The following is a 114,930-nucleotide window of genomic DNA, read 5'->3' as shown; positions in this document are numbered from 1 at the left end:
CAGGTCGTAGCGCAGGAAGACGCCCTGGCAGCTCCCGTCCGGGGCGGGCAGCAGACCCGCGCCGAGGTTTCCGGGCCAGTCACCCGGGTCCATGGCCAGGACGTCGAAGTCGGGGCCCGCGGGTGTGGCGGCGCTGCGGCGGCGGAGGAAGGACATGCGGACATGGTACGTGTCCGGGCTCACGTCGCGGCGCCGGGGCCGCGCGGGGCGGGACGTTCGACCGGGTCCGACCCGGCCCCGGAGGCTCCGGCGTTCCAGTGGTGGGCGTACCCGTCGGCGTGGAGGTGGCCGGGCGAGGGGGCGTGCGACGCGGCCCGACTGACGCTGACCAGGCGGGCGTAGTCCTGGGCGACGCCCCGCAACAGAGCGTGCACGGCCTCCTCGACGTCCTCGTCGGTGGTGGAGCCGTGGCCGAACAGGGCGCGGTAGTGGACCAGGGAGGCCAACAGGTCCAGGACCAGTTCACGGTCGACGTGTTCGCGCAGGTCACCGCGCGCGATGGCCGCGTCGAGGACCTGTGCCACCGCCTCGCGCGGCGGGTCGAACAGGGTGCGCATGAACGCCTCGTTCAGTTCCTCGTCGCCGCCGCAGTCGGCGCGCAGCGCGGCCAGGGCATCGGGCGGCATGCGCCGGAAGACGGTCAGTTGCAGCTTGATCGCGTCGCAGAGGTCGCAGATCGTGCACCCGGTGTCCGGTGGCCGCAGATCACCGAGCTGGGCACCGAGCGCGTCCAGCACCAGCGCGGGGAGGTTCGGCCAGCGCCGGTAGACGGCGGCCTTGTTGGTCCCGGCTCGGCGCGCGATCGCCTCGATCGCGAGTCCCCCGTATCCGGCCTCGGCCAGCAGGGCCAGGGCCGCCGTCCGGACCGCTTGATCGATGCCCAGGTCCCGTGGGCGTCCCGCCCGCTGCTTGCCGTCCCGCATCCGGCCAGGCTAACAATTAGATACGGTACGGTGCGTAATGAAATTGCCGAAGCAGCAATGCGGTGAGGGCGGAAGAGGCCATGACCACGGAAGAAGCGACGGGCACCGGGGCCGCGGCGGCCACCCCGGGATGGCTGGACCTGTTGGGCCGCCGGCACGGAGCGGTCGCCGCTGCCCTCGCCGGCGGGGTCGCCCTGCACGCGGTCAACGTCTACCTGGCCACCACGGTGCTGCCGTCGGTCATCGAGGACATCGGCGGCGCCCGGCTGTACGCGTGGGCGACGACCGTCTTCGTGGTGGCCTCGGTCCTGGGGTCCGTCCTGGCCGCCGCGGTGCTCGCCCGGACCGGTCCGCGCGCGGCGTACCGGTGGTCGGCGGCGGCGCTGCTCGTGGGGACCGTCGTGTGCGCGCTGGCGCCGAACATGGTCGTGCTGCTCGTCGGCCGGGCGGTCCAGGGGCTCGGCGGCGGTCTGCTGTTCGCCCTGTGCTACTCGGTCGTGCGGATCGTCTTCGAGGAGGCCCTGTGGCCCCGGGCCATGGCCCTGGTCTCGGCGATGTGGGGCGTCGCGACACTGGTCGGCCCGGCCCTGGGCGGCGCGTGGGCGCAGGCTCATGTGTGGCGGGGCGCCTTCTGGACGCTCGTGCCGCTGCTCGCACTGTGCGCGGGGCTGGGTGCGCGCCGGCTGCCGGGGCGCAGCGGGGAGCCGGGCTCCGTGCGTCTGCCGTGGGGCGCGGTGGGCCTGCTCTCGGCGGCGGTGCTGGTGGTCTCGGCCGCGAGCGTGGCGGAGTCGTTGTCCGTCAACGCCGTGGGGGTGCTGGTCGCGGTGGTACTGCTGTGCGTGTGGGCACGTCATGAACGGGGCGCGGCGGTGCGGGTGCTGCCCCGGGCGGCGTTCGGCCCGGACCGGCGGCTGCGCCTGACCTACGTCACCATGGCCGGTCTGGTCGTCGCGTCCTGCGTGGAGGTGTTCGTGCCGTTCTTCGGACAGCGTCTCCAGGGCCTCGGCCCGCTCGGTGCCGGGTACCTCGGTGCGGCGATGGCGGCGGGCTGGACGCTCGGTTCGGTCGTTCTCAGCGGTGCGACCGCGCGGCGGGCGCTGGTCGTCGCCACCGCACCGGTCTTCAGCCTCGTGGGCCTCGTGGTGCTCGTGGCGGTGGCCCCGGTCCGGTCCTCCGGGGTGGCCGCGGTGTCTTCGGTGGCGGCCGGGCTGGTCCTGTTCGGGTGGGGGGTCGGCGCCGCGTGGCCGCATCTGCTCACCGACGTGCTGCGCCTGTCCGGGGACGGTGACCAGGACGTCGCCGGAGCGTCGACGACCACGGTCCAGCTGACCGCGACCTCGTTCGGCTCGGCGGTCGCCGGAATGGTCGCGAACGCCTCCGGCTTCGCCGATCCGGCCACCACGGCGGACGCCGCGCGCCACTTGTACGCCGTGTTCCTGGTCCCGGCCGCGGTGGCGCTGATCGGCGCGGTCCTGGTGTCGGGCGCCCGTTCCGGGAAGCGGGTCCCGGCCGGGGAGTGACGCGCGCCGTCCGGGACCGGCCCCGAACCGGTCCCGAGCGGCACGCGGTCAGCCGCTGGGGGGTTCGGCTCCGACGAGCCACATGGAGAAGAACTGCGAACCGCCGCCGTAGGCGTGGCCGAGCGCCGTGCGCGCCCCCTCGACCTGGTGCTCGCCCGCCCGGCCGCGGACCTGCAGCGCTGCCTCGGCGAAGCGGATCATGCCGGAGGCGCCGATGGGGTTGGTGGAGAGCACTCCGCCCGAGGCGTTCACCGGGAGGTCGCCGTCGAGTGCGGTGACCCCGGACTCGGTGAGCTTCCAGCCCTCGCCCTCGTCCGCGAAGCCGAGGTTCTCCAGCCACATGGGCTCGTACCAGGAGAACGGCACGTACATCTCGACGACGTCGATCTGCCGTCGCGGGTCGTCGATCCCCGCCTGCCGGTACACGTCGGCGGCGCAGTCCCGGCCCGCGCGCGGCGAGACGAAGTCCTTGCCGGCGAAGAGGGTCGGTTCGCTGCGCATCGCGCCGCCGTGCACCCAGGCGGGCGGGTGCGGCGAGCGCCCGGCCCCGGCGCGGTCGGTGAGGACCATCGCGCAGGCGCCGTCGGAGGACGGGCAGGTCTCCGAGTAGCGGATGGGGTCCCAGAGCATCGGCGCGGACCGGACCTTCTCCAGGGTGATGTCCGGGTCGTGGATGTGGGCGTACGGATTCTTCAGCGCGTTGCGGCGGTCCTTGTACGCGACGAGGGAGCCGACCGTGTCGGGCGCCCCGGTGCGGCGCATGTAGGCCCTCACGTGCGGGGCGAAGAAGCCGCCCGCGCCGGCGAGCAGCGGCTGCTGGAACGGGACCGGGAGCGAGAGCCCCCACATGGCGTTGGACTCGGACTGCTTCTCGAAGGCGAGGGTCAGGACGGTGCGGTGTACCCGTGCGGCGACCAGGTCGGCGGCGACGAGCGCGGTGGAGCCGCCGACGGATCCCGCCGTGTGCACCCGCAGCATCGGTTTGCCGACCGCGCCGAGGGCGTCCGCGAGGTAGAGCTCCGGCATCATCAGGCCCTCGAAGAAGTCGGGGGCCTTGCCGATGACGACGGCGTCGATGTCGGACCAGGTCAGTCCGGCGTCCTCCAGGGCGCGGACGGCGGCCTCGCGGACGAGTCCGGCGATGGAGACGTCCCGGCGGGCGGAGACGTGCTTCGTCTGGCCGATGCCGACGACGGCCACGGGCTCATCGGACATGAGCGCCCTCCCCTTCGAGTACGGCGACCAGGTTCTGCTGCAGGCAGGGGCCGGAGGTGGCATGGGCGAGCGCCCGGTCGGACTCGCCCCGGTGGATGCGGGCCGCGGCCTCGCCGAGCCGGATCAGCCCGGCGGCCATGACGGGGTTGGCGGCGAGCGCGCCGCCGGACGGGTTGACGGTGACGGTGTCGTCGAGCCGCAGCGCCTTGCGCAGGACGACCTCCTGCGAGGTGAACGGGGCGTGAAGCTCGGCGGTGTCGACGGGGCGTTCGAAGACCCCGGCGCGTTCGGCGGCGAGCCTGGTGGACGGGGACCCGGTCAGTTCGCGGACGCCGAGGCCGTGCGCCTCGATGCGGTGGTCGATGCCGCGGATCCAGGCGGGGCGGGGGCACAGCGCCCGCGCGGTGTCGCCGGCGGCGAGGATCACGGCGGCCGCGCCGTCGCCGACGGGCGGGCAGTCGCCGGTGCGCAGCGGCCGTACCACGTAGTCGCCCGCCGGCACCGGGCCGGTGAGCTGGGCGTGGGGGTTGTCCGTGGCGGCGGTGCGGTTGCGGGCACCGATCGCGGCGAGTGCGGCCTCGTCGGTGTCGCCCGCGTCGATCAGGGCCTGGGCCTGGAGTGCGGCGAGTGCGACGGAGTCGGGCCAGAGCGGGCCGACGTAGTAGGGGTCGAGCTGGCGGGTGAGGACGTCGCGCAGGGAACCGGGCGAGGACTTGCCGTAGGAGTAGACGAGTGCGGTGTCGGCCCGGCCGGACCGGAGCTTCACCCATGCCTCGTACAGCGCCCAGGCGCCGTCCATCTCCACGTGGGACTCGGAGACCGGCGGGCAGGCGCCGACTCCGTCGAGCGCCATGGTGAAGGAGAAGGCCCGGCCCGCCAGGTAGTCGCTGGAGCCGGAGCAGATGAAACCGAGGTCGCCGGTGGCGAGCCCGGTCCGGTCGAGGACCCGGTGGAGCACGGGCATCAGCATCTCGACCTCGGAGAGTTCGTCGGTGCGGCGCAGATGGTCGGTCTGCGCGAAGGCGACGATCGCCACGTCTCGCATCTACAACAGCTCCTTGTACGCGTCGTAGTCGGCGTCCGGCTCGCCGGTCGGCCGGTAGTGGTCGGGGTGGCGCGCACCCTGGGTCCAGACCGGTTCGACCCGCAGGCCCATGCGCACCTGGTCGTAGGGGATGCCGCCGATCCGCGCGTGCAGCGCGAGGTCCGCGCCGTCGAGGGCGATGTGCGCGTAGACGTAGGGGACCTCGATGTCGAGGTTCGCCGTATGAGAGGCCTTGATGTTGACGACGCAGTACGTGGTCACGGTGCCGCGCGGGCCGACCTCGACCTGTTCCGCGGTGGCGACGCCGCAGGTGGGACAGGCGCCGCGGGGCGGCACGTAGACCTTCTCGCAGGACGGGCAGCGTTCGCCCATGATGCGTCGCTCGGCGAGCGCCGCGAGGTAGCCGCCGTGGGCGCGGCCGGGGGTGTAGCGGTAGTCGAGGCGGGCGGGGGTGACGATGCCGGTGACGGGGTCGTCGAACTCGCCGCTGTGCGGGGCGGGCCGGCCGGGCTCCCCGTCGTACGGTTCGAAGCAGGCGATGTCGGTGATGGCGCCGGTGCGGTCGGGGGCCCAGCGGATCCGTACCCGCATGCCGGTGCGGACGGCCTCGGGGCCTGGGGCGTCCAGGACGTGCAGGAGGGCGGTGTCGGCGCCGTCGAGGCGCACCAGGACCCAGGCGAAGGGGGTGCCGAGCGGCTGGCGCGGGCTCGGGTGCGGGTTCCAGGCCCAGGTGGTGACCGTCCCGGTGGCGGCGACCTCGGTGAGTTCGCGGAGCTCCCGCGCGGTGACGGGGTCGTACTCGACGGGCGGGACGAGGGTCCTTCCGTCGTCGGTCCGCACGCCGAGGACGGTGCGTTCGCGCAGCCCGGTGAGGAAGGCGCTCTGGACCGGGCCCAGGGAACGGGTGAAGGGGAATTCGACCACCAGGGGTGCGCTGAGGGTTTCGGGCACGGGTGCCTCCTCGGTTCAGGAACGCCGGTAGACGGGCGGGCGCTTCTCGGCGAAGGCGCGTGCGCCTTCCTCGGCGTCGTCGGTGGCGAAGACCGGCCATCCGCGCTTCAGCTCGGCGGCCAGGCCCTCGGTCTCGGTCAGTTCGGCGCACTCGTACACGGACGCCTTGACGGCCTCGACGGCGAGCGGCCCGCAGGCGTTGATCCGCTCGGCGACGACAAGGGCCTCCTCCAGCGCGGTGCCGTCGGGCACGACCCTGCCGACCAGTCCGACGGCGGCGGCCTCCTCGGCGCTGTACGGGCGTCCGGTGAGGAGCATTTCGAGCGCGTGGGTGCGGGCGATCTGGCGCGGCAGCCGCACCGTCGAGCCGCCGATGGGGAAGAGGCCGCGCCGGACCTCGAAGAGGCCGAAGGTGGCACCCGCCCCGGCGATCCGGATGTCGGTGCCCTGGAGGATCTCGGTGCCCCCGGCCACGCAGGGGCCCTCGACGGCGGCGATCACCGGTTTGCGGGGGCGGTGGTGGCGCAGCATCGCCTTCCAGTGCAGATCCGGGTCGGCGGCCATCCGGTCGCGGTACCGTTCGCCCTCCATCCCCTTGCCCGCCAGTGCCTTGAGGTCCATTCCCGCGCAGAAGCAGCCTCCGGCGCCGGTGAGGACGATCGAGCGGACCGTGTCGTCCGCGTCCGCGGCGAGCCAGCCGTCGTACAGCCCGACCAGCATCGACAGCGAGAGGGCGTTCTTCGCCTCGGGCCTGTTCAGGGTGAGCACCGTCGTGGCGCCCTCGCGCCGCACGGTGAGGTGTTCCGTACCACTCATCGTCTGCCTCCCGTCTCACGTCCCGGAACAGGTTGCAGGAGGCGGGGAGTCAGTTCAATAGTTTTCTGACAGGTAGTCAGATTTATTGGGCCGCGCCCTTCCCACTTGTGCGTCCCGGCGCTCTAATGACGCCGTGTCCGTCAGCAGCCGAGGTCAGGAGGAGCGGTGGAGTACAACCTTGCCGACCTGTTCGAGTCGGTCGTCGACGCGGTCCCGGGACGCGAGGCGCTCGTCTACGTCGACCATCCCGGCACGGGCGCGGAGCGCCGGCTGACGTACGCGCAGCTGGACGCCGCCGCCAACCGCGTCGCCCACCACCTGCTGGACGCGGGGATCGCCGCCGGGGAGCACGTGGGGCTGCACCTCTACAACGGGGTCGAATACCTCCAGACGCTGCTGGCCTGCCTCAAGGCCCGCCTCGTTCCGGTCAACGTCAACTACCGTTACGTGGAGGAGGAGCTGGCCTACCTCTACCGTGACGCGGATCTGGCGGCACTGGTCTTCGACGCCGAGTTCGACGGCCGGGTCCGGGCCGCCGCCCCGAAGGCTCCGGCCCTGCGCCATCTGATCCGGGTGGGCGCACCGGCAGAGGCGGTCCGCGGCCCGGACGCGGTGGCGTTCGAGGACGCCGAGGCGGGCGGCAGCCCGGGACGCGGGTTCGCGCCGCGGTCCGCAGACGACCAGTTCATCATCTACACCGGGGGCACCACGGGCATGCCCAAGGGTGTGATGTGGCGTCAGGAGGACCTCTTCTTCTCGGGACTCGGCGGCGGCGCGCCGACCGGCGAACCGGTGAAGTCCCCGGAGGAGCTCGCGCGGCGGGTGGCCGCGGGCGGGGACGGCATCACGTTCTTCCCCACTCCCCCACTGATGCACGGCACGTCGACGCTCACCGCGTTCATCGCCTTCGACTTCGGCCAACGGGTGGTGGTACACCGCAAGTTCGTGCCGCAGGAGGTGCTCCGGACGATCGAGAAGGAGAAGGTCACCAGCGTCTCCCTGGTGGGTGACGCAATGCTGCGACCGCTGATCGACGCACTGAGGGGCCCGCTGAGGGGCACCGACTGTTCGTCGTTGTTCTCCGTCTCCAGTTCGGGCGCGATCATGTCGGACTCGGTGCGCGCGGAGTTCCAGGAACTGGTGCCGACGGCGATGCTGTTGAACAACTTCGGCTCGTCGGAGTCCGGGTTCAACGGCACGGCGACGCCCGACTCGGGTCCGGAGAAGGGGTTCCGTCTCCGGGTCAACTCCCGTACGGCGGTGGTGGATCCGGTGACGTACGAGCCGGTGGCGCCCGGTGAGCCGGGGCGGCTGGCCCAGTGCGGCCATGTGCCGCTCGGCTACTACAACGATCCGCGCAAGACCGCGGAGACGTTCTTCCGGCGGGACGGCCGGCGCTGGGTGCTGCTCGGCGACATGGCGACCGTGGACGAGGACGGCATCGTCACGGTCCTGGGCCGGGGCTCGCAGTGCATCAACACCGGCGGCGAGAAGGTGTACCCGGAGGAGGTCGAGCAGGCGCTGAAGGCGCATCCGGACGTGTACGACGCCCTGGTCGCCGGGGCGCCGGACGAGCGGTGGGGCAATCATGTCGCGGCGGTGGTGCAGTTGCGCGAGGGCGCCCCGGAGCCCTCGCTCGACGACGTCCAGGCGCACTGCCGGGCCCGGCTGGCCGGTTACAAGATCCCCCGGCGGCTGGTGATCGCCCGGCAGATCCAGCGCTCCCCCAGCGGCAAGGCCGACTACCGGTGGGCCCGCGCGGTCGTCGCTTCCCCGCGCGGCGCCGAGGACCGGGACGAGGCAACGGCTCCTGGGGCCTGAGACGACGTACGGGTCCTCGGCGGCCGGGAACCGGGCCGACGCAACGGACCCCGGCGGCCGAGCGCGCTCCGGCGCCGCCCTCGGGCAGGGCCCGGGGGGCCACCGCGCCACCCGGACGGCCCCGGTCCGCCGCACCCGGAAGGCACCCGAACGGCCCCGCGCACCGGCCGGCGGTCCGCCCTGCGCTCCCTCGCCGCACGCGCCGAAGTGCCCGGGCGGCGCCCCGCGCCCTGAGCCATTGCGGCGATACCCGGTACCCGACCGCTCACTCTGTGTGGCAAAGGGGGGAAAACGCCCATAGCTTCGGCACATGAGGAAACGACACTTCAAGGCCCTCGTCCCCGTCGTGGTCGCCTCGGCCGCCGGGCTCGGCGCGGCCGTTCCGTCAGCGTCGACCACCAGCCCGCATGTGGTGCGTCCCGGCCAGTCGATCCAGAAGGCGGTGGACGCCGCCCGGCCGGGCGACACCGTCGTCGTCCAGCCCGGCACGTACCGGGAGTCCGTCCTGATCGACAAGGCCGGGCTGACCCTGCGCGGCTACGGCGAGCGCACCGTCATCCGTCCGGCGGCCGGGAAGGCGCGGGCGACGGACACCTGCGCGAAGGCCGGGAGCGGGATCTGCGTCCTGGGACGGTCCGGCGGGACCGTCGACGGGGTGACCCTCGACTCGCTGACCGTCTCCGGCTTCCAGAAGAACGGCGTCTGGGCCTCCTGGACGGACCGGCTGGCCGTACGGCGCGTGACCGCCGAACGCAACGGCGTCTGGGGCATCGCCCAGGAACGCTCCACGCGCGGCTCGTTCATGGGCAACACCGCGCGCGCCAACGGGGACGCGGGCATCTTCGTCGCCAACACCGTCAGCGAGGAGGGCGGCGCCACCGACACCCGGGGCACCGAACTCCAGGGCAACACGCTGTCGGACAACCGGATCGGCTTCACCGCCCGACGCGTGAGGAACCTGTCGGTCCACGACAACACCTTCACCGCCAACTGCAGCGGTGTGTTCGTGGTCGGCGACGAGGGCAGGCCGCAGGCCGGGGCGATGACGATCCAGTCCAACCGGATCAACGGCAACAACAAGTACTGCGCGAAGACGGAGAGGCTGCCCGCCATCCAGGGCTCCGGCATCGTGCTCACCGGCGCGGCGGACACCCGGGTCCGCTCCAACACGATCAGCGACAACACGGGCGCCACGCCGATGTCCGGCGGCGTCGTGCTGTTCAAGAGCTTCGTGGACACGAAGAACAACAACAACACCATCAGCGGCAACGTCGCGCTCGGCAACAAACCCGCCGACCTCGCCAACGGGGACACCGGCAAGGGCAACACCTTCGTATCCAACGTCTGCTCGAAGTCCACACCGGCCGGGATGTGCTGACCGGCGCACCCCCGCACGAGGAGAAGCGAATCGGCATGACCACTGTGAGTCCCACTCCCGCTCCCACCCCCGCACCGACCACCGCCCACGGCGCCGCCGTCCCCCACCACGGTGCGGCCCCGCACCCCGGCATGCAGCTGCGCGAGATCGTCTTCGGGGCGGCCCGCGCCGCCGCCGTGCGCGCCGCGGCCCGGCTGGGCGTCGCCGACGCGCTCGGCGACACACCCGCCGACGTGCGGGAACTCGCCGCACTCGTGGGAACCGAACCGGCGCCACTGCGCCGGCTGCTGCGCGCCCTGTCCTGCTACGGGATCTTCGCCGAGACCCCGGACGGGTGCTTCGCCCACACGGACATGTCCCGCCTGCTGCGCGAGGACGACCCCCACAGCCTCCGCCACATCTCCCTGTGGTGCACCGAGCCCTGGACCTGGGACGTCTGGCCGCGACTCGACGACGCGGTGCGCACCGGCCGCAGCGTCTTCCAGGACGTGCACGGCAAGGGATTCTTCGACTACCTCCACCAGGACGCCCACGAGTCGGCCCAGGTGTTCAACCGGGCCATGACCACCTCCAGCGTGCAGTCCGCCCTGGACGTGGCCGAACTCCTCGACCTCACCGGGGTGTCCGTGGTCGCCGACATCGGCGGCGGCCAGGGACACGTGCTGGCGAGCCTGCTGGAGAAGCATCCGACGCTGCGCGGCACCCTCATGGATCTGCCGGGCGTGGTGGCGCGGGCGGACGCCCGGCTGCGGGACGAGGGGCCGCTCACCGGGCGGGCCCGCATCGTGGCCGGGGACTGCCGCGAGGCCATCCCGGTCCAGGCCGACCTCTACATCATCAAGAACATCCTGGAATGGGACGACGACAGCACGCGCCGCACCCTGCGCAACGTCATCCGCGCGGCCCGTCCGGGCGCCCGCGTCGTCGTCATCGAGAACCTCGTCGACGACACCCCCTCCATGCGGTTCACCACCGCGATGGACCTGCTGCTGCTCCTCAACGTCGGCGGAGCGAAGCACACCAGGGAGAGCCTGGTCGGCCGGATCTCGGACGCCGGTCTGGTGATCGACAAGATCGTGCCGGTCAACCCCTACCTGCATGCCTTCGAATGCGTGGTCCCCGACTGAGTCCCGGACCACGCGAAGTGCCCCGGGTCCGTCCGGACCCGGGGCACTTCGCGTGGCGCGTCCAACGGAACAGCCCCTAGGCGGGGGTGGCCCCGCGCTCCCAGCAGTAGAACTCCTGGGCCATGGCGTCCTTGGGGCTGCGCCAGGTCTCGGGGTCGTACGCGCTCACGTAGGCGCCGAGCCGCTCGCTGACGGCCCGGAACTCCGGGTGCTGCGTCACCTTGGCGATCTCGGGGCCCGGCGGGCGTTCCGATTCGATGAGGTGCAGATAGACGTCGCCGAACTGGAACAGCTTGCGCCGGGTGACACCGACGAGGTGCGGCAGTTCGGTGCTGTCGGAGGCGGCGAAGACCCGGGCGATGTCGGGCGCCGAACCCGGAGCCATCCGGGCGACGATCAGGGCGTGGTGCATCGTTGCGTGCCTTTCTCGGTCCCGGCCCGGCACTCGGTCGCGACCGGGTGCCGGGCCGTGGGAGGGGTACGGGGGTCAGCCGGCCGACATCGAGGCGGTGCGGCGCTCCCGGGCACGCTGTTCGATCTTGTCCCGGATGAGCCCCATCTGGACCTTGGAGTTGCGGTTGATGTTGTCGGTCATCCACGCGTCGTCGACGGGTGCGTCGGGCCGCATCGCGAAGTCCTGGGTCCAGTGCATCCTGGTGCCCCCGGGAACCTCGGAGTACTCCCAGCGGATGTCCATGTGCTGGAAGGGGCCCGGCTCGACACGGCGCGCGCGGACCGTGCGAGCGGCGCGGTCGACGGTCCGCTCGGAGACCCAGCTCCAGATCTTGTCGTTCTCGTCGGGATGCATGGTCAGGCGGAACCTCGTCCGGTCGCCGTCCCGTTCGATGATCTCGACGGCGGCGTACTCGCTGAACAGGCTCGGCCAGTTCTCCAGGTCGTTCGTCACGTCCCAGACCAGGTCCAGGGGGGCGGCGATGGTGATCTCGTTCTCGGTGTGTCCGGACACGTCAGGCTCCTTGCATGAGGCTGTTGTTGACGAGGTCGAGGAATTCACGGGGGGTCTTGCAGCGGTCGGCGTCGGTCGGCAACGCCCGTCCGTGCCGGTTCTCCAGCACGCCCACGATGCCGAGCAGGCCCAACGAGTCGAGGCCGAACTCGTCGAAGGCGGCCTGGGGACTCTGTTCCATCTCGCGCGGGTCCACGGTGAGCCCGGCGCCCTTCTTCATCAGCGCGGCGAGTTCCGTGTAGGTCAGTCGGTCGGTCATGAGACTTCTCCTTCTCACGATGGGGTGTCGGTGGAGCGCCGCAGCACCATGGCCGCGTTCGAGCCCATGAGCCCGCGGCTGAGCACCAGCGCCGTGCGCAGTTCGGCGGGGCGGGCACTGCCGGTGACGACATCGAGGTCGTGACACACCTCGTAGACGTTCGGCGTGGGCGGTATCAGGGCGTTCTCCATGGCGAGCACGGCGGCGGCCGCGTCCAGCACCGGTGCCCCGCAGTAGGCGCGCCCGAACCCGGACTTGGGGGCCGTCACCGGTACCTGGCGGCCGTGCGCGCCGAGCGCGTCGGCGATCGCCAGCGCCTCGGCGCGGTCGGCGGCCGGCACGCCGAGGGCGTCCGCGAAGACGACGTCGATCTCGTCCGGTGCGCAGCCGGCCTCCCGCAGCGCGCCGATGATCGCCTGGGCGAGGCCCTCCCGGGACTCCTCCCAGCGGCCCGCCCCGGTGAACGTGGCGGCGTGCCCGGCGAGTTCGGCCCGGATCCGGGCTCCGCGCCGGCGTGCCGACTGCTCCTCCTCGACCACCAGCATGGCGCCGCCCTCGGCCGGCACGAAGCCGCAGGCGTCCGAGGTGAACGGCAGGTAGGCGCGGGAGGGTTCGTCGCGGGTGCTCAGGTCGTCGTACCCGAGCTGGCAGACCACCGAGTAGGGCGCCAGTGGTGCCTCGGCCGCCCCCACCACCACCGCCTCGGCGCCACCGCGGACCGAGCGGGCGGCGTGGGCCAGCGCGTCCAGTCCGCCCGCCTCGTCGCTGGCCACGACGCCGCACGGGCCCTTGAACCCACCGCGGATGGAGATCTGACCGGTGCTGGCGGCGTAGAACCAGGCGATGGACTGGTACGGGCCCACGTAGGTGGATCCCTGCCCCCACAGCCGTTGGAGTTCGCGCTGCCCGAACTCGCCGCCGCCGGACCCGGCGGCGGTCACCACACCGACGTCGAACGGTGAGTCCTCGTAGTCGGCGCGGCCCAGCCGGGCGTCGTCGAGGGCGATGTCCGCGGCGGCCATCGCGAAGTGCGTGAACCGGTCGGTCTGGACGACGAAGCGTTCCTCGATCAGCTCGGCCGCCTCGAAGTCCCGCACCTCGCCCGCGACCCGCAGCGCAAGGTGCTCGCACCCCTCGCGGGAGACCCGGTCGAGGACGCTGATGCCCTCCTGCGCCCGCTTCCAGAACGCTTCGGTACCGGTTCCACCGGGGGCGACGACACCGACGCCGGTGACGACGGTCCGCCGGGCTCTGCGGCTTCTCATGGTGTCCTCCCACCTGTCCGGGTCAGGGCCACCGCGGACTGGAATCCGCCGAAGCCGCTGCCGACCGAGAGGACACTGCGCAGCTTCAGCGGACGTGCGGTCCGCGGTACGTAGTCGAGATCGCATTCCGGGTCCGGGCTCTCGTAGTTCGCCGTCGGCGGCACCGTCTGGTGGACCAGGGCCAGCACGCAGGCGGCGATCTCTATGGCCCCGATCGCCCCCAGCGAGTGGCCGACCATGGATTTGATCGAACTCATCGGCACGTCGTAGGCGTGCGCGCCCAGGGCCCGCTTCACGGCCGCCGTCTCGTGCCGGTCGTTCTGCTTGGTGCCCGAGCCGTGCGCGTTGACGTAGTCGATCTGCGAACCGTCCAGCCGGGCGTGGGCGAGTGCGCGGTCGATCGCCTCGGCCATCTCCAGTCCCTCGGCCGTCAGCCCGGTCATGTGGTACGCGTTGCCGAAGGTGGCGTACCCCGCGATCTCGCAGTACACGGTCGCGCCGCGGGCGCGGGCGTGCTCCAGCTCCTCCAGGACCAGCACCGCCCCGCCCTCGCCCATGACGAAACCGTCACGGCGGGCGTCGAAGGGCCGGGAGGCGTGCTCCGGGTCGTCGTTGTTGGGCGAGGTGGCCTTGATCGCGTCGAAGCACGCCACCGTGATGGGGGTGATCGGCGAGTCGGACGCCCCGGCGACGCAGACGTCCACGCTTCCTTCCTCGATGGACTGGAAGGCGTACCCGATCGCGTCGAGTCCGGAGGTGCAGCCCGTGGACACGGTCTGCACCGGGCCGTGGGCGCCGATCTGTTCGGCCACCGCCGAGGCGAGCGTACTGGGCGAGAAGGCCCGTTCCAGGTGCGGCCCGGCCGGCCGGGGGTCGACGTCCCAGCGGGCACCGCCGCCGCTGACGGCGACGTAGTCGTGCTCCAGTCGGGTGGTGCCGCCGACCGCGGTGCCGAGCGACACCCCCGTCCGCCAGGGGTCCACCTTCCCGAGGTCGAGGCCGGCGTCGTCGAGGGCCTCCCTGGCGCCCACCATGGCGAACTGGACGTAGCGGTCCGAACGGGCGATCTCGTCGGCGTCCAGGCCGTGTGCCGCCGGGTCGAAGTCGCACTCGGCGGCGATGCGGGAGCGGAATCCGGTGGGGTCGAAGAGCGTGATGCCCCTGGTGGCGGTACGTCCGTTCGCGAGGAGGTCCCAGAAGGCCGGTACGCCGATGCCGCCGGGGGCGACGACACCGACGCCGGTAACCGCCACGCGTCGGGTCATGAGGGAGCCTCCGTCCGCTCCGGCGGTGCGACGCGGTCGTCGGATCCGGTGTGTTCGGTGTCGACGTGGCCGAGTTCGGGGCGCGGCGCGAGCGGGCCGAGGTGGAAGACCATGCGCGCCTCGACGTCCCCCACGTTCCGGAACCGGTGGCGCACATGGGGAGGGATCAGCAGTCCCTGGTCGGGCCGCAGCTTGTAGGGCTCGTCGTCCAGGTCCACCTCCAGGAGGCCGTCGACGACGTACACGAACTCCTCGGAGTACGGGTGGTAGTGCTCGCCGATGCGGTCGCCGGGCTGGACGATGGCCAGCCCCATGAAGCCGCTGGTGGCTCCCACGGCGGTCGGCGTGAGCATGGCGCGAAGGTCTCCTCCGCGCCTGCGATTGGGCTGCGTCTCGCTGAGGTCCACGATGCGTGGCCGGTACGTGGTCATGACTGCTTTCCTCCTGGCACATTGCGCGTTGTGTTGACGGGTTGAGCGAGAACCCCCCGGAGTGCGGACGCGCGGTTCAGGACTCCGTGGCGCGCCGGTCGGTGATCAGGGACATCTCGGACCCCGCGAGGAAGTCCGCGATCTCCCGGTCGTCGGTGGGCACGGTGTTCGTGGCGCCGTCGAGGAGGCGTCCGAGCCTGGCCACCTTGCCGGGGCCGTCGATGCCGACGGCCTGGGCGGGCTGCGCGTCGAGGGGTTCGACCGCTTCGAGGAGGCGGACGACGACGTCGTCGCGCTGGAAGATGGTGCTGCTGTCGATGATGCTCGCCGGGTCGTCGGCCGCTTCCTCGTCGTGGCCGGCGAGCAGCCGGGCGAGTGCCATGCCGCAGCCCGGCCTGGCCTGGTAGAAGAGTGCGTGCCGACGGACGTCGGCGGCGGCGTGGCGGCCCGCGGTCACGTGGTGGACGGTGGGGAGCGCCGCCCGGGTGAAGAACATGCGGGCGGAGTCCGGGTCGCTGAGGTCCCGGTCCTGTTCCAGGTACGGGTTGATGGCCTCCTCGACGGCCCGGACCTCGGGCTGGCGGGCGACGTGCCGCAGGGCCGCGAGGAGGTCGCCCTCGACCTCGATGGCCCGTACGACGCGGTTGCCGTGCATGAAGAGCGAGGTGCGGCGCAGTCGGGTGTCCTGGTCGACACGCGCGTTCGGGGACTCGTAATCGGCGAGGATCTTGGCCACGATGCCCTCGGTGCCGGGCTGGACGGTGAACGTGAGCGCGTGGCGCACCACCCCGTCGCCCAGACGGGGCGACGCCTGGAGCTTGCCCTTGGCCGTCTCGGGCGCGAGCTCGAACGCCTTCCCGGTCTCCCGCAGGACGCTGAAGCGAAGCGAACGGGTGTCGCGCACGCAGTTGTGCAGCGGCTGGACCGTCTCCACGTGCTCCTCGCTGTTCACCCAGGCGAGGAACGGCGGGGCGCTCTCCCATTCGCTGGTGATCAGCCACTGCGAGGGGTTCTCGATGGACTGGCACAGCTGGTCGCTGATGTGTCCGGGGACGGACGCCACCTGGTTGCGCAGGTGTTCGTACGCCTCCAGGAACTGCTGCTGGGCCCCGTCGTAGAGGTCGAGCAGCAGCACGACACGCAGTCGGGAACCGTCGAAGGCGGACTGGGAGATCCGTTCCGAGAGGGTGCTGGTCATGTGTGTCTCCTTCGAGACGGCGTCGTGGGCAGCCCGGAGGCATGCCGTCAACCGTCGGTTGGCGAGTGGGTTCGGAGCGGGGACTCTCCCTGCGGATGCGGGTGGTCCGCCCCCGTGACAGCGGGCATCGTCTCCGTGACCGATCGTGAAACGCTGGTCCGGGTGGCGCGAGATTTATGAACCGTTCAGGTGAGCGGCCGTCCGAACCGCTCCGACAAGGGCATGGAACAAGGGACCGAACAGCGTCCGAGCTGGAGCAACTGATGAACGAGAACGTCGACATTCGCGTACCGGTCCTCATCGTGGGCGGCTCCCTGGTGGGCCTGTCCGCCTCACTCTTCCTCGGCCGGCTCGGCATCGAGCATCTGCTGGTCGAGAAGCACCGCGCCACCTCGACGCATCCGCGCGGCCGCGGCAACAACGTGCGCACGATGGAGGTGTTCCGCACCGCCGGCACCGAGCCGGCCATCCGCGAGGCGGCGTCGGTGCTCGCCGGCAACCACGGCATCCTGCAGGCGGGGTCGCTCACCGGGGACGACCAGAGGTGGTTGTTCAAGGAGATCGACCCGGGTGGCGGGCTCGCCCGTTTCAGTCCGGCCGGCTGGTGCCTGTGCAGTCAGAACGACCTGGAGCCCGTGCTGCTGGAGCAGGCGCTCGGTCAGGGCGGCGATCTGCGGTTCTCGACCGAGCTGCAGAGCTTCGAGCAGGACGCGTCGGGAGTGGACGCGGCCCTCAAGAGCCGGGAGACCGGTGAGCACATCAGCGTGCGCGCGGACTATCTCATCGCCGCCGACGGGGCGCGCAGCCCCATCCGTGAGCAGCTGCGGATCGGCCGGACGGGGCCGGGCGACCTGTTCCACAACGTCAGCATCACGTTCCGTTCGCGGCGGCTCGCCGAAGTGCTGGGCGACCGCCGCTTCATCGTCTGCTATCTGACCAACCCCGCCGCGGACGGTGCGCTGCTGCCCGTGGACAACGAGAAGGACTGGGTGTTCCACGCCCCGTGGCAGCCCCGGCTCGGCGAGATGCTGGAGGACTTCACCGACGAGCGGTGCGCCGCGCACATCCGCACCGCGGTCGGGGCGCCGGACCTCGACATCGAGATCACCGGCAGGGCGCCGTGGCACGCGGCGGAACGCGTCGCGGAGCGGTACGGCTCCGGCAGGGTGTTCCTCGCCGGGGACTCGGCCCACGAGATGTCCCCCACCGGGGCGTTCGGTTCCAACACCGGCATCCAGGACGCGCACAACCTGGCCTGGAAGCTCGCCGCCGTGCTGCGGGGCGAGGCGGGTCCGGGTCTGCTGGAGACCTACGAGGCGGAACGGCTGCCGGTGGCGCGGGCGACGAGCGCGCGGGCCTCGGCGCGCTCCAGCGAGCACAGCCACCCGGGCTACACCGCGGCCCCGGGAGTGGGCGGTGGGAGGCAGGGCGGGATGCTCTCCGTGGCCCTGGGCTACCGCTACCTGCGGGGCGCCGTGCTGGGCGCCGACCCGGATCAGCCGGTGGTGCCGGAGAAGATGCAGCTGGACGGCAGGCCCGGCAGCCGCGCGCCGCACCTGTGGGTGCGTCAGGCCGACGGCCGCAAGTCGACCCTGGACCTGTACGAGAGCACCTTCGTGCTGCTCACCGACGCCACGGACGTGGCGTGGCGGCGGGCAGCCGAGCGGGTCGCCGCCCGGCTGTCGGTACGGCTGCGGGTGTACGGCGTGGGCCCCGGCGCCGACCTGGAGCCGGAGGGCGGGGCCGACTGGGCGCAGGCCCACGGCACGACGTCCGAGGGCGCCGTGCTGGTGCGTCCCGACGGTTTCGTCGCCTGGCGGTCGACAGGCTCCGTCGACGACGCCGAGGCCACCCTCCACGACGTCCTGACCTCACTGCTGCACCGGTCCTGACCTGCCCGTCGCGCTCCTGTCCGGCACGGCCGGTGCGGGCTCGCGGCGGACGGGCGGGGCGGAAACGAGGGGCGACGCGAATGATCCGCGTCGCCCCTCTTGCCATGGGGCGGAACATCCTGAATTACTGCTCCAGAAAGATCGACCGAATGATCGGTCGCCTGCTCGGGAGAGGGAGATCCGGATGACGTCTCTGCTGGACTCGGCGGAACGACTGGGCCGGGACGAGCTGGAGGCACTCCAGCTGGAGCGGCTGCGGGCCACGCTGCGTCACGCGTACGAGAACGTCGGCCACTACCGGGCCGCGTTCGACGCGGCCGGGCTGCGGCCGGACGACTGCCGCACGCTCGCCGATCTCGGCCGCTTCCCCTTCACGACCAAGGCGGACCTGCGGGACAACTACCCCTTCGGCATGTTCGCGGTCCCCGAGGAGCGGGTGCGCAGGATCCACGCGTCGAGCGGGACGACGGGCCGTCCGACCGTCGTCGGCTACACCGAGCGGGACCTGGACACCTGGGCGGACATGGTCGCCCGCTCGATCCGGGCCGCGGGCGGGCGCCCCGGGCACAAGGTCCATGTGGCGTACGGATACGGGCTGTTCACCGGCGGTCTGGGGGCGCACTACGGAGCGGAACGGCTCGGCTGTACGGTCGTCCCCGCCTCCGGCGGCATGACGGCACGTCAGGTGCAGCTGATCCAGGACTTCCGGCCCGACATCATCATGGTGACGCCGTCGTACATGCTGACGCTGCTCGACGAGTTCGAGCGGCAGGGTGTGGATCCGCGCGCGACCTCCCTGAAGGTGGGAATCTTCGGCGCCGAACCGTGGACGGAGGGGATGCGGCGCGAGATCGAGGAGCGGTTCGCGATCGACGCGGTCGACATCTACGGACTCTCGGAGGTCATGGGCCCCGGTGTGGCGCAGGAGTGCGTGGAGACCAAGGACGGGCTGCACATCTGGGAGGACCACTTCTATCCGGAGATCGTCGACCCGTTCACCGGGGAGGTCCTGCCGGACGGTGAGGAGGGCGAGCTGGTCTTCACCTCGCTCACCAAGGAGGCCATGCCGGTGATCCGTTACCGGACGAGGGACCTGACCCGGCTGCTGCCCGGCACGGCGCGGGTGTTCCGGCGTATGGAGAAGGTGACCGGACGCAGCGACGACCTGGTGATCCTGCGCGGCGTGAACCTCTTCCCGACCCAGGTCGAGGAGATCGTGCTGCGGACACCGGGCGTCGCGCCGCACTTCCAGCTGCGGCTGACCCGCGAGGGCCGCCTCGACTCCCTGACCGTACGGGCGGAGGCCCGGGCCGGGACCACCCCCGAGCAACGGAGAGCCGCCGAGGAGTCGATCGCGACCGCGGTCAAGGACGGGATCGGGGTCTCGGTGGGGGTCGAGATCGTGGATCCCGAGACGCTGGAGCGGTCGGTGGGCAAGTTCCGGCGGATCGTGGACGAACGCGGCGGGCGGTAGCGGGTCGGCGGGTACGGCGCGGCCCCGCCCGCGCCGTACCCGCCGAGGGCCCGTACCGGGCTGTCAGGCGAACCGGTCGCGCAGCTCCCGCTTCAGGATCTTCCCGCTGGCGTTGCGCGGCAGTTCGTCCACGAAGAGGACCTTCTTGGGAGCCTTGAAGTGGGCGAGCCGTTCGCGGGCGTGGTCGATGAGCTCGGCCTCCGTCGCCTCGCCGCGCAGGACGACCACGGCCGTCACCGCCTCGATCCAGCGCTCGTCGGGCAGTCCGACGACGGCGGCCTCGGCGACGGCGGGATGGGTGTAGAGCGCGTCCTCGACCTGGCGGGAGGCGACGAGGACACCGCCCGAGTTGATGACGTCCTTGACCCGGTCGACGACCGTGAAGAAGCCGTCCGCGTCGCGCACGGCGAGGTCGCCGGAGTGGAACCAGCCGTCGCGGAACGCCGCCGCGCTCTCCTCGGGCTTGTCCCAGTAGCCCTCGCACAACTGCGGTGAGCGGTAGACGACTTCGCCGGGCGTGCCGTCGGGCACCTCCTTGCCGTCCTCGTCGACGACCCGGGCCTCGACGAACAGCACGGGCCGGCCGCAGGAGTCCATCCGGCCCTCGTGCTCGTCCGGTCCCAGGACCATGGCGAGCGGCCCGATCTCGCTCTGCCCGAAGCAGTTGTGGAACGCGAGGCCGGGCAGTCGCTCGCGGAGCCGTTCCAGCACGGGTACCGGCATGATCGACGCGCCGTAGTAGGCCTTGCGCAGGCCGCCGAGGTCGCGGGTGGTGAATCCGGGGTGCTGGGAGATGCCGATCCAGACCGTCGGCGGGGCGAAGAGGCTGTCCGCCCGGCCGGCCTCGACGAGGTCGAAGATCCGGTTCACGTCGGGGGCGTCGAGGATGATGTTGTGTGCGCCGACGGCGAGGCCGGGCAGCAGGAAGACGTGCATCTGCGCGGAGTGGTAGAGCGGCAGCGAGTGGACGGGCCGGTCGGTGGCGCGCAGGTCGAGCGCCGTGATGGCGCTGACGTACTCGTGGACGAGGGCGCCGTGGGTCAGCATGGCGCCCTTGGGCAGCGCGGTGGTGCCCGAGGTGTAGAGGAGCTGGACCAGGTCCCCCGCATCCGGTTCGCACTCCGGGACGAAGGCGCGCGGGGTGACCAGGGCGTCGAGGAGGGATCCCGGGGCGTCGCGCAGCGCGCGGACGGCGAACGCCTCCGGGACTCGGTCGGCGAGGCCCGGGTCGGTGAGGACGAGGGTGCTGCCGGACTGTTCCAGGATGTACGCGAGGTCGTCGCCCGTGAGGTTCTGGTTGACGGGTACGTGGACCAGGCCCGCGCGGGCGCAGGCGAGGAAGGCGATCAGGTACGCGTCGGAGTTGTGCGCGTAGCAGGCGACCCGGTCACCCGGGCTCAGTCGGTGCTCTTCGGTGAGCACCGCCGCGGCCGTGTTCACGGCGGAGTCGAGTTCCGCATAGGTCCAGGTCCGCTCCGCGTACCCGAGGGCGGTGTGCCCGGGGGTCCGGCGGGCGCTGCGGGCCACGACACCGTCGACTGTGCTGCTCCGTACACCTGTCATGGCGTGATCCTGTGCGGCCGGATCCCTGTGGTCAAGGGGTGCGACGACGCAAGAGGAGGTCACGGGGCGCGGGCAGGGGTCCGCTCACGTACCGGCGGCCCGGGTGCGGGCGTCGAGGATCACGGACGAGGCGGCGGTGTACGGCGGAAGCGCGGGCAGCGCCCCGACGGCGGCGACGGCGACGGCCACCGCCAGGATCAGCGCGCCGGTCACGACCCGTTTTCCCGGCTGCCGCACGCACCCGGAACGGTTTCAGGGGACCAGGGCCATCACGGTCGCCATGACCGCGGCGACCACCGTGCCCATGCCGATGATCACGGCCCTGGTGTGGAGCATGAACAACGACGGGGCGCGGATCGTCGCGGCCTGCGGGTCCTGGGCGCTGTAATACACCGTCACGACGTCGCCCACGGCCACTTCGGTGCGTTCCCGGCGCTCCTCGAAGGTGACGGTCCGTCCGTCGGAGGTGCGGAACTCCAGGGTCGGGTGGGTGCGGACCATCGGCACTCCTTCCGGGTCCGTTCCCTCCTCGGTGCGCACCCTCGTGCACCGCGCGTCGGACGTGAGACCAGCCGCCCACGCGGCCCGCAGCCGCGGTCCCTGGAGCTGCCGGTCCAGCAGAGTGCCCATGACGGTGGCCGCTGACACGGAAACGATGAAATACACGGCGGCTATGACCACAGCTCCCCCGGAACGCTGTCGGGTCCGTGGGGCATGGCATGCCCGACGCCCGAACCCCTCGTACGGATGCCATGATCCCGTGTGCGGCATCCGGTCGGCAAGGGGGACGACCGCCCCGCCCGCTTGGCTCGGCGCCCTCCCGGCGGACGGTCATGCGCCACCCGTACGCCCCTGCCAGTAGGGGGCGCGCAGCCGCCGCTTGTACAGCTTGCCGTTGGGGTCGCGGGGCATCGCCTCGATGAAGTCGATGCTCCGGGGGACTTTGTACCCGGCGAGGCGCTGCTCGCAGTGGCGCAGGATCCCGGCCGCGAGCGCGTCGCCGGGCTCGTGTCCCGGTGCCGGTTCGACGACGGCCTTGACCGCCTCGCCCCAGTCGGGGTGGGGAATGCCGAAGACGGCCGCGTCCGCGACGGCGGGGTGCGCGAGGAGAGCGCCCTCGATCTCCGCGGGGTAGATGTTGACCCCGCCGGAGATGATCATGTCGATCTTGCGGTCGCGGAGGAAGAGGTAGCCCTCCTCGTCGAGGATGCCGAGGTCGCCGACGGTGAAGAAGTCGCCGACGCGGTTCTCCTCCGTCTTCGCCTCGTCCTTGTGGTAGTGGAAGCCGCCGGTGTTCATCCTCATGTAGACGGTGCCCGGTTCGCCGGGCGGCAGGCGGTTGCCGTCGTCGTCGAGGACGGCGAGTTCGCTGATCGGCCAGGCCCTGCCGACGGTGCCGGGCTTCTTCAGCCAGTCCTCGGCGGTCGCGAAGGCTCCCCCGCCCTCGCTGGCCGCGTAGTACTCCTCGACGCACCTCCCCCACCACTCGATCATGGCCCGCTTGACGTGGTCCGGGCACGGCGCGGCACCGTGGACGGCATGGCGCATGGAGGTGACGTCGTGGCGCCCCTTCACCTCGTCGGGGAGGGCGAGGAGGCGGTGGAACTGGGTCGGGACCATGTGGGTGTGGGTGCATCGGTGGGTGTCGATCAGCCGCAGCATCTCCTCGGGCGCCCACTTGTCCATCAGGACGAGCCGGTGCCCGATGTGGAGGGACGCGGCGGCGAACTGGAGGACGGCCGTGTGGTAGAGCGGCGAGCACACCAGATGGACGTTGTCGTCGAAGGGCCGGATGCCGAAGATTCCGAGGAAGCCGCCGAGATGGCTCTCCTCGGGCGGCTTGCCGGGGAGGGGGCGGCGGATGCCGCGGGGCCGGCCGGTGGTGCCGGAGGTGTAGTTCATGACCCAGCCGAGGGTGCGGTCCTCGGGTGGCGTGCCGGGCTGCCCGTCGAGCAGTTCCCCGTACGGGCGGAAGCCGTCGACCGCGCCCACGGCGTAGCGGCGGTCGGCCGGGAGACCCGCCTCGTCGGCGGCGGCGATCGCGGCGGGGGCGAAGCGTTCGTGGGCGATCAGGACCTTGGCGCCGGAGTCGGAGACGATCCAGGCGATCTCGGGTCCGACGAAGTGGTGGTTGACGGGGACGAGGTAGAGGCCCGCCTGGGTGGCGGCGAGGTAGGCGGTGAAGAACTCGACGCCGTTGGGCAGGACGACCGCGAAGGCGTCGCCGCGCCGCAACCCGGCCGCGCGCAGTCCGTGGACCAGGCGGTTGGCCGCGGCGTGCAGCCGTCCGGCCGTCCAGTCCTCGCCGTCGGGGGCGGTCAGGACCGTGCGGCCCGGGTCGGCCGCGGCCTGGGCCCAGAAGCCGTTGGGCGGGGGGTTCATGAGGCACTCCGTCCGGCGATGCGGTTGATCCGGTCGACGGCGCGTTCGAAACCGCGGGTCAGGTCGTCGAAGACGGCACGCACGCTGCGTTCGCTGGTCATCCTGCCCACGATCTGTCCGACGGGGGTCCCGAGCAGCGCGCCGGTCTCGTACTTCTGGATGCGGGAGAGCGCCTCGGCGACCAGCAGCCCCTGGAGCGGCATGGGCAGGGCTCCGGGGCCCGACGGGTCGTCCCAGGCGTCGGTCCACTCGGTGCGGAGCTGGCGGGCGGGTTTGCCGGTGAGCGCGCGGGAGCGGACGGTGTCGCCGGAGCCCGCGGCGAGGAGCTTGCGGGTCAGGGCCGGGGAGTGGAGGTCGGCCTCCTCGGTGGTCAGCCAGATCGAGCCGAGCCAGACGCCCTGGGCGCCGAGGGCGAGTCCGGCGGCGATCTGCTCGCCGCTGCCGATGCCGCCCGCGGCGAGGACCGGGAGCGGGCCCACGGCGTCGACCACGTCCGGGACCAGGACCATGGAGGCGATCTCGCCGGTGTGGCCGCCGGCCTCGTAGCCCTGGGCGACGACGATGTCGATGCCCGCGTCCGCGTGGTGGCGGGCGTGCCGGGCGCTTCCGGCGAGAGCGGCGACGAGGACGCCTTGGTCGTGGGCGCGCCGGATCACGTCGGCGGGCGGTGAGCCGAGGGCGTTGGCGAGCAGCCTGATGGGGTAGTCGAAGGCGACGTCGAGCTGGGTGCGGGCGACGTCCTCCATCCACCCCGTGATCCGCCAGCCGGACGCCTCGCCCTCGGCGAGTTCCGGCACGCCGTGCTCGGCCAGGGTGTCCCGGACGAACTGCCGGTGCCCGTCCGGGATCATCGCCTCGACGTCGGCCTCGGTCACGCCCTCGACCTTCCTGGCGGGCATGACGACGTCGAGGCCGTACGGCTTGCCGTCGGTGTGTTCCTGCATCCAGTCGAGATCGCGCGCGAGGTCTCCGGGGGCGGTGTAGCGGACCGCGCCGAGTACGCCGAAACCTCCGGCCCGGGTGATGGCGGCGGCCACCGCGGGGAACGGCGTGAAGCCGAAGATGGCGTGCTCGACTCCCAGTTTCTTGCTCAGCTCCGTCTCCATGGGGCGCAGGATGCCGCAGCCGGACGGCCGAAGGAAGAGGTTTCCTGATGCTGCGTCAGATTCTTTGTGACGCCGGGGACCTCCGTGACGGCGGGGGTGACAGTACTCTCTGCGACGGAAAGAAGTTTCATCATCGGGCACGATTTCGAAAATTACTTTCGCGCGGCGGGAAGGGGTTCCGGATGACCGAGGACACGACCGGCAGCAGAGGGATCAGCCGACGCAGGCTGGGCGGTGGGATGCTGGCCCTGGGCGGGGCACTCGCCCTGGCGCCGATTCCGTTCGCGGAACGCGCGTCGGCCATGGAGTCGGGAGCGGAGTCGTCGGGCATGCGCGCGGGATCCGGGACGGGTACGGTGCCCGGGCGCGCCCGCCCTACGCTGCGGCGCGGATCCGCCGCCCGCGCCGGTCTTTCGCCGGAGCACCTGGACCAACTGGTCGCGGACGCGGAGAAATTCCTGGCCCCTTCCCCCGCGCACCCCTGGTACGCCGGTGCGGTGCTGCTCGCCGGACGCGGCGGCACGGTGGCGCTGCACCGGCCGATCGGCAAGGCCGTGCGCTACTCCGCGTACGACGAGAAGACCGACACGGGGGTCGAGTTCCCGCCCGACCGGCAGATCGACATGGCCGAGGACACGGTCTTCGACCTGGCGTCGGTGTCCAAGCTGTTCACCTCGATCCTGGCCGTGCAGCAGATCGAGCGCGGAACACTGGAGTTGGAGGCGAGGGTCGCCGCTTACCTGCCCGACTTCGCCCGCGCCGGGAAGCAGGACATCACGATCCGTCAGCTGCTCACGCACACCTCGGGGTTCCGCTCGTGGATCCCGCTGTACAAGGCGCCGACGCGCGAGGGACAGCTGGAGCTGCTGTGGAACGAGGCGTCGGCCAACGCGCCCGGCACCGTCTACCTCTACTCCGACCTGAACCTGATCTCGCTGCAGCTGGTGCTGGAGAGGATCACCGGCCGCGCGCTGGACGTGCTGCTCCGTGAGGAGATCACCGCTCCCCTCGGGATGCACCGCACGCGGTACAACCCTCCGGCCTCCTGGAGACCGCGGATCGCGGCGACGGAGGACGCCCGGCTCCCGTGGTCCGGCCTCGACCGAGGGCTGGTCTGGGGCGAGGTGCACGACGAGAACGCGTACGGCCTGGGCGGCGTCGCCGGGCATGCCGGGGTCTTCTCCTGCGCCTGGGACCTCGCGGTCCTCGCCCGCACCCTGCTCAACGGCGGGGCCTACGGCCGGGAGAGGATCCTGTCCGACGCCTCGGTGGACCTGCTGTTCACGGACTTCAACACCGCGTTCCCCGGCGATGCGCACGGGCTCGGGTTCGAGCTCTACCAGCACTGGTACATGGGCGCGATGGCGACCCCGCGCACGGCCGGGCACACCGGCTTCACCGGCACCTGCCTGGTCCTGGACCCGACGACCGACTCGTTCCTGATCGTTCTCGGCAACTCGGTTCATCCGGTGCGCAGTTGGCGTTCCGGAAGCGCACCGCGCGTCGCCGCCGCCAACCGGATGGCGCGGGCCGTCCCGGTCCGTCCCGTCCGGGGCCGCACGGCGTGGTTCTCGGGGATGGCGAGCGCCGCCACCGCCACCCTGACCCTGCCCGCGCTGCGCGTCGCCTCGTCGCGGGCCCGGCTGACGTCGGCCCTGTGGTGGGACACCGAGCCCGGGTCCGACTTCGTCCTCCTGGAGGCATCGGCGGACGCGGGGGCGACCTGGCAGCCGGTGCCGTTCACCACCTCGCCGCTGGACGGGCCCGGTCGCCCGGAGCCGGAACCCCGTCCGACGGGCTCGGTCTCCGGCTGGTCCGGCCGGATCTGGCACCGGCTCGACGCCGGCCTCGCCGCATGGCGCGGCCAGGAGGTGCGGCTGCGCTGGCGGTACACCACGGACCAGCTGTACGTCGGGCGCGGGGTGTACGTGGACGCGATCCGGGTCGAGGACGGCGGCCGGACGGTCTTCGACGAGAGCCGGCCCGCCGACACGGCGCGGATCGAGACGGTGGGGTGGACCGCCTCGGCGGACTGAGCGGACGAACCGGAGGTACGGCCGGGGCGGCGCGGCCCTGCCGGTGAACGGCCGCGCCGCCCCGGCACGGTCACAGCAGTCGGACGGCCAGGGCCGTGATCAGGACGCTGGGGGCCAGTGCGGTGACGAGCTGCCCCTGTCGGCTCGTCACCACCCGGCCGAGCAGCGCTCCCCCGCCCGCGAGCAGGAGTGGCCAACTCGCCGACGCGAGGAAGGCGGCGAGCACGAACACGGCCCGCTCCACATGCCCGGCCTCGGCGGTGGTACGGCTTCCGAGCACGAGCGCCGCGAAATGGACGACGGTGGCCGGGTTCATCAGGGTGATCCCGAACAGCAGCAGGTACGACCGTCCCGGGCCGGCGGGCTCCGCGCCGACCGGGGACGTCGCCCGGAGCCCCCGGTACCGCGCGATCGCCGTCACGCCGGCATGGACGGCCGGCGCGATCAGCACCAGCACGGACGCCGCCCGCAGCGTCGGCATGACCGGCGCGAGGACCGCCGCGAGCGAGGAACCCCCCACCACGGCGGCAGCCGCGTAGAGACCGTCGGCCGTGGCGACGCCCAGGGCGGCGCAGGCTCCCGTCCGCAGAGACGTCCGGGCGGTGAGGCCGACCAGATGGCTCCCGACCGCCCCGACGGGAACGGCGATGCCGAACCCGGCCGGAAGTCCCGCGACCAGCGCGGCGGTCATGAGCGCGCGACAGCCGGTCTCCGCCGTCGACCGGACCGCTGTCGGCCCCGCACCGGACAGGCGGCGGAGGTGGACGGCGGCAGCACGGTGGTCGGTGTCATGGGCGGATGGTCGGGCCGTGCGGTGCCCCGGGCAAGGCATTTTCGTCCTCGCCGTGCCCCGACGGTCCGGACCCGACGGCCGGACGACCCGACGCCCGGGCGATGGAAGAATGCCCCGATGACCCCATCACCGCAGAACTGGACGCGCGTCCGGCGGCTCGACGCCGATCGCCTCTCCGAGGAGCTGTACGCGCGGACGGGCCTGCGGCTGACCGTGGAGGGGCCCTGCCCGGGCGGCGAGGTGGGCGCCGCGTACGTGCGATGGCCGGACGGTCGCCGGTCCGTGCTGAAGTGGCGTCCGGACACCAGGATCGAGGAGCTGCGGGCGGGACCCCTGGCGGTGTGCGAGATGCTGCGCGCGCACGGATACCCCTGCCCGTCGACGGAGTTGGCGCTCCAGGTGGGCCATGCCTCGGTTCTGGTCCAGGAGTTGCTGCCGGGCACTCCGGTGGACCGCCTCGACCACGAGGGGCTGGACCGGGCGCTCGCCCTCAACGAGGCGCAGGCGGGACTGCTGGCCCCTCGTGCGGGCATTCCCCCGATGCCGTTGTATCTGCTCGACGACGGTCCCGGTTACTGTCTTCACGAGCCGCTGCGCCGGCACAGCCGGCGCAGCCGCGACCTGGAGCGCCGGATCACGGCGCTCGGCGCCGACCGTCCTCGGCTGCTGACCGGCCGGGACGTCGTGCACCACGACTTCCACCACGGCAACCTGCTGTGGACCGGCGGCTTCGTCACCGGTGTCGTCGACTGGGACGGCGCCTGCCGGGGAGACCGCCGGTTCGACCTGGTCACGCTGCGTTTCGGGCTGCACGCGTCCGAACAGGCGCCGGGGGTCGCGGACCGCCTCGACGACATTCTGGACGGCCTGCCCGAGGACGTCCTGCGGGTCTCCTGGGCGCACATGAGTCTGCGCATGGTCGACTGGGCCATCAGGCACTTCGCCCCGGACGAGGTCGGACACTGGATCGATCTGGCCGAGCGACGCCTGTGAGGCAGCACGCTCCGTCGTGGACCGCCCTCCGCCGCCCCGTCGGGTCTCCCGTCGCACTGCGCGAGACCAGCATCCTCATCGCGGCGCTGATCGCCACGTTCCTCTTCCGTGAACGCTTCGGCGGAGTACGCCTCACCGCCGGCGCGGCCGTCCTCGCCGGCATCGTCGTGCTCGAACTCGCTTACGCCTGACGGCGGCACGCACGCCGCACCCCCGTGCCCACGGCCGCGCCACAGCGTTCCGCGCGGCCCTCCACCCCTCGCGCGGCCCGCCTCACCCCGGGTCCGGCGCGCACGGCCTCACGACGGGCTCCGGGAGCCGGCCGCGACGGCGCCCCGCGACGAGCCGCCCGCCACCGCCCGCCCGCCACCGGCCGGTTCCGGAACGGCGGCGGGGCCCGGCACGGCGGTCGGCCGCGGCGGGGCGTCGGACCCGGTGGCCGATGCCGGGACCGGGGCCGTCGACTCCCGTACCACCAGCCTCGGCCGGATCAGCAGTGACCGCCCCGCCGCCGGGGCCGAGTCGATCCGCGCCCGCAGTTGCTGGAACGTCTCCGCGGCCATCTCCGGAAGGGGCTGACGGACGGTCGTGAGCGGCGGCTCGAAGAGGTCGGCGAGGAGGATGTCGTCGAAGCCGACCACGGAGACGTCCCGCCCCGCGCTCAGCCCGGCGTCCTTGGCGCCCCGGCAGATGCCGATCGCGCACATGTCGTTGATGGCGACGAACGCGGTGGGCGGGCGCGGGCCGCCGAGGAGCTCACGGGCCGCGTTGCGCCCGAGCTCGGCCGCGTCCTTGTCGCCGAACTCGGTGGTGTCGGCGCCGGGCCAGACGATCGCGTCCGCCGGGTCGAGGCCGGCCGACTCCAGAGCGGCGCGAAAGCCGAGCAGCCGCGCGGTGCGGTTGACGCTGTGGACCGAACCGGACACGAACGCCAGCCGCCGATGGCCGAGTTCCAGCAGGTGGCGGGTGGCGATCTCCGCGCCCATCGCGTTGTCGACACTGATGGATGCCAGCGACGGCGGGTCGCCCGCCTGGGCCGTGCGGTCGAACGCGACCATCCTCAGCCCCCGGCCGAGCAGCGGCGTCATGTGGTCGAGCGAGGGCAGCGAGGAGCACAGCACCACGCCGCTGACCCCGTCCGCGAGCAGTTCCTCCCCGTACTTCAGCTCCCGGGCCGGGTCGCGCTCGCTGTTGCAGAGCAGGACGTGGTAGCCCTCGGCGAGCGCGATCGCCTCCAGCTCACGGGCGAGCGCCCCCCAGAACGGGTTGGCGACGGACGGGACAATGAGACCGATGACCTTGATGCGTCCCGTGCGCAGCATCCGGGCCGCGCGGTTGGGCCGGTAGCCGAGCCGCTCGATCGCCTGCTCCACCCGGGCCAGGGTGGCCGCCTGCATGCGGTCCGTGCGCCCGTTGAGGACGTTGGACACCGTGCTCGCGGAGACCCCTGCGGCCTCCGCGACCTGATGAATCGTTACCCCGCTCATGCCACCTCCGGTTCGGAACACGTCTGCCATAGCAGTGTATCGATTTACTTGACTTCGTTCACCGGTACACCGGTCAACACCCCAGAAAAATTCATGCGCATCAGCTGTTGACGTCCCTCTTGGCGCGTTCCTAGCATCACTGCATCGATTTACCAGCGCTTCTCGGCCATAGCCGGGTTGTCATCCCTGTTGCCATCGCTGGATCGATCCACAGTCTCCACCTCAAAAGGGGTGTCCCATGGAACTCACAAGACGGTCGGTTCTCGCCGCCATCGGCGCCGGCACCGCTGCCGCCGCCCTCGGCGCGTGCGGCACCGGCACTTCGACGGCCGGCTCCGCCGACGGCCCCGCCGAGGGCGAGATCAGGCTGCTCACCCCGATCTTCGAGGGTGCCGACGGCAAGAAGCTGCTGGAGAAGGAGATCCTCGGCAGCTTCCGGAAGAAGTACCCGGACGTCAAGGTGAACGTGGACTACACCACGTACCAGCAGCTCAACGAGAAGATCACCACCGGTCTGGCGGGCGGTCTGCTGCCCGACGTCCTGATGATGGGCGTCGGCTGGATCCCGCCGTTCGCGGCGAAGAAGGCGATCGCCGAACTGCCCGAGAAGCTCGCCACCGCGCACGACTACGAGAAGCGGGTCCTGGAGCCCTCCCGGTACGACGGCAGGCTGTACGCGCTCCCGGTGGTGCTGGACACCCGCATCGTCGTCTACCGCAAGGACCACTTCGCCGCGGCGGGCATCAGGAAGATCCCGGCGAACTGGGCGGAGCTGCGCGCCGTGGCCAAGCAGCTCACGAAGGGCGGACGGATCGGGTTCGATCCGTTCTCCATCGAGCTGCGCCAGTGCTGGGAGACCTTCCTGTTCGCCAACGGGGGGCAACTGTTCAGCGAGGACGGCCGGAAGGTGCTGTTCACCGACGCCCGAGGAGTCGAGGCTCTGCAGTTCTTCAAGGACCTGGTCCAGGACGGTTCCGCCGACTACGCCAGGAAGACGGAGCTCGGTGCCCCGACCAACGTGCAGACCGGCGGGGCGTCGATGATGATGACGACCAGCGGCCTGTGGAAGCAGGTCAAGGACCAGTCGCCGGACCTGATCGAGGACGACCGGCTCGGCGCGTTCGTCCTCGCCAACCGCAGGCCGGCGATGCTCCAGGGCGGCACACTGGTCACCCAGTCCGCGAGCTCGAAGCACCCGGCGGCGGCCCGTGCGCTCGTCGAGCACCTCGCGACACCCGAGTCCATCCTGGGCGCGGCCCGTCAGCGGGGTTCGGTGCCCGGGCTCAAGGACCTCGACGACTCCGGCTACGTGAAGGAGAACGAGTTCGTCGACCTCTCGCTACGGAGCATGGGCGATGCCTGTTCCGAGGGCGGCACCCCCGCCTGGATGGAGATCCGCGAGAAGATCAAGCCCACGCTGGAGCCCGCGATCGTGGGCAGCCAGTCCGCGAAGGACGCCGTCGCGGAACTCGGCCGGCTCGCCGAGGCCGCCATCGGCCGGATGTGAGGGCCCGTCACCGTGGGAACGACATCCGTACTCAGGACGCGGCCCGCGCGCCCCGCCGCCCCGGTCGGCCGCACCGCCCCGAAGCGGGCCGTGGGCGGCCGGCGGCCCATGGGCCCGGGGCGGCGCAGGAGGCGCGCCGGCCTGCTGCTGGTGGCGCCCGCGCTGCTGCACGCCTCGCTCTGGATCGGCCTGCCCGTCGTCGCGTCGGTGGTCCTGGCCTTCACGGAGTACGACGTGCTGACCGCGCCGCGGTTCGCCGGTCTGGACAACTTCCGCGAGCTGCTGGGCGACGCGGTGTTCCGCAAGTCCGTCGTCAACACGGTCGTCTACACGTTCTTCACCGTGCCCTTCGGCATGGCTCTGGGGCTGCTCCTGGCCCTCGCGCTGCACACCGGCCTGAGGGCACGCGGCTTCTTCCGCACCGCGGTCTTCCTTCCGCAGGTGACAGCGACCGTCGCGATCGCGCTGGTCTGGCTGTGGATCTACAACCCGGGCAACGGGCTGCTCAACACGCTCCTCTCGTTCCTCGGGATCGACGGCCCGGCGTGGCTGTCGTCGACCTCGTGGGCGATGCCCTCGGTCATCCTGGTCGGCATCTGGCAGGGCATCGGCATGAAGATGCTGATCTACCTGGCCGCGCTGCAGTCGCTGCCGAAGGAGCTGTACGAGGCGGCCTCGGTGGACGGCGCCTCGAAGGTGCGGCAGTTCTTCTCGATCACGCTGCCGCTACTGAAGCCCGCGACGTTCTTCGTGCTCATCACGTCGATGATCAGCGCGTTCCAGTCCTTCGACCAGATCTACATCCTCACCGACGGCGGTCCCGCCAACAGCACCACGATGATGACGTACGAGATCTACAAGTCCGCCTTCCGGGAGTTCCGCGTCGGGTATGCCTGCGCGCAGTCGCTGGTGCTGTTCCTGCTGCTGATGGGCTTCACCCTGGTCAACCGGCGGATCATGGGAGGCACCCGTGGCCACAACTGACCTGCTGGAGCCGGGGATCGCGGGGAAGGGACGGACCCGGGCGGCCCGCAGGCCGCCGACGGTCGGCCGGATCGCGCTGTACGTGACGCTCACCGCCGTCTCGCTGCTGATGGTGGTGCCGTTCGTCTGGATGGCGCTCACCTCGCTCAAGACACCGGTGGAGATCGCCTCGCAGGACGCCGGACTGCTGCCGGAGCACTGGAAGTTCGGGAACTACCTCGACGCGCTGAAGGCGGCGCCGTTCGCGACGTACGCGCGCAACAGCTTCGTCATCGCGATCAGCCACACCGTCCTCAACGTGGTGGTGGCGTCGATGGCCGGGTACGCGCTGGCGCGGATCAGGTTCCGGGGCAGCGAGGTCATCTTCTACCTCTTCATCGCCGCGCTGATGATCCCGACGTACACCAAGGTGCTCCCCGAGTTCCTGATCGTCCGCTTCATGCCGCTGGCCGGCGGGAACGACATCCTCGGCCAGGGCGGCAGCGGCTGGCTGGACTCCTGGTGGGCGCTCATCGTCCCCGGCGCCGTCACCCCGTTCGCGGTCTTCCTCTTCCGCCAGTTCTACCTGGACCTTCCGGTGGAGCTGGAGGAGGCGGCCAGGCTCGACGGCCTGGGCGAGTTCCGGATCTACGCGAGGATCATGACGCCGCAGGTCAAGCCCGCCCTCACCACCGTGGCGCTGCTGACCTTCGAGTCGTCGTGGAACAACTTCCTCTGGCCGCTGCTGGTGACCCGCACGGACAGCCTTCGGGTGATCCAGGTGGGGCTCTCGGTCTTCAAGACGGAGAACGGCCCCCAGTGGCACTTCCTGATGGCCGGCACCACGCTGGCCACCCTTCCCATGGTCGTCCTCTTCCTCATCGGCCAGCGCTATTTCGTGCAGGGCTTCGCAACTGCCGGTCTCAAGTGACCGGTACCGGTCGGATGCGACCGGATATCGAAAGGTTTTCACTCCATGTCTGCTGATCTCCATGGCTCCCGCGCACTGGTGACCGGTGCCGGGCACGGCATCGGCCGCGCCATCGCCGTCGCGCTCGCCGAGGCCGGCGCCGATGTCGTCGTGCACTACCACTCCTCCGCCGAGCAGGCCGCGGCGACGGTTTCGGCGATCGAGGCGCTGGGCCGCAGGGCGAAGGCGCTGCCGGCCGATGTCACGGTCACCGAGGACGTGGACCGGCTCGTGGGGGAGGCGGCCGGATTCCTCGGCGGCCTGGACGTCCTGGTCTGCAACGCGGGCCATCTGATCGGCCGGGCCACGATCGCCGAGATGTCCGACGACCACTTCGAGCGGGTCCTGTCCACCAACCTGACGTCGACGTTCCGCACCGTGCGGGCCGCCCTGCCGCATCTGACGAAGTCCGCGGCAGGACGCGTCATCACCATGTCCTCGCTGGCGGCGCACAACGGCGGCGGCCCCGGTTCGGTCGCGTACGCCGCGGCCAAGGCCGGTGTCCGGGGCTTCACCAAGGGCCTGGCCAAGGAACTCGCCGGGACCGGCGTCACCGTCAATGCCGTGGCCCCCGGTTTCATCAAGGGCACCGCCTTCCACGACACGTTCACCGCTCCCGAGGCCCAGCAGGCGATGGAGGCGGGCATCCCGGTCGGACGGGCCGGCACCCCCGAGGACGTGGCCGCCGCCGTGGTGCATCTGGCGTCGCCGTCGTCCGGCTTCCTCACCGCGACCACGGTGGACATCGACGGCGGGGTGTGGCCGCGGTGAAGCGGATCCCCCGGGAGCGGGGCGGCTGGTGGCACGCGTACGTCTGCCCGGCGCACGGCGTGGAGCTGGATCACGGCGACGTGCTCTCCGGGGTCTTCCCCGAGGGTGGTGCGCGGTGCGCGTACGGCTGCCGGGTGGACGACGAGGCGGTGCGCGGCGCCTGGGTGGTGCTGTCGCACCAGGCGTGGGCGCGGCACCTGCGGGTGCTCGCCCACCGCGGCGAGCACGGCCGGGCCCTGGCCGGGCTCGTCGAGTACGCCGCGCTGTACGCGGAACTCGCCACGGAACAGCACGGCGAGGCACAGACCTGGATGCTGCGCGGCCGGCTCTTCCACCAGGCGCTGACCGACGCCATCTGGGCGGTCACCGTCGGGCACACCGTGACCACGCTCGCCGAGGCGTCCGTCGACGGCCTGCACGGTGTGCTGCCGCTCCTGGACGACCTGGAACGGTCGGCGCTCGACGCCCGGGGCGTGCTGACCGGTCAGGGGCATCTCGCCTCCAACTACACCGCGTGGCTGAACGCGGCGGGCGCGGCGGCGAGCCGGGCCGCCGACGCGGTCCGGGGCCGGGAGTGGGGCGGCGCCGAGCGGTGGCTGGAGAGCGGGGACGGGCTGTACGCGCATCTGCGGGCGGCGGTCGCCGACGACGGCTGGGAGTGGGAGGGCAGCACCTACTACCACGGGTTCGTGCTGCGGGCCGCGCTGCTGGCGCTGCGCGGCACCGATCCCGCGGCCGTTCCGAAGGACGTGCTGGAGGTGCTGGCGGGGATGACGGACGTGCTGGCGGCGATCGCCACGCCGGGCGGCGTCCTGCCCGCCCTGCACGACGGCCCGTACCTGCGCGCCCCGCTCGCCCTGGAATGGCTCGAACTGGCCGCACTGGCCGGGCAGTTGTTCCCCTCCCCCGCGCTGGACGCGGTGGCCGGCCGGGCCCGCGAGGAGCTCGGCGCGCACGACGACGGCCTCGACCGCGAGCTGGACGGCTGGTTCGCCGGTCCCCCGCTGCCGGAGCGCGCGGCGCCGGAGCCGGTCACGGTGTTCCCCGCGGCCGGATACGCGGTGCTGCGCCACGCGGGCATCCACGCCCTGCTGGACTTCGGCCCGCACGGCGGCTCGCACGGACACCGCGACAAGCTCTCGCTGTACCTGTACGGGGACACCACCCCGTGGCAGCCGGACCCCGGCCAGGTCCCCTACGCCCACGCCGAGTTCCGCGACCTGTACGCGTCGACGGCGGCGCATCCCGCGTTCCGCGCGGACGACGGCGAACAGGCCGAGTGCGCGGGGAGGCTGCTGCGCGCGGACGGTGTGTCGGTCGCCGCCGAGGTGACGGCGGCGTACGACGGCGTGCGCGCCATGCGGAAGCTCGCGCTGGGCGGCGGCTTCCTGGTCGACCTGCTGACCGTGGCCGCCGAGGACGAGCGGCGCCTGTCCGCGCAGCTGCGTCCGGGGGTGGCGCTGGACGTCCAGGTCCAGGGCACCGGCCCGGTGCGCACCACCTGGTACGGGGACGAGACCCTGCACGGCTGGCACACCCACACCCCGGGCCGGCCGGTGCGCCCGGTCGCCCGGCCGGGGCCGGGGACGGCCGACGATCCGCAACGCGTGCGCACCCGGGTCGACTTCACGGCCGTCGCGGACCGGATCACGTTCGCCTCGGTGTACCAGGCGGCCTCGGCGGGTCCGGCCGTGACCGGCGTACGGCTCGACGGCGACGGGCTGCTGACGGTCGTGCTGGCGGACGGCACCACCGAACGGTTCCGGACGGAGGACTGACCTTGCTGCTCTCGGCGACCCCGCCGCCCGGCCCGCGTCCCGCGCGCGAGGCACGGCTGTACGAGGAGGCCGCCCGCCACCGCGGGCTGACTCCGCCGCGCGACCACCCGCCGGCCAGCATCACCTGGCTGGGCCCGGCGGCCTCCAATCCGGCGCTGGCCTTCCGGGTCGGCGGCGATCCGGCCCATCTGGCGGAGAGCGCGCGCTGGATCGAGGCCGCGGTGCGGTTCCCGCACTGGGGCCGGGCCCACATGCCGGACCACGACCTGGACGCGGGCTGGCTGCTGCACCATCTCTCGCTCACGTACCGGTGGATCGGTGACGACCTGCCGGACGGGCTGCGGGCGCTGCTGCGGTACAAGCTGCTGCTCCAGGGGCGGCGCCTGTACGAGTACGCGGTGGCGAGCGAGGGCGGCTGGTGGTCGTCGTCGTACTGGCAGAACCACAACTGGATCTGTTACGCGGGCCTGGCGACGGCCGGTTACGTGCTGGGAAAGGAGGAGTGGACCGAACGCGCCAAGGCCAATCTGGGTACGGTCCTCGATCTGCTGCCGGACGACGGTTCGCACGCCGAAGGGGTGGTCTACTGGCGTTACGGGGTGCCGTTCCTCGCCATCCATCTGGACCTCCTCCAGGAGGCGGAGGGCATCGACTGGTGGGGGCGGGGCGGTTTCCTCTCCCGCACCTTCGGCTACCGGCTGCACCAGGCGGCCCCGGGCTTCGCGTTCAACGTCGACCACGGGGACTGCCACGACCGCCGCAGCGGCCACAGCGCCGCCCTCTACTACCGTCTCGCGGCCCAGTACGGCATCCCCGAGGCGCAGTGGCTGGGTGATCTCGTCTCGGGCGAACTGCTGTGGCAGGAGGCCGCCGAGAGCGGGGTGCGGCCGGGCATCCTGCCGGAGGCGTACCTGGAACACCTCTGGTACGACCCGTCCGTGCCCGGTGCCCGCCCCACCGCGACGCGGGCGTTCTTCCCGGACCTCGGTCTGCTCGCGGCCCGTACCGGCTGGGACGAGGAAGCCACGCTCGTCTCGTTCAAGGCGAGTCCCGGTGGTGGCCACAAGGCGTGGGAGACCTCGGCCGGGCACCGGGCGAAGCGCGGCTGGGAGACCCTGAACCAGGGGCACCACCACCCCGATTCGGGCTCGTTCGTGCTGATCTCGCAGGGGGAGTTCCTCGCGGTCGACGAGGGCTACAGCAACCGCAAGCGGGCCGCGCACCACAACCTGCTGCTGGTCGACGGGCAGGGGTACGCGGACGAGGACCGCTACCACGTGTACCGGGACATCCCGCACGAGCGGCAGGCCCGGCAGCGCGACGTGCTCGTCGACGAGGACCACGGGTGGGCGCACGCCACGGCGGAGATCGCCGCGATGTACGACCCGGCGCTGGGGGTGCGGCGGCTGGACCGGACGCTGGTGTTCACGCCGTCGGGGCGGTTGGTGCTGCTGGACCTGGCCGAGGCGGACTCGGAGCGGGAGTGGACGTTCCTGCTCCAGACCGACCGGCCGACCGAGCCGCTGCCGGACGGCGGCAGGCTCGTCCGGTCCGGTGCGGCGCGGGCGACGGTACGTCAGTTCGCCTCCCCCGAGAGCTCGTTCACGTCCGAGGTCACAGAGGTGGAGGCCAATCCGACATCCAGCACCCCGGAGTTGCGCCTCACGCGCACTCTTCACACGTCGCGCGCCACGACGGCCCGCTCGTCGCACGGTCTCTTCCTCACCGCGATCGTCCCGGGCGCGGCACCGGCCGCCGTCGAACGTGTCGCGTGCGCGCGGGGCGAGGGGGTGGCCTGCGGCGGGGAGACCGTGCTCCTGTCCCCCGCCGCCCGCCGCATCCGGACCGACACCGTCGTGGCCGACGCGGCGGCGGTGCTGCTCGCCGACGGGGCGCCCGCGTACGTGGTGGCGGCCACCCGGCTGGAGCTCGCGGGCCGGGTGCTGCTGGACGTGCCGGAGCCGTACACGGGAAAGGTGGGCTGAGTCATGCGGGCGTCCCTCTCGTCCGGCCGGTCGGCGTCGCTGCTGCGAGGGCTGGAGTTCGTGGCCTACCCGGCCGCCGCCGGGGCCGCCTTCACCCTGCTCTCGCTGGGCGTCGTAACCTGGCTGCCCGCGCTCGCCGCGCTGGGGAACGCGCTGCAGCGGTGGCGGGCGGAGGGCGACAGCCGCTGCTTCGTCAACGTGCTCGCCGCCTTTCCCCGGTACTGGCGGGCGCTCTGGCCCCACTGCGTCGCATCCACCGCGGCGGCACTCCTGCTGGCCGCCAACGTCCTTCATCTCCTCGGACGTCCGGAGCCCTGGACGTTCGTGCTGCTCGCCGCGCAGGTGGGCATCGCCGCCGCGCTGACCGTCCACCACGTGGCGCTGGCGGCCGAGGCCGGCCGGTCGCCGGGCGGCACGGTCCGTGCCTGGTCGCGCGGTGCGCTGGCCCTCGGATTCGGGTCGGCGGCCCGCGGCACCGCGCTGCTCGGCGCGGTGGTCTCCGCCGCGCTGCTCTCCCTCGTCGTACCGCTGGGGCCCCTGCTCCTCGGCCCCAGCGTTCCCGTACTGCTCGCCCTGTCGTTCGCAGATCCCAGGAGGCACACCTCATGAGCCGTGTACTGCGCACCACTCTCGTCGCCGCCCTCGCCGTCGGCGCGCCGCTCGCCCTCCCGCCCGCGTCCGTCGCCGCCGGAGCGGCCGAAGTAGCCACCGCGTACTACGTCTCGCCGACCGGCAGCGACTCCAACACCGGTACGTCGGCCGGGGCCCCGCTCGCCACGATCCAGAAGGCCGTCGATCTCGCGCCGACGGGCTCGGTGGTGCACCTCTCCGCCGGCACGTACCGGCAGGACGTCGTGACCAAGCGCTCCGGAGTGACCGTCACCGGCCCCTCGAACGCCGTGGTGAAGGGGGCGGGCGACGCCCGGATCATCCAGGTCCGGCACGACTCGACGACGCTCGGCGGATTCACCGTGGACGGGCTGCACGGGTCGTCCACCGACGTGTCGGGCTACCGCCTCAAACTCATATATGTCATGAGCACAACACCCGGGAACGGTGTGGGAGGGCTGCGCATCACCGGGATGACGCTGAAGAACGCCGCCGACGAGTGCCTGCGGCTGCGCTACCTGGTGACCGGCGCCGACGTCTCCGGGAACACGATCACCGACTGCGGGGTGGCCGACTTCAAGTTCGGCGGCGGCGGCAAGAACGGCGAGGGCATCTACCTCGGCACGGCCCCCGAACAGCAGGGGGCCAACGGCGCCCCGGACGCCGCCCCCGATGTCAGCAGGAACAACCGCATCCACCACAACACCATCGCCACCCGGGGCAACGAGTGCGTGGACGTCAAGGAGAACTCGACCAACAACTACGTCGAATACAACGACTGCAGCGCCCAGAAGGATCCCAGCTCCGGCGGCCTCGACGCGCGCGGCAGCGGCAACATCTTCCGCTACAACACCATCCACGACAACGTCGGCGCGGGCGTCCGGCTCGGCGGCGACACCGCGACCGACGGCACCGGCACCAGCGTCTACGGCAACACCATCACCGGCAACGCGGGCGGCGGCATCAAGTTCATGCGCACCCCGCAGGGCCCGGTCTGCTCCAACACGATGAGCGGCAACACCGGCGGCGACGCGGTCGGCACCTACGGCAGCGCGTACGACCCGACCGGGACGTGCCCCAAGTGACCGGGAGCGGACCCGCCAGACGCGGGGTGCTGACGGCCGCGGCCGGTCTGGCCGCCGTCGCCGCGACGGCACCGGGCGCCCGCGCGGCCGGCCCGGCGGGCGGCGGTGCCGCCCGCCCGCGCTGGGCCACGTCATGGGCGACCGCGCAGACTGCGCCGACCGCCACCGACACGGTGGCGAGCGCCGGGCTCACCGACGGCACGTTCACCGCGCACGTACGGCTGTCCGCGGGCGGGACGGTGCGCCTGCGCTACGGGCACGCCTTCGGCACGGCCCCGGTCCTGGTCGGTCCGGTGACGGCGGACGGCCTGCCGGTGACGTTCGGCGGGCGGCGGCAGGCATGGCTCGCCGCGGGCGCCTCGCTGACCAGCGACCCGGTCGCCGGACTGCGGGTCGCCGAGCGGGCGCGGCTGTCGGTGGAGACCTGGCTTCCCGGCCCCACCGGCCCTCTGTCCTTCCACCGCAACACCCATGCCTCGCACTCCGTCGACGGCGAGCGCACCACCTCGGTGTTCCTGCTGACGGGCGTCGAGGTGACCGGGGCGCGCGGTCCGGTGGTCGCGGTGCTCGGCGACTCCATCACGGAGGGCGTCGGCACCCCGGACGACGCCGATCTGCGCTGGCCCGACCAGTTGGCCTCGCGGCTGCCCGGTGCGGCCGTCGCCAATCTCGGGATCAGCGGGAACCGGCTGCTGCTGGACGACGCCCGGTTCGGGCCGGGCGGGCAGGCCCGCTTCGACCGCGACGTGCTGTCGCTGCCGGGGCTGCGGACCGTCCTCGTCCACCTCGGCGTCAACGACCTCCAGCAGCCGCCGAGCCAGACCGACCCGGCACTCCTCCTGGCCGGATACCGGCAGCTGGTCGTGCGTGCCCGCAACGCCGGGCTGCGGGTGATCGGCGCGACCATCACCCCGTTCGAGGGCTGGACCCGCTGGACACCGGAACTGGACGCGGTGCGCCGACAGGTCAACGCGGCCGTGCGCACCGGCCATGTCTTCGACGCCGTCGCCGACTTCGACGCCGCGCTGCGCGACCCCGGACACCCGTCGCGCCTGCTGCCCGCGTACGACAGCGGCGACGGACTCCACCCCGCCCCCGCCGGTCACGCCGCCCTGGCCGCGGCCGTCGACCACCGACACCTTCTGTGAGGGCCGCACCATGAACCCATCGAGCACTCCGGGCACCACCCGGCGCACCGTCCTCGCCGGGGCCGCCGCCCTCGGCGCGGCCGTCGCCGTACCGCTCGCCCCTGTCGCCCCCGCCGCGCACGCGGCGGCCACCGGCGCCGTCGAGACCGCCGCCGGCCTGCGCACCCGCTGGCACACCCTGCTCACCGGCGGCCCCGGCCTCGACCTCACGGACTCGCGGATCGCCGCCGCCGTGGCCCGGATCGGCAGGGCCGCCACCACCGCCGCGAAGGGCCTCGACCCCACCCGTACCGACGGGTTGTTCCCCGATCTGACCAGCACCGCGCTCTCCAACCACGTCACGACCTCGTTCAAACGGCTCGCCACGGTCGCGACCGCGTGGGCCGTTCCCGGCACCCCGCAGCACGCGGACCCCGCGCTGCGCGATCTGCTGCTGGCCGGTGTCGACTGGATGCTGACGCACCGGTACGGGCCCGCGCACACCCGGTTCGACAACGACTGGGACTGGGAGATCGGCTGCGCGCTCGCCCTGGGCGACGCGACCGTGCTGCTGTACGACGCGCTCGGCGACGAACGGCTGGACCGCATCACCGCCGCCGTGCGGCACTACACGCCCGATCCCAATCTGTGGCGGGCCGACCGGCAGATCGCGACGGGCGCCAACCGGGTGTGGATCTGCACCGTCGTCGCCGTCAACGCCGTGCTCCGCGACGACGGCGACGACCTGGCGCGGGTCCGTGACGCCCTCTCGGACGTCGAGGGCGCGGGTGCCAACAGCGTCCTCGCCTTCAACGACACCGGCACGGGCGCGGAGGGCACCGGTGAGGGCTTCTACTCCGACGGTTCCTTCCTCCAGCACTACAAGCACCCCTACAACGGCGGCTACGGCAAGGAGTTGCTGAACAACCTGTCCCGGCTGCTGCACCTGCTGGCCGGAACGCAGTGGCGGGTGACCGACCCGGACCTCGACAACGTCCGCCGCTGGGTCGACGACGGGTTCGACCCACTGCTGGTCCGCGGCGACGTGATGGCGTCGGTGTGCGGGCGCGAGATCGCCCGCCCCAGCAAACAGGGCCACGTGTCGGCGCAGACGGTCGTCGAGGCGGTGCTGCGGCTGATCCCGGGCTTCCCCGGCGAGACGGGCGACCGGTTCACCTCGCTGGTCAAGCAGTGGATCACCGAGGACACCTACCGGGACTTCCTCGCCGTCACCGATCTCGCCTCGCTCGTCGCGGCCCGGGAGGTCCTCGCCTCCCCGGTGCCGGCGCGGGGACCGCTGGTCGCGCACAAGCAGCACCCCCGGATGGACAAGGCGGCCCACCACCGGCCGTCCTTCGCGCTGGGCGTCTCCGCCTACTCGTCCCGGATCTACAACTACGAGTCGATCCAGAACGAGAACCTGCACGCCTGGCACCTCTCCGACGGCATGGTCCTGCTGTACACCGACGACCTGGGGCACTACAGCAAGGACTACTGGCCGACCGTCGACCCGGCCCGGCTCCCGGGCACGACCGTCGTCGCGGGCCGCCAGGCCGACGCGGCGGGCCAGCGCACCACCAGCCCGGCCCACTGGGCGGGCGGCACCGCGCTGCCGGGGACCACGCTCGGCGCGTACGGCATGGAGCTGCGCGCGTACGGGAGTTCGCTGCGCGCGTTCAAGAGCTGGTTCTGCCTGGACGACGTGGTCGCGTGCGTCGGTTCCGGCATCAGTGCCGACGCGGGCACGGTGGAGACGGTCGTGGAGAACCGCAAGCTCCGCGACCCGCGGGCCGCCCTGCTGGTCGACGGCACGGCCGCGCCCGCCGACCCCGGCTGGTCGGCCCGGCTGGACCGGGTGCGGTGGCTGCACGTCGCCGGGACCGGCGGCTATGTCTTCCCCGAGCCCGTCACCCTGCGCGGTCTGCGCGAGGAGCGCACCGCGACCTGGCGCGAGATCAACCTCAAGTACGGCACGGACACCCCGGTCACCCGCCCGTACCTGACGCTGTGGCAGGACCACGGAACGGCTCCGGACGGGGCGGGCTACTTCTGGCTCCAGGCACCGGCGGCCTCCGCCGAACGCACGCGGCGGTGGTCGGCCGCGCCCCCGGTGGAGGCGGTCGCCCGCTCCGCCGCCGTCCACGCGGTGCGCCGCCGCGCGGACGGGCTGCTCGCCGCGAACTTCTGGGCCGCGGGGACCGCGCGCGAGCTGTCCTCGGACGGCCCGGCGTCGGTCCTGGTGCGCCCCGAGGGGAAGACGGTGACGGTGTCGCTGTCCGACCCGACCCAGCTGCGGTCCTCGGTCGTGCTGGACCTGGCACGGCGTGGCCTCGGCGTGGTGTCCGCCGATCCGGGCGTGCGCGTCGCCCCCACCAGCACCGGCGTCCGGATCACCGCCGACACCGCCGGACTGCACGGCGCGACCCGAACCCTCACCCTGAAGTGGAGCTAGAGACTTGCTGTTCGACATGCCTCTCGACCGGCTGCGCGACTACCGGCCGGAGCCCGAGGAGCCGGCCGATTTCGACGTGTTCTGGGAGAAGACGCTCACGGAGACGGCCCGCCACCCGCTGGACGCGGAGTTCGTCCCGTACGACGCCGGATTCGCGACCGTCGACGTGTTCGATGTGACGTTCCGGGGCTGGGGCGGCCAGCCGGTGAAGGCGTGGCTGATGCTGCCGAGGGCGCGCTCGGGGCCGTTGCCCGCCGTGGTGCAGTACATCGGCTACAACGGCGGCCGGGGCGTCCCGTACTCCTGGCTGGCCTGGAGCGCGCTGGGCCACGCGCATCTGGTGATGGACAACCGGGGGCAGGGCGGCGGCGGCAAGAACACCGCGGACACCCCGGACATCGCGCCGGACGGGCACGGTTCGTCCTCCCCCGGCTTCCTGACCCGGGGCATCGAGGACCCCCACCACCACTACTACCGGCGGCTGATCACGGACGCGGTGCGGGCGGTGGACGCGGCGAAGGCCCACGAGGCGGTGGACGCCTCCCGGGTGGCGGTGCTCGGGGGCAGCCAGGGCGGCGGGCTCGCCCTCGCCGTCGCCGGGCTGCGGGACGACGTCTCGGCGGCCGTCGCCGATGTGCCGTTCCTCTGCCACTACCGCCGGGCCTCGCAGATCACGGACGCCGGACCGTACGCGGAGATCGCACGCTGGCTGTCCGGTCACCGCTTCCGGATCGACGAGGCGATGGAGACCCTGTCCTACTTCGACGGGGTCAACTTCGCGGCGCGGGCGACCGCACCGGCCTGGTTCTCGGTCGGGCTGATGGACCGGATCTGCCCGTCGTCCACGGTCTTCGCCGCGTACCACCGCTACGCGGGCCCGGCCGAGATCGAGGTGTTCCCGTACAACGGGCACGAGGGCGGCGCCGAGTACGACCTGCCGCGCAAACGGGATGCGCTGCGGGGCGTGTTCGGCCGCCAGGGCGTGTTGCGAAAGTAGCGTCGTCCGCCGTGCGACGCCCGGCACGCACGCGCGCGGCGGTGAACGCCGGTCACGGCACAGGAACGCGGGTCACCGGCCCAGCGCCGCCATGGCGGCGTTGTGGCCGGGCACCCCGCTGACCCCGCCGCCGCGCACCGCGCCCGCCCCGCACAGCAGTACGTTGGCGTGCCGCGTCTCCACACCCCAGCGGCCGGTGGACCCGGTGGCGTACGGGAACGCGAGGTCGCGGTGGAAGATGTGACCGCCCGGCAGTCCCAGCTCCCGTTCCAGGTCGAGCGGTGTCTTCGCCTCGATGCACGGCTCGCCGTTCACGTCGACGGCCAGGCATTCCGCGATCGGCTCCTCCAGGTGCGCGTCGAGCCGGCCGAGCGTGGCGGCCAGCAGTCGGGCGCGCGTCGCGGCGTTGTCGGCGGCGAACAGCCGGGCGGGGGCGTGCAGGCCGAAGAGGGTGAGGGTGTGGTGGCCGCTCGCGGCGAGACCGGGGCCGAGGATCGACGGGTCGGTCAGCGAGTGGCAGTAGATCTCGGACGGCGGGGCGGCCGGGATCCGGCCGGCCGCCGCCTCCCGGTAGGCGTCGGCCAGCTGCCCGTATCCCTCGGCGATGTGGAACGTCCCGGCGAACGCCTCCCGCGGGTCGACGCAGCGGTCGCGCAGCCGGGGCAGCCGGGTGAGGAGCATGTTCACCTTCAGCTGCGCGCCTTCGGCCGCGGCGGGCGGTTCCTCGCCGAGCAGTGCGGCGAGCGCCTGCGGGGAGGCGTTCACCAGCACCCGGCGGGCCGCGACGACGTGCTCCGCCTCCGGTGAGCGGACGGTGACCTCGGCGTGTGTCCCGTCGGTCGCGATCCGGGTCGCCTCGTGCCGGACGCGGATCTCGGCCCCGGCCGCGCGGGCCGCCCGGGCCAGGGCGTCGGTGAGGGCGCCCATGCCGCCGACCGGCACGTCCCAGTCGCCGGTGCCGCCGCCGATGACGTGGTAGAGGAAGCAGCGGTTCTGACGCAGCGACGGGTCGTGCGCATCGGCGAAGGTGCCGATCAGGGCGTCGGTCAACGCGACTCCGCGGACGAGGTCGTCGTCGAGGTACCGCTCGACGGCGACGCCGATGGGCTCCTCGAAGAGTGCCCGCCAGGCGTCCTCGTCACCGATCCGTTCACGCAACGCGTCGCGGGTGGGCAGGGGTTCGGTGAGGGTCGGGAAGACCCGTCCGGCGACGTGCCGCGTCATGCCGTAGAAACGCCGCCACGCCTCGTACGCACGGTCCGAGCCGGTCAGCGCGGCGAAGGACTCCCGGGTGGCGCGGTCCTCGCCGACAAGCAGACCGGTGGCCCGGCCGCCGCGCACGGTCGGGGTGTACGAGGAGACGGTCCGCCTGCGCACGGCGAAGTCCAGGCCGAGGTCGCGGACGATCTTCCGGGGCAGCAGGGACACCAGGTAGGAGTAGCGCGACAGACGGGCGTCGACCCCGTCGAAGGGGCGGGTGGAGACGGCCGCTCCGCCGGTGGCTGCGAGGCGTTCCAGGACCAGGACGGACTGTCCGGCACGGGCGAGGTAGGCGGCGGAGACAAGACCGTTGTGGCCGCCGCCCACGATCACCGCGTCATAGCGGTCGGGTGCGGGCATGGTCCTTCGTAGCACGGGGCACTCACGCCGGGCCAGAGGCGGTGGGGCCGCCGTCGCCGGGTGGTGCGGGGGGTCCGTGGCGCAGTTCCGCGACACGCCGGTACAGCTCGACCGCCTCCGTTGCCCGGCCGACCTGCTCCAGGCAGTGCGCCTCGTCGTTGCGCGCGGCGAGGGTGTCGGGGTGGCCCGCGCCGAGGACGCGCTCGCGGGTCTCGGCGACCTGGTGGTAGAGCATGAGCGCGTCGGTCCAGCGGCCCGTCCAGCCGAGGCCGACGGCGACCTCGCGGCGGCTGACCAGGGTGTCGGGGTGGTCGGGGCCCAGGACGCGTTCGCGGATGGCGCAGACGTCGCGGGCCTCGGCGAGCGCCTCCTCCCAGCGGGCGAGGCGCCCCAGGTTGACGCCGAGGCCGTGGCGGGCGCGCAGTGTCTCGGGGTGGGTGGGCCCGCTCGTCCGGGTGCGGTCGCCGACGAGGGCGCCGTACAGCTCCAGGGCTTCCGCGCTGTGTCCCAGCCGGCCGAGCGCGATACCGGTCTCGTAACGGGCGGCGAGCGTGTCGGGGTGGTCGGGGCCCAGGGAGCGGGTCCGGCCGCGGACGACGTCCCGGTAGGTCCGCAGAGCTTCCGTCCACCGTCCCAGCCGGCCGAGCGCGTAGGCCACTTCGTAGAGCGTGACCAGGGTGTCGGGGTGTTCGGCACCGAGCACCCGGGCGCGGGCGGCCGCCACCTCACGGGCCATCCGGCAGGATTCCTCCGGGCGGCCGAGCCTGCCGAGGTTGAAGGCGAGGTTGTGGCGACAGCGCAGGGTGTCCGGATGGTCGGGGCCCATGGCCCGTTCCCGGGAGGCGAGGACCGTGACGTACAGCCGGTGGGCCTCGGCGTGCCGTCCGAGCCCGCCCAGCACGTATGCCATCTCCTGACGGGCGGCGAGCGTGTCGGGGTGGTCGGGGCCCAGGACGCGTTCGCGGCCCCGGGCCACCCGGCCGAACTCCCGCAGCGCGTCCTCGGACCGGCCCGTGCGCGCGAGGGTGAAACCGATCTCGTACCTGCTGGACAGGGTCTCCGGATGGTCGGGGCCGAGGGCCCGCTCGCGTTCGGCGGCGACCGCGCGATGCGCCGCCTCGGCTTCCGCCCAGTGGCCGAGCCGGCCCAGGTCGAGGCCCGCGCCGTGGCGGCCGGCGAGGACGGAGAGGAGCTCCGGCGACGGGGCGGGCCGCTCCGTCCGGGCGGGTGACGGTTGCGCGGCGAGGTGCCACGGGCCGCTGCCGGTGATCCGTTCCGCGGCGGGGGGCCACGGGCCGGAACCGGCGCCCATGGCCGCTTCCCCGGCCGCCGGCAGCCACTGGCCGCCGGTGGTCCAGTCGTCGGTGAGGCCCGCGCGGTGGTCGGGCGGGGCGGTCCGCGCGACGCCGCCCAGGGCCTTGTGTCCGGGGGGCATGCCACGGGCCCAGACCGGCAGTTCTGGCCCGGCACGCTCGACGGGTACGAGCGGCACGGACGGGAGGTGCGCCGTGAACGGTACGTGTCCGGCGGGTCCGGGCCGGGGCTGTTCGCCGCTGCGCCCCACGGCGATCCGTCGGCGCAGGTCGCTCGCGTCGGCGGGCCGCTCCTCCGGCTCCTTGGCGAGCAGGTCCAGGACGGCGCGGTCGAAGAATCCGGGGAGTTCGGCCCGGCGGGCGCGCAGGGGCTCGGGTTCGGTGTCGCGGTGGCCGACGAGGACGGCCCAGGTGTCGTCGAGGTCGAACGGCGGCGCCCCGGTGGCGATCTCGTACAGGACGCAGCCCAGTGAGTAGAGGTCGCTGCGGTGGTCGACCTGGCCGCCGCCGATCTGTTCCGGCGACATGTAGTGCGGGGTGCCCATGGCGATGCCGGTGCCGGTGAGGCGGGAGGTGAAGCCGATGTCGCGGCCCAGTCTGGCGATGCCGAAGTCGCAGATCTTCACCGTGCCGTCGGCCAGGCGCATGATGTTGGCGGGCTTGAGGTCGCGGTGCACGATGCCCTGCCGGTGGGTGTAGCCGAGGGCGTCCGCGACCTGCTCGGCGATGTCGACGACGTCGGACACCGGGAGCGGGCGCTGTCCGTTGGCCTCCAGGAGCTGGCTGAGGTTGCGGCCGTCGAGGAGCTCCATCACCAGGAAGAGGACGCCGTCGTCCTCGCCGAAGTCATGGACGACCGTGACGCCGCGGTGCTGGAGCGAGGCGGCCACATGGGCCTCGCGGCGGAAGCGCTCGCGCAGGACACGGGTGAACGACTGGTCGTGCTGGGGCCCCATGGGCTTGAGGCATTTGACGGCCACCTGACGGCCCAACGACTCGTCCCGGGCACGCCACACCTCGCCCATGCCCCCGCGCCCGATCAGATCGAGCAGTCGGTACCGGCTCTGGACCAGCCTGGTGTCCGCCATGTCGTACTGTCGCCCCCGTCGCTGTGCCCACTGCCCTCGTGCCCTCCCCGGCCCGTCCAGTATGGCGGTCCGTACGCGGCCGGGCGGCCGGTGGGCCCGTCCGGTTCGGGGCGTGCCGACTGCTTCCGTCGGCACGCGGCCGGGCGGAGGCCATCGGCGCGGCCGGGGGGCGCCCCGGGGCGACGGGGTCGTCCGGCGTCGGCCGCGGAGCGGGGGCAGGTGGTTCAGCGCTGTTCGCGCAGCACGGTGAGGCGGCGTCGGTACTCGTCCTCGTCGATCTCCCCGTGGGCGAACCGTTCGGCGAGCAGGTCCTCGGCCCGTCGGCCGCCCCAGCCGGCCTCGCCGGGGGGCGGGCCGGTCCTTCGACCGCGCCCGCCGCCGAGGTAGTGGGCGAGGGCGACGATCCCGGCGATCAGCAACGACCAGAACACCACCATGATCACGGCCATGAGGAGCCATCCGCCGCCCCAGCCGCCGTCGTACCACATCATGCCCATCACCTTCTGTCGGACGGTCGCCCGTCCCTGTTCCCAGTGTGGCGCGGCGCGCCGTCGGCCGGGGTGGGGAGGCACGGTCCCTGCCAGGGGCCGGACGGCCCGTACGCCCCTCGTGTCAGTCGTGGGGGACGACGGCGACGGGGCAGCGCGCGTGGTGGACCGCGGCCTGGGCCACGGGTCCCAGGTGCGGCGCCAGCGGGCGATGGTGCCTGCGCCTGCCGACGACCAGCAGATCGGCGCCCTCGGCGGCCCGTACCACGGCTTTGGCGGGGCTGGCGAGCACGGCGCTCTCGACGACCTCCACCGTCGGGAACCTGTCGCGCCAGGGGTGCAGGGACTGGCCGAGGAGCTTGCGCGCGTCCCGAGCGAGCGCGTCCGTCACGTCGTGGTCCACGCCCCAGGGCACGTACGCGTCCACCGGCAGGCTCCGGCCGTGCACGGCCCGCAGGGGAAGCCCGTGGGCGGCGGCGGACGCGAAGGCGAATTCGAGCAGGTCGTCGCAGGGGCCGTGCGGGCCGACCGCCACGACCACGCCGCTCATCACGACCCGCCGGGGTCCCGGCACGTCCTCGTCCGCGCCCGCCCGCACCAGGACCACCGGCCGCTCGGCGCGGGACACGACGGGCAGGCTGATGTCGCCGAGGAAGTAGCTCTCGACGGGCGCCAGCCCCCGCGAGCCGAGCACGACCATCTCGGACTCCGATGCCGCGCGCAGCAACGCGTTCTCGGCGTCGTCGGCGACCAGGCTGCCGACGACGGAGAGGCCAGGGTGGTGGGCCTGGAGCTCCGCCCTGGTGTTGTGCACGATCCTGCGCGCCCAGTAGTTCTGGTCCATCTCGGCCGGCACGCGGGTCGGTTCCGGCACCAGCAGGGGCCACGCGTGCAGCAGGCGCAGGGTGAGCCTGCGCCGCTCGGCCTCGTCCGCGGCCCAGCGGGCGGCGGCCAGGCTCTCCGGTGATCCGTCGAGGCCGACGGTGACGACTGGCTCCATGACGACTTGCCTCCGTCTCGCGAGAAGCGGGGTACGACGGTGTGCGTGCCGCACCCCCCGCACCGCTGTCGCCGCCGTGCCTCGGTACGGGCCGAGCCCGGACGGCGGCGGCCCCGGGAGGGAGCGCCCGCGGGGAGGGGGCCGGCGCGGGTTCCGCCCGTTCGACGCGGGTCCGCTCCTTCGAGGAGTACCGCAGATGCGCCGGTGGCGCACACGGAGCCCCGTCGAGGACCCCGGCGGAAAGCCCGCCGTCGAGGGGAAGGCGGTCTCACGTCCTGCCGGGGGTGCCGCGGGCCCCGTCGTCGGCCCGGTGGGTCAGGTGCGCGGTCACGGACACGACGCCGTCGACGCCCTGGCACAGCCGCTCGATGACGGGGACCAGGCTCTCGAACTCCACGCTCCCGGTGAGGACCACCTGCCCCTGCCTGACCTCGGCGGTCACCGCGGCGGGGTCGAGTCCCATCGTCGCCCGCAGCACGTCCCGCTCGATCTCCTCGCGGATGGCCTCGTCGCGGCGCAGGAAGACCCGGAGCAGGTCCCTGCGGCTGATGATGCCCAGCAGCTTGTCCGCCTCGTCGACGACGGGGAGCCGCTTCACGTCCTGCACCTCCATCAGCCGGGCCGCCTCGACCACGGTCCACTCCGGACGCGCGCACACGGCGGGGGCCGACATCAGTTCCTCCGCCCGGGCTCCCTCCGCCTTGGCCCGCTCCCACGCCTCGACGTGCGGGATCGGCGTCAGGCCGGACGGGTCCGCCCGGTCGGAGCACTTGCGCAGCAGATCGGCCTCGGACACCACACCCATGGGCCGGCCCAGTTCGTCCACCACGGGTACCGCGGTGACGTCGTTGTCCGCCAGCAACTGGACGATCTCCTTGAACGGCAGGTCACGCCGCGCCCGGACGACGTCCCGGGTCATGAGCTCTGCGACCGTTCGGTGCTCCATGTCATCCCCCTTCGGGATGCGACGGCCCGCAGTCCGGAAGCGGTCGTCCACGGCCGGAAGTGGTCATGTGTCGAGCGGATCAGGAATCCCGGCTCGCGGGGTTGGGCCGACCGGGCCACACCTCGGGTCCGGTGGACCCCGGGTGCGGCGGCCCGCCCGGCCCCACGGCCCGGTGCGTGCCGCGGGTGCGGCGGCCCGCCGGGCGTCCGTCGGCGCCCGCCCCTCACCGGCCGGCCTTCGGACACACCGTCCGGCGTGCGCGGGACGCCGAGCGCCCGTCGGGCGGTCGGCCCAGCGGTGGCTCCGGCTGGCCCGCAAGGTGAAGGGGGCCGATAGTGGAGGAAGGCGGGCGAAACCGGCACGGTGCGGCGGTCCGGGAGGACGGCGCGGCGGGAGGAGGGTGCCGTCGATGTCGAAGGCCACGAGCACCGACCTCTACGAGGTCACCATGGCCCGGTCCTATCTGCGCGAGGGCATGACGGGGCCCGCCACGTTCAGCCTGTTCGTCCGCGAACTGCCGCCGGACCGGGGGTTCCTGGTCTGCGCGGGCCTGGAACCGGTGCTCGCCTGTCTCGCCGACTACCGGGTGGACGCGGAGGACGTGGCCGTGTTCGCCTCCGTGACGGGACAGCGGCACGAGGAGCTGGCACCGCTGCTCGGCCTGGAGTTCGAGGGCGAGGTTCGGGCGGTGCCCGAGGGGCGCGTCGTACTGGCCGGTGAGCCGCTGCTGGAGATCACCGCCCCTCTTCCGCAGGCCCAGCTCGTGGAGACGTACGTGCTCAACCAGGTGAGCCACCAGACCGCCGTGGCCTCCAAGTGCGCACGGTGCGTGCTGGCCGCCGACGGGCGCCCGGTCGTGGACTTCTCCCTGCGACGCACGCACGGCATCGAGGCCGGGCATCAGGCCGCCCGGCTGGGGGCCATGGTCGGTTTCGCCGGGACCAGCGACGTGGCGGCCGCGCATGCCGAGGGCCTGACCGCGGTCGGCACGATGGCCCACTCGTACGTGGAGGCGTTCGACTCCGAGGAGGACGCGTTCCGGGCCTTCGCCCGGTCCCACCCCGGCCCGGTGACCCTGCTCGTGGACACGTACGACACCGTGGCGGGCGTGGAGACGGCGGCGAGGGTGCTGCGCGAGCTGGGACTCGGCCCGGGGTGCGCCGTCCGCCTCGACAGCGGGGACCTCGGGGACCTGGCCGTGCGGGCCAGGGCCGTGCTCGACGCCGCCGGGCTCCGGGAGACCCGGATCGTGGCGAGCGGTGGTCTCGACGAGTTCGCGGTGGACGAACTGGTGCGCGCGGGGGCGCCCGTCGACACGTTCGCGGTCGGCACCCGGGTCGGCGTCAGCGCGGACGCGCCGTACCTGGACTCCGCGTACAAGTTGGTCGAGTACGACGGCCGCCCGGTGATGAAGCTGTCGTCGGCCAAGGTGACGGCCCCGGGCCGCAAACAGGTGTTCCGGCGGCCGGGCCGGGCGGATCTCGTCGCTCTCGTCGACGAGCCGCCGCCGCCCGGCGCGGACCCGCTGCTGGAGGCGGTCATGCGGGAGGGACGCCGCACCTCGCCCCGCACCGGGCCGGCCGCGGCCCGGAAGCGGTTCACCGCCGATCTCGCGACCCTGCCGCCCCGGGCCCGTGCCGTACGGGCACCCGTCGCGCCGAGAGCGGAGTTCTCCCAGCGTCTGGTCTCGCTCACGGCGGAGGTCCGCCGGTGCATCGAGGCGCGTCTCGCGGGGGACGGCCGCCAGTCCGTCCCGCCCGGCCGCGCGGACCGGCGCGGGGAGCCGCCCGGCCCGTCCCGATCCGTGCGGCAAGGCCGTCCGGCCGGGCGGGGCCGGACGGAACCGCGACAGGGGCCGGTCGGCCCATGTCCCTGAACCGTTCGCCCGGCGATGCTGACCCCGGACCCACCCACAGGAGGCTGTCGATGAGCACTTCTCCGACCCGTGTCACCGCCCTGCCCGCCCAGTACCGCACACGGTTGCTGCGCGTGGGCCGGGAGGTCAACTTCGACCAAGGCGTCCGTCTCTTCGACGAGGGGGACTTCGCGGACCGCTTCTGGATCCTGCGCTCGGGCGCCGTCACCCTGGACTTCCGTGTCCCGGGCGGCCGACCGGCCTCGATCGAGAATCTGGGACCCGGTGAACTGGTGGGCTGGTCCTGGCTCTTCGAACCCTACCTGTGGCACCTCGGAGCGGAGACGATGACTCCGGTCCGCACCCACGAGTTCGAGGCCGCGACCATACGCATGATGATGGACGCGGACCCCGCCTTCGGTTCGGCCGTCGGCCACTGGGTCGGACAGGTTCTCGCCCACCGGCTGCAGGCCGCGCGGGTTCGTCTGCTCGACCTCTACGCCCCGCACGGCGGCGGTTCCCTCTGAGGAGTCGTGGGGCGCGCCCCGTGCCGGTCGCACGGTCCTCCGGTCCCCGGGACCCACGCCCCGTCCGCCCGTCGTACCACTGCCCGGAACCACGCCCCAGGAGCACGTCATGGCCGCGTCCCGGTACACCGTCAGCGATGTGATGACCCATACGGCCGTGGCCATCGGCCGTGATGCCTCGTACAAGGAGATCGTCGAGCTGATGCACGCGTGGAAGGTCAGCGCGGTGCCGGTGCTCGAGGGCGAGGGCCGTGTCGTCGGCGTCGTCTCCGAGGCGGACCTGCTGCCCAAGGAGGAGTTCCGCGAGGACGGTCCGGCGCCGCCCCGCGGGGTCGAGGAGGCGTCCAAGGCCGATGCGGTGCTGGCCGAGGAGCTGATGTCGAGCCCGGCCGTCACGGTCCACGCCGACGCCACGCTCGCCGAGGCCGCCCGGATCATGGCGCGCAGGCAGGTCAAGCGTCTGCCCGTCGTGAACCGCCTCGGGATGCTGGAGGGCGTCGTGAGCCGCAGCGACCTGCTGAAGGTGTTCCTGCGGCCCGACGAGGAGCTGGGCGAGGAGATCCGGTCCGCCGTGTTCGCCGGGCTGCCCGTCCCGGACCGTGTGGAGTTCGACGTGCTGGACGGGGTCGTGACCCTTCGGGGGCCCTTCCCCAACCGTGCCCTGCTGCCGCTGTTGGTCCGGGCCGTCCGTGCCGTCGAGGGCGTCGTGGACGTGCGCGTGGAATCCGCCTGAGTGCCCCGTCCCCGGTTCGCCCGGGGCCCCGATGTGTGCCGGGTCCCGGGTCCCGTGCCCCGGGTCGCCGTCGGCCCGAGGCGCCACCCGCGACCGTCGCCGGGTGTCCGGGTCCCCCGGCGGCCTTCTCACGCATGTGGGCCACGGGGCTCCCGGAACCCGGTCCGCACGCACCGGGCCCCCGCCTCCGCAGGCACCTCCTCGGGATCGGCGAGCACCCGGCCGTCCACCACCACCTCCCAAACCCCCTTCAGGCACGCCGGCAGATGGCCCGACGGCGTCCGGCGCACGGCGGCGTGGACATCTCCGAGAGGGCCGCCACGGCGCGGTCGGCCACGGGTCGCCGGTGTCCTGCGCCCGTCGGCCGGTGTCCGGCACCCGTCATGACTCGCTGTGCTGCCCGGCCCGGCGCCGCGGAATGAGCTGTACGGGGCAGTGCGCGTGGTGCACCAGGCTGTGCGTGGCGCGGCCGAGCGTGGGGCCGATGTACCCGGGCGACCGCCGTCCGCCCATCACCAGCAGGTCCGCGTGGCGCGACGCCTCCACCAGCGCCGCGGCCACGGACAGGCTCTTCTCGGCGTCCGCCCGCACGGACAGTCCCGGGAACTCCTCGCGGATCAGGTCGGTCAGGGGCGTCAGATGGCGGGCGCCTTCGCCGACGACACTGCCGACGCCGTCGAGCATGGGCGCGGCGACCCCGGCGGACTCGAACACGTTCCATACGTGGAGCAGGCGCAGCGTCGCCCCGCGGATCTCCGCCTCGCACGCCGCGTACCGGAGACACTCGGTGTCGTTCTCGTCGCGGACGGCGGCGAGGACGACACCGGTGGCCGTCCCGTCGTCCTCGCCCCTGACCACGACGACGGGTGTCGTGGCCGCCGCGACGGTCCTCAGCCCGACGGATCCGAGCATGAGGTAGGCGAACCCGCCCAGCCCCCGGCTGCCGACCACCACGGTGCCACGGAGCCCCGCGGTCCGTTGCAGGCTGGGCACGGGCGCGCTGCGGCTGAACTCCGCGGTGACGCGCAGGCCGGGGAACCGTTCCGCGACGACGGCCGCCGTGTCCCGCAGCAGTTCGTAGCCCGCGCTGCGCACCCCCTCGATGCTGTCCGCCGAGAGGTAGAGGCTCCGGGTGTCGGTGTCCGCGCCGTGGACGATGTGGAGCAGGGTGCCCCGGCGTGCCGCCTCGTCCGCCGCCCAGAGCACCGCACGGCGGGCCGGCTCGGAGCCGTCGACGCCGACCACGACGGAGCCCAGTTCGGGGCGGCCGTTGCTGCCTTCCATGGTTTCCTCCTGGCCGAGTGGCGTCGGTGGGTCGGCTCCCACGCCGCGCACTTCCGGGCGCCGCGCACGCAGGGGCCGCTCAGGACCGACCGGGGGCCGACGGTCCCTTTCGTCCCATCCTGCCCCGTCGGGGCGCCCGAACCGGGCCGACCGGCCCCTGCCGCGCCCCGTTCGGCCCTCCTTCCCCGGGTGCGGCCCGGCGGATCGTGGCTGGTGGAATACCTGCGGCGTTTCGCCCGTGCGGGTCTCGGCAGGGCGCCCGCGAGGCGGCGGGAGGAATCGCCAAGGGCATCTCATCCTGGACGTGGACGCAGGGCCCCCGCGAGGCGGCGGGAGGAGCGGCCGTGAGACCCGTCGCAGTCGGTGACCCGACGACCGACGAGATCGTCTCGGTCGTGCCCGCCGTCTCCCACCCGTCCTCGGCGAGGAGGACCGTGTGGTCGGTGTCGTGTCCGGGAGCGACCCGCCGGGCCGACGGGCGACGGGGCGTCCGGAAGCGGAACGGGTCCGGGCTCCGCAGGCCCTGTCCCGACAGCCGTATCCGCGTACGCCGCCGGTCCGCCGGCCGGTGGTCCGCCGGCCGGTGGATCGGCGCCCGTCGTTCCGGCCGGGATCCGGCGCACCGCCGCCGATGTCCTGTCGGCCCCCAGCAGTGGACGTCCGCACCTGCCGGAGACGGGGACGGATTCCCCGAGCACGCGTCCGGCGCGGCCCCGGCCAGGGCCGGCCAGGGCCGCGCCGGGCCGGAGGAGGTCGTCATGAACCCACGCATCGTCGTCGGCTTCGACGGAACCGCGGAGAGCGTCGCGGCGTCCCGTTGGGCCGCGCGGGAGGCGGTCCTGCGCGGCGTGCCCCTGCATCTCGTCCATGTCGAGGAGACGTTCACGGTCCTCGGTGTCCCCTCGGCCGGACCGGGGCCGCGTCACGGGGACGCCGACCCGCTGCTGCGCGCTGCCCGCGAGGAACTGCTGGCACGGCACCCGCGGCTGCGGATCGGCTCCGAATCGCTCGGCGGCCGTCCGGCGGCGGCTCTGGCCGGTGCCGCGGCGGACGCGGACATGCTGGTCCTCGGCTCCCGGGGACTGGGCACCCTCGCGGGTGTCGTGCTCGGTTCCGTCTGCATGGCGGTCGTCCACGCCCTGGAGCGGCCGGTCGTTCTGGTGCGTGCCACGGAGGACGTGGGGCCGGGCCCGCGCGAGGGGCACCCCGAGGGCGGCGTGGTCGTGGGCGTCGACCCCGGTCATCCGTGCGACGCCCTGCTCGCCTTCGCGTTCGAGGAGGCGTCACTGCGGCGTTGCGCGCTCGTCGCGGTACACAGCTGGACGCCGCCCCCGCTGGCCGGTTACGGAGCCGCGTACAGCCCGGAAGGCCACGCGCAGATGGCCGAGGCCATGAAGAACGAGCTGGACGACCTGCTGAAGCCCTGGCGCGACAGGTGTCCGGCGGTCGCCCTCGACGCCCGGTCCGAGATCGGACGTCCGGCCGAGCAGTTGCTGGAAGCGGGCGCCGCGGCGGCTCTCGTGGTCGTCGGCCGCCGCGTCCGCCGGTCCCGGATCGGGGGGCACATCGGTCCGGTGACCCACGCGATGCTCCACCACTCCACCGCCCCGGTCGCCGTCGTCGCCCACACGTGAGCCTCCTCCCGCCCGCGGTGCGGGCCACGGCATGCATACGAGGGGCGGGGGTGGGGCCGCGCCGTACGCGACGGACAGTGCGGCCCGGCCCCGGGGCCCGCAGGGCCGGGCCCGGAGCGGGTCCCCGTCGGTGCCACGCGCCTCGGCCACCCGTCTTCGTCGGGCGTCTCCGTCAGGCGTCCCTGTGGCCGTCGGCCGTGATCCTCTTCACCGGGATACGGTGTGCGGCCTGCCCCGCCCCGGACTCCAGCGTCACGCGCATGGTGAGGATGCCGTCCTCGTACTCCGCCTCGACCCCGTCGGGCGGAATGCGGGCGGGGAGACGGACCGTGCGGTGGAACGAGCCGTAGCGGAACTCGGAGTGGTCCTTCTCCTCCTTGCTCTCGGTGTGCTCGGCCCCGACGGTGAGGGTGTCGCCCTCGACCGTGATGTGGATGTCCTTCTCCGGGTCCATCCCGGGCAGTTCGGCGCGCAGTGTGTACTGCCCCTCCTTGCTGCTCATCTCGATCGGGATGGTGTGGGCATCGGGCGCGGACCGCCACGGGAAGCGGGGGAAATCCGTCCCGAACCAGTCCGTGAGGTCGGGGAAGCGGCCGTGCCTGCGCTCCGGGTGAGTTCCTGACATGGTGTCCTCATCCTTTCCCGCGGCGGCCACGCCGTCGCTCGTCTCCGTCCGCCCTGGTCCGTGACGCTCGCGGCGGCCCGTTCCACGAGGGGTTCTTGGCCGGGGTCGGCCGCTGCCGGTCCTCAGTAGGGCATGGGGCGGCCGGAAGGCGTGCGCAGATCCGGCTCGGGGGGTCTGCGGGGGCTCCTCGGCCGGATCCGGATCCGGATCCGTGTGCGCCACATGGTTCTCACCTCTTCGGGAGGCGAAATCGCTTCTCCGGAAGACGGAACCGCTCCCGCCGCTCCGGGGCGATCCGGGACCTGCGTCCCGTCCGACTTCCACGATCGCTCCGCGGGCCGGGACACCGCAGTGCCGAGTGGGCCACAGCATGGAGGGGCCGATCGGCCCATGGCCGGGACCGTCCGGAAACGGGGTCCGGCCCCGCGGAAGCGCCCCGGACGGGGCCGGGGTCCGATCCCGTCGCCGGTACCGGCCCCGGCACCGGAGAGGGATCAGACGCCCCGGTAGAGGCGTTCGAGGTCGACGAGCATGACCTCGCCCCGTGCGCGGGCCGCGTGCAGCTCGGGGCTGAACCCGGCGGCGCCGTAGAGCGCCAGGCTGACACGGCCGGTCCCGTCGCGGGGTTCGAGACGCTCCAGGACACGGCGCAGGCGCTGCAGATGGTGCATGTCCATGCTGGTGTTCCAGCGCGCGATCCCCAGGGACAGGAGGGGGCCGCTCAGGAGACCTTCCTTGCGGCGGACCACGACCTCGGCGTCGAGCCCGGCGGTCGCCGACGGGTCGCTGAGGGAGCCGTGCGCCGCGGTGACCCGGTCGGCCCCGAGGGCGGTCCAGTCGGCGTACGAGGCGGCCCAGTCCCGGCAGACCTGGGCGAACCGGCGTCCTGCGACCAGCATGTCGAAGTCGGTCCGCGCCTCCCGCCACACGGTTTCGGCATCGCTCTGTTCGAGGGCGGCCCTGCGCGGACGTGCCACGGCGTGCTCGAAGGAGAGGAGCGGGTCGGCGATGTGGTGGCGTGTGATTCCCGGCTGCAGTCCGTCCGGCTGGGACCGGAGCAGACCGCGGTCGCGAAGCACGGCCAGGGCACGTGAGGTGTCGGTGAGTTGCTGTCCCAGGAAGGCGGCCGCCCCGCCGTGGGTCGTGCAGCCCATGGCCAGGGCGGTGAGCACGGAGTGGCAGATGACGCGGCCCCGGGGCCCGGTCTCCTCGTCGAGCAGGTGGCGGGCCTCGTGGAACAGCGGCATGCGCGGATTCAGCACGGTGCGGCAGACCCAGGCGTCGAAATCGTCGAGGCCTGCGGGGACATCGTCGTTCACGTAGTCGTGCCGGTAGGCGGGCGTGCCTCCGACCACGGTGTGGACGAGGAAGGCGAGCCTCGGGTCGTCGATCCCCCACAGTCGTGCGGCCTCGCGGAAGTCCAGGGGCCGGATGTCGAGTACGAGGCGGGTGAGGGCGCGCAGCGGTGCGGACGAGGCGAACAGCCGGGTCATGACCGGCGCGGTCTCACCGGCGAGCAGCAGGCGCGCACGGTTCCCGGGCGGCGGCCGGTCGGAGTGCCGGAGGGCGCCCTGGATGACGGACGGGAGAGCCGGGCTCGCCGCGACGAGGTCGGGGAACGAGTCGATGACGACGGGCAGGGGCCGGTCGTCGCCCAGGGCCAGCAGAGCGTCGAGGCACTCCTTCCAGCCGCGCCAGGGGCCGGGCCGCCCGGCCTCGCGGTGGCGCGCGTACTCCTCGCCCACCCTGCGCAGGGCCTCGGCCTCGGTGGCCTGCTGACCGCAGAAGTAGAACCCGCCCGTGGCGCGTGCCACCGATTCCAGCAGGAGCGTCTTGCCCTGGCGGGGGCGCCCCGTGACGACGCCCAGGTCCGGTCCCGGATGGGGGTCCCCGGCGAAGGACACCAGGGCCTCCCATTCGTTCTCCCTGTCGAAGAGCCGGTCGGGTCTGGGCGGGCGGCCCGGGCCGGTGACCGCGGTCTGCTGCTGTCCGTGTACGGCGTTCACTCCAGGCACCTCCGGAACCGCCCCGGGCTCCGCCGCGGGATCGTCCCGGGGCTACGGCGCTCCTTCATTCTCGGACGGGCGGACGGCGGGCGCGCGTCGTGCGGTCCGTCCCGTCGCGGCCGACCGCACCGGTTCGGTGACGAGCCTGACGTGGGTGACGCCGAGCCCTCGCCCGTGAGCGTCCTGGAAGAACAGGCGGCGGGTGAGCACGCCGCGGCGCGTCCCAGGTCCAGCCGGTGTACGTGCGCGTGCTCACCGGACGCGGGCTCATGGCCGGACCGGGGCGGCGATCTCGTCGTGCGGTGCCCCGCTGGGCACCACCTCACGCGCCCCCGTTTCCCCGGTACGCGCGAACACGTCGTACGTCTCCTCCGTCCGTTCCCCTTCGAAACGGTGGTTGATCAGGGTCGACGCGGACAGCCGCCCGACGGCCGTCATGCGCAGCAGCATGGGCGTCGAGTACGTATCGACCGGAAAACGAGTGCCTCCACGACGGCGTCCTCCCCGGGCGGTGTTTCCCGGGCGGTGTTTCCCGGGTGGCGTTCCCGTGCCGTGCCGGCCTGCTCCGGCGCATGTGCCTGCACTCCCCCCAGGCTGACCCGGCGCACGGCCCCCGCGCTTGGGCCGGTCGGCCCCCGCCCGGTCCTTTCGGCCCCTGGCCCCCGTGGCATCGGGGACGTAAGGGTGAGAGCGTTGCCTCCCGGCCGACGAACGGTGAACGGTGAACGACCAGCCGTCCGGGTCTGCCCGGGTCCGTCCCGGGTCTGCCCGGACGGTCCGGTCGGATCCCCCGGTCCCGGTCGGTCGGCAGGTCCGCCGGTACCGCCCATCCACCGAGGAATGCCATGACCTCTGCCCGCTGCACCGTCGCCGACGTGATGACGAAGACCGTCGTCACGGTCGCGCCCGACACGGAATTCAAGGAGATCGTCACGGTCATGGAGCGGTGGAAGGTCACCGCCGTCCCGGTCGTCGACGACGAGTCCCGTGTCGTCGGTGTCGTCTCCGAAGCCGATCTGCTGGCGAAGGAGGAGTTCCGCGCGCGCCGGATCGGCATGATCGAGCAGATGAGGCGTCTCGGCGACACCGCCAAGGCGGGCTCGGTGCGGGCCGGTGATCTGATGTCGAGCCCCGCGGTCACGGTGCGGCCCGACGCGCCGCTTCCGCAGGCGGCCCGCCTCATGGCCGACCAACGGGTCAAACGCCTCCCGGTCGTGGACGCCGACGGCGGCCTCAAGGGCGTCGTCAGCCGTGCCGACCTCCTCAAGGTGTTCCTCCGGCCCGACGAGGCGCTCGCCGCCGACGTACGCCGAGAGGTCGTCGACCGGCTGTTCCCCGGCGCGGACCGGTCGGTGGAGGTCGCCGTCGCCCAGGGCGTGGTCACCCTGTCCGGTCGCATCCACGACAGCTCCCTGATTCCCGTCGCGGCCCGGCTCGCTCAGTCCGTGGAAGGCGTGGTCGACGTGGACTGCCGACTCGAGGGCGCGGCACGCGCCTGAGCCGGCGGCCCCGGACGCTCCTGCGGGAGCGGCGCGTCTTCGTGGTGCGTCTCCGTGAACGACACGCCGTTCAGAAGTGCGGAACGAGCAGGACCGGACAGTGCGTGTGGTGCAGCACGGCGTGTGTCACGTGCCCGAGCGGAGAGCCGATGTGGTGGGAACGCCGCCGCGCCCCCATGAGAATCACGTCGACGTCGGCCGTCTCCCGCACCAGCGCCTCGGAGACGGATCCGGCGCGGACGGCCCGTTCGGTCACGGAGAGGTCCGGGAACTCCGCGCGCACTGCCTCGACGAGCCGGGCCGTGGCCAGCGCCCGCTCCTCGGCGAGCCGGGCCGCGCCCTCCAGGACGGTCGCCACGTCGCCGACGTTCTCGAAGAAGGCCCACACGCTCACCACCCGCAGCGCGGCGCCGTCCCGGTCGGCCAGCCGGGCGGCGGTGCGCAGCGTATCCCTGTCGCGTTCGTCCCGCGCCGCCACCAGCACGACGCCCGCCCGTTCGCGTTCCTCACCGGGCACGACGACGACCGGGACCGACGCGTGGGCGACCAGGTCGAGCGAGTCCGACCCGACCAGCAGGGGCGCGAATCCCCCGCGCCCGCGCGAGCCGACGACCACCGTGGCGTCGGGGTCCGCCTCGCCGAGCAGACAGGGTGTCGTGCCGTTCTCGCACAGGGTGGTGGTCACCGGGACGGCGGGGGCCAGTCGGCGGACGAGTCCGGCGGCATCGTCCAGCACCGAGTTCGCGAAGCGCACGATCCGTCGGCGGTCCTCCTCGGAGAGGTACAGGCTCCCCCGACCGGTCCCCACGGCGTGCACGATGTGCAGCGCCGTTCCCCGGGCGGCGGCCTCGCCGGCCGCCCATCGCACGGCCCGCAGCGCGTGACCGGAACCGTCGGTGCCGACCACGACCGGCCCTGTCATGACCACGTCCTGCGGAGTGCTGCTCATGGTCTCTCTCCTCGCGATTCCGCGGCGCTCGCCGTTCCTCGGCCCGGGCGTTCCCGCGGCTCGGGCGGCTCCCCGAACCCGAGGGTTTCCGCAGCTCGCACGCGGTCGTCGTGGGCCCGTACGGTCATGCTGTGCCTCCTGCCGGGGCCGCGGCATGGGCTGGGCGGGCGCGAGACCAGGCCGGTCGGCCCATGCGCCGCGCTCCGGGGTGGCGCACCATGGACCCGACGAGGCACATGTGGAACGGCGGAAGGACCCGGGGTACGGCGGCGAGGCAGTCGGCGGACCGGAACACCCACGAGGGACCGGAGCGGATCCCCCCGACGGCCGGAACGGATCCACGAAGGACGTGTAGGACATGATGCGCGCAGAGAGTCACCCGTCGGGCGAGTGCCGGGAACGGGCCCCTTCGGGAGAGCTGGGCCGCCGGGTGGCGATGCGGCGCGAACAGCTCGGGCTCAGCCGGGAGCAGGTCGCCGAGCGGGCCGGTGCCGCGCCGGGCTACCTCCAGTACGTCGAGGAGCACCAGGCGACACCCGGCATCGGGTTCCTGCTGCGGCTGGCCGAGGCCCTGGAGAGCACGGTGGCCGAGCTGACCGGGTGCACCACCGATCTGCCTCCCGGCCTGGGCCACGCCGGGTATCACACGCAGCTGCTGGAGCTCGACCCCCAGGAGTGTCATCTGCTGCTGTCCACGCATGGCGTGGGCCGGGTCGGCACGATGACGGACGACGGCCCCACCATCCTCCCGGTCAACTACGTCGTGGACGGCGAGCACATCGCCTACCGGAGCGCCCGCGACTCGCTCCTGACCGCCGTCGCGGGCCGGACGGTCGCCTTCGAGGTGGACCACGTCGACGAGGCGCTGAGCCAGGGATGGAGCGTCCTCGTCGTCGGCACGGCAGCGGCCGTCGACGATCCGGAGGCCGCCCGGCGGCTGGACGAGCACGCCTACACCACGCCCTGGGCCGGCGGGCCGCGGAACGTGTGGCTGACGATCACCCCCACGCGCGTCACCGGGCGGCGCATCCGTGTCCTCGAGAGCCATGCCGCCCCGGGCGGCGGCCACTGGACGGACGGACGGAGCCGGGACGGTGCACGGGCCTGAACCCGGCCACGTGGCGGACCCGCCGCCGTCTCGGGGTGCGCCGCGGGCCGTCCGGCCGCCGCGGGACCCGTTCGGCCCTGGTGTGCCGCTCCCGGCGCGGACCACGATGGGTGAGGACGGATCCGTACGGCCCGCGGGCAGCGGGGCCGTACCGCCCGTCGACGACGAGGAGGGCGCCATGGGCACGGAGTCCGGGTTCTCGGCGGACCGGCCGATCCGTGTGTTCCTGCTCGACGACCACGAGGTCGTCAGGCGCGGGGTGCAGGACCTGCTGGACGCGGAGCCGGACATCGAGGTCGTCGGCGACGCGGGCACGGCCGATCAGGCGCTGGCCCGCGGCCCGGCGCTCCGCCCCGATGTCGCGATTCTCGACGTGCGGCTGCCGGACGGCGACGGCATCACGGTCTGCCGTGAACTGCGCTCCCGGATGCCGGAACTGGCCTGCCTGATGCTCACCTCGTTCGACGACGACGAAGCGCTGCTCGACGCCATCATGGCCGGCGCGGCCGGCTACGTGCTCAAGGAGATCAAGGGCTCCGACCTCGTCGCCGCCGTCCGCACCCTGGCCTCCGGGCGCTCCACCCTCGATCCGGCGACCACGGCCCGGCTGATGAACAGCCTGCGCGACGAGGAGTTCGGCGCCGAATCCGCACAGGACGACGCGCTGTCGGGGCTTTCACCGCGGGAGAAGGACGTCCTCGCCTTGATCGGCGAGGGACTGACCAACAGCCAGATCGGCAAGCGCCTCTATCTGTCCGAGAAGACGGTCAAGAACCACATCTCTCGTCTCCTGGCCAAGCTCGGGGTCGAGCGGCGTATCCAGGCGGCCGTGATCGCGGCGCACACCGCGGACTCCGCCCCGTCCGCCGGTGGCGCGGGCCACCGCCGACGATGACCGTGGTCCCGGGACGCGCCCGGGACCGTCGGGAGGGACGGGTCTTCAGGACCGGGACGCCCGCGGGAAGGCCGCCGGAACGGGCACGTCGGAGCGGGCACGGCACGACGGACATCAGGGCTGTCGCAGCGGTACCCACCAGCTCAACCGGGTGCCGTCGCCCCGCCCCGACGGTCCCACATCCATCTCGCCGCCCAGCTTCTCCGCACGCCGCGCGAGGTTGTCGAGCCCGCTCCGGGAGACCCCGTGGCCGGGCATCCCGATCCCGTCGTCGGACACGACGAGTGTCAGCCGCCCGTTGCCCACCGTCAACGAGACGTCCACCGCCGCGGCCCGCGCGTGGCGCGCGACATTGGTCAGGGCCTCTCCGAGGACCGCGATCACCTGCTCGGCGACATCGGCCGGCACGTCCGTGTCGATCAGCCCGGCCATGCGCAGGGACGGCTGGAACCCGAGGGTGCGGGCGGACTGCTCGACCGCCCTCGCCGTCCTGACGCGCAGTCCCTGGCCGGTCCGGCCGGGGTGACGGGCGCGGAGCCCGAAGATGGTCGACCGGATGATCTTGATGGTCTCGTCCAGGTCGTCCACCGCGCGCAGCAGCCGTTCGCTCGCCTGCGGCTGTTCCACGAGGCGTACCACGCTCTGCAGGGTCATGCCGGTGGCGAACAGTCGTTGGATGGCCAGGTCGTGCAGGTCGCGGGCGATGCGGTCGCGTTCCTCCAGCAGGGCGATCTGTTCGGCGGACTCGCGCCGCTCGGTGAGCTCCATGGCCAGGGCCGCCTGTCCGGCGAACGCCAGCAGGGGCGCGGTCTCCGTCTCCGTGAAGACGGGGCTGCCGCGTGCCCGGGCCAGCAGCAGCACCCCGCACGTCCGCCTGCCCGTGGCCATGGGGACGGCGACCGCGGGGCCGAGCCCCGCCCGCCGCAGGGGGCCACCGGTGATCCTCGGGTCGTGCACGATGTCGGGGCTGGTGATGGGCTCACCGGCGTCGAGCGCGGCCCCGGCGAACGATCCCTCGCACGGCAGGGTCAGACCGCGGTACCGCTCGGAGTCCGGACCGGACGCGAGGGCCACACGGACGCAGTGTCCCCTGCAGGGAAGCGCCAGGATGCCGAGATCGGCGGCGAGAATGCGGGAGGAGCGGTCCACGATCATCCGTCGGACGTCCGCGTCGTCGGCGCCGCCCAGCAGTCCCGCGACGATCTCGTTGCCCGCCTCCTGCCAGCGTTGGCGGTCGCGCGTGCGCGCGTACTCGCGGGCGTTCTCGATGGCGACCCCCGCCGCCACCGCGAGCGTCGACAGAACGGTCTCGTCCTCCGCGTCGAATTCGCGCCCGCCGCGCTTCTCGGTGAGGTACAGGTTGCCGAACACCTCGTCGCGGATCCGGACGGGCACCCCCAGGAACGAGCGCATCGGGGGGTGGTTCGGCGGGAGTCCGAAGGACGCGGGATGCCTGGAGAGCTCCGCGAGCCGCAGCGGCCGGGGGTGGCGGATCAGCTCGCCGAGGATGCCGTGCCCCTCGGGCAGCGGGCCGATGGCCTCGCGCTCCTCGTCCGTGACGCCCACGGTCAGGAACTGGGTGAGCCGGGTCCCCTCCCCGACCACGCCCAGGGCCCCGTACTCGGCGTCGACCACGACGACGGCGGCCTCGACGATGCGGCGCAGCACCTGCGACAGGTCGAGCTCCCGCCCGACCGACATGACGGCCTCCAGCAGCAGGGCCGCCTCGACGGGGCCGCGCTCCACGGCGTCGAGGCGGCCCTGGAGATCCTCGGGCAGCGTGCTCAGCCGACGGCGTCCCCCACCGCGGTGTTCAGTCCCGGTGTCGCCCACGGTGCCTCCGTCCTGCCCCCCACGCGTACGGGGCCGGCCACACCTCCACGTTAATCTCCGTACGCCGATCGGCATCCGGTACGCGGCACCGCCCCGTTCCCGCGGCTCCCCGGCACGGACCGCCGGGAGACCTCCGTGCCGTCCGGGACGGCGGTCACTGCACGCGCACCGCCGCGCACGCTACGTGCACCGCCGTACGCGGCGGGCTCACCGTCGTACGCGCGGCATCCCCAGCCCGATCCACGAGATGATCTCCCGCTGGATCTCGTTGTTGCCGCCGCCGAAGGTGAAGACGACGGCGGACCGGTAGCCGCGTTCGAGTTCGCCGTGCAGCACGGCGCCCGCCGAGCCCTCCTTGAGGGGGGCCGCCGATCCGACCACCTCCATCAGCCAGGCGTAGGCGTCGCGGCGGGCCTCGGAGCCGTAGACCTTGACGGCGGAGGCGTCCTGCGGGGTGAGGGTTCCGTCCTGGACGGCGGACACCATCCGCCAGTTGAGCAGCCTCATGGCGTCGAGCCTTGCGTGGGTGCGGGCGAGGAGTGCGCGGACCCAGCCGAGGTCGACGACGCGGCGGCCGTCGGCGATCCGGGTGTCCGTGGCCCAGCGCTGGACGTCGTGGAGGGCGCGGACGGCCATGGTGCCGTGGGCGGCGAGGGTGACGCGTTCGTGGTTGAGCTGATTGGTGATCAGCCGCCAGCCCTTGTTCTCCTCGCCGACGCGGTGGGAGACCGGGACGCGCACGTTCTCGTAGTAGCTCGCGGTGGTGTCGTGGGAGGCGAGGGTGTTGATCAGCGTGCAGGAGTAGCCGGGGTCGGTGGTCGGGACGAGCAGCATGGTGATGCCCCGGTGCGCGGGCGCGTCCGGGTCGGTGCGGACGGCGAGCCAGACCCAGTCCGCGGTGTCGCCGTTGGTGGTCCAGATCTTCTGCCCGTTGACGACGTACGTGTCGCCGTCGCGCACGGCCCGCGTCCTGAGCGCGGCGAGGTCGGTGCCCGCGTCGGGTTCGCTGTAGCCGATGGCGAAGTCGATCTCGCCGGAGAGGATCTTCGGCAGGAAGTAGCGCTTCTGCTCGTCGGTGCCGAACTGCATGAGGGTGGGACCGACGGTGTTGAGGGCCATCAACGGCAGCGGCACGCCCGCCTGGGCCGCCTCGTCGAAGAAGATGAACTGTTCCCTCGGGCTCAGCCCGCTGCCGCCGTATTCCACGGGCCAGCCGGCGCCGAGCCGGCCGTCGGCGCCCAGGCGCCGGATCGTCTCGCGGTAGAACTTCTTCTGTGCCGCGGGGTCGGTGTGGCGGGCAAATGCGTTCTCGGGGACCAGTTCGGCGAAGTACGCACGCAGTTCGGCGCGCAACTGCTGCTGCTCAGGCGTGTATGCGAGGTGCACGGCCCCTCCAGGAGTCTCGCGGTCGCGTCGCTCGTGTGCGGCGGCGCACACAGTAGAACGTGTTGCAAGAATCCGGAAGGGCCGGGGCGGGCCCGACGGGGTCGGCACTTGGCGACGCGCACCCGACGGGCGGTCCGCGCTTGACGGCGCGCATCCGACGGACGGTCAGCGCTTGACGGCGCGCAGGACGACGAACTTCGGGTTGCCCGCGACGGTGGCGCAGTCGCCGAAGATGCGGCGCAGCCGGATGTGGTGGCCGAGGTGCCGGTTGCCGACGACCCACAGCTCGCCGCCCGGACGCAGCGCGGCGTGCGCCCCCCGGAACATGGCGCGGGCCGTCGCGTCGGTGGTGGCCCGGTGGGAGTGGAACGGCGGGTTGTTGAGAACCAGGTCCACGCTGCCGGGTGGTACGTCCGTGAGTCCGTCGCCGACCACGAAGTCGGCCTCGGCGCCGGGTCCGGCGTTGGCCCGGAAGGTCTCCTCGGCGGAGGCGACCGCCTGGTACGACTCGTCGATGAACGTGACCCTCGCCGCGGGGTTGGCGAGCGCGGCGGACAGCCCGACGACGCCGTTGCCGCAGCCGAGGTCGACGACCCGGTCCGGGCCGCCGCGTGCGGGGAGGTGCCCCAGGAAGAAGCGGGTGCCGATGTCGAGGCGGTCGGCGCAGAAGACTCCGGCGTGATTGGTGACCGTCCGGCCGGAGGCCGGGCCGATGCCCTCGGGCAGGGCGTAGCGGAGCGGCCAGGGACTGGGCGTGCGTGCCTTCGCCGGATCGGGCGTGCAGAAGATGAGCCGGGCCTTCCTGATCGCCAGGGAGGTGCGGGTCGGGCCGATGATCCGCTCGAAGAGCGCGAGCGTGGAGGTGTGGATCTCCTTGGCCATGCCGGTACCGATGACGACGGTGCCGGCATGGACGGCCGGGGCGAGCCGGTGCAGCTGGTCCTCCAGGAGGGCGAGGCTCTTGGGGACGCGCACCAGCAGGACGTCGACGCGGTCGGGCGGCGTGTCCCTGGTGGACAGCAGGCGCACGGCGTCCGCTCCGATGCCGTTGCGTTCCAGATTGGCGCGGGTCGCTCGCTGGGACAGCCAGGATTCGCTGATCAGCACGGGACGGTGTGCCGCCAGGGCGGTGCCCAGGGCGCCCCAGCGGTCGCCCACCACGACCACGGTGCCCGACAGGCCGACCGGCTGCGTCCCGTCGGCCCCCTCCAGCCGCCGCAGCAGATACTCGTCGGCGGCGTCCCAGGCACGGAACGGATCGCGCGGGTCCTCGGGGAAGCGGGCCAGCTCGTATCCGGCCTCTGACGTCGTCAAACGGTTCATCGTGCACCCAGGCTAGCCGAGCCGCGGGGAGCGCCCCACACGCTCCCCGCCGCCGGCTCCCGGGTGCACGCCGCGCCGGAGCGGGCCCTGCGCTACGGCAGCACCTTGTCGATCGCCGAACGGCCCTCCCGGGCGAGCCTGCGCTCGGCCCATCGGAGGTTCTCCGGAGTCAGGTCCCGCCCGGAGGCGAGCACCAGGTCCTCCGGGGTCGGTTCATCGCTACCACCCGTGTGCAAGAGGCTGTCCGGGGTCACTCCCCCGGCCATGGATACGGATTCGGGCTCGTCGCTCATGCCGCCTCCTCGTCCTTTCCGACATTCTCGCGCCGCGCCCGGTCCGGCGCATCCCATGCCCGGGCACCCCCTCCACCACCCCGCCCGCCCCGCACAGGAGGCGTCACTTGACCTGCACATGATAGGTACACAGCGTTCACACCATGGTCACGGTGCGTGTGGAAGGCTCCCGCTGACCAGCCCACCACACGTCCGCCGCGGCGCCGTCCCCCCTTCGTGACCGGTGTCGCGGCGCCCGTCCTTCCGGAGAGGACACCCCCACATGTCCCGTCGTCACCTTCGTCACCGGCGCCCGCTGCTGGCGACGTTCGCCGCGTTCGCGGTGCTCGCCGGCACCGCGGCCGCCGCGCCCGCGGCCACCGCCCGGACCGCCCCCGCCGCCGCACCGCTCCAGACCCTGGACGACACGTACTACCAGGACGCGATGGGCAAGTCCGGCACCGCGCTCAGGAACGCGCTGCACACGATCATCAGCAAGCAGACCAAGATCTCCTACAGCCAGGTCTGGGACGCGCTGAAGAACACGGACCAGGACCCCGCCAACTCCTCCAACGTGGTCCTCGTCTACTCCGGCCGCTCGATATCCAAGAACAGCAGCGGCGGCTCGGTCGGGCAGTGGAACCGCGAGCACGTCTGGGCCAAGTCCCACGGCGACTTCGGCACCGCCACCGGCCCCGGGACCGACATCCACCACCTGCGCCCGGAGGACGTCCAGGTCAACTCCATCCGCGGCAACAAGGACTTCGACAACGGCGGCAGCCCGGTCAGCGGGGCCCCGGGCAGCTACACCGACAGCGACTCCTTCGAGCCGCGCGACGCGGTCAAGGGCGACGTGGCCCGCATGATCCTCTACATGGCGGTGCGCTACGAGGGCGGCGACGGCTTCGCCGACCTCGAACCCAACGAGCGGGTGTCCAACGGCTCGGCCCCGTACATGGGCCGTCTCTCCGTGCTCAAGGCGTGGAGCCAGGAGGACCCGCCGGACGCCTTCGAGAAGCGGCGCAACGACGTCATATTCGACCGGTACCAGCACAACCGGAACCCGTTCATCGACCACCCCGAGTGGGTCGAGTCCATCTGGTAGGCGCCCGCCGGACGCGTGACCGCCGACGAGCCACCGGGCGGCCCGTCGGCGGCCGCGCCCCGTACGCGGCCGGGGAAGCGACCGGTCCGCGTGCTCCCCGCACGGAGACCGCCGTTCGGCACGGGCGCGCGGGCGGCCGACGCTCACAGGCATGCGGGTCCCCGGGGCCGCTGGGAGACTGGGATGGTCCCCGACGGGCACGGGAGAAGTCCCGCGAAAGGCCCCCGGGGGCGGGTCCCCCGGAGAGGAGTGAGCGCACCATGCCACGTGGATCGAACGCCAAACGGGAACGGCAGTACGAGCACATCAAGGAGAGCGCGCAGGAGCGCGGGGTCGGCGAGGAACGGGCGGAGGAGATCGCGGCCCGTACGGTCAACAAGGCACGTGCCCGCGCGGGCGAGTCGAGGACCGCGAGCCGGACGTCCATCGAGGACATGTCGTCGTCCCGGCGCGGCGGTCTGCGCTCCCACAGCGGGGCGGCGGGTCCCACCCGCGACCAGCTCTACGAAGAGGCGAAGAAGAAGAACATCCACGGGCGTTCGAACATGACGAAGGACGAACTGGCCCGGGCTCTCGGTCGCTGAGCGCACGTCGTCGGGGCCGGGCCGCGCGGCCCGGCCCCCTCGCATCCGGCTCACCGGCGCATGCGTCGTCAAGACGCGCGTCGACGGCGCATGCACGTCGTGGGCGGGCGCGCGTCCACGGCCCCGGGCGCGTCAGCCGCCCCAGGTCCAGTCGGCCACCTCGGGCAGGTCCACACCGTGCTCCCTGATCCAGTCGTGGTGACGGGTACGGGCGTCGGCCATCGCCTGGCGCACCGCCACGGCCCGCACGCCCAGGCCGGGCACCCGGTCGATCACGTCCATCACCAGCCGGTAGCGGTCCAGGTCGTTGCGGACCACCATGTCGAACGGCGTCGTGGTGGTGCCCTCCTCCTTGTATCCCCGCACGTGGAGATGCGCGTGACCGGCCCGCCGGTAGGCCAGACGGTGGATGAGCCACGGATAGCCGTGGTACGCGAAGATCACGGGGGTGTCCCGGGTGAACACCGCGTCGTACTCCGCGTCCGGCATGCCGTGCGGATGCTCGTCGCGGGGCAGCAGCCGTGCCATGTCGACCACGTTGACCACGCGTACGGCCAGTTCCGGCAGGTGACGCCGGAGCAGGTCGGCGGCGGCCAGCGTCTCCAGGGTGGGGACGTCACCGGCGCAGGCGAGCACCACGTCCGGTTCGCGGGAGCCGTCCTCGGTGCCCGCCCACTCCCAGACCCCGGCTCCCCGGGCACAGTGCGTGCGGGCCTGGTCCATGGTGAGCCAGTCGTGGCTCGGCTGCTTGCCGGCCACGATCACGTTGACGTAGTCGCGGCTGCGGAGCACGTGGTCGGCGACGGAGAGCAGCGTGTTGGTGTCCGGCGGCAGGTAGACCCGGACGACCTCGGGGCTCTTGTTGAGGACGTGGTCGACGAAGCCGGGGTCCTGGTGGGAGAACCCGTTGTGGTCCTGACGCCAGACGTGCGAGGTGAGCAGGTAGTTGAGGGAGGCGATGGGGCTGCGCCAGGTCAGCCTGCGGGCGGTCCTGAGCCATTTGATGTGCTGGTTGACCATCGAGTCGACGATGTGGGCGAACGCCTCGTAGCAGGAGAACAGCCCGTGCCGCCCGGTGAGGAGGTATCCCTCCAGCCAGCCCTGGCACAGGTGCTCCGAGAGCACCTCCATGACGCGGCCGTCGTGCGCGAGGTGTTCGTCCGTCGGCAGGATGCGCTCCTGCCATGCCTTACCGGTGGCTCCGTAGAGGGCGTCGAGCCGGTTCGAGGCCGTCTCGTCGGGGCCCACCACGCGGAAGTCGCGGCGGGCGGCGGTCGCGGCCATCACGGCCTCCAGGAGCCCGCCGAGCACCCGGGTCGGCTCGTGCAGCACGGTGCCGGGCTTGTCGACGGCGACGGCGTGCTCCTCCAGCGGCGGGAGGGGCAGCTCCCGCAGCAGCAGCCCGCCGTTGGCGTACGGAGTCGCTCCGAGGCGGGCGTCGCCGTCGGGCACGCAGTCGAGCACCTGCGGGGCGGGGCGGCCCGAAGCGTCGAAGAGTTCCTCCGGCCGGTAGGAGCGCATCCACTCCTCCAGTTGCCGCAGATGGCCGGGGTTGTCGCGGACACCGGCGAGCGGTACCTGGTGGGAGCGCCAGGTGCCCTCGACGGGCACGCCGTCGACCTCGGCCGGGCCGGTCCAGCCCTTGGGGGTGCGCAGCACGATCATCGGCCAGTGGGGCCGTTCGGCGGTGGCGCCGGTGCGGGCGGCCTCCTGGATCTCCCGGATGCGGTCGACGGCCCGGTCCATGGCGGCGGCCATCGCCCGGTGGACGGTGAGCGGGTCGTCGCCACCGACGTAGAGGGGGTCGTGCCCGTATCCGCGCAGCAGGGCGTCGAGCTCGGTCTCGGGGAGGCGGGCGAGGACCGTCGGGTTGGCGATCTTGTAGCCGTTGAGGTGGAGGACCGGGAGGACGGCTCCGTCGTGCACCGGATCGAGGAATTTGTTGGAGTGCCAGGACGCGGCCAGCGGCCCGGTCTCGGCCTCGCCGTCCCCGACGACGCAGGCGACGACCAGGTCCGGGTGGTCGAACGCGGCACCGTAGGCGTGGGTGAGGGCGTAGCCGAGTTCACCGCCCTCGTGGATGGAGCCGGGGGTCTCCGGTGCCACGTGGCTGGGCACCCCTCCGGGGAAGGAGAACTGCTTGAACAGCCGCCCCATGCCGGGGGCGTCCCGGCCGATGTCGGGGTACGTCTCCGAATAGGTGCCCTCCAGCCAGGAGTTGGCGAGCACGGCCGGCCCGCCGTGGCCGGGTCCCCAGACGCACAGGCCCTGGACACCGCGGGACTTGATGATCCGGTTGAGATGCGTGTGGACCAGGTTGAGTCCCGGCGAGGTGCCCCAGTGGCCGAGCAGACGCGGCTTGATGTGGTCGCGGGCGAGCGGCTCGGTCAGGAGCGGATTGGCCATGAGGTAGATCTGGCCGACGGCCAGGTAGTTGGCGGCCCGCCAGTGTGCGTCGAGTGCGGCGATCTCCTCGTCGGAGGGTCCGGGCGTCGCTGCCGGGTGGGCGGCGTGACTCATGTGCTTCTCCTAAGGGCTGTCCCGTAATCCCTGACGGGCGCTCGACGACAGCTACGGCACCTCGCCGCGTTGTCGGAACGTCCGGATACATCCAGTATGCGGACGTCCCTCCGCCTTGCGATGCACCGCATCTGACACCGTGCGCTGATCCGCCAGAGATTACGGGGCAGCCCTTCGATCGTGTCCGGCGCGGCGCGCCGTCCGCCGCCCGCACGGCGAGGTGCGGACGGCGGGCGTGACCGCGAGGCGGAAGATCAACCTCGTACGGACATACTCGGACGAATCCTTCGCCACGGCGAGTGTGCGGGGCGAGGAGTCGTCCGCCGGGCCCCGCGCGGGACGGAACACGGCGCCGGATCACGGCTCCGGAGCGCGGCCTACGCACAAGCCCCGACGGACTCCGGGCCGTACCAGACCGTGGTCGTGTTGCAGAACTCGCGGATGCCGCGACCGGCGAGCTCGCGCCCGTAGCCGGAACGCTTCACCCCTCCGAAGGGCAGCGCGGGGTGGGACGCCGTCATACCGTTGAAGTAGACGCCGCCCGCCTCCAGGTCGCGCACGCAGCGGCGGGCCTCGGCCGCGTCGCGGGTCCACACGTTGGAGCTGAGGCCGAACGGGCTGTCGTTCGCGAGCACCACGGCCTCGTCCAGCGACTCCACGCGGTAGAGCGTGGCGACGGGTCCGAAGGTCTCCTCGCGGTGGATGCGCATGGCGGGGGTGACGCCGGTGAGGACGGTGGGGGCGTAGAACCAGCCGTTCTCCAGCTCGGGGCCGAGTCCTTCGGGCCGGCCGCCGCCGCACAGCACTTCCGCGCCCCGCCGTACCGCGTCGTCCACCAGCTCCTCCAGGTCGGCGCGGCCCCGTTCGCTGGCCAGGGGGCCGATGTCGGTGGACTCCCGCATCGGATCGCCGACCGTCAGGGCGCGCATGCCCGCGGTGAACCGCTCGGCGAACTCCTCGTAGACCCCGGCGTGCACGATGAATCGCTTGGCCGCGATGCAGGACTGGCCGTTGTTCTGCGTCCGGGCGGTCACGGCGGTGCGTGCCGCCGCGGCGACGTCCGCCGACGGCAGGACGAGGTACGGGTCGCTGCCGCCCAGTTCCAGCACGGTGTGCTTCACCTCGTCGCCGGCGATCGAGGCGACCGAGCGCCCGGCCGGTTCGCTGCCGGTGAGGGTGGCGGCGGCGACCCGGGGGTCGCGCAGGACCGACTCGACCGCGCCGGAACCCACGAGCAGCGTCTGGAAGCACCCTTCCGGGTATCCGGCCCGGCAGAACAGGCCCTCCAGGTACAGGGCCGTCTGCGGGACGTTGGACGCGTGCTTGAGCAGGCCGACGTTCCCGGCCATCAGCGCGGGGGCGGCGAACCGCACGACCTGCCAGAGCGGGAAGTTCCACGGCATCACGGCGAGGACGACACCCAGCGGGCGGTGGCGCACGAAGGCCCGGGTGGCACCGGAGTCCGCCACGTCGGCCGGAGCGGGGTGCTCGTCCGCGAGGAGCTCCTCGGCGCGCAGCGCGTACCAACGCATCGCCTTGGCGCATTTGGCGGCCTCCGCACGGGCCGCCGCGAGGGGTTTGCCCATCTCGGTGGTCATGGTGCGCGCGATGTCCTGCTGGTCCTCGTCGAGGAGGTCGGCGGCCAGGCCGAGCAGTTGGGCCCTCTCCTCGAAATCGGTGGTGCGCCAGTGCCCGAACGCGGCGTGGGCGGCGGCGAGCCTCTGCTCGATCTCCGCCGCTCCCAGCGCCTCGAACGTTCGGAGCGTCCGGCCGTTCGCGGGGTTGACCGTCGCGATGGGCATGGCTGTGCTCTCCTTGCCTCGGTACTTCGACCGTGCCGCGCCATGCGCCGTACCGCAACGCGGGACCTTCCCGGACCGGCGCGGTCCCCGCCGGAATGCCGGACCGGCGCGGAGCCTGCGCGCCGGGGGCGCGCCGTCCGCGCCGGGGGCGCGTCCCGGCCGAGCCGGTGGTACGGGTCCCGGGGCCCGGCTCAGACGAGGGCGGGAGCGGCGTCGGCCGTCGTGGTGACGTCGGCGGGCGTGTCCACGACGGCGACCGGTGGGCGGCGGAACTCACGCCCTCCGGGCAGCGGCGCGGTCGGCATGGTCCCGGCGGTGCGCGGCTCCTTCGCGTACCGGGTGAACCACACGACCTTGCCCTCACCGGTGCGGCAGGTGCCCCAGCTGTCGCTGAGCGCCATGACCCGGCCGAGACCACCGCCGCCGCCGTCGAGCAGCCGCGGCATCTCGGTGCTGCCGTCGGCGACGGAGACCGTGAGATGCCGCCCCGACCAGCGCAGTTCGACGACGCAGCGGTCGCGGTCGCCGACATGCCGGTGGACGTTGGTGAGCAGTTCCTCCACGCCCCGGCACACCGGGCGGACGTGGAGTTCGAGACTCCAGTGGCGGAGGTGCGCGGCGACGATGCGCCGCACCTGTGATATACGCTCTGCCGAAACCTGGAATTCGACCAGATAGTGCCGGTCGATCTGAACGGTCATCGTCGAGGCTCCTCACATCGGGGCCCACTGACTTCGCCTCATCGAAACCAATGACCCCCCGAACACGAAGAGTGAGTGGATGTCACTTCTGGGTCACTCCACAGCGTGGCCCGTTGGAGCGGCCCCCGCAACACGGGGACGGCGCGCCTGCCGCACGGCGGGGCCCTTCCGGCTCAGAGCAGGTACGGCAGCAGCGTGTCCGGGGTGAGCGGCAGGGTCCGCAACCGGACGCCGGTGGCGTGCCGGACCGCGTTGCCGACGGCCGCCGCCGCGCCCACGATGCCGATCTCGCCGATGCCCTTGCTGCCCATCGGGTTGAGGTGGGGGTCGTCCTCGTCGATCCACCGCGCCTCGATCCACGGCACGTCGGCGCTGACCGGCACGTGGTAGGAGGCCAGGTCGGTCTCGGTGAAGTCGCCGAAGACGGGGTCCAGGGCGCTCGCCTCGGTCAGGGCCATGCCGATGCCCATCGTCATTCCGCCGATGAACTGGGAGTGCGCCGTACGGGAGTTGAGGATGCGTCCGGCGGCGAAGACGCCGAGCATCCGGCGCACCCGCGTCTCGCCGGTGCGCGAGTCGACGGCGACCTCCGCGAAGTGCGCGCCGAACGCGTGCCGTGCGTAGGGGGATTCCTCGGAGACGTCCCGCCCGGTGTCGGCGTGGGCCGTCAGCCCCTCGGGGGGAAGGGGGCCCGTGCGCTCGTGGAGCAGTCGCAGGAGGGCGGTGGACGCCTTGTGCACGGCCCAGCCCCACGAGGCGGTTCCCGAGGAGCCCCCGGCCAGGGAGGCGTCGGGCAGGTCGCTGCTGCCGATGTCGATCCGGACGTTCGTCACCGCGGTGCCGAGCGCGGCGGCCGCGATCTGCGCGAGCACGGTACGGGCTCCGGTCCCGATGTCGGTGGCGTTGACGCGGACGTGGTACGAGCCGTCGGGTGCCGCGTGCGCGGAGGCGGCGGAGGGCATGACGTACACGGGATAGGTGGCGGAGGCCGCGCCCGTGCCGATGAGCAGCGGCCCCTCCTCGCGGACGGCGGGGCGCGGGTCGCGATCGCGCCAGCCGAAGCGTGCGGCCCCCTCCTCCAGGCAGGCGGCGAGGCCGCGGCTGCTGAACGGACGCCCCGAGTCGGGTTCGTCCACCGGGTCGTTGCGCAGGCGGAGTTCGACCGGGTCCATGCCGAGGGCCGAGGCGAGTTCGTCCATGGCGGACTCCAGCGCGTACATGCCCGGCGCCTCGCCCGGGGCGCGCATCCAGGACGGGCTCGGCACGTCGAGGGCTGCGACGCGGTGGGTGGTGCGGCTGTGCCCGGATCCGTACATCACCCGGGTGGGAACGGCCGCCTGCTCCACGAACTCCTTGACGGTGGAGGTGTGGGTGGCGACCTCGTGGACGATCGAGGTGAGGGTGCCGTCGTCCTCGGCTCCGAGCCGGACCCGCTGCACGGTGGGCGCGCGGTGGCCGACGACGGCGGCCAACTGGCGTCGCGGCAGGGCTACCTTGACGGGACGTCCGGTGTGCCGCGCGGCCATGGCGGCCAGCACGGTCTGCGGGCGCGGGGTGCCCTTGGAGCCGAAGCCCCCGCCGACGTGCTCGGCGACCACGGTGATCTGCCGCGGGCGGAGCCCGAACGCGGCGGCGAGGCTGTCGCGGACCGTGGTGGAGCCCTGGCTGGAGTCGTACACGGTCAGGTGGCCGTCGTCGGTCCATCGCGCGGTGGTGGCGTGCGGCTCCATGGGGTGGTTGTGCAGGGGGCCGATGGTGTAGGTGGCGTCGATCTGGACGGGCGACGTGGCGAAGGCGCGTTCGGCGTCGCCGCGCTCCCGAACGGCGGGATAGCCACCGTTGACGGTCTCGGGGGTGTAGAGGCCGGTGTGCTCGGCGGTCAGCAGGACGTCGTGCGGGGCGGTCGCGTAGGAGATCCGCAGCGCCTCGGCCCCGGCCCGGGCCTGTTCGAGCGTGTCGGCGACCACGAGCGCCACGTACCAGCCACGGTGCGGGACCCGGTCGTCCTGGAGGACGGCGAGGACCGGGTCGTCCGGTTCCTTCAGCGCCGGGGCGTTGCCGTGGGTGAGGACGGCGCGCACCCCGGGCATGGCCAGCGCCTCCTCGGCGCCGACGGCGGTGACGCGGCCGTGGGCGATCGTGGCCGGGACGGGCCACCCGTACAGGCAGCCCGGCGGGGTGTGCTCGGCGGCGTAGCGGGCGGCGCCCGTGACCTTGTCCCGGCCCTCGCGGCGGACGACGGGGCTGCCCAGTGGTGACGGGGCCTGGCTCATGACGGGTCCTCACGTCTGCGGATCGGTGTGTCGGCGTGACCGCGGTCGGTCAGCCGTCGGCGGCGAGTTCGCTCAGCGCGTCGACGGCCAGGCTGTGGGCGAGGCCCACCTTGAACGCGTTGTCGCGCAGGGGGCGGGCCCCGGCGAGTTCGGCGTCCGCGGCCCTGGCGAAGGTCTCCTCGGTGGCGGGCGCGCCGCGCAGCACCCGCTCCGCGGTGCGGGCCCGCCACGGCCGGTGGGCGAGGCCCCCGAAGGCCAGTGCCGCGTGGGCGATCCGTCCGTCGCGGACGCTCAGCACGGCGGCGACGGAGGCCAGGGCGAAGGCGAACGAGGCGCGGTCGCGGGCCTTGCGGTAGACGGAGCCCGCGCCGTCCGGGACGGGCGGCAGGACCACATGGGTGACGAGTTCGCCGGCCCGGAGCTCGGTGTCCCGGTCCGGGGTGTCGCCGGGCAGCCGGTGGAAGTCCGTGGCCGGTACGGTCCGTTCGCCGTCCGGCCCGTGCAGGAGGACGGTGGCGTCGAGGGCGGCCAGGGCGACGGCCATGTCGGACGGGTGGGTGGCGACGCAGTGCTCGGAGTGGCCGAGCACGGCGAGATCGCGGTGGGCGCCCTCGCGGGCGGGGCAGCCGGTGCCGGGTTCCCGCTTGTTGCACGGCTTGGAGACGTCCTGGAAGTACAGGCAGCGGGTGCGCTGGAGCAGGTTGCCACCGGTGGTGGCGGTGTTGCGGAGCTGCCCGGAGGCACCGGACAGCAGCGCCTGCGACAGGGCCGGGTAGCGGCCGCGCACGGCGGGGTGGGCGGCCAGATCGCTGTTGCGCACGGTCGCGCCGATGCGCAGGCCGCCGTCGTCGGTGTCGGCCACCTCGGTCAGGGGCAGCCGACTGATGTCGATGAGCAGGCGGGGGGTCTCCACCCCCAGCTTCATCAGGTCGACGAGGTTGGTTCCGCCGCCGAGGAATCCGGCGCCGGGGTGGGCGGCGTGCTCGCGGACCGCCTCGGCGGCGGTGCGGGCGCGGAGGTAGGCGAAGGGTCTCACGGCGCCACGTCCTCGATCGCCTCGACGATGCGGGGATAGGCGCCGCAGCGGCAGAGATTGCCGCTCATCCGTTCGCGGATCTCGGCCGCGTCCAGCGGGGCCGGGACGGCCACGGGCGCGGTGCGCGCGGTGGCGTGGGACGGGAAGCCGTCCGCGGCCTCGCCGAGCATGCCGACGGCGGAGCAGATCTGGCCGGGTGTGCAGTAGCCGCACTGCAGGGCGTCCCGTTCCAGGAAGGCTTCCTGGAGGGGGTGGAGCCGGTCGCCTTCCGCGAGTCCCTCGACGGTGGTGACGCGGGCGCCGTCGTGCGCCACGGCGAGCAGCAGGCAACTGTTGGCGCGGCGGCCGTCGACGATGACGGTGCACGCCCCGCACTGTCCGTGGTCGCAGCCCTTCTTCGCGCCGGTGAGGCCGAGGTGCTCGCGCAGGGCGTCCAGGACCGTGGTGCGGTGATCGAGCGTCAGCGTCCGCTCCGTTCCGTCGACGTACAGCGTCAGGGTGGACCGGTCGACGGTCGTGCCCGTCGTTCCCGGCTGCCCCGCGCCGCCGTCCCGCCTGTGTGAGGGATCCACTCGCCCGCACCTTTCAGAGGTGGACTTTTGCCCGTTTTGTACCAGATGGAATGGCGCTTCCCGGCTCATTGCTCCGTAGCGGGGCCCGTCCGGCCGCCCTACCGGGCTCCCCCACCCGCCGCGCCGCCGCCCCGGTTCTCCAGACGGAGGCGCACTTCCTCCTCCTGGTCCCCGGAGACGGTTCCCACGACCCGTACGTCGAAGGCGTGCGCCAGGCTCCGCCGGAGCCGTTCGACCGCCCAGTAGCCGCCCTGCACGTCGAGCGAGACGGGTGCGCCGAGCGGCGCCGGCCCGGAGACCACCCGTTCCTCGGTGACGTCGACGGTCGCGGTCCACGCGGTGGGGCGCTTCTCCGCGAGTTCCCTCGGCACGTCCACGGAGGCCCGGTCGGTGGTGAAGGCGGCCCGCAGCGCGTCGAAGACCATCCGCGCGTCGCCGGTGTCGCAGCCACTGATGACGACCGAGACGTCCCGGCCGTGCAGGCCCTCGTCGGCCCGCTCCTCGATGGTGTTCACCGTGGTTTCCTCCGCTCCGCGTGCTGCGCGGGCCCCGCACCGGGGCCCGCGGACTGGGGTCCTCTCCAGGCTCACCCCGCGGCCGGACGACGGCGACACGAGCGGGCCGCCGGGCGCGGACACCGGACGGAGCGGCCCCGCGCCGGCCGTCACCTCGGAAACGAAACTCTTTTAAGGTTCATATCCACTTAAAACATGAATTCATCGCCATGACCGACTGGTCCCTGTTCCTCGGGGTATCGGGGAGGCATGGACGTATCGAACGGAGACATCGGCTCACTGGCCCTCCTCCTCGCCGACGGGCGGGGCGCCACCGGGTCGGTGATGGGCATCATCGGCATCGCCCTGGTGGGTGTGCTGATCGGCGCGGTCTGGCTGGGCAGGAGGCGCCGGGTCCAGGAGCTTCCACCGCCCCGGCCCGAGGAGCAGCCGCCGCGGCCCGACCACCGCGCCCACATCGAGCAGCGCGATGTCCATGGCGACGACAGCTTCCCGCCCGACGGCAGGGGGCTGTCCCCCTACGAGCTCGGGGACCACGGGAGCGAGACCATCCGGCACGAGACCGACGAACGACGCGACTGACACACGCCCCACCCCGCCCGACGACCCGCCGGGCGCCGTGCGGGACGCGGTGCGCGCGGCCGTCGCGTGTTGCGGGAGCGATCGGCCGCGGAGAGGCTGGGGTGGCCCCCGAGGGCCGGCGCGCACGCGCCGCCCGAACGACCGATGAAGGCAGTGGGACCATGACCGCAAGCCGTCCCGGGGCGGTGTCGATGCCGGCGCCGCTGACCGGGTCCGCAGCGCCCTGCTGGGTCAATCTCATGACCCGCGACCTGGAATCGGCGCAACGCTTCTACTCCGCCGTGCTGGACTGGTCCTTCCGGCCGGGCCGGCTGGGGCAGGAGTTCTCCGTCGCGCGCCGGGGGGACGTGCCGGTCGCCGGCATCGGCGCGGTGGCGACCGCCTATCGCGTGGCAGTGGCCTGGACCCCCTATTTCGCCGTTCCCGACGCCGACGCGGCGGCGGCGCGCATCCGTGAGCGCAGCGGCACGGTCGCGGTGGGGCCACTCGCCTTCGGAAAGGGGCGCGGCGCGCTGGCGGCGGACCGCGACGGCGCGGTGTTCGGCATCTGGGAGCGCACGGAGCCCGCGACCTCGCCGCCCGCCCCGGACGGCCATTCGCACGCCTGGCTGAGCCTGCACACCAGGAACGCCTTCGACGCGGCGATCTTCTACGGCGAGGTGCTCGACTGGGCCAGCGGGCGACCCGGGTGCTGCGAAGTGTCGTACGAGAAGGACGAGGTCGTCGTCGACTGCGCCGGGCGCCGACTGGCCCGGATCAGCTCGGGCGCGGTGGAGGCCGCCCCCGATCCGCTGGTCCGCCCACACTGGCAGGTCCATTTCCCCGTCGCCGACGTGGGCGCGGCGGTCGAGGCGGCGCGGCGGCACGGCGGGAGCCTGGTCGAGCGGCTCCCGCCGGGGCAGGGCGGCGAGGCGATCCTGCTGGACCCGGACGGCGGCCTCTTCACGGTCACCGACGCCCGGGGCCCCGCCGCGTGACGACCGGGGCACCCCGTACGGCGGTCAGCCCTCCTGCTCGGACGCGGAGCGGGCGAGCAGCCGGGCCGGTACGACGAGCCAGCAGATCAGGAACCACAACGCCATCGCACCGACCAGCCACAGCGCGGCCGCGCCGTCGTGCAGGGCCACCCTCAGGACGAGCAGCAGCGCGGAGCACATCGTGCAGAACAGCAGGACGAGTCCGAGCACGGTCAGCCGGGCCGCCAGGGTGACCGTCTGCGGCTTGAGCCGTCGTCCCGTGAGCATGCGGTGGTACGAGACGGGCCCGATCAGGGCGGCCGCGGTGGCGGATCCCAGCATCACCGTGACCACGTAGATGGTGCGGTCGGCGGCCGACAGCTCCGCGAAACGCGGCTGGAAGACGACGGCGAGCAGCAGACCGAACAGGATCTGGACACCGGTCTGGGCGACCCGCAGCTCCTGGAGCAGCTCGGCCCATTGCCGGTCCGCCCGCTCGTCGGGCGTCTCGTGGCGCCCCGTGCCGGGGCCCGCGCCGGCGGGAGGTGGAGGCGAGGTCACCGTGGGACACCGTCCGGATGCGTGGAGTAAGTGGGTCCACTTTACAACCTCGCCCACGATGGTCAGCGGCGTCGCGGTGTCCATCGTGGGCGAGGTCGTTAGGTCTTTCCGCCAAGATCCCGGCGGAGCCTCGACGGCCGGACCGGTCCCGCCTAGGCTTTCGTACACGGCATCGCGCGTCGGTCACCGGCCGGGTGAGGCGTGGAGGTGCCCGTGAGATGCCCGTTGGAGGCATTCCACAGTGTCTGTCGAGTTGAATCACACCATCGTCCACGCCCGGGACAAGCGCGAGTCCGCCGAGTTCCTGGCGGACATACTGGGCCTCGAAGTCGGCGAGGAATGGGGTCCGTTCATCCCGCTCGCCACCGCGAACGGGGTCACCCTGGACTTCGCGACCGTCCCCGAGGAATCGATCGCCATGCAGCACTACGCCTTCCTCGTCTCGGAGGCGGAGTTCGACACGGCGTACGCCCGCATCAAGGAGCTCGGGCTCACGTACTACGCCGATCCGCACCGGGAGCGTCCGGGCGAGATCAACCACAACGACGGCGGCCGGGGCGTCTACTTCCTCGATCCCTCCGGTCACGCGATGGAGCTCATCACGCGCCCGTACGGAGGCTTCCCCTCGTAACGTCCGCGACGCCTCCCCCTCGTGCCACGTACGCGGTGCGTGGCACGTGCGGGGCGGATACGCGACCGGGGCCCGGTCGGAGGGCGCGTGTCTCCGGCCGGGCCCTTCCGCATCGGTGGCGGCCGACACCGCGCGCCGTGTCCGCGGAGGGCACCCTCCCCGAAGGATCAGGCGACCGGCAGCAGCAGTTCGGGCCGGTCCCACATCACGGCGGGCGGGGCCGCCGCGCGCGTGCCGGTCCGCCGGGCGCCCATGCTCCGGTAGAAGCCCTCGGCCGGCGGGTGCGAGACGACATGGACGCCGGTCAGGCCCGTGCGCCGCGCCTCGTCGCGCAGATGTCCGATGAGCAGCCGCCCGATGCCGAGACCCTGGGCCTCGTCGGCGACGAACAGGAGGTCGAGCTCCGGCGGGTCGAGGATCAGTGCGTAGAAGCCGAGGACCCGGTCGTCGGCGTCGACGGCCGCGAAGACGCGGTGGTTCTCGATGTAGTCGGCCCCGACCCGGTATCCGGCAACCATGGCGGCGTAGGGCCCCTCGTAGGCGCGGGAGGCCCTCACTATTCGGGTGAGCCGCCGAGCGTCCCGCGCGGTCGCGCGCCTGACGCGCACACCCTCCCGGGTTCCGCCATCCTGACGCGTAATACCTGAATTCATCTGCAGATCATTACATACTGGTTCGCACCCACCCTCACCCGCCCCTCCGCCGTCGCCGGGGTCCGTCCGGCGCACGGACGACGGGATCAGGAAGGGCGGTGCGCCGCGCGCCACTCCTCGACCATGGCCTCGATGTCGAACGGTTCGAGGTTGAGCAGGGGCCCCGGCGGCGGCCTGCGGACGGCCGCCCGGATCTTCTCGTCGACCCCGGTCAGCAGGCGCCGCACCTCCGCCTCCGTCCGCGCCCGGGAGACGGCTTCCCGTACGTCCTCCGCCTCCTTGCGCAGCGCCAGCGCGGGCGGAAGCACCGACACCCCCTCCCGCCGCAGCTTCCGCTTGATCCACCAGTCCTCGTCGTAGGGAGCCGCGAGGCCGTCGATCGGCCTCCCGAATCCCGGCAACCGCGAGATGTCGTCGCGCTGTTCGGATTCGCGGATCTGCTTGTCGACCCAGGACTCGAAGCTCACGCCCGGGGGCTTGCGTTCGGTCAAGGCGACCCCTTCCGGAGGCGATGCGGTCCGGCACCTCTCACGATACCCACGGCACCGGCGCGCCTTCGCCCCCTCGGGTGCGGTGCGGCCGGTCGTGGCGCCGACGCCCGGGTTCAGTGCGCGTGCCCTTCGCCCGCACCGGTGCCGCCGCCCCGGCCGTCCCGCGTCTCCTGCGGCGAGGCCGTCGCCCGGACCGTGAACGCCGCGGTGCGGACCTCGCCCTCGTGCCGGAAGTCGAGGAAGAGCCGGTACGTGCCCGCGGTGGGTGCGGTCGCCGTGAAGGAGACCTCGGGACCCGGCCCGCCCTCGTTCATGACGGTGTCCTCCATCGGGTCCCGTCGGGAGGGCGGCCCTTCCCGATCACAGGAACAGGATACCCCCCGGGGGTATGGAGTCAATCCATGTGCGCGACCCTCGCCGCCGGGTACCCGCGGCCCGTTCAGGCGGGGACGACCAGCCCGTCCCGCAGCCGCTCCACCGCGGCCTGCGGAATCCTGAGGCCGTCGCGCACATAGCCGTCGAGTCCGCCCCAGCGCTCGTCCATGGCGTCGAGCGCCACGTCGAGATAGCGGGGACGGACCTCGACGACCGCGGAAGCGATCTCCGGGTCGCCCCCGGCGTCGAGGAAGCCCCGCACATAGGGCGCGCAGGTGCCCCACGCGACGCGGTTGACCGCGAGGAACTCGGCCCGCGCCGCCTCGCGCGACGCGCCGAGCAGCATGAGGAGCAGCACGGCGGCCCAGCCGGTGCGGTCCTTGCCCGTCGTGCAGTGGAACAGCACCGGGCGGGCACGGTCGTCTGCCGCCGTCTCCACGAAGGCCCGGTAGGCGGCGGACGCGCAGGGCGAGAGCACCATCCGCCGGTAGGACCCGGCGAACACCTCCTCCGCCTTCCCGTCCCCCAGCAGCCGGTCGGCCGCCGCCGGGTCGGCGAGCAGGGCGCGCAGACGGGCGGGCGCGAGACCGGGGTTGTCGCCGAGCACGTCGGCGACGAACAGCCGCGCGCCGGGCGGCAGCCGGTCGGGGGCCGCCGCGCGCTCGTCGGCGGTCCGCAGGTCGACCACGGTGCGGATGCCGAACGCGGTGACCGCCGTGTCGCGTTCGACGTCGAGTTCACCCAGCCCGCCGGAGCGCAGCACGGCACCGGGCCGGACGAACCGGCCGGGCCCCACGGCGATCCCGCCCAGGTCCCGCAGATTGACGACGGTGGACGCCGGGACGGCTCTGGCGGTCTCCACGATGGACTTCCCCTTCATCCGGCGCCTGTCAGAACGTGCGTCAGAAATAGTCATGTATGACCGTTTCCAACGTCGCACGCGGTCGGGGGATTCGACAAAGGAAAACGCCGCAGGGGCGCCGATCGGGGAACGGCCGGGGCCGGGTGTCCGTGCGGTGCGCACCCGGGCCCCGGTCCCGTCACAGGGGGACGACGGTGACCTCGGTCGCCTTGACGACGGTCCACACGGCCGTCCCCTCGCCCAGCCCCAGCTCGCTCGCCGCCTCGGGGGTGATCTCCGCGACGAGGTCGGGCACCTCGTCCGAGTCGACCACCAGCCGGATCCGGCTCCCCGTGGCGGTGAGCTCGCGCACCGTTCCGGGCCAGACGTTCCGGGGGCTCCCCCCGGGCCTGACGCGGTGCACGGACACCGCCTCCGGCGCGATGACCGCGAGGGCCGCCGTCCCCTCGGGGAGCGGGTCCGCGACGACCAGTCGGCCGCCGCCCGCGAGGCCGAGCGTGCCGTCGGCCGCCGCGGTGCCCGGCCAGGCGTTGCGGCCGAGCATCCGGGCGACCCAGGGCGAACGCGGATGCCGGGTCACCTCGGCCGGGGGCGCGTCCTGGAGGGTGCGGCCCTCCTCCAGCACGAGCACCCGGTCGGCGAGCGACACCGCCTCGACGGGGTCGTGGGTGACGATCAGGCAGACGCCGCCGAACCCGGCGAGATGGGTGCGCAGGGTGTGGCGGACATGGGCCCGAGTGGTCTGGTCGAGCGCCGCGAGCGGTTCGTCGAGCAGCAGCAGCCGGGGGCGGGCCGCCAGGGCGCGGGCCAGTGCCACGCGCTGGGCCTGTCCTCCGGAGAGCTGGGCCGGTCTGCGGTGGGCGAGCCGGCCGACGCCCAGGCGGTCGAGCCACTGCTGGGCCTCGCGGCGGGCGTCGCCCCGGGGGACGCCGCGGGCGCGGAGCCCGTACGCCGTGTTCGACAGTGCGGTCAGGTGCGGGAAGAGGGCGCCGTCCTGCGGCACCCAGGCGACCTCACGGCGGTGCGGTGGCTGCGCGGTGACGTCGGCGGCGCCGAGGCGCAGCACAGCCCGGGAGCGGCGGGTCAGGCCGAGGAGCGCGCGCAACAGGGTGGTCTTGCCCGCGCCGTTGGGCCCGACGACGGCGATCGTCGTGCCGGGACCGGCGTCGAGGGTGAGCCGGTTGAAGCCGGTGACGTCGGCGTGCAGCGGGCAGTCCTCCCGCTGGGCCCGGGCCGGGGCCGGGGCCGGGTCCTCCCGACGGCCCGGGGCGCCGGGCGGGGTGCCCGGCGCCTGCGCACCGCTCGCGTCGTCCGGCGGGGACGCGGGGGCGCGCCGGCGGTCGCGGGGCGTTCCGGTCCAGCGTCCGCGCAGGGCGACGAGGACGGCCATGGCGATGGCGAGGAGCAGGAGCGAGACGGAGGTGGCGGCCTCCGGGGAGTCCTGGAGCAGCAGGTACACCTGGAGGGGCAGGGTCTGCGTGGTGCCGGGCAGGTTGCCCGCGAACGTGATGGTCGCACCGAACTCGCCCAGCGCCCGTGCCCAGGTGAGCGCGGCCCCGGCGGCGAGCCCGGGGGCGACCATCGGGAGCGTGACGGTCAGGAACACCCGGATCGGTGAGGCCCCCAGGGAGGCCGCGGTCTCCTCGTACGCGGGCCGCAGACCGGCCAGTGCCCCTTCGAGGCTGATGACGAGGAACGGCATGGCGACGAAGGTCGCCGCGACCACCGCGCCCGAGGTGTGGAACGGCAGGGTGACACCGAACGTGTCCTCCAGCCAGGGCCCCAGCACACCCCGGCGGCCGAAGCCGAGGAGGAGCGCCACGCCTCCGACCGTGGGCGGCAGCACCATCGGCAGCAGGACCAGTGAGCGCACGAATCCCTTGCCGGGGAAGTCCACCCGGGCCAGCAGCCAGGCCAGCGGCACCCCGAGCAGGAGCGACAGACCCAGGGCCCAGAACGAGACGAGCAGGGAGAGCCCGAGCGCCTGGGTGACGCCCGGGGAGGTGAGATGGGTGCCGAGATCGGTCCAGGAGGTGCGGGCCAGGATGCCGATCAGCGGAATCATCAGGAACGCGACGGCGAGCAGCGCGGGCAGCGCCAGGGCGACAGGGGTGCGCGCGCCGGAAAGGCGGCTGCGGAGGGCTCTCATCGGGGGTTCCCGGGGCGATCTCGGCACGGACGCCGCCCGGTCCCCCGGGCCGGGGGCGGGCGCGCGCCCGCGGATGCGAACGGCGTTCCGTACGGGCTAAGGCTGCTGGAAGCCCGCGGCCCCGAGGATCTTCTGCGCCTCCGGTCCGCCGAGCCACTTCACGAACGCCGCGGCGGCGTCGGCGTGCGCGGACTGGCGCAGCGTGGCGGCCGGGTAGGAGGCGACGGCGTTCTGCGCGTCGGGGATGTCGACGGCGTCGACCTTGTCGGTGGCCGACTCGGCGTCCGTCTTGTAGACGATGCCCGCGTCCGCCTCGCCGAGTTCGACCTTGCTGAGCACGGCGCGGACGTTGGGTTCCTGGGAGACCGGCCGGACATGGAGCTTCTGGGCGTCGAGGACCTGCTTGCCGTAGCGGCCGACCGGGACCTCGGGAGCGGCCAGGACCACCTTGAGGTCCGTCCTGGCCAGGTCCTTCAGCCCGGTGATCTTCTCCGGGTTGCCCTCCGCGGTGGCGATGACGAGGCGGTTCTTCGCGATGACGGTGGGGGTGCCGGTGTCGGACTTCAGCCCGTCCATCGTCTTGGTGTCGGCGGTGACCAGGGCGTCGGCAGGGGCTCCCTGCCGGACCTGGGCGGCGAGTTCCTGGGATCCGGCGAAGGAGAACGTCACCTTCGTACCGGGGTGCGCCTTCTCGTACGCGGCGCCCGCGGTCTTGAACGCATCGGTGAGCGACGCCGCGGCGAGGACCGTCAGCCGGGCGCCGGGGGCCGTCGTCGGCGTACCGGCGGCGTCCTTCTCGTCGTCGGCGCCGCCGCAGGCGGCGAGCGGGACCAGCAGCGCGGCGGTCACGAGCGCGGCGGCGGCGCGGCGCCGGGTGAAGGGGATCGTCATGATGGGGCCGGGCTCCTCGGGAGTCGTGCGCGTCGCGGACGAGGCGCGGTCAGACACGGTCGATGTGCACGTTGGTGGACTTCACGCGGGCGGTGGCCCGCATGCCGACCTCCAGTCCGAGTTCCTCGACGGCTTCGCGGGTGAGCAGGGACACCAGCCGGTGCGGACCCGCCTGGATCTCGACCTGGGCGGCGATGTCGCCGAGTTTCACCGCGGTGACGATGCCGGGGAAGGCGTTGCGCGCCGTCGTGTACGAGGGCTCGTCGTCGCCCCCGCCGCTCTGGCCGGTCTCGACGGCGAGCGCGGCCAGATCGCGGCCCGCGATGAGCCGTCGGCCGTTCTCGTCGCGGTGGGTCGCGACCCTTCCGGCGTCCGCCCAGCGGCGGGCCGTGTCGGGGCTCACCCCCAGCAGGCGCGCCGCCTGCCCGATCGTGTAGGACTGCATGTGCGCCAAGATATTCGCATTTACCTTGCATCTACAATTCGTATGGCTGATTCACGGCGCAGATGTCGGTCGACCCGCGCGCGACGGCGAGATGGCGGGGCGACCGGGCAGCGGGCGGCACACCGGCGACCGCACCGACGGCCGGGTCGCCGACCGGCAGCCGGTGACGGGCCGTGCATGCCGTGGTACCGACCGCGCATGTCGTGGTAGGGTGCGTTCGGCACATGTGTCATGCCTCATTCCGAGGCCCCCTGTGCCGATCCCCTCTTCTTCAGGCTGCCGCTCCCGTCCTTCTCCGGTCGGCGGTCCAGCTCTCCCGCACCACTTTCTCCAGTCCGGTTCGGGCTTCCCCGTGCCGGGCTTCTCCGCCCGCCGACCGGGGCGTGATCCCGTCCGCCCCCGATGTCGTCCGGGCCCCTTCATCCGTCCTGCCCGCGAAAGGACCACCCCACATGACGAGCACCCTCGAACTCCCCCTTTCCCAAGGGGAGTTGCCCAGCGGGGCCATTGGCATCCTGGACATCACGCACCAGGGTCGCGGCACTCTGCGCACTCGGGCCGACCGCCCCTCCCCCGGCGACGTGCAGGTCCCGGCCGCCCTGATCCACCGTCATGCCCTGCGCCGAGGCGACCTGGTGGAGGGCGTCTGCGACCGGCCCCGCGTCCTGTCCGACGTGGTGCGCGTCGACGGCCGCTCACCCGAAGCGCTGCGGGAGCGACCCCACTTCCGTGACCTGACACCGATCCACCCGCAAAGGCGGCTGCGCCTGGAGACACCCTCGGGCGGTCCGGCGACCCGGCTCGTCGACCTCGTCTCGCCCGTCGGCAAGGGGCAGCGCGGTCTCGTGGTGGCACCGCCCAGGGCCGGCAAGACGGTGCTGCTGCGGCAGTTGGCCGAGGCCGTCGCCACGAACCATCCCGAATGCCGTCTGATGGTGGTACTGATCGACGAACGCCCGGAAGAAGTGACGGACATGCGCAGGTCCGTGCGGGGCGAGGTGCTCGCCTCGACCTTCGACCGGCCCGCGCGGGAACACATCGCGCTCGCCGACCTCGCGATCGAGCGCGCCAAACGCCTGGTCGAGCGGGGCGAGGACGTCGTCGTCCTGCTGGACTCCCTGACCCGGCTGTGCCGCGCCCACAACAACGCGTCCGCGGCGGGCGGACGCACTCTCAGCGGCGGCGTCGACGCGACTGCCCCGCTCGGCCCCAAGCGGCTCTTCGGTGCGGCCCGCCTCACCGAGGAGGGCGGCTCCCTCACCATTCTGGCCACCGCGCTGGTGGAGACCGGCTCGCGCGCCGACGACTACTTCTTCGAGGAGCTGAAGGGCACCGGCAACATGGAGCTCCGGCTGGACCGGGCGCTGGCCGACCGACGCATCCACCCGGCCGTCGACCTCCAGGCGTCCGGCACCCGCCGTGAGGAACTCCTCGTGCCGGACGTGGAGTTGCGGGCCATGCGCCGGCTGCGGCGCGCGCTGCTCACCAGGAAGGACCCGCGGGCGGCGCTCGAGACACTGCTCGACCGGCTGCGGCGCACCCCCGACAACGCCGCCTTCCTCCGCACGGTCCACCTCACCGTTCCGGATGCCTGAGCCCACATTTCCTTTCCGGCACACACCGGTCCGGCCGGTGGCGCGACCGGCCGGACCCGCAAACGGAGGCGTCGTACGAGGGGTTCAGGTGGCGGTGTGCAACGAGGCGGTGTGCTCGCGCACCTGAGCCGGTGTCAGGTAGGCGTTCGTGTACTCGAAGTCGCGCAGCCTGGCCGGATTGCGGGACTGGAAGCCGGTGCGGACGAAGTCGTCGCCCGCGACGGCGTTCAGCATCCAGTTCGTCATCACACGCACCTTGGCGACGTTGGTCCGCAGCGCCGCCCAGTGGTAACCGCGGGCGACGGCCTGCGCGGTGACGCCGTGCAGTTCGACGCCGAGAGGCTTGGAGACCGCGTCCTTGCCGCCGAGGTCCACGACCAGACCGAGGTCCCGGTGCACGTACGGCTTCAACGGCTGGTGCCGCAGCGTGGCGATGAGGTTGTCGGCGAGCGTGCGGCCCTGGCGCGAGGCGTGCTGGGCGGTGGGCGGGCACACCGCCCCGTCGCCCTTGCTCAGGTCCGGTACGGCCGCGGCGTCGCCGAGCGCGAAGACGCCGTCGAAGCCCGGCAGGCGCATCTCGGGGGTCACCGCCAGCCGGCCGCGCACCGTCTCCGCCCCGAAGGTGGACACCAACGGGCTCGCGGCGACCCCCGCCGTCCAGATCAGCGTCCGGCAGGGCACGACCCGGCCGTCGGTGAAGGTCACGTGCTCGGGACCGGCCTCGGCGATCGAGACGCCGAGCGAGACCTCTATGCCGCGTGCGCGCAGCATCTCCAGGGCGCTGCGGCCGAGCTTGTCCCCGAGTTCGGGCATGAGCTTCGGGGCGATGTCGATGAGGTGCCACTTGATGAGTCCCGGGTCGAGCCGGGGGTAGTACCGGACCGCGTTGGTGGTCAGGCGCTGGAGGCAGGCCGCCGTCTCGGTGCCCGCGTATCCGCCGCCGACCACCACGAACTGGAGGCGCGAGGCCCGCTCGTCCTCGTCGTGGCTGGCGTCCGCGAGATCGAGCTGGGCGATCACGTGGTCCCGGACGTACGCGGCCTCGGCGAGCGACTTCATGCCCCGGGCGTGATCGAGGAGGCCGGGAATGTCGAAGGTGCGGGTGATGCTTCCGGGACACAGGACGATGTAGTCGTAGGGCTCGTAGACGAGCTCGTCGGTGATCTTGCGGATGACGCAGATCTTCGCCTCGGGGTCCACGCCGATGCCACCTCCCGGGATGATCCGGGTGCGGTGCCTGCGACTGCGGCGCAGCGACACCGCGACGGACTGCGGGGTGAGCACACCGGCCGCCACCTGGGGCAGGAGGGGGAGGTAGAGCTGGTACGAGAACGGGGTGACGAGCGCGATCTCCGCCTCGCCCGGCACGAGTCTGCGCTCCAGGCGGCGTACGCACTCCACTCCGGCGAATCCGGCGCCGACAACGAGAATCCTGGGTCGTGCCACAGTGTTCGTCCCTCCTCGGGCATGCGCGGTCGTCCGCTCGCCGGCCCCGTCGCACGCACCCGTCCTCTCCCATCTTCACGAGCCGCGTGCGAATTCGCCTGTCGGGGACGACGGAGGGCTGATGCGGTCGCGCCACCGGTCCGGGCCGCTCACCGGGCCGGGGCCGCGTTCACGACCGGTCCCCCGGAGGCATCGGGAGCGTCCCGGGAAGGTTCAGGGCTTCGTCGAGGGCGCGGAGCGAGGGGTGGTGCAGGTCGAAGGCCGGGGACTCGGAGCGGATCCGCGGCATCGTGTGGAAGTTGTGCCGGGGTGGCGGGCAGGAGGTCGCCCACTCCAGGGAACGGCCGTAGCCCCACGGGTCGTCGACACCCACGTTCCTGCCGTACCTGGCGGTCTTCCACACGTTGTAGAAGAACGGCAGCATCGACAGGCCGAGCAGGAACGAGGCGATCGTCGAGGCCGTGTTCAGCGCGGTGAAGCCGTCGGCGGCGAGGTAGTCCGCGTAGCGACGCGGCATGCCCTCGGCACCGAGCCAGTGCTGCACCAGGAACGTGCCGTGGAAGCCCACGAACAGCGTCCAGAACGTGATCCTGCCGAGCCGCTCGTCCAGCATCTTGCCGGTGAACTTCGGCCACCAGAAGTGGAATCCGGCGAACATCGCGAAGACCACGGTGCCGAACACGACGTAGTGGAAGTGCGCGACGACGAAGTAGGTGTCCGAGACCTGGAAGTCCAGCGGGGGCGACGCCAGGATCACACCGGTCAGACCACCGAAGAGGAAGGTGACCAGGAATCCGACGGACCAGAGCATCGGGGTCTCGAAGGACAACGACCCCTTCCACATCGTGCCGATCCAGTTGAAGAACTTCACCCCGGTGGGTACCGCGATGAGGAACGTCATGAACGAGAAGAACGGCAGCAGCACACCGCCGGTCACGAACATGTGGTGCGCCCACACGGTCGCCGACAGTCCTGCGATGGCGATGGTGGCGCTGATCAGGCCGATGTAGCCGAAGACCGGTTTGCGGCTGAACACCGGGATGATCTCGGTGACGATCCCGAAGAACGGCAGGGCGATGATGTACACCTCCGGATGGCCGAAGAACCAGAAGAGGTGCTGCCAGAGCAGTGCCCCGCCGTTGGCCGGGTCGAAGACGTGCGCGCCGAACTTCCGGTCCGCCTCCAGCACCAGCAGGGCCGCCGCGAGGACCGGGAAGGCCAGCAGGACCAGCACCGCCGTCAGGAGGACGTTCCAGACGAAGATCGGCATGCGGAACATGGTCATGCCCGGGGCGCGCAAGCAGATGATCGTGGTGATGAAGTTGACCGAGCCGAGGATCGTACCGAACCCGGAGAAGGCCAGACCCATGATCCACATGTCGGCGCCGACACCCGGCGAACGGACCGCGTCGGAGAGCGGGGAGTAGGCGAACCAGCCGAAGTCCGCCGCACCCTGCGGGGTGAGGAAGCCGCCGATCACGATCAGCGAGCCGAAGAGGTAGAGCCAGTAGGCGAACATGTTCAGCCGCGGGAACGCCACGTCGGGCGCGCCGATCTGCAACGGCATGATCCAGTTCGTGAATCCGGCGAACAGCGGGGTCGCGAACATCAGCAGCATGATCGTGCCGTGGATCGTGAACGCCTGGTTGAACTGCTCGGGCGAGAGGATCTGGATGCCCGGCCGGGCCAGTTCGGCACGCATGACCAGGGCCAGCACTCCGCCGACGAGGAAGAACGCGAACGATGTGACCAGGTAGAGCGTGCCGATCGTCTTGTGGTCGGTGGTGGTCAGCCATCTGATGACGACGTTCCCGGGCTCCTTCGCGCGGACCGGAAGCTCGTCCGCGTACGCCTCCTCCTCGTCGGCCGCCCCCGATGTGCCCGTCGTCGTCACTGGGCCCCTCCTTCGGTCGTCGTTCGCGGGTGGACCGCGCGCCCGGCCGGGGCGCCTTCTCCACCGGGCCGGCCGCCGGACCGCTCCCACGTGCGTCACACCGGATCCCGGATGCAGCAAACCAGCCACGGGGCCGCCGGGAGTGGCCCGGCACCCGCCACGGCACGACTTTCACCCGTCAGGGCGGGCGCGGACACGCCGGTGCGCACGGCGGACGCCCGGACCGGCAACCGGCCCGGGCGTCATGGACGACGGTTCAGGCCAGCCCGCCCGTCGCACGCAGGTTCTGGCCCGTGATCCACCGGGCGTCGGGGCCGGCCAGGAAGGCGACCACGTCGGCCACGTCCGCGGGTTCGCCGAGCCGGCCGAGCGGGGTCATGGCGACCACCGTCTCGAGGGCCTCCGGCTGGTTGGCGGTGCGCAGCATCACGGTGTCGGTGGCGCCGGGCGAGACGGTGTTGACCGTGATGCCTCGTGCGCCGAGTTCATGGGCCGCCACGGCGGTGAGCTGTTCGACGGCGCCCTTGCTCGCGGCGTACGCGGCGATACCGGGGCCCGGGCGCACGGTGTTCGCGGTGGAGATGTTCACGATCCGGCCGCCGTCGCGCATCCTTTGGGCGGCGTGACGGATCGTCATGAAGACCGCTCTGGTGTTGACGGCCATCGCGTGGTCGAACACGTCCGGGTCGGTGTCCGCGATGAAGGACGGAGCGGGGCACAGGGCGGCGTTGTTCACCAGGACGTCCAGGGTGCCCAGCTTCTCCTCCGCCGCCTCCATCAGCTTCCCGGGTCCGTCGGGGGCGGCGAGATCGGCCCGGACGGCGTGGGCCGTGCCGCCGCCGTCCCGCACGGTGCGGACGACGTCGGCGGCCGCGTCGTCGCTGGTGGCGTAGTTGAAGACGACGTGTGCGCCGTCGCGGCACAGCCGCTCGACGATCGCGCGGCCGATGCCCCGCGATCCTCCGGTGACCACCGCGTTCCTGCCTGTCAGCACGGTCCCTCCTTCTCCGGGCCCGGTCGGTCCCGGGTACCCGAACCTATCGAGGCAGTGGCCCGGCCGTGCGCGGTTGAGCGAAGAACGTGCGGCCGGGCACGTCGCGGCGGGCGCGGCACCGCGGCCGGACACGAAACCGCCCCGGCCGGGCGTGATGCCGGCCGGGGCGGGAGGGTCGGGGCGCCGGAAAGGGGCGCCCCGACCGCCGCCGCTCCGTCAGCCGAGGGAGGCGATGGCCTGCGTGAACGTCGCCGAGGGGCGCATCACGGCCGACGCCTTGGCCGGGTCGGGCTGGTAGTAGCCGCCGATCTCGGCGGGCGAACCCTGCACCGCGATCAGCTCGTCGACGATGGTGCGCTCCTGCTCGGCCAGCGTCTTCGCCAGACCGGAGAACGCCTGCGCGAGGTGCGCGTCGTCGGTCTGCCGCGCCAGCTCCTGGGCCCAGTACAGGGCCAGGTAGAAGTGGCTGCCGCGGTTGTCGATGCCGCCGAGCCGGCGGCTCGGCGACTTGTCCTCGTTGAGGAAGGTGCCGGTCGCGCGGTCGAGGGTGTCCGCGAGGACCTGCGCGCGGGTGTTGCCGGTGGTCGCCGCCAGGTGCTCGAAGCTGGCCGCGAGCGCGAAGAACTCGCCCAGGCTGTCCCAGCGCAGGTAGTTCTCCTTGACGAGCTGCTGGACGTGCTTCGGCGCGGAACCGCCGGCGCCGGTCTCGAAGAGGCCGCCGCCGTTCATGAGCGGGACGACGGAGAGCATCTTCGCGCTCGTGCCCAGCTCCAGGATCGGGAACAGGTCCGTCAGGTAGTCGCGCAGCACGTTGCCGGTGACGGAGATGGTGTCCTCTCCGCGGCGGATGCGCTCCAGCGAGAACGCGGTCGCCTTCTCGGGCGACATGATCTCGATCCGCAGACCGTCGGTGTCGTGGTCGGCGAGGTACTTCCTGACCTTGGCGATCAGCTGCGCGTCGTGGGCGCGGTCCTCGTCGAGCCAGAACACGGCCGGGGCACCGGTGGCGCGGGCCCGGGTGACGGCGAGCTTGACCCAGTCCTGGATCGGCAGGTCCTTGGCCTGGCACATGCGGAAGATGTCGCCCGCGCCGACCGCCTGCTCCAGCACGACGTCGCCCTTGCCGTCGACGACCCGCACCGTGCCGGTGGTGGGGATCTCGAAGGTCTTGTCGTGGCTGCCGTACTCCTCGGCCTTCTGCGCCATCAGGCCGACGTTGGGCACCGAGCCCATGGTCGCCGGGTCGAAGGCGCCGTGGGCGCGGCAGTCGTCGATGACGACCTGGTAGACGCCCGCGTAGCTGCTGTCGGGGAGCACCGCGAGGGTGTCGGCCTCCTGGCCGTCCGGGCCCCACATGTGGCCGGAGGTGCGGATCATGGCCGGCATGGAGGCGTCGACGATGACGTCGCTCGGCACGTGGAGGTTGGTGATGCCCTTGTCCGAGTCGACCATGGCCAGGGCGGGGCCCTCGGCGAGCTCGGCCTCGAAGGACGCCTTGATCTCGGCGCCGAGGTGCGGCACGGAGTCCAGGCCGTTCAGGATGGCGCCCAGGCCGTCGTTCGGGGAGAGCCCGGCGGCGACGAGCGCCTGGCCGTACTTGGCGAAGGTGTTCGGGAAGAAGGCACGGACCACGTGGCCGAAGATGATCGGGTCGGAGACCTTCATCATGGTGGCCTTGAGGTGGACGGAGAAGAGCACGCCCTCCTCCTTGGCCCGGGCGACCTGCGCGGCGAGGAACTCGCGCAGGGCCGCGACGCGCATGACCGCCGCGTCGACGACCTCGCCCGCGAGCACCGGCACCGCCCCGCGCAGCACCGTCGTGCTGCCGTCGTCGCCCACGAGCTCGATGCGCAGGGAACCGTCCTCGGCGACGACGGTGGACTTCTCGGTGGAGCGGAAGTCGTCGACGCCCATGGTGGCGACGTTCGTCTTCGAGTCGGACGACCAGGCGCCCATGCGGTGCGGGTGCGCCTTGGCGTAGTTCTTCACCGAGGCGGGGGCGCGGCGGTCGGAGTTGCCCTCGCGCAGCACGGGGTTCACCGCGCTGCCCTTGACCTTGTCGTAGCGGGCGCGGACGTCCTTGTCCTCGTCCGTCTGCGGGTCGTCCGGGTAGTCCGGGAGCGCGTAGCCCTGCGCCTGGAGCTCGGCGACGGCGGCCTTCAGCTGCGGGATCGAGGCCGAGATGTTCGGCAGCTTGATGATGTTGGCCTCGGGCGTCTTGGCCAGCGCGCCCAGCTCGGCGAGCGCGTCGGCGATGCGCTGCTCCTCCTTCAGACGCTCGGGGAAGGAGGCGATGATGCGCCCGGCCAGGGAGATGTCCCGGCTCTCGACGTCGACGCCGGCCGTCGAGGCGTACGCCTGGACGATGGGCAGGAACGAATACGTCGCCAGGGCCGGGGCCTCGTCGGTGTGTGTATAGATGATGGTCGAGTCAGTCACCCTCTGCTCCGCTCCACGTCTGCAACATTGCTCGACATCAAGATATCTCGTGACGCCGGCCGACTCGACAGGGCCCTGCCCCCGCTCCGACAGGACCCCGTCCCGTACGCGGGCTCGCGGTCAGGGGCGCCCCGCGGCCGGGACCTCCTCACCGGCCGGTACGGGACCCGGCGCGGTGCCGTATCCGAACGGGCTCCCGCCCAGCTGCTCGCGGTGGTGCGGGGTCAGCCAGCCCGACAGGTCGGGTCCGACGGGCACGATGCCGGTGGGGTTGATGCCGGAGTGCACCCGGTAGTAGTGCTGCTTGATGTGGTCGAAGTCGACGGTGTCGCCGAAGCCGGGCGTCTGGTACAGGTCCCTGGCGTACGCCCACAGCACCGGGTCCTCGGCCAGCTTCGACCGGTTGCACTTGAAGTGGCCGTGGTAGACGGCGTCGAAGCGGACCAGGGTGGTGAACAGCCTGATGTCCGCCTCCGTGATGAAGTCGCCGACGAGGTAGCGCCGGTCCGCGAGGCGCTCGGAGACCAGGTCGAGGCGGCGGAAGACGTCCTGGTAGGCGTCCTCGTACTCGGACTGTCCGGAGGCGAACCCGGCGCGGTAGACGCCGTTGTTCACATCGCGGTAGATGCCCTCCATGACCTCGTCCATCTCCTCGCGCAGGCCCTCGGGGTACAGGTCGGGGGCGCCCGGACGGTGCAGTGTGGTCCACTCGGTCGCGAGGTCCAGGGTGATCTGCTGGAAGTCGTTGGTGACGAGTCGGCCGCTGGGCACGTCGACGATCGCGGGCACGCTGACCCCGCCGGAGTAGCCGGGCTCCCGTGCCTCGTACGCCTCGCTCAGGTACGCGATGCCGAGCACCGGGTCCCGGCCGCCCTCGTCCAGCGTGAAGCGCCAGCTGCGGTCGTCCTGGAGGGGGTCGACGACGGCCAGCGACAGGACCCCCTCCAGACCGAGGAGCCGCCGGGAGATCAGTGCGCGGCTCGCCCACGGGCAGGCACGGCTGACGACGAGCCGGTAGCGGCCGGCCTCGACGGGCCAGTCGCCCCGGCCGTCGGCGGCGATGCGGTCGGCGAAGTGGCTCCGGGACCGTTTGAAGGGCTTGTGCCCGTACGCCTCGTTGCCGACGACCGCCGAACCGGTGTCCCCGGCGCCCCCGGGGTCCTTCGTCCTGTTGTCGCTCATCGCGTTCTCCCTGCGTTCATGGCGTTCTGTCTGCGTGGGTGTGGGTGACGGTTCGTGGGGTGCGGCCCCGGCCGCGGCGTTCTCCGCGCACGTCCGCCAGACCGACGAGCAGGGCGGCCACGACGAAGGCGACCGCCACGACCAGGCCGTGGTCGTACGCGGTGGCCCAGCCGGCCTCGCCCAGCTGGGCGAAGAACACCGAGCCGACCGCGGCGATCCCGACCGCCGATCCGACCCGCTGCCCGGTCTGGAGGGCGCCGCCCGCGCTGCCCGCCGTGGCCACCGGCACCTCGGAGAGGGTCAGCGTCTGGTTGGGCGCGACGACCAGACCGCTGCCCAGACCGGCCAGGAGCAGCGGGGCGGCCATCGCCCATCCCGCGCCCCGCCCCGGCACCAGGTGCACGGCGAGCACGGCGCCCGCCAGTCCGACGACCACCGCGGTGAGCCCGGCGACAACGAGGGGCCGTCCGAAGCGGTGGACGAGCCGGCCGCCCGGACTCGCCGCGACGGCCGAGCCCAGCGCGAACGGCGTGATGGCGAGCCCCGCCTGCAGGGCGCTGTAGTGCAGTCCGTTCTGCAGGTAGAGCGTGGTGACGAAGAAGATCGAGGTGAATCCGCCGAAGTACACCAGGGCCAGCAGACAGCCGAGCCAGTACGAGCGGACCCGGAAGAGCGACAGGTCGATGACCGGCCGCGTGGCCCGTGCGGCGCACCGGGACTCCCACCCGACGAAGGCCGCGAGCAGCGCCACGGCCGGCATCAGCAGCAGCCACTTGCGGTCCCCGGGCCACTGCTGGGCCTGGACGAAGGGCAGCAGCAGGGCCAGTACGCCGGTGCCGAGCAGCAGGACCCCGAGCGGGTCGAGGTCGCGCAGGCGCACCGGGCCCGCCGACGGGGTGTCCGGGAGCAGGCGCCTGGCGAGCAGCAGGCAGAGGGCGCCGAGCGGCAGGTTGACGTAGAACACCCAGCGCCAGCCCTCGTGGGCGCCGGCCGCCTGGATCAGCAGCCCGCCCGACAGCGGGCCGACGGCGGTGGAGACGCCCACCACCGTGCCGAACATGCCGAAGGCCCGGCCGCGCTCCTGGCCGGAGAACATCTGCTGGATCAGCGCGGAGATCTGTGGCGAGATCATGCCGCCGGCCAGGCCCTGGACCAGACGGGCCACCACCAGCCAGAGGCTGGACTGGGCGGCGCCGCAGGCCGCCGAGGCGAGCGTGAACAGGGCCAGACCGGCCATGAACACGGCTCGGCGCCCCCGCGCGTCACCGAGGCGTCCGGCGGGGATCAGGAACAGTCCGAAGGCGAGCGCATAGCCGGACAGGACCCATTGGAGGTCGGACTCAGGGGTGCGCAGCCCGGACCGGATCGACGGCAGGGCGACATTGACGATGGACACGTCCAGCAGGGTCATGAACCCCGCGATCAGGCACACCGCCAGCGCCCGCCAGCGGCGCGGGTCGGGGGTCCCCAAGGCGTGGGCGGAACGCGCGCCCCGCCCCGCGGCACCCCGGTGAGCAGCGCTCTCTGCCATGGCTCGCACCCTAAGCGCTGTCCCGCGATCCGTGGTGGATCAGCGCGCGGCGTCGGACGCGGTGCGTCGCGGGGCAAAGGGGCGCTCGCGTACCGGACGTGTACGGACGGTTCCGGCGACGCCGTCATGCGGGCGTCCCGGCGGCGCAGTGAGGTGTCGCGGCCGTCGCCACGCTCCCGCCGCGGACGACGGGTACGGCCGGGTGACCGCGGGCTCGGACGGGTGACCGCGGGCTCGGACGGGGCGGATGCCCGTTTCCGAGCGGGGTCGGCCCGTGAAGGGGGACTCCGCGTCGCCGCCCATGAGGATCCGGCGCCGGGCGCCGGTGCCGGGCCGCGCCCGGAATCCCGCGCATGCGCCCGGAGGTGCGCATGTCATGGACACGAGATACGGAAGAACGGCGGCCGGGGGAGGCTCCGACACGCGATCCGCCCAGCCTTTGCGCCGATCCCGGAAATACGGGATCGGTTCGCCGCCCGCGCCCGGACGGCCGCCACCGGGCGAAAACCGGTCGCGCACGCGCGCCGGGACCCCCGGCCGGCCGACGCGTACGCCCGAGCGGCGGGCCGGCGCCTCGCCCTACGGGCGCGTACGGCCTGTTCACGGGCCGATCGCACACTCGCGCCGAGGAGAACCGTGAACGGTCCCGCCATTCCGGCGGCGCCGCGCGGAGGGTCATCCCGCACATCCCGGACAGTCAACTTCAGGCCAAAATCAAAAAGGAACGTTTGTAACGAGCGCATTGCCTGGCTCAGTCCCAATCTGGCACGATCCCCCGTAGTCGTAGCCAAAAACGATCAGGGGGATACATGGGACAGGCCATCCACCTCGCCAGATATTCCGGGATCACAAAATGTCTGCCTCGATGTCCGGGGGGCGGATCGTGATACCACCGAAATCGGATACCGACGCCACAAAGCTCCATGTGGGAGTTCTCGGCCCAGTGATGGCGTGGCGCAATTGGCGTGAACTCCCTTTAGGACCGCCGAAGCAGAAGGCGCTGTTCACCGTTCTCGTCATGAAAGCCGGAATGGCCGTCGAACGCGAGGAACTGGTCGAGGCCGTCTGGGGAAGCGACGCACCGCGCACCGCCGACAGCAGCGTCCACAAATACGTGGCGGCGCTCCGGCAGACCCTGGAACCGGGGCGCCGGCCGCGCGGCGACGGCAGCCTCCTCGTCTCGGGGGCCCCGTCCACCTACCGGCTGTGCCTGGGGGACGGCGTGCTCGACGCCAGCCTGTTCGCCCGGCGCGTGGAACACGCCCAGCAGTTGCGGGCCGACGGCAGGCTCGACCGGGCGCTGCGGGCGCTCGCCGAGGCGCAGCGGCTGTGGCGGGGCAACGCGGTCGGCGGGGCTCCCGGGCCCGTCCCGCAGATCTGGCGCGCCAGCCTGGAGGAGCACCGGGTCACCGCCGCCGAACTCCGGATAGAGATCCTGCTGATGATGGGCCGCAACGAGGACGCCGTCGCGGAACTCCGCATTCTGGTGGGCGAGAACCCGCTGCGCGAGCACCTGAGCGAACTCCTGATGGCCGCTCTGTACGGCTGCGCGCGTCAGGCCGAGGCGCTCGAGGTGTTCCTTCGGGTCCGCCGCACGCTGCGCGAGGAGCTCGGCGTCGAGCCCGGATCCCGGCTGCACCGCTGCTACCAGCAGATCCTCCGCGGCGAACTCGCCCCGCCGGACGTCGTCTGCGCGGCCCACGCCGGACATGTAGAGAACGTCCAGAGCCCGTCCAGAAGCACTGCCGATACTTGAACGCGACCGCGGTGACCATGTGACTTCTCACGAACGGGGGCTCTGCGCGTGCGGCAAGAACCGCAACGGCTCAACATCTCCCACGCTGCCACGACGAGACGTACGTCGCTGATTCTGCCCGCGCGCATGCCGCTCGAGGAGTGGAAGCGCCTGGGCCAGCAGATCTTCCTCATCACCGATTCGTCGGCCTGGTGGCTGGGCGACTGGCTCGTGTACGGGCAGGAAACCTTTCCGGACCGTTACAGGCGAGCCGTCCGGGAAACGTCCCTGGATTACCAGACCCTGCGCAATTACGCATGGGTCGCCCGCAATATCCGCCCCGGCCGACGGCATTCCGCGCTGAGTTTTCAGCACCACGCCGAAGTCGTCGCACTGCCCGAGAACGAGCAGGACTCCTGGCTCGGCAGGGCGGAGGAGCAGCACTGGTCCCGCAATCAGCTGCGGAGCGCGATACGGAGCGCGCGTGCGCTGCCGGCCGCGCACCGGGGGGCCGCGCCGGTGGGCATCCAGATGACCGTGGCGCCCGAGAGGCAGCGGCTCTGGCAGGGCGCCGCCAACCGGCGCCAGTGCGACCTCCTGGAGTGGATCGCCCTCACCCTCGACGAGGCGGCGCAGGTCGAGGGCAGCGGGGACCTCTCCGTGATGCAGTAGCGCGCGACGGACACGTCCGGGGCGGCCGTCGGCCGCCCCGGACGTGTCACGGGACCAGTCTCAGGGGCAGGGAGGAGATGCCCCAGGTGAAGTTGGACGCGTTGTACCTCGGCTCGCCGAGCAGTTCCATCCGGTCGACGAGGGCGGTCAGTCCGGTGAGGAACGCGTTCAGCTCCATCCGGGCCAGCCGCGCGCCCAGGCACAGGTGGCGGCCCGCGCCGAAGCTGATGTGCCGGTTGGGCGAGCGGGTCACGTCGAAGCGGTCGGCGCGCGGGAACACGGCCTCGTCGCGGTTGGCCGACACGTTCCACAGCGTCACCCGGTCGCCGACGCCGATCCTGACACCGCCGACCGTGGTGGGCCGCAACGCCGTACGCATCGCGTGCACCCCGGGCACGGTCCACCGCAGGACCTCCTCGACGGCCGCCGGGACCGCGGCGGGTCCCCCCGCGCGCAGCGCCGTCCACTGGTCGGGGTTCTCGATCAGCGCGAGCACGCCGCCCGCCGACGAGTAGCGCGTGGTCTCGTTCGCGCCCGCCAGCACCCCGTTGCAGTTGAACACGATCTCCTCGTCGGTGAGCGGCCGCTCCTCCCCCGGCACGTCCGTCGCCCTGCGGTCGTGCGCGACGCGGCTGACGAAGTCGGTCCCCGGGTTCTTCCGGCGGGCGGCCAGCAGTTCGGTGAAGTACAGGAAGATCTCGCCGTGCGCCGCCTGGCGGGTTTCCTCGTCGGCGCCCTCGAACGCCTCCGTGGTGATGTCCCCGACCCATTCCCAGTCGGCGCGCGGGATGTCCATCAGCGAACACACCACATGGTTCGGGATCTTCTTGGCCGCGTCGAGGAAGTCGAGCTCGCCCGCCTCGACCGCCTCGGTCAGCACGTCATGCACCACACGCCGCACCAGATGCCCCACCCTCTCCAGCTCCGCCTGGGCGAACATCTTCCCCAGGACGCGCTTGAGGTGGGTGTGGTCGGGAGGGTCCGAGACGATCAGCATGCGCTGCGCGACCGCCGACACCGCCTCGGCGTCGCTGTCGAGCCGCATGCCGTACCGCGAACTGAAGTTCTCCTGGTCGCCGTACACGCCGACGATGTCCTCGTAGCGGCTGACGACCCAGAACCCGGGCCCGTCGGGCTCGGCGTGACGGTGCACCGGATCGTTCGCCCGGAGCCACGCCAGAACCGGCCAGAATTCGCCCCGTTCGAAGAGCGAGGGGTCCAGCAGGTCGACCTTCACATCAGCCTCCGCTCGTCCGCCGCAGCCGCCGTACCCCGGCCACGCCGTGCGCGGCCAGTTCCCGCAACGCGGGTACGACGAGTCCGGCCCGTTCCGCCGTGAAGTAGTGACCGCCGGGGAACTGGCGGCGGCGGAAGTCCGCCGCCGTCCGGTGCCGCCAGCCGGCCAGGTGATCCGCGGTGACGGTCCCGTCCCCCTCGCCGCCCCATGCCTCGACCGACGCGTGGACGCGCGGGGCTCCGGCGTCGGTGTAGGTCATCGAGAGACGGGCGTCCTCGCGCAGCACCTCCAGCATCAGCTCCCGGCTGTCCTCGTCGAGTTCGTCGTCCCCCAGGCCCCGTACGTCGAGCAGCCGCACCAGTTCCTCGTCGTCGTCCACCAGGCCCCGGCCCGCGCCGACCCACATCTGCGGCGGCCGGCAGGCGGCGACGACCAGGGTGGCGGGCCAGCGTCCGTGGACCTCGCCCAGCCTGCGGGTGATCTCGTAGCCGAGGAGTCCGCCGAAGCTGTGGCCGAACACCATGAGCGGGCGGGCCACCGGGACCAGGGCGGTCAGTTCGTCCACCACCGCGGTGACGACCTCGTCGACCGAGACGGCCGGTGGTTCGGCCCACCGGCGTTCCCTGCCCGGCAGTTGCACGCCCATCACCGACACCCCGGGACCGAGCGCGGACTGCCAGGGCCGGAACTGACCGCATCCGGCCCCGGCCGGTGCCAGGCAGAGCAGTGCCGTCCGGCCCCGTTCCGGGGGCTGCCAGGGGACCACCCAGGTGCCACCCATCAGTCGTCACCCGCCGTCCGCGCGGCCTGTCCGGCCAGTCGGTCCACTTCCCGTGCCAGGTCCGCCGCCGTGGGGTTGGCGAGCAGATGCCGCACGGTGAGGCGGATCCCGGTGGCCCGGCGCAGTGCGGCGACCGCGCGGGCGGCCAGCAGCGAGTGACCGCCCATCTCGAAGAAGTCGGCCTCGGCGTCGGTCACGGGCCGGGGCAGCAGGGTGCTCCAGACCTCGCATATCTGGTGTTCCCTCGGGGTCCGCGGCGACCGTCCGGCCGGCACCGCCGCGGACCCGGCCGTCTCGGCCAGCGCGGCCCGGTCCACCTTCCCCGACGGCGAGGTGGGCAGCATGTCGACCAGGTCCACCAGGGCCGGGACCATGAAGTCCGGCAGCTGACGGGCGCAGCGCTCGCGCACCTCGGCGACGCACTTCTCGGCGGCGGCCCCCGCCGCGGCCACCACGGCCAGCCCGAGCACGTCCCCGTCGACGGTGACGAAGGCCGCGGCCGCCGCCACCCCCGGGCAGCCCTCGGCCGCCTCCTCGACCTCGCGCAGCTCGATCCGGAAGCCGCGGACCTTCACCTGTTCGTCGCCGCGGCCCAGGTAGTCCAGGCGTCCGCCGGGCCCGATCCGGACGAGGTCCCCGGTGCGGTACATCCGGGAACCGGGCGCGGCGAACGGGTCGGGCACGAACCGCTCGGCCGTCAGCCCGGGCCGGTTGCGGTAGCCGCGGGCGACGGCGGGTCCGCCCACGCACAGCTCACCGGCCGTGCCGTCCGGGACGGGGCGCCGGTCCTCGTCCAGGACGTACACCGCGTACCCGGACAGGGCCGCGCCGATGGTCAGCACGTCGTCGCCGCGTGCGCTGTCGGCCCAGGTGGCCGCGATGGTGGCCTCGGTGGGTCCGTACACGTTGAGGAGCCGGTGCCGGTCACCGAGCCGTTCGGCGAGAGCGCGCGGGAACGGCTCACCGGCGACCACCAGCACCTCGGCCGTGCCGATGTCGTCGGCGCAGGCCGTCAGGAGCGAGGGGGTGAGGCAGACCGTGCGCGGGGCCGCCGCGGCGACGCGTGCCGCCAGGTCGGGGCCCGCGTCGTCCTCCGCCTCCAGGTCGATGATCCCGACGCCCTGCCCGTGCAGGAGATAGAGCAGAGTGCACCAGAGCCAGCCGTCGAAGGCGGGCGACACCGCGTTGATCCCCATGCCGCCCGGGGGAAGACGCAGTTCCCCCAGGGCGGACAGGAAGGTGCCGAGACCGCGGTAGGTCACCTCGACGCCCTTGGGCCAGCCGGTGGTGCCCGAGGTGTAGACGACGTAGGCGCATTCCTCGGGGTGCGGGGCGGCCGGGCGGTCCGGGTACCCGCCCGCCGCCCGGGCGGCCGGGCCGTCGGGCGGGATCCGGCGCGCCCGGCTCGGGGCGGCCCCGGCCGGCAACCGGTCCCCGAGCAGCAGGCGCGTCCCCGAGTCGCGCAGCACGAAGCTGAGCCGCTCGGCGGGGTGCCGTTCGTCGAGCGGCACGGCGGTCGCCCCCAGCAGCCACACCGCGAGCAGGCCGGGTACGGAGAGCCGGGACCTGCCCACGCACAGTCCGACGGGGACGCCCGGCCCGACGCCCTCCGCGGCCAGCGCCCCGGCCAGGGCCCGGGTCCGTTCGGTCAGCTCCGCGAAGGTGAGGGTGCCGTCCGGGGCCGAGACGGCGCACGCCCCGGGCGTCCGCGCGGCCCAGCGTTCGACGGCCTCGAAGAGGGCCCCCGTCCCCGTCCTCTCCATGCCTTCGTGCGGTGTGCGTACCGTGCCGGTCATCGGTTCTCCTCGGCCTGACGGGCGGCGTGCGCCGGGTCGTGTCCTGCGGGGTCCCAGGTGGAGAACCGCCTGAGCCCGTACAGCAGCGGGGTGTCCACGGCCCGCGTCACCTGCTGGACGTGGCCGAGGACCATCGCGTGGTCGCCCATCTCCCGGTCCTCGGCCACTCGGCAGTCCGCCAGCGCGAACGCGTCCTCGGTCAGCCAGGGCAGTCCGGTGCCGGAGCGCTTCCACAGCACCCGCTCGAACCGGTCGGCGACCGGGGAGGAGAAGAGTTCCGCGGTGCGCCGTGCCCGGTGGTGCAGCAGGTTGACCGCGAACGCGCCCCGGCTCCGTACCGCTTCGAGCGTGGCGCTGCCGACGCGCAGGCAGACGAGCAGGGTGGGCGGCCGCAGCGTCACGCTGGTCATCGACGTACAGGTCATCCCGCACGGCCGGCCGGCCGCGTCGAGGGAGGTGATGACGGTGACCCCGGTCGGGAAGGAACACATCAGGTCCCGGTACTCCTCCCGCGACGCCCCCCGCACGGATCCCGGTCGCAGTCCGGCGGCCCCGGACGTGTCCACCCCGGTCATGGCTTGCCGTGGAGCCGTCGGAGGTAGTCGTAGTTGGACGGCAGTTTCTCGGCCATCTCCCTCTGCTGCCGTTTCACCGCCTCGAACAGGGGACCCGCGGCTTCGATCGAGTCCGGCTTGTAGGAGAGCGCGGGCAGGGGACGGTCGGGCACGAGGCCCATCCCGGCGAAGACGCAGTAGTAGCTGCCGTTCGTCCAGAAGTTGCGGAACTCGGCCTCGAAATTGCCGTAGTAGTTGCTCTCGTCGGTGATCGGCGGATTGACCGGCAGACCGGACCGGTAGGCGGCGACCTTCGCCTGGATGCCCTCGGCGAGCCGGAGTTCCTTGTTGGCCTGCCAGAACGGTGTGTCCGTGCGGGGCGAGAAGTAGAAGTGGGCCTGGATGAAGTCCCGGGTGTCGTCGAACATCTCCTCGATCTCGCGGTTGAACGCGTCGATGAGGACCGGGTCGAAGCGGCGGTCCGGGAAGTGCTTGGCGAGCTGGTGGATGGCGGCGTACGTGAAGTAGATGCCGGTCGACTCCAGCGGTTCCAGGAAGCACGACGCGAGGCCGATGCTCACGCAGTTCTTGACCCAGGAGCGCCGGTTGCGTCCGACCCTGAACCTGATCTGGTTGAACGCGGTCTTCTCCGGGTCGAGGCCCCACAGCCGGCTGAACTCGGCGGTGGCGTCGTCGCGGCTGATGAAGTCGCTGGAGAACACGTAGCCCGTACCGAACCGGCCGAGCATCGGGATCCGCCAGGTCCAGCCCGACGACATGGCGATCGCGGAGGTGTACGGCTCGACGCCGTGGGCCGCGTCGTCGTGCGGGATGGCGGTGGCCACCGCGCTGTCGCACAGCAGGTGGTCCTTCATGTCGAGGAACGGCTCGTCCATCGTCTGGTTGATGAGCAGGCCGCGGAAGCCCGAGCAGTCGACGAAGAGGTCGGCCTCCAGCAGCCGCCCGCCCGCGGTGCGCAGCGCGGTGATGAATCCGCGTTCGTCGCGCAGCACCTCCGTCATCTCGTCCTCGACGTGCTCGGTGCCCTGCTTGTCGACGGCGAAGCGGCGGAGGAAGTCGGCGACGAGCCGTGCGTCGAAGTGCCAGGCGTAGTTGGTCGCCGGCCGACCGTCGTCCCAGCGCGGGGCGCGGTTGGCGTCCATCATCGCCGGTTCCTTGAAGCAGGCGTAGTCGAAGGGCTCGTCGGTCTCGCCGGCGAGGTACTTGGCGGCCCAGTAGTGGGACAGCGGGATGTGGTCGGCCGAGGGGAGCAGACCGAAGGGGTGGAAGAACTGGTCGGTGCGGTCGCCGAGCGGCTTGGGGCGCGGTGCGCTCTCGCCGGGGCTGCGCCAGTTGATGAACTTGACGGCCGTCTTGAAGCTGGCGTTGCACTCCCTCATCCAGTCGTCCTCGGCGATGCCGAGGTAACTGAAGAACGCGCGGTGGAGGTTGGGCACGGTGGCCTCGCCCACCCCGATCCGCGGGATCGTCGGTGCCTCCAGCACGGTGATCTTCACCGTGCGCTGCAACGCCTTCCCCAGGTACGCCGCGGCCATCCAGCCCGCGGTGCCGCCTCCGAGGATGACGACCTTCCTGATGCGGTGATCCACGCTGCTTCCTCCGATCGATGCACGGGCGTTCATGACGCGTCACGCAGCCGGGGGCCCGTGGGCACCACGGGTCCGGCCGAGTCCACTGAATCCACTGGGGCCGAGGGAAGTTGGAGCGACTTGATCTCGCAGAAGCCGTCCAGTCCCTCTTCGCCGCACTCCCGTCCGACCCCCGACTGCCGGTAGCCGCCGAACGGGGCGCGGACGTTGAACGGGCCGCCGTTGATGTCCACCTGTCCGGTCCGCAGCCGGCGGGCGACCCGCTGCGCGTGCGCGGTGTTTGCCGACCACACCGCGCCGTGCAGCCCGTACGGGGTGCCGTCGGCGATCCGTACGGCCTCGTCCTCCCCGTCGTAGGGCATGACCGACAGCACGGGGCCGAAGACCTCCTCCTGGGCGACGGCCATCGAGGGGTCGACGCCGCCGAGGACGGTCGGGCTCACGTAGTAGCCGCGGTTCAGCCCCTCGGGGCGGCCGGGGCCGCCCGTGGCGAGCCGCGCGCCCTCCTCGACCGCGCGCACGACGGCCGCGCGCACACGGGCCAGCGCGGCAGCGGAGACCAGTGGGCCGAGGTCGGTGGCGGGGTCGCGCGGATCGCCGACCCGGTACTCCCGCGCGCACCGGGCGGCGAACTCGACCACCTCGTCGTGGCGGTCGGCGGGCACCAGGAGTCTGCTCCACTGCAAGCACGCCTGGCCGGTGTTGAAGCACATCTGGTCGACGCACGCCCGCACCGCCGACTCCAGCCCGGCGTCGTCCAGGTCGTCCAGGAGGATCGCGGCGTTCTTGCCGCCGAGTTCCAGATGGATCCGCTTCACGCGCTCGGCGCCGATCGCGGCCACCGCGCGGCCCGCCCGCGTCGACCCGGTCAGCGACACGAGGTCGACGTCCGGGGTGCGCGCCAGTTCCGCGCCGACCACCGGGCCCTCGCCGACGACGAGGTTGAACACGCCGGGCGGCAGATCGCACTCGGCGATCACCTCGGTCAGCAGGTAGGCATGCAGCGGGGTGAGCTCGCTCGGTTTGTGCACGACCGTGCAGCCGGCCATGAGCGCGGGGACGACCTTCTGGAGGGTGAGCAGCAGCGGCACGTTCCATGGGGTGATGGTCGCGACCACTCCCGCGGGTTCGCGCAGGACCAGCGAGTTGCCCACCCGTCGCTCGAAGGCGAAGTCCCGGGTGATGTCCAGGTACGAGGCCGCCAGGGCGACGGCGAGGCCGACCTGGGTGCGGCGTGCCATGGCCACCGGCGCGCCGACCTCGGCGGTGAGGACGTCGGCGAGCTCGTCGGCACGGGCGGACAGCCCGGCGACCAGCCGTTCGAGGAAGCCGAGGCGTTCGGACACCGGGGTGGCGGACCACCGGGGCAGGGCCTGCCGGGCGGCGGCCGCCGCGGCTTCCGCGTCGGCGGCCGTGCCGGCCGGGACCGACCCCAGCGGCCGTTCGGTGCTGGGGTCGACGACGTCGATCGCGCCGTCGCCGAGGGGCCGCGCCCAGTGGCCGCCGATCCAGAACGCCTCGCGGGTACGCGTGGGCGCGTCCCTGGTCATGGCTATGACTTCCCCGTGGTCGCCGGGAGCTCGGCGAGTCCGCGGAACTGCGGGGTGTCCGCCTTCCAGCGGTGCGGCCGGGAGGTGTCGGCCCGCAGGTCCGGTATGCGGGCGGACAGTTCGGCGTAGGCGGCGGCGGTCACCTGCTGGGCGAGTCCGGCGCCCAGACACCGGTGGATGCCGACGCCGAATCCGACGTGCCCGGAGTCGCCGCGTGTGATGTCGATGCAGTCCGGGTCGGTCCACCGCTCGGGGTCGCGGTTGGCCGCGCCCCGGACCATGTAGATCAGCTCGCCCTCGCGGATCGTGGTGCCGGCCACCTCGGTGTCGCGTGTCGCCACGCGGTGGGTGAGCTGCACGGAGGCGTCGTAGCGGAGCACTTCCTCGACGGCGCTGAAGACGAGCGTGGGGTCGGACTTCAGCAGCTCCCACTGGTCGCGCTGGTCGAAGAGGCCGAGCAGACCGTTGCCGATGAGGTCCATCGTGGTCCCGAACGAGGCCAGCGGCAGCAGCAGGAGGTGCGCGAACATCTCCTGTTCGCTGAGCCGTTCCTCACCCTCCTCCGGTGTCTCCCCGGCGTACTCGACGACCCGGGTGGCGAGATCGTCCCGGGGGGTGCGCCGGCGGTCCTTGATGAGCTCGCCGAGGTACGGCACCATCTCGCCGAAGGCGTTCGCCACGGAACTGCCGGTGGGGGCGACATCGGCCGGGTCCGCGCCGAGGAAGACGCGTTGCATGTTGCGGATCTCGTACCACCAGTCGGTGAGCAGTGCCGCGTCCGATTCCGGCAGCCCGTACTGCGCGGCGAGCACGAGGCCGGGCAGCTTGTAGCTGAAATCGGCGACCAGGTCGAATTCCTGCTTCTCCAGCAGGTCGTCGACCAGACCCGCGACGATCTGCCGGATACCGGGGCCGCGCCTGCGTATGTCGCGCGCCCGGAATTCACGATTCATCAGTTTGCGCACCCGGGCATGGTCCGGGGAATCCCGGAACAGCATCCACTCGGGGGCGAACTGCATGAACCTCTGCATCTCGGCGGAGGCGTCGGGTCCGACACGGTCGGAGACCATGGCCCCGAGCCGTTGGGAAGAGAATGTGTCGGGGTCGAGATGTGCCGCGTGCACATCACTGTGCCGGGTCAGTACCCAGCCGTTCAGCCGGTCGTCCCAGTGCACCGGTTCGGTCTCCCGGAGCAGGGCGTACGTGGGGTACGGATCGACCAGGACATCGTGACTGAAGAGATTCACCGCGGTCGAACCGCTCGGGCTCGGCGCACTGCTGGGCATGGGCGACCACCTCGTCATTGATTTGCCTGAAGCCTGTCCCGAAATCCCCGGTGGCTCGGTGTGCCGGATCCCCGACGGAACGGTGCGCGGCGTCGGACCGACGCGTCGCGGGTGAAGGATTCCGTATACCGGATCGATTCGGGAGAACCGGCCGGGCGGCGAGGCTCCATGGCCGCCGTCGCACGCCCGCCGGGATAACGGGACAGTACTTGGATACGCTTCCTGACCGCCCCCAGCTTTGAAGTACCCAACCCGCCTTGTCAAGGCCCGAATTGAACTCGGGAGATCCTGGCGAGACATTGCCGGTGCGGTGCTAACGTTCCCCGTCGCACACCCGGCCAGTGACTTCGGCATTCGCGGAGAGCGGGTTGTCATGCAGACCGAACAAATGCAATTGGCAAGCACAGTCACAAGACGTGGTCAAGGCATCGGGGCAACTGCCTCGTCGGCAATCGGATTTGCCTTGGACTTCTACGACCTATACGCGGTGGTGTACGTAGCACCGGTGATAGCCGATCTTTTCTTTCCGTCCGATCAGGGGGTTCTGTCCCTGGCCGGCGCCTATGTCACGCTCGCCGCCACGCTGTTGATGCGGCCCGTGGGGGCCGTCCTGCTGGGCGGGCTCGCGGACCGCCACGGTCGCAAGCGCGCGATGGTGGTGGCGCTGCTCGGGGTGGGCACGGTGACGGTACTCCTCGGCGCGCTGCCGACCACCGAACGGATCGGTGTGCTCGCTCCGATCCTGCTGCTGTCGCTGCGGCTCGTTCAAGGGTTCTTCGTCGGCGGGGTGTTCGCGTCCACGCTCACGCTGGCCACCGAGAGCGTCCGGCCCCATTGGCGCGGTCTGGTCTCGGGCCTGGTGGGAGGCGGTGCGACGGCGATCGGGAGTGTGCTCGCGGCGCTGGCGTTCCTGGCCGCGACCCAGATCTTCCCGGGCGACTCCTTCGACTCGTGGGGCTGGCGCGCCATGTTCTTCGTCGGTGGGGTACCCGTCCTGCTCAGTCTGGTCGTGTCGCGGTACGTGCGCGAGTCGCCCTCGTGGGAGCGGACCGTCGCGCCGCGGAGCGAACGGCCGCTGCTCCGCCTGGTCGCACGGCCGCACCGCCGGGTGCTGGCCGTGAACGTCCTGGTGGTCTTCGGCATCGGCACCCACTTCCTGCTCACCCTGGGCTTCCTGCCCAGCTATCTGGAGCTCGTCAACGGCCTGAGCTCCCCCACCGTCGGCAAGCTGATGGTGGCCGTGACGACGGCGACGCTCGTCTTCGCCCCGCTGACCGGACACCTCAGCCAGCGGTTCGGGAGACGGTCCGTGCTGCTGACCGTGTCCGCGGTGAACGCGGTCGCACTGCCCTTCCTCTACTGGCACCTCGCCGATCTGCGCGGAACGCCCGACCTGCTGCCCATCGCGCTGGTCGCGGTACTGGTGTCGTGCGGCACCGTCGCCGCGTTCGGACCGCTCCCGATCTTCCTCAACGAGTCCTTCCCCACGGCGATCCGTGGCACCGGCGTCGCGCTGTCGACCAACGGGGGCTTCGCCCTCGCCGGTCTCGTGCCCGTGGCGGTCAACGGACTGAGCGACGGCGTGGACCAGCTCCCCCTGTACGCCGTGGCGGCACTGCTGCTCGGCAGCGTCGTCACGCTCGTCTGCCTGGGCCGGATCACCGAGCCGGGCCACAGCCTCGACCAGAACCCGACCGGAAGGAGCCCCGAGCGATGCTCGGAGTCCAGATAGCCCCCTGGGCCGGTGCCCGTGAGGTCCTGTCGGCGAGCGCCGTGCTCGCCAAGGCCTTCGACGTGGTGTGGGTGCCGGACCAGATGCTCGCCCGCAACGCCCACGTGCTGCTCGCGGCGATCGCCGCCACCGGTGACATCGGGGTGGCCAGCGGCATCACGTTCCCCGTGACCCGCAATCCGATCGACATGGCCTCGGCGATGGCCACTCTCGGCGAACTGACGCCGCCCGGCCGCCCCGTGCTGATGGGCGTCGGCGCCGGGGGCTCGCTGGTGTCCGGACTGTTCTCCAAGCGCGACGCCACCGAGCTGCTGCGGCAGTCGGTCGCCCTCGTCCGCCGTCTGTGGGCGGGCGAGGCGGTGCCGCTCGCCGATTTCCCGCTGCTGGCCGAGCGGTTGAACGCCAGGGAGGGCGCGACGGCCCGGCTCACGTATCCGGTCACCCGGGAGATACCCGTCCTGGTCGCGGTCGGCGGCCCCAGGACGCTGCGGCTCGCCCACGACGTCGCGGACGGGCTGCTGTGCACGAGCACCTATCCCCCGCTGTCGTACGCCGCCCTGCGGTCCGGCGCCGGGACACGCCCCGACGGGAACACCGCGCCGGCCGAGATCACGGCACTCGCCGCGCGGCGCGCCCGGGCGGGCCGGCCGCTGCGCCTGGTGTACGGCCTCAACTGCTGCGTGTCGGCGGACCGCGGGGCCGCGCGCGCCTTCGCCCGCCGCCAGGCCGCGCTCTCCGTCGGCAACCCCGCGCTGCGAACCGGGCTCCTGGGCGCCGGGCTCGACGTCGAGTCGGCCGACGCCGTGCGTGCCGCGTTCGAGGAGGGTGGGGGCGTCGAGGAGGCGGGCCGCAGGGTCTCGGACGACCTGATGGACGGTCTGCTCGTCTCCGGCACCCCCGACGACTGCGCGGAGCGCCTGGCGCGGCTCGTACCCGTCGCCCGCCGTGCCGGCTTCGAGGAGTTCTATCTCGGGGCGCCGCTCGGGCCGGACATCGAGGAGGCGTCCCGGCTGCTCGTCGGCTCCGTCGTTCCCACGCTGTGGCCCGAGCGCGCCTGACATCCGGTGTTCCGGTCCGTAACCGCACCTTTCCAGGAGGCAATTCATGTGTGGAATCACCGGCTGGGTCGCGTTCGACCGCGACCTCTCCCGGGAGCTGGAGACGCTCGACGCGATGACGGCGACCATGGCGTGCCGCGGTCCCGACGCCTCGGGGACGTGGACCGGTCTCCACGCGGCCCTCGGGCACCGGCGCCTGGCCGTGATCGACCTGCCCGGCGGGGTGCAGCCCATGACCGCCCGGCTGCCGGACGGGGATGTCACGCTCGTCTTCAGCGGTGAGGTCTACAACTTCACCGAGCTGCGGGACGAACTGGTCCGCGCGGGCGAACGGTTCACCACGGTCGGCGACACCGAGGTGGTACTGCGCGGATATCTGCGCTGGGGCGAGTCCGTGGCGCGGCGCCTCAACGGCATGTACGCGTTCGCCGTCTGGGACGAACGCAGCCGCAGGCTCGTGATGGTCCGCGACCGCATGGGCATCAAGCCGCTCTACGTCTGCCCGACGCCCGGGGGCGTGCTGTTCGGTTCGGAGCCGAAGTCGATCCTGGCCAATCCGCTGGCCGGCCGGGTGGTCGACGCGGACGGGCTGCGCGAATGGCTGGCGTTCGTCATGACCCCGCGGCACGCGATCTGGTCCGGCATCCGTCAGGTGGAGCCCGGCACGGTGGTCACCGTCGACGCCGACGGGATGCGCGAGCACACCTACTGGCGGCTGGAGACCCGGCCGCACACCGACGATCTGGACACCACGGTCGCCCGGGTGCGCGAACTGCTGGACGACACCGTGGGACGTCAGCTCGTGGCCGACGTGCCGCGCGGCGTCCTGCTCTCCGGCGGCCTGGACTCCAGCGCGCTCACCGCGCTCGCGGCGCTGCACCTGGGTGGCGAGCGCGTGCGCAGCTTCTCGGTCGACTTCACCGACCGCACCGAGAGCTTCCAGCCCGACGACCTGCGGGACACCCCCGACGCCCCGTTCGTGCGGCAGGTCGTCGAGCACGTGGGCACCACGCACACGGACATCGTGCTGGACCACCGGGCGCTGGCCGACCCGGAGGTGCGCCGGGCCGCCCTCGTCGCGCGCGACGTGCCGGTGGGGTTCGGCGAGATGGACTTCTCGCTGTACCTGCTGTTCAAGGCGATACGGGAACGGTCGACCGTGGCGCTGTCGGGGGAATCGGCGGACGAACTCTTCGGCGGGTACCGGCAGTTCCACGACCCCGAGGTGCGCCGGGCCCGGGAGTTCCCCTGGATCGCCATCAACGCGGGACCGCTCGACAAGGGCGGCACGGGCCTGCGCCGGGAACTCATGGACACGCTCGACCTCGACGGCTACCGGCGCGACCGGTACGCCGAGGCGGTCCGCGGTGTCGAACGGCTGGACACCGAGGACGACGACGAGTACCGCATGCGGGTGATGACCCATCTGCACCTCACCCGGTTCGTGCGCTTCCTGCTCGAACGCAAGGACCGGCTGAGCATGGCCGTCGGCCTGGAGGTCCGGGTGCCGTTCAGCGACCACCGGCTCGTCGAGTACGTCTACAACGCGCCGTGGTCGTTCAAGAACCACGACGGCCGGGAGAAGAGCCTGCTGCGCGC

Annotated in this window: 99 protein-coding genes and 1 pseudogene (1 of these 100 only partly in view); 38 read left to right on the top strand and 62 right to left on the bottom strand. The window is 72.6% G+C overall.

The window, feature by feature from the left end:
• Positions 1-156: the beginning of a hypothetical protein gene (locus AMK22_RS28000; RefSeq protein WP_073789562.1), read on the bottom strand. Its footprint begins 345 nt before the window's first position; only the first 156 of its 501 coding nucleotides appear in the window; it begins with the start codon at positions 154-156; the stop codon falls past the left edge of the window.
• A gap of 23 nt (positions 157-179) precedes the next feature.
• A complete protein-coding gene (locus AMK22_RS27995; protein ID WP_073789538.1) occupies positions 180-923 on the bottom strand; it encodes a TetR/AcrR family transcriptional regulator in 744 nt (247 codons plus the stop codon).
• 80 nt (positions 924-1,003) lie between these two features.
• Between AMK22_RS27995 and AMK22_RS27990 the strand changes: the two genes are divergently transcribed.
• Positions 1,004-2,443, top strand: coding sequence for an MFS transporter (locus AMK22_RS27990; protein WP_073789536.1), 1,440 nt, complete (start codon positions 1,004-1,006; stop codon positions 2,441-2,443).
• A 48-nt stretch (positions 2,444-2,491) separates the two neighbouring features.
• On the opposite strand, the gene AMK22_RS27985 is transcribed toward AMK22_RS27990, so the two are convergent.
• Genes AMK22_RS27985 through AMK22_RS27970 form a run of 4 tightly spaced genes read right to left on the bottom strand, consistent with a single transcriptional unit; the run spans position 2,492 to position 6,470 of the window.
• Complete coding sequence (locus AMK22_RS27985; protein WP_073789534.1) at positions 2,492-3,658, bottom strand: thiolase domain-containing protein; 1,167 nt, start codon at positions 3,656-3,658, stop codon at positions 2,492-2,494.
• The gene (locus tag AMK22_RS27980) at positions 3,648-4,703 is read right to left on the bottom strand and encodes a thiolase domain-containing protein (protein ID WP_073789532.1); all 1,056 of its coding nucleotides are present in this window, start codon (positions 4,701-4,703) and stop codon (positions 3,648-3,650) included. The genes AMK22_RS27985 and AMK22_RS27980 overlap by 11 nt, the downstream gene beginning before the upstream one ends.
• A complete protein-coding gene (locus tag AMK22_RS27975) occupies positions 4,704-5,654 on the bottom strand; it encodes a Zn-ribbon domain-containing OB-fold protein (protein WP_073789531.1) in 951 nt (316 codons plus the stop codon).
• Positions 5,655-5,669: 15 nt separating this feature from the next.
• Complete coding sequence (locus AMK22_RS27970; protein WP_073789529.1) at positions 5,670-6,470, bottom strand: crotonase/enoyl-CoA hydratase family protein; 801 nt, start codon at positions 6,468-6,470, stop codon at positions 5,670-5,672.
• A 165-nt stretch (positions 6,471-6,635) separates the two neighbouring features.
• On the opposite strand from AMK22_RS27970, the gene AMK22_RS27965 reads away from it, so the two are divergent.
• From AMK22_RS27965 to AMK22_RS27955, 3 genes are all read left to right on the top strand, one after another.
• Complete coding sequence (locus tag AMK22_RS27965; RefSeq protein WP_073789527.1) at positions 6,636-8,291, top strand: acyl-CoA synthetase; 1,656 nt, start codon at positions 6,636-6,638, stop codon at positions 8,289-8,291.
• Positions 8,292-8,601: 310 nt separating this feature from the next.
• Positions 8,602-9,669, top strand: a complete 1,068-nt coding sequence (locus AMK22_RS27960; protein WP_073789526.1) for a right-handed parallel beta-helix repeat-containing protein — start codon at positions 8,602-8,604, stop codon at positions 9,667-9,669.
• A 35-nt stretch (positions 9,670-9,704) separates the two neighbouring features.
• On the top strand, positions 9,705-10,796 hold the full coding sequence (locus tag AMK22_RS27955; RefSeq protein ID WP_073789561.1) for a methyltransferase: 1,092 nt from the start codon (positions 9,705-9,707) through the stop codon (positions 10,794-10,796).
• A gap of 76 nt (positions 10,797-10,872) precedes the next feature.
• Here the strand turns inward: AMK22_RS27955 and AMK22_RS27950 are convergent, their stop codons facing one another.
• The 7 genes from AMK22_RS27950 to AMK22_RS27920 form a co-directional block, all read right to left on the bottom strand.
• Positions 10,873-11,208, bottom strand: a complete 336-nt coding sequence (locus AMK22_RS27950) for a TcmI family type II polyketide cyclase (protein ID WP_073789524.1) — start codon at positions 11,206-11,208, stop codon at positions 10,873-10,875.
• Positions 11,209-11,283: 75 nt separating this feature from the next.
• Positions 11,284-11,763 (bottom strand): SRPBCC family protein, encoded by a 480-nt coding sequence (locus AMK22_RS27945; protein ID WP_073789522.1) that lies wholly within the window; start codon positions 11,761-11,763, stop codon positions 11,284-11,286.
• A 1-nt stretch (position 11,764) separates the two neighbouring features.
• Complete coding sequence (locus tag AMK22_RS27940; protein WP_073789521.1) at positions 11,765-12,022, bottom strand: acyl carrier protein; 258 nt, start codon at positions 12,020-12,022, stop codon at positions 11,765-11,767.
• 14 nt (positions 12,023-12,036) lie between these two features.
• Positions 12,037-13,287, bottom strand: a complete 1,251-nt coding sequence (locus AMK22_RS27935; RefSeq protein WP_073789519.1) for a beta-ketoacyl synthase N-terminal-like domain-containing protein — start codon at positions 13,285-13,287, stop codon at positions 12,037-12,039.
• Positions 13,284-14,552, bottom strand: a complete 1,269-nt coding sequence (locus AMK22_RS27930) for a beta-ketoacyl-[acyl-carrier-protein] synthase family protein (protein ID WP_073789517.1) — start codon at positions 14,550-14,552, stop codon at positions 13,284-13,286. The genes AMK22_RS27935 and AMK22_RS27930 overlap by 4 nt, the downstream gene beginning before the upstream one ends.
• Positions 14,549-14,983, bottom strand: coding sequence for a cupin domain-containing protein (locus AMK22_RS27925; RefSeq protein ID WP_073789516.1), 435 nt, complete (start codon positions 14,981-14,983; stop codon positions 14,549-14,551). Before AMK22_RS27925 ends, AMK22_RS27930 begins: the two co-directional genes overlap by 4 nt.
• A gap of 76 nt (positions 14,984-15,059) precedes the next feature.
• Positions 15,060-16,181: a SchA/CurD-like domain-containing protein gene (locus tag AMK22_RS27920; RefSeq protein ID WP_073789514.1), complete on the bottom strand. Its 1,122-nt coding sequence runs from the start codon at positions 16,179-16,181 to the stop codon at positions 15,060-15,062.
• 263 nt (positions 16,182-16,444) lie between these two features.
• Between AMK22_RS27920 and AMK22_RS27915 the strand changes: the two genes are divergently transcribed.
• Positions 16,445-18,073 carry an FAD-dependent oxidoreductase gene (locus tag AMK22_RS27915; RefSeq protein WP_073789512.1) on the top strand — a complete coding sequence of 543 codons (1,629 nt, stop codon included), beginning with the start codon at positions 16,445-16,447 and terminating at the stop codon, positions 18,071-18,073.
• A 184-nt stretch (positions 18,074-18,257) separates the two neighbouring features.
• Complete coding sequence (gene paaK, locus AMK22_RS27910; protein ID WP_073789510.1) at positions 18,258-19,547, top strand: phenylacetate--CoA ligase PaaK; 1,290 nt, start codon at positions 18,258-18,260, stop codon at positions 19,545-19,547.
• Between the two features lie 63 nt (positions 19,548-19,610).
• On the opposite strand, the gene AMK22_RS27905 is transcribed toward paaK, so the two are convergent.
• The 5 genes from AMK22_RS27905 to AMK22_RS27890 form a co-directional block, all read right to left on the bottom strand.
• Positions 19,611-21,110 carry an acyl-CoA synthetase gene (locus AMK22_RS27905; RefSeq protein WP_073789509.1) on the bottom strand — a complete coding sequence of 500 codons (1,500 nt, stop codon included), beginning with the start codon at positions 21,108-21,110 and terminating at the stop codon, positions 19,611-19,613.
• Between the two features lie 84 nt (positions 21,111-21,194).
• Positions 21,195-21,323, bottom strand: a complete 129-nt coding sequence (locus AMK22_RS41865; RefSeq protein WP_274535444.1) for a hypothetical protein — start codon at positions 21,321-21,323, stop codon at positions 21,195-21,197.
• Between the two features lie 39 nt (positions 21,324-21,362).
• Positions 21,363-21,758: a DUF3592 domain-containing protein gene (locus tag AMK22_RS27900; protein WP_242434161.1), complete on the bottom strand. Its 396-nt coding sequence runs from the start codon at positions 21,756-21,758 to the stop codon at positions 21,363-21,365.
• 183 nt (positions 21,759-21,941) lie between these two features.
• Positions 21,942-23,492 (bottom strand): acyl-CoA synthetase, encoded by a 1,551-nt coding sequence (locus AMK22_RS27895; protein ID WP_073789472.1) that lies wholly within the window; start codon positions 23,490-23,492, stop codon positions 21,942-21,944.
• Positions 23,489-24,598, bottom strand: a complete 1,110-nt coding sequence (locus AMK22_RS27890; RefSeq protein ID WP_073789470.1) for an NAD(P)H-dependent flavin oxidoreductase — start codon at positions 24,596-24,598, stop codon at positions 23,489-23,491. The genes AMK22_RS27895 and AMK22_RS27890 overlap by 4 nt, the downstream gene beginning before the upstream one ends.
• A gap of 182 nt (positions 24,599-24,780) precedes the next feature.
• Here AMK22_RS27890 and AMK22_RS27885 point away from each other — a divergent pair, with 182 nt between their 5' ends.
• Positions 24,781-26,634 carry a serine hydrolase domain-containing protein gene (locus AMK22_RS27885; RefSeq protein ID WP_073789468.1) on the top strand — a complete coding sequence of 618 codons (1,854 nt, stop codon included), beginning with the start codon at positions 24,781-24,783 and terminating at the stop codon, positions 26,632-26,634.
• 70 nt (positions 26,635-26,704) lie between these two features.
• On the opposite strand, the gene AMK22_RS27880 is transcribed toward AMK22_RS27885, so the two are convergent.
• Positions 26,705-27,325, bottom strand: a complete 621-nt coding sequence (locus AMK22_RS27880; RefSeq protein ID WP_073789466.1) for a LysE family transporter — start codon at positions 27,323-27,325, stop codon at positions 26,705-26,707.
• 219 nt (positions 27,326-27,544) lie between these two features.
• Here AMK22_RS27880 and AMK22_RS27875 point away from each other — a divergent pair, with 219 nt between their 5' ends.
• Both AMK22_RS27875 and AMK22_RS27870 read left to right on the top strand, forming a co-directional pair.
• The gene (locus AMK22_RS27875; protein ID WP_073789465.1) at positions 27,545-28,420 is read left to right on the top strand and encodes a phosphotransferase; all 876 of its coding nucleotides are present in this window, start codon (positions 27,545-27,547) and stop codon (positions 28,418-28,420) included.
• On the top strand, positions 28,417-28,611 hold the full coding sequence (locus AMK22_RS27870) for a hypothetical protein (protein WP_073789463.1): 195 nt from the start codon (positions 28,417-28,419) through the stop codon (positions 28,609-28,611). Before AMK22_RS27875 ends, AMK22_RS27870 begins: the two co-directional genes overlap by 4 nt.
• Before the next feature lie 108 nt (positions 28,612-28,719).
• Here the strand turns inward: AMK22_RS27870 and AMK22_RS27865 are convergent, their stop codons facing one another.
• Complete coding sequence (locus tag AMK22_RS27865) at positions 28,720-29,907, bottom strand: LacI family DNA-binding transcriptional regulator (protein ID WP_242434160.1); 1,188 nt, start codon at positions 29,905-29,907, stop codon at positions 28,720-28,722.
• A gap of 238 nt (positions 29,908-30,145) precedes the next feature.
• On the opposite strand from AMK22_RS27865, the gene AMK22_RS27860 reads away from it, so the two are divergent.
• The 11 genes from AMK22_RS27860 to AMK22_RS27810 are packed head-to-tail and all read left to right on the top strand — an operon-like array spanning position 30,146 to position 44,151.
• Positions 30,146-31,414, top strand: coding sequence for an ABC transporter substrate-binding protein (locus AMK22_RS27860; RefSeq protein WP_073789461.1), 1,269 nt, complete (start codon positions 30,146-30,148; stop codon positions 31,412-31,414).
• A gap of 12 nt (positions 31,415-31,426) precedes the next feature.
• On the top strand, positions 31,427-32,398 hold the full coding sequence (locus tag AMK22_RS27855; protein ID WP_073789460.1) for a carbohydrate ABC transporter permease: 972 nt from the start codon (positions 31,427-31,429) through the stop codon (positions 32,396-32,398).
• Positions 32,385-33,308 carry a carbohydrate ABC transporter permease gene (locus tag AMK22_RS27850; RefSeq protein ID WP_073789458.1) on the top strand — a complete coding sequence of 308 codons (924 nt, stop codon included), beginning with the start codon at positions 32,385-32,387 and terminating at the stop codon, positions 33,306-33,308. Before AMK22_RS27855 ends, AMK22_RS27850 begins: the two co-directional genes overlap by 14 nt.
• A gap of 45 nt (positions 33,309-33,353) precedes the next feature.
• Positions 33,354-34,118 carry an SDR family NAD(P)-dependent oxidoreductase gene (locus AMK22_RS27845; RefSeq protein ID WP_073789456.1) on the top strand — a complete coding sequence of 255 codons (765 nt, stop codon included), beginning with the start codon at positions 33,354-33,356 and terminating at the stop codon, positions 34,116-34,118.
• On the top strand, positions 34,115-35,896 hold the full coding sequence (locus AMK22_RS27840; RefSeq protein ID WP_242434159.1) for a heparinase II/III domain-containing protein: 1,782 nt from the start codon (positions 34,115-34,117) through the stop codon (positions 35,894-35,896). The genes AMK22_RS27845 and AMK22_RS27840 overlap by 4 nt, the downstream gene beginning before the upstream one ends.
• Positions 35,897-35,898: 2 nt before the next feature.
• Positions 35,899-37,881: a hypothetical protein gene (locus AMK22_RS27835; protein ID WP_073789454.1), complete on the top strand. Its 1,983-nt coding sequence runs from the start codon at positions 35,899-35,901 to the stop codon at positions 37,879-37,881.
• A gap of 3 nt (positions 37,882-37,884) precedes the next feature.
• On the top strand, positions 37,885-38,490 hold the full coding sequence (locus tag AMK22_RS27830; protein WP_073789452.1) for a hypothetical protein: 606 nt from the start codon (positions 37,885-37,887) through the stop codon (positions 38,488-38,490).
• The gene (locus AMK22_RS27825) at positions 38,487-39,575 is read left to right on the top strand and encodes a DUF1565 domain-containing protein (RefSeq protein ID WP_073789450.1); all 1,089 of its coding nucleotides are present in this window, start codon (positions 38,487-38,489) and stop codon (positions 39,573-39,575) included. Before AMK22_RS27830 ends, AMK22_RS27825 begins: the two co-directional genes overlap by 4 nt.
• Positions 39,572-40,723 (top strand): SGNH/GDSL hydrolase family protein, encoded by a 1,152-nt coding sequence (locus AMK22_RS27820; RefSeq protein WP_073789449.1) that lies wholly within the window; start codon positions 39,572-39,574, stop codon positions 40,721-40,723. Before AMK22_RS27825 ends, AMK22_RS27820 begins: the two co-directional genes overlap by 4 nt.
• A gap of 10 nt (positions 40,724-40,733) precedes the next feature.
• The gene (locus tag AMK22_RS27815; RefSeq protein WP_073789447.1) at positions 40,734-43,154 is read left to right on the top strand and encodes a polysaccharide lyase 8 family protein; all 2,421 of its coding nucleotides are present in this window, start codon (positions 40,734-40,736) and stop codon (positions 43,152-43,154) included.
• 4 nt (positions 43,155-43,158) lie between these two features.
• Positions 43,159-44,151: an acetylxylan esterase gene (locus AMK22_RS27810; protein ID WP_073789445.1), complete on the top strand. Its 993-nt coding sequence runs from the start codon at positions 43,159-43,161 to the stop codon at positions 44,149-44,151.
• A gap of 72 nt (positions 44,152-44,223) precedes the next feature.
• Here AMK22_RS27810 and AMK22_RS27805 read toward each other — a convergent pair whose 3' ends face one another.
• The 5 genes from AMK22_RS27805 to AMK22_RS27785 form a co-directional block, all read right to left on the bottom strand.
• Complete coding sequence (locus AMK22_RS27805; RefSeq protein WP_073789443.1) at positions 44,224-45,771, bottom strand: phytoene desaturase family protein; 1,548 nt, start codon at positions 45,769-45,771, stop codon at positions 44,224-44,226.
• 22 nt (positions 45,772-45,793) lie between these two features.
• Positions 45,794-48,172, bottom strand: coding sequence for a serine/threonine-protein kinase (locus AMK22_RS27800; protein WP_073789441.1), 2,379 nt, complete (start codon positions 48,170-48,172; stop codon positions 45,794-45,796).
• Between the two features lie 224 nt (positions 48,173-48,396).
• The gene (locus AMK22_RS27795; protein ID WP_199883329.1) at positions 48,397-48,663 is read right to left on the bottom strand and encodes an SHOCT domain-containing protein; all 267 of its coding nucleotides are present in this window, start codon (positions 48,661-48,663) and stop codon (positions 48,397-48,399) included.
• Between the two features lie 121 nt (positions 48,664-48,784).
• On the bottom strand, positions 48,785-49,660 hold the full coding sequence (locus tag AMK22_RS27790) for a universal stress protein (protein WP_073789439.1): 876 nt from the start codon (positions 49,658-49,660) through the stop codon (positions 48,785-48,787).
• Between the two features lie 268 nt (positions 49,661-49,928).
• Complete coding sequence (locus AMK22_RS27785) at positions 49,929-50,606, bottom strand: CBS domain-containing protein (protein ID WP_073789555.1); 678 nt, start codon at positions 50,604-50,606, stop codon at positions 49,929-49,931.
• A gap of 409 nt (positions 50,607-51,015) precedes the next feature.
• On the opposite strand from AMK22_RS27785, the gene AMK22_RS27780 reads away from it, so the two are divergent.
• From AMK22_RS27780 to AMK22_RS27770, 3 genes are all read left to right on the top strand, one after another.
• A complete protein-coding gene (locus tag AMK22_RS27780; protein WP_079186435.1) occupies positions 51,016-52,482 on the top strand; it encodes a nicotinate phosphoribosyltransferase in 1,467 nt (488 codons plus the stop codon).
• Between the two features lie 50 nt (positions 52,483-52,532).
• The gene (locus tag AMK22_RS27775; protein ID WP_073789437.1) at positions 52,533-52,988 is read left to right on the top strand and encodes a Crp/Fnr family transcriptional regulator; all 456 of its coding nucleotides are present in this window, start codon (positions 52,533-52,535) and stop codon (positions 52,986-52,988) included.
• 109 nt (positions 52,989-53,097) lie between these two features.
• Complete coding sequence (locus AMK22_RS27770) at positions 53,098-53,721, top strand: CBS domain-containing protein (RefSeq protein WP_073789436.1); 624 nt, start codon at positions 53,098-53,100, stop codon at positions 53,719-53,721.
• 381 nt (positions 53,722-54,102) lie between these two features.
• Here the strand turns inward: AMK22_RS27770 and AMK22_RS27765 are convergent, their stop codons facing one another.
• Positions 54,103-55,005 (bottom strand): universal stress protein, encoded by a 903-nt coding sequence (locus AMK22_RS27765; RefSeq protein WP_073789434.1) that lies wholly within the window; start codon positions 55,003-55,005, stop codon positions 54,103-54,105.
• Positions 55,006-55,763: 758 nt separating this feature from the next.
• On the opposite strand from AMK22_RS27765, the gene AMK22_RS27760 reads away from it, so the two are divergent.
• Positions 55,764-56,639 carry a universal stress protein gene (locus tag AMK22_RS27760; protein WP_073789553.1) on the top strand — a complete coding sequence of 292 codons (876 nt, stop codon included), beginning with the start codon at positions 55,764-55,766 and terminating at the stop codon, positions 56,637-56,639.
• Positions 56,640-56,811: 172 nt separating this feature from the next.
• Here AMK22_RS27760 and AMK22_RS27755 read toward each other — a convergent pair whose 3' ends face one another.
• The 3 genes from AMK22_RS27755 to AMK22_RS39635 form a co-directional block, all read right to left on the bottom strand.
• Entirely contained in the window at positions 56,812-57,264 is a 453-nt protein-coding gene (locus tag AMK22_RS27755) for an Hsp20/alpha crystallin family protein (RefSeq protein ID WP_073789552.1), read from the bottom strand.
• A gap of 494 nt (positions 57,265-57,758) precedes the next feature.
• Positions 57,759-59,270: an AAA family ATPase gene (locus AMK22_RS27750; RefSeq protein WP_073789433.1), complete on the bottom strand. Its 1,512-nt coding sequence runs from the start codon at positions 59,268-59,270 to the stop codon at positions 57,759-57,761.
• A gap of 267 nt (positions 59,271-59,537) precedes the next feature.
• Positions 59,538-59,708, bottom strand: coding sequence for a hypothetical protein (locus AMK22_RS39635; protein WP_158072083.1), 171 nt, complete (start codon positions 59,706-59,708; stop codon positions 59,538-59,540).
• 407 nt (positions 59,709-60,115) lie between these two features.
• Here AMK22_RS39635 and AMK22_RS27740 point away from each other — a divergent pair, with 407 nt between their 5' ends.
• Positions 60,116-60,769: a CBS domain-containing protein gene (locus tag AMK22_RS27740; RefSeq protein WP_073789429.1), complete on the top strand. Its 654-nt coding sequence runs from the start codon at positions 60,116-60,118 to the stop codon at positions 60,767-60,769.
• 70 nt (positions 60,770-60,839) lie between these two features.
• Here the strand turns inward: AMK22_RS27740 and AMK22_RS27735 are convergent, their stop codons facing one another.
• Positions 60,840-61,718 carry a universal stress protein gene (locus AMK22_RS27735; RefSeq protein WP_073789428.1) on the bottom strand — a complete coding sequence of 293 codons (879 nt, stop codon included), beginning with the start codon at positions 61,716-61,718 and terminating at the stop codon, positions 60,840-60,842.
• Positions 61,719-62,076: 358 nt separating this feature from the next.
• Between AMK22_RS27735 and AMK22_RS27730 the strand changes: the two genes are divergently transcribed.
• Positions 62,077-62,826, top strand: a complete 750-nt coding sequence (locus tag AMK22_RS27730; protein ID WP_242434158.1) for a helix-turn-helix domain-containing protein — start codon at positions 62,077-62,079, stop codon at positions 62,824-62,826.
• Positions 62,827-63,004: 178 nt separating this feature from the next.
• Entirely contained in the window at positions 63,005-63,721 is a 717-nt protein-coding gene (locus AMK22_RS27725; protein WP_079186436.1) for a response regulator, read from the top strand.
• Positions 63,722-63,835: 114 nt separating this feature from the next.
• Here AMK22_RS27725 and AMK22_RS27720 read toward each other — a convergent pair whose 3' ends face one another.
• From AMK22_RS27720 to AMK22_RS27705, 4 genes are all read right to left on the bottom strand, one after another.
• Positions 63,836-65,554, bottom strand: coding sequence for a sensor histidine kinase (locus tag AMK22_RS27720; RefSeq protein WP_073789424.1), 1,719 nt, complete (start codon positions 65,552-65,554; stop codon positions 63,836-63,838).
• Between the two features lie 207 nt (positions 65,555-65,761).
• Positions 65,762-66,940 (bottom strand): acyl-CoA dehydrogenase family protein, encoded by a 1,179-nt coding sequence (locus tag AMK22_RS27715; RefSeq protein ID WP_073789423.1) that lies wholly within the window; start codon positions 66,938-66,940, stop codon positions 65,762-65,764.
• Between the two features lie 165 nt (positions 66,941-67,105).
• Complete coding sequence (locus tag AMK22_RS27710) at positions 67,106-68,263, bottom strand: methyltransferase (protein WP_073789421.1); 1,158 nt, start codon at positions 68,261-68,263, stop codon at positions 67,106-67,108.
• Between the two features lie 92 nt (positions 68,264-68,355).
• Positions 68,356-68,556: a hypothetical protein gene (locus AMK22_RS27705; RefSeq protein ID WP_073789419.1), complete on the bottom strand. Its 201-nt coding sequence runs from the start codon at positions 68,554-68,556 to the stop codon at positions 68,356-68,358.
• Positions 68,557-68,818: 262 nt separating this feature from the next.
• Between AMK22_RS27705 and AMK22_RS27700 the strand changes: the two genes are divergently transcribed.
• Both AMK22_RS27700 and AMK22_RS27695 read left to right on the top strand, forming a co-directional pair.
• Entirely contained in the window at positions 68,819-69,640 is an 822-nt protein-coding gene (locus tag AMK22_RS27700) for an endonuclease I family protein (protein WP_073789418.1), read from the top strand.
• 260 nt (positions 69,641-69,900) lie between these two features.
• The gene (locus AMK22_RS27695; protein WP_073789416.1) at positions 69,901-70,224 is read left to right on the top strand and encodes a plasmid stabilization protein; all 324 of its coding nucleotides are present in this window, start codon (positions 69,901-69,903) and stop codon (positions 70,222-70,224) included.
• 132 nt (positions 70,225-70,356) lie between these two features.
• Here the strand turns inward: AMK22_RS27695 and AMK22_RS27690 are convergent, their stop codons facing one another.
• The 7 genes from AMK22_RS27690 to AMK22_RS27660 all read right to left on the bottom strand — a co-directional run bounded on the left by AMK22_RS27690 (position 70,357) and on the right by AMK22_RS27660 (position 79,643).
• A complete protein-coding gene (locus AMK22_RS27690; protein ID WP_073789415.1) occupies positions 70,357-72,744 on the bottom strand; it encodes a phosphoketolase family protein in 2,388 nt (795 codons plus the stop codon).
• 377 nt (positions 72,745-73,121) lie between these two features.
• Positions 73,122-74,546, bottom strand: coding sequence for an NADP-dependent succinic semialdehyde dehydrogenase (locus tag AMK22_RS27685; protein WP_073789413.1), 1,425 nt, complete (start codon positions 74,544-74,546; stop codon positions 73,122-73,124).
• A 191-nt stretch (positions 74,547-74,737) separates the two neighbouring features.
• The gene (locus tag AMK22_RS27680) at positions 74,738-75,247 is read right to left on the bottom strand and encodes an ATP-binding protein (RefSeq protein ID WP_073789411.1); all 510 of its coding nucleotides are present in this window, start codon (positions 75,245-75,247) and stop codon (positions 74,738-74,740) included.
• A 173-nt stretch (positions 75,248-75,420) separates the two neighbouring features.
• Positions 75,421-77,520, bottom strand: a complete 2,100-nt coding sequence (locus AMK22_RS27675) for a xanthine dehydrogenase family protein molybdopterin-binding subunit (protein WP_073789409.1) — start codon at positions 77,518-77,520, stop codon at positions 75,421-75,423.
• A 49-nt stretch (positions 77,521-77,569) separates the two neighbouring features.
• Complete coding sequence (locus AMK22_RS27670; protein ID WP_073789408.1) at positions 77,570-78,556, bottom strand: FAD binding domain-containing protein; 987 nt, start codon at positions 78,554-78,556, stop codon at positions 77,570-77,572.
• A complete protein-coding gene (locus tag AMK22_RS27665) occupies positions 78,553-79,128 on the bottom strand; it encodes a 2Fe-2S iron-sulfur cluster-binding protein (RefSeq protein ID WP_073789406.1) in 576 nt (191 codons plus the stop codon). The genes AMK22_RS27670 and AMK22_RS27665 overlap by 4 nt, the downstream gene beginning before the upstream one ends.
• Before the next feature lie 98 nt (positions 79,129-79,226).
• The gene (locus tag AMK22_RS27660; RefSeq protein WP_073789404.1) at positions 79,227-79,643 is read right to left on the bottom strand and encodes a hypothetical protein; all 417 of its coding nucleotides are present in this window, start codon (positions 79,641-79,643) and stop codon (positions 79,227-79,229) included.
• A 249-nt stretch (positions 79,644-79,892) separates the two neighbouring features.
• Between AMK22_RS27660 and AMK22_RS27655 the strand changes: the two genes are divergently transcribed.
• Both AMK22_RS27655 and AMK22_RS27650 read left to right on the top strand, forming a co-directional pair.
• Positions 79,893-80,225, top strand: coding sequence for a DUF6479 family protein (locus AMK22_RS27655; protein ID WP_073789403.1), 333 nt, complete (start codon positions 79,893-79,895; stop codon positions 80,223-80,225).
• Positions 80,226-80,386: 161 nt separating this feature from the next.
• Positions 80,387-81,202 (top strand): VOC family protein, encoded by an 816-nt coding sequence (locus AMK22_RS27650; RefSeq protein ID WP_073789401.1) that lies wholly within the window; start codon positions 80,387-80,389, stop codon positions 81,200-81,202.
• Positions 81,203-81,226: 24 nt separating this feature from the next.
• Here AMK22_RS27650 and AMK22_RS27645 read toward each other — a convergent pair whose 3' ends face one another.
• Positions 81,227-81,742 (bottom strand): DUF6328 family protein, encoded by a 516-nt coding sequence (locus tag AMK22_RS27645; protein WP_073789399.1) that lies wholly within the window; start codon positions 81,740-81,742, stop codon positions 81,227-81,229.
• A gap of 241 nt (positions 81,743-81,983) precedes the next feature.
• Between AMK22_RS27645 and AMK22_RS27640 the strand changes: the two genes are divergently transcribed.
• Positions 81,984-82,373 carry a VOC family protein gene (locus AMK22_RS27640; RefSeq protein WP_073789398.1) on the top strand — a complete coding sequence of 130 codons (390 nt, stop codon included), beginning with the start codon at positions 81,984-81,986 and terminating at the stop codon, positions 82,371-82,373.
• 167 nt (positions 82,374-82,540) lie between these two features.
• Here AMK22_RS27640 and AMK22_RS27635 read toward each other — a convergent pair whose 3' ends face one another.
• The 7 genes and pseudogenes from AMK22_RS27635 to AMK22_RS27605 all read right to left on the bottom strand — a co-directional run bounded on the left by AMK22_RS27635 (position 82,541) and on the right by AMK22_RS27605 (position 88,239).
• Complete coding sequence (locus AMK22_RS27635; RefSeq protein ID WP_073789396.1) at positions 82,541-83,026, bottom strand: GNAT family N-acetyltransferase; 486 nt, start codon at positions 83,024-83,026, stop codon at positions 82,541-82,543.
• 86 nt (positions 83,027-83,112) lie between these two features.
• Positions 83,113-83,517, bottom strand: coding sequence for a J-domain-containing protein (locus AMK22_RS27630; protein ID WP_073789394.1), 405 nt, complete (start codon positions 83,515-83,517; stop codon positions 83,113-83,115).
• 113 nt (positions 83,518-83,630) lie between these two features.
• Positions 83,631-83,816, bottom strand: a pseudogene (locus AMK22_RS27625) (hypothetical protein); the annotation flags it as partial.
• A 140-nt stretch (positions 83,817-83,956) separates the two neighbouring features.
• Entirely contained in the window at positions 83,957-84,754 is a 798-nt protein-coding gene (locus tag AMK22_RS27620) for a tyrosine-protein phosphatase (protein WP_073789549.1), read from the bottom strand.
• Positions 84,755-84,932: 178 nt separating this feature from the next.
• On the bottom strand, positions 84,933-86,903 hold the full coding sequence (locus tag AMK22_RS27615) for an ABC transporter permease (RefSeq protein ID WP_073789392.1): 1,971 nt from the start codon (positions 86,901-86,903) through the stop codon (positions 84,933-84,935).
• A gap of 96 nt (positions 86,904-86,999) precedes the next feature.
• On the bottom strand, positions 87,000-87,794 hold the full coding sequence (gene modA / locus AMK22_RS27610) for a molybdate ABC transporter substrate-binding protein (protein WP_073789390.1): 795 nt from the start codon (positions 87,792-87,794) through the stop codon (positions 87,000-87,002).
• A gap of 49 nt (positions 87,795-87,843) precedes the next feature.
• Positions 87,844-88,239 carry a TOBE domain-containing protein gene (locus AMK22_RS27605; protein ID WP_073789389.1) on the bottom strand — a complete coding sequence of 132 codons (396 nt, stop codon included), beginning with the start codon at positions 88,237-88,239 and terminating at the stop codon, positions 87,844-87,846.
• A 452-nt stretch (positions 88,240-88,691) separates the two neighbouring features.
• Between AMK22_RS27605 and rho the strand changes: the two genes are divergently transcribed.
• Positions 88,692-89,834 carry a transcription termination factor Rho gene (gene rho / locus AMK22_RS27600; protein WP_073789387.1) on the top strand — a complete coding sequence of 381 codons (1,143 nt, stop codon included), beginning with the start codon at positions 88,692-88,694 and terminating at the stop codon, positions 89,832-89,834.
• 84 nt (positions 89,835-89,918) lie between these two features.
• Here the strand turns inward: rho and AMK22_RS27595 are convergent, their stop codons facing one another.
• From AMK22_RS27595 to AMK22_RS27570, 6 genes are all read right to left on the bottom strand, one after another.
• On the bottom strand, positions 89,919-91,280 hold the full coding sequence (locus AMK22_RS27595; RefSeq protein WP_073789385.1) for an NAD(P)/FAD-dependent oxidoreductase: 1,362 nt from the start codon (positions 91,278-91,280) through the stop codon (positions 89,919-89,921).
• Between the two features lie 169 nt (positions 91,281-91,449).
• The gene (gene ctaD, locus AMK22_RS27590; protein WP_073789383.1) at positions 91,450-93,174 is read right to left on the bottom strand and encodes an aa3-type cytochrome oxidase subunit I; all 1,725 of its coding nucleotides are present in this window, start codon (positions 93,172-93,174) and stop codon (positions 91,450-91,452) included.
• Positions 93,175-93,430: 256 nt separating this feature from the next.
• Positions 93,431-94,168: a glucose 1-dehydrogenase gene (locus AMK22_RS27585; protein WP_073789381.1), complete on the bottom strand. Its 738-nt coding sequence runs from the start codon at positions 94,166-94,168 to the stop codon at positions 93,431-93,433.
• Between the two features lie 216 nt (positions 94,169-94,384).
• The gene (locus AMK22_RS27580; protein WP_073789379.1) at positions 94,385-96,607 is read right to left on the bottom strand and encodes an NADP-dependent isocitrate dehydrogenase; all 2,223 of its coding nucleotides are present in this window, start codon (positions 96,605-96,607) and stop codon (positions 94,385-94,387) included.
• A 120-nt stretch (positions 96,608-96,727) separates the two neighbouring features.
• The gene (locus AMK22_RS27575) at positions 96,728-97,789 is read right to left on the bottom strand and encodes a glutathione S-transferase family protein (RefSeq protein WP_073789377.1); all 1,062 of its coding nucleotides are present in this window, start codon (positions 97,787-97,789) and stop codon (positions 96,728-96,730) included.
• 16 nt (positions 97,790-97,805) lie between these two features.
• The gene (locus AMK22_RS27570; RefSeq protein ID WP_073789375.1) at positions 97,806-99,320 is read right to left on the bottom strand and encodes an MFS transporter; all 1,515 of its coding nucleotides are present in this window, start codon (positions 99,318-99,320) and stop codon (positions 97,806-97,808) included.
• Positions 99,321-100,266: 946 nt separating this feature from the next.
• Between AMK22_RS27570 and AMK22_RS27565 the strand changes: the two genes are divergently transcribed.
• Entirely contained in the window at positions 100,267-101,076 is an 810-nt protein-coding gene (locus tag AMK22_RS27565; RefSeq protein WP_073789373.1) for an AfsR/SARP family transcriptional regulator, read from the top strand.
• 48 nt (positions 101,077-101,124) lie between these two features.
• Positions 101,125-101,727, top strand: a complete 603-nt coding sequence (locus AMK22_RS27560) for an LmbU family transcriptional regulator (RefSeq protein WP_274535443.1) — start codon at positions 101,125-101,127, stop codon at positions 101,725-101,727.
• Between the two features lie 46 nt (positions 101,728-101,773).
• Here AMK22_RS27560 and AMK22_RS27555 read toward each other — a convergent pair whose 3' ends face one another.
• The 7 genes from AMK22_RS27555 to AMK22_RS27525 all read right to left on the bottom strand — a co-directional run bounded on the left by AMK22_RS27555 (position 101,774) and on the right by AMK22_RS27525 (position 110,541).
• A complete protein-coding gene (locus AMK22_RS27555; RefSeq protein ID WP_073789369.1) occupies positions 101,774-102,964 on the bottom strand; it encodes a cytochrome P450 in 1,191 nt (396 codons plus the stop codon).
• A gap of 1 nt (position 102,965) precedes the next feature.
• On the bottom strand, positions 102,966-103,745 hold the full coding sequence (locus AMK22_RS27550) for a thioesterase II family protein (protein ID WP_073789367.1): 780 nt from the start codon (positions 103,743-103,745) through the stop codon (positions 102,966-102,968).
• Positions 103,745-105,541: a non-ribosomal peptide synthetase gene (locus AMK22_RS27545; protein ID WP_199883328.1), complete on the bottom strand. Its 1,797-nt coding sequence runs from the start codon at positions 105,539-105,541 to the stop codon at positions 103,745-103,747. The genes AMK22_RS27550 and AMK22_RS27545 overlap by 1 nt, the downstream gene beginning before the upstream one ends.
• Positions 105,538-106,032, bottom strand: coding sequence for a flavin reductase family protein (locus tag AMK22_RS27540; protein ID WP_073789546.1), 495 nt, complete (start codon positions 106,030-106,032; stop codon positions 105,538-105,540). The genes AMK22_RS27545 and AMK22_RS27540 overlap by 4 nt, the downstream gene beginning before the upstream one ends.
• An 80-nt stretch (positions 106,033-106,112) precedes the next feature.
• Complete coding sequence (locus AMK22_RS27535) at positions 106,113-107,738, bottom strand: tryptophan halogenase family protein (RefSeq protein ID WP_073789365.1); 1,626 nt, start codon at positions 107,736-107,738, stop codon at positions 106,113-106,115.
• On the bottom strand, positions 107,735-109,255 hold the full coding sequence (locus AMK22_RS27530) for an aldehyde dehydrogenase family protein (RefSeq protein ID WP_073789363.1): 1,521 nt from the start codon (positions 109,253-109,255) through the stop codon (positions 107,735-107,737). Before AMK22_RS27530 ends, AMK22_RS27535 begins: the two co-directional genes overlap by 4 nt.
• 2 nt (positions 109,256-109,257) lie before the next feature.
• Positions 109,258-110,541: a cytochrome P450 gene (locus AMK22_RS27525; protein WP_073789361.1), complete on the bottom strand. Its 1,284-nt coding sequence runs from the start codon at positions 110,539-110,541 to the stop codon at positions 109,258-109,260.
• Between the two features lie 373 nt (positions 110,542-110,914).
• Here AMK22_RS27525 and AMK22_RS27520 point away from each other — a divergent pair, with 373 nt between their 5' ends.
• From AMK22_RS27520 to asnB, 3 genes are all read left to right on the top strand, one after another.
• Positions 110,915-112,273, top strand: coding sequence for an MFS transporter (locus tag AMK22_RS27520; protein WP_073789359.1), 1,359 nt, complete (start codon positions 110,915-110,917; stop codon positions 112,271-112,273).
• Positions 112,255-113,331 (top strand): LLM class flavin-dependent oxidoreductase, encoded by a 1,077-nt coding sequence (locus AMK22_RS27515; protein ID WP_073789357.1) that lies wholly within the window; start codon positions 112,255-112,257, stop codon positions 113,329-113,331. Before AMK22_RS27520 ends, AMK22_RS27515 begins: the two co-directional genes overlap by 19 nt.
• A 46-nt stretch (positions 113,332-113,377) precedes the next feature.
• On the top strand, positions 113,378-114,930 hold a 1,553-nt coding region (gene asnB, locus AMK22_RS27510; protein ID WP_073789355.1), incomplete at its 3' end, for an asparagine synthase (glutamine-hydrolyzing).

The sequence above is a fragment of the Streptomyces sp. CB01580 genome (assembly GCF_001905795.1).
In the GTDB taxonomy this organism is placed as follows: domain Bacteria; phylum Actinomycetota; class Actinomycetes; order Streptomycetales; family Streptomycetaceae; genus Streptomyces.
This window is presented reverse-complemented; position numbering and strand designations above follow the sequence as displayed.

Excerpts from the sequence above, each read along its gene's own strand:
- rho (WP_073789387.1), top strand. The coding sequence starts at position 88,692 with ATGACGAGCACCCTCGAACTCCCCCTTTCCCAAGGGGAGTTGCCCAGC.
- AMK22_RS27695 (WP_073789416.1), top strand. The coding sequence starts at position 69,901 with ATGCCACGTGGATCGAACGCCAAACGGGAACGGCAGTACGAGCACATC.
- AMK22_RS27550 (WP_073789367.1), bottom strand. The coding sequence starts at position 103,745 with ATGGGTGGCACCTGGGTGGTCCCCTGGCAGCCCCCGGAACGGGGCCGG.
- AMK22_RS27905 (WP_073789509.1), bottom strand. The coding sequence starts at position 21,110 with ATGACAGGTGTACGGAGCAGCACAGTCGACGGTGTCGTGGCCCGCAGC.
- AMK22_RS27520 (WP_073789359.1), top strand. The coding sequence starts at position 110,915 with ATGCAGACCGAACAAATGCAATTGGCAAGCACAGTCACAAGACGTGGT.
- AMK22_RS27970 (WP_073789529.1), bottom strand. The coding sequence starts at position 6,470 with ATGAGTGGTACGGAACACCTCACCGTGCGGCGCGAGGGCGCCACGACG.
- AMK22_RS27540 (WP_073789546.1), bottom strand. The coding sequence starts at position 106,032 with ATGTGTTCCTTCCCGACCGGGGTCACCGTCATCACCTCCCTCGACGCG.
- AMK22_RS27865 (WP_242434160.1), bottom strand. The coding sequence starts at position 29,907 with ATGAGCGGGGTAACGATTCATCAGGTCGCGGAGGCCGCAGGGGTCTCC.
- AMK22_RS27955 (WP_073789561.1), top strand. The coding sequence starts at position 9,705 with ATGACCACTGTGAGTCCCACTCCCGCTCCCACCCCCGCACCGACCACC.
- AMK22_RS27845 (WP_073789456.1), top strand. The coding sequence starts at position 33,354 with ATGTCTGCTGATCTCCATGGCTCCCGCGCACTGGTGACCGGTGCCGGG.
- AMK22_RS27680 (WP_073789411.1), bottom strand. The coding sequence starts at position 75,247 with ATGACCGTTCAGATCGACCGGCACTATCTGGTCGAATTCCAGGTTTCG.
- AMK22_RS27725 (WP_079186436.1), top strand. The coding sequence starts at position 63,005 with ATGGGCACGGAGTCCGGGTTCTCGGCGGACCGGCCGATCCGTGTGTTC.
- AMK22_RS27650 (WP_073789401.1), top strand. The coding sequence starts at position 80,387 with ATGACCGCAAGCCGTCCCGGGGCGGTGTCGATGCCGGCGCCGCTGACC.
- AMK22_RS39635 (WP_158072083.1), bottom strand. The coding sequence starts at position 59,708 with ATGACGGCCGTCGGGCGGCTGTCCGCGTCGACCCTGATCAACCACCGT.
- AMK22_RS27565 (WP_073789373.1), top strand. The coding sequence starts at position 100,267 with ATGGCGTGGCGCAATTGGCGTGAACTCCCTTTAGGACCGCCGAAGCAG.
- AMK22_RS27985 (WP_073789534.1), bottom strand. The coding sequence starts at position 3,658 with ATGTCCGATGAGCCCGTGGCCGTCGTCGGCATCGGCCAGACGAAGCAC.
- AMK22_RS27875 (WP_073789465.1), top strand. The coding sequence starts at position 27,545 with ATGACCCCATCACCGCAGAACTGGACGCGCGTCCGGCGGCTCGACGCC.
- paaK (WP_073789510.1), top strand. The coding sequence starts at position 18,258 with ATGACGTCTCTGCTGGACTCGGCGGAACGACTGGGCCGGGACGAGCTG.
- AMK22_RS27740 (WP_073789429.1), top strand. The coding sequence starts at position 60,116 with ATGACCTCTGCCCGCTGCACCGTCGCCGACGTGATGACGAAGACCGTC.
- AMK22_RS27765 (WP_073789434.1), bottom strand. The coding sequence starts at position 55,005 with ATGGAAGGCAGCAACGGCCGCCCCGAACTGGGCTCCGTCGTGGTCGGC.
- AMK22_RS27545 (WP_199883328.1), bottom strand. The coding sequence starts at position 105,541 with ATGACCGGCACGGTACGCACACCGCACGAAGGCATGGAGAGGACGGGG.
- modA (WP_073789390.1), bottom strand. The coding sequence starts at position 87,794 with ATGACGATCCCCTTCACCCGGCGCCGCGCCGCCGCCGCGCTCGTGACC.
- AMK22_RS27530 (WP_073789363.1), bottom strand. The coding sequence starts at position 109,255 with ATGACCAGGGACGCGCCCACGCGTACCCGCGAGGCGTTCTGGATCGGC.
- AMK22_RS27570 (WP_073789375.1), bottom strand. The coding sequence starts at position 99,320 with ATGGCAGAGAGCGCTGCTCACCGGGGTGCCGCGGGGCGGGGCGCGCGT.
- AMK22_RS27790 (WP_073789439.1), bottom strand. The coding sequence starts at position 49,660 with ATGGAGCCAGTCGTCACCGTCGGCCTCGACGGATCACCGGAGAGCCTG.
- AMK22_RS27980 (WP_073789532.1), bottom strand. The coding sequence starts at position 4,703 with ATGCGAGACGTGGCGATCGTCGCCTTCGCGCAGACCGACCATCTGCGC.
- AMK22_RS27780 (WP_079186435.1), top strand. The coding sequence starts at position 51,016 with ATGTCGAAGGCCACGAGCACCGACCTCTACGAGGTCACCATGGCCCGG.
- AMK22_RS27930 (WP_073789517.1), bottom strand. The coding sequence starts at position 14,552 with ATGACCCGACGCGTGGCGGTTACCGGCGTCGGTGTCGTCGCCCCCGGC.
- AMK22_RS27675 (WP_073789409.1), bottom strand. The coding sequence starts at position 77,520 with ATGAGCCAGGCCCCGTCACCACTGGGCAGCCCCGTCGTCCGCCGCGAG.
- AMK22_RS27635 (WP_073789396.1), bottom strand. The coding sequence starts at position 83,026 with ATGAATTCAGGTATTACGCGTCAGGATGGCGGAACCCGGGAGGGTGTG.
- AMK22_RS27755 (WP_073789552.1), bottom strand. The coding sequence starts at position 57,264 with ATGTCAGGAACTCACCCGGAGCGCAGGCACGGCCGCTTCCCCGACCTC.
- AMK22_RS27535 (WP_073789365.1), bottom strand. The coding sequence starts at position 107,738 with ATGAACGCCCGTGCATCGATCGGAGGAAGCAGCGTGGATCACCGCATC.
- AMK22_RS27805 (WP_073789443.1), bottom strand. The coding sequence starts at position 45,771 with ATGCCCGCACCCGACCGCTATGACGCGGTGATCGTGGGCGGCGGCCAC.
- AMK22_RS27940 (WP_073789521.1), bottom strand. The coding sequence starts at position 12,022 with ATGACCGACCGACTGACCTACACGGAACTCGCCGCGCTGATGAAGAAG.
- AMK22_RS27885 (WP_073789468.1), top strand. The coding sequence starts at position 24,781 with ATGACCGAGGACACGACCGGCAGCAGAGGGATCAGCCGACGCAGGCTG.
- AMK22_RS27735 (WP_073789428.1), bottom strand. The coding sequence starts at position 61,718 with ATGAGCAGCACTCCGCAGGACGTGGTCATGACAGGGCCGGTCGTGGTC.
- AMK22_RS27655 (WP_073789403.1), top strand. The coding sequence starts at position 79,893 with ATGGACGTATCGAACGGAGACATCGGCTCACTGGCCCTCCTCCTCGCC.
- AMK22_RS27690 (WP_073789415.1), bottom strand. The coding sequence starts at position 72,744 with ATGAGTCACGCCGCCCACCCGGCAGCGACGCCCGGACCCTCCGACGAG.
- AMK22_RS27615 (WP_073789392.1), bottom strand. The coding sequence starts at position 86,903 with ATGAGAGCCCTCCGCAGCCGCCTTTCCGGCGCGCGCACCCCTGTCGCC.
- AMK22_RS27935 (WP_073789519.1), bottom strand. The coding sequence starts at position 13,287 with ATGAGAAGCCGCAGAGCCCGGCGGACCGTCGTCACCGGCGTCGGTGTC.
- AMK22_RS27890 (WP_073789470.1), bottom strand. The coding sequence starts at position 24,598 with ATGGAGACGGAGCTGAGCAAGAAACTGGGAGTCGAGCACGCCATCTTC.
- AMK22_RS27830 (WP_073789452.1), top strand. The coding sequence starts at position 37,885 with ATGCGGGCGTCCCTCTCGTCCGGCCGGTCGGCGTCGCTGCTGCGAGGG.
- AMK22_RS27925 (WP_073789516.1), bottom strand. The coding sequence starts at position 14,983 with ATGACCACGTACCGGCCACGCATCGTGGACCTCAGCGAGACGCAGCCC.
- AMK22_RS27800 (WP_073789441.1), bottom strand. The coding sequence starts at position 48,172 with ATGGCGGACACCAGGCTGGTCCAGAGCCGGTACCGACTGCTCGATCTG.
- AMK22_RS27920 (WP_073789514.1), bottom strand. The coding sequence starts at position 16,181 with ATGACCAGCACCCTCTCGGAACGGATCTCCCAGTCCGCCTTCGACGGT.
- AMK22_RS27760 (WP_073789553.1), top strand. The coding sequence starts at position 55,764 with ATGAACCCACGCATCGTCGTCGGCTTCGACGGAACCGCGGAGAGCGTC.
- AMK22_RS27880 (WP_073789466.1), bottom strand. The coding sequence starts at position 27,325 with ATGACCGCCGCGCTGGTCGCGGGACTTCCGGCCGGGTTCGGCATCGCC.
- AMK22_RS27700 (WP_073789418.1), top strand. The coding sequence starts at position 68,819 with ATGTCCCGTCGTCACCTTCGTCACCGGCGCCCGCTGCTGGCGACGTTC.
- AMK22_RS27990 (WP_073789536.1), top strand. The coding sequence starts at position 1,004 with ATGACCACGGAAGAAGCGACGGGCACCGGGGCCGCGGCGGCCACCCCG.
- AMK22_RS27815 (WP_073789447.1), top strand. The coding sequence starts at position 40,734 with ATGAACCCATCGAGCACTCCGGGCACCACCCGGCGCACCGTCCTCGCC.
- AMK22_RS27515 (WP_073789357.1), top strand. The coding sequence starts at position 112,255 with ATGCTCGGAGTCCAGATAGCCCCCTGGGCCGGTGCCCGTGAGGTCCTG.
- AMK22_RS27960 (WP_073789526.1), top strand. The coding sequence starts at position 8,602 with ATGAGGAAACGACACTTCAAGGCCCTCGTCCCCGTCGTGGTCGCCTCG.
- AMK22_RS27825 (WP_073789450.1), top strand. The coding sequence starts at position 38,487 with ATGAGCCGTGTACTGCGCACCACTCTCGTCGCCGCCCTCGCCGTCGGC.
- AMK22_RS27605 (WP_073789389.1), bottom strand. The coding sequence starts at position 88,239 with ATGCAGTCCTACACGATCGGGCAGGCGGCGCGCCTGCTGGGGGTGAGC.
- AMK22_RS27915 (WP_073789512.1), top strand. The coding sequence starts at position 16,445 with ATGAACGAGAACGTCGACATTCGCGTACCGGTCCTCATCGTGGGCGGC.
- AMK22_RS27860 (WP_073789461.1), top strand. The coding sequence starts at position 30,146 with ATGGAACTCACAAGACGGTCGGTTCTCGCCGCCATCGGCGCCGGCACC.
- AMK22_RS27995 (WP_073789538.1), bottom strand. The coding sequence starts at position 923 with ATGCGGGACGGCAAGCAGCGGGCGGGACGCCCACGGGACCTGGGCATC.
- AMK22_RS27785 (WP_073789555.1), bottom strand. The coding sequence starts at position 50,606 with ATGGAGCACCGAACGGTCGCAGAGCTCATGACCCGGGACGTCGTCCGG.
- AMK22_RS27795 (WP_199883329.1), bottom strand. The coding sequence starts at position 48,663 with ATGATGTGGTACGACGGCGGCTGGGGCGGCGGATGGCTCCTCATGGCC.
- AMK22_RS27705 (WP_073789419.1), bottom strand. The coding sequence starts at position 68,556 with ATGAGCGACGAGCCCGAATCCGTATCCATGGCCGGGGGAGTGACCCCG.
- AMK22_RS27575 (WP_073789377.1), bottom strand. The coding sequence starts at position 97,789 with ATGAGCGACAACAGGACGAAGGACCCCGGGGGCGCCGGGGACACCGGT.
- AMK22_RS27685 (WP_073789413.1), bottom strand. The coding sequence starts at position 74,546 with ATGCCCATCGCGACGGTCAACCCCGCGAACGGCCGGACGCTCCGAACG.
- AMK22_RS27895 (WP_073789472.1), bottom strand. The coding sequence starts at position 23,492 with ATGAACCCCCCGCCCAACGGCTTCTGGGCCCAGGCCGCGGCCGACCCG.
- AMK22_RS27730 (WP_242434158.1), top strand. The coding sequence starts at position 62,077 with ATGATGCGCGCAGAGAGTCACCCGTCGGGCGAGTGCCGGGAACGGGCC.
- AMK22_RS27770 (WP_073789436.1), top strand. The coding sequence starts at position 53,098 with ATGGCCGCGTCCCGGTACACCGTCAGCGATGTGATGACCCATACGGCC.
- AMK22_RS27775 (WP_073789437.1), top strand. The coding sequence starts at position 52,533 with ATGAGCACTTCTCCGACCCGTGTCACCGCCCTGCCCGCCCAGTACCGC.
- AMK22_RS27525 (WP_073789361.1), bottom strand. The coding sequence starts at position 110,541 with ATGCCCAGCAGTGCGCCGAGCCCGAGCGGTTCGACCGCGGTGAATCTC.
- AMK22_RS27950 (WP_073789524.1), bottom strand. The coding sequence starts at position 11,208 with ATGCACCACGCCCTGATCGTCGCCCGGATGGCTCCGGGTTCGGCGCCC.
- AMK22_RS27710 (WP_073789421.1), bottom strand. The coding sequence starts at position 68,263 with ATGAACCGTTTGACGACGTCAGAGGCCGGATACGAGCTGGCCCGCTTC.